The organism is Mycolicibacterium hippocampi, assembly GCF_010723735.1.
Taxonomy (GTDB): Bacteria; Actinomycetota; Actinomycetes; order Mycobacteriales; family Mycobacteriaceae; genus Mycobacterium; species Mycobacterium hippocampi.
On the sequence record NZ_BLLB01000002.1, the window covers coordinates 57,503 to 172,845 of the forward strand.

Here is a 115,343-nt window from a genome sequence, read left to right on the forward strand (position 1 = left end):
CGCGGTCGCTGGATCGAGTGGATCGTAATCGGTGTTTACCGCGCCGGTCCATCCTGCATAGCCACGGCGCCGGACCCGTACGGCCGCAGCAATGTTCATTCCGATAGCCCCCACCACCGGTGCCCCGATTTGCCGCACCGCGCTATCCGAGCGCAATCTACTCATCGGTAGTCCCCGCTACGGTCGCCGGACGGTTGGTGCCTGAGCGCGCTGCGCAGTATGTCATGGAATCAAGGCTGGCCAACGGCGATCCACCGCGTCAATGGTGCGGCAACAGTTGATGGGAAATCGTCTGCCCTCGGCGGGCCTGGATTATCACTATAGAGCTGTGAAATGCTAATACTGCGATTGGGAGAGTCTATTAATTCTCATTCTGAGAATTCTCCCAGAAAAGCGGACCAGGGGTGTCGAACATCGGAAGGCCTTGGAAGTGACAGGCAACGACTGGCTACTCGAGCAGCCCAGAGCGGCCGCCGCGACTGAAAGGATTCTCCAGGCGGCCGCGAGTTTGATCGGACGCCGAGGCTTCGATGATTTCTCCATCCACGAACTCGCCGCGTCGGTCCACTGTTCGCCGGCAACGATCTACCGTCACGCGGGTGGGAAAGCCGCGATTTGCGAAGCGGTCGTGGTGAGGCTGTCGTCGCGCATCGTCAACGCCGTGGACGACGCAATCTGCGATTTGACAGGGCATGAGCGGATCGTCGTCGCCGTCAGCGTGGCCCTACACCACCTCCGCACGGAACACATTGTCCAACAACTGCTTCGGTCATCCAATCCGAAGACCCGGCGATGGATCGAGACCTCGCCGATCGTCACCGGCATCGCGACAAGCATGATCGGCTCAGATCGTCACGACGAGGCCGCCGCCCAGTGGTTCGTACGCGCAGTGCTTGCGCTGTGGCACTGGCCGGCAAGCGTTCCTGGCACAGAACGTGAGATCATTGAGCGGTTCCTCGGGCCAGCTTTGAGCGCGTAAAGAGCGTGCCACTGAGCCCAGCAAGGCCTTCGCCTTCGTCTCCCCAAGCCGATCTCATTGTCGATGTTGACGACGGTTGAAAACCCGGCCAGTTGCGACGTTGATAGAACTCATCCCGGAACTACCTCCTCACCTTTTGACCGGAAATGACAGCGGGCCCTGCTGGAGGTGTGGACGTGGAACCTCATCTTCGTCGGTCTGGCCATTGCCGGTCTGGCGTTGTCGGTATTTTTCGATTGGCATCGAGGCCTTCGTACCCGCGGATGTGCCACCCGCCCGAGGAATGCGTTCACGGAAGTGGTTCGTGAGGCCATGACAACCTGCCGTCCGGGCCGCGGCCATCGCAGGGCCCTGAAAGACACTCAGTCCGACGAGTCGTTCAGCGTGCGGTCGAGAAAATCTGCGACTGCCGAGGTGAAGGCGTCGTTGTCGTCGCCCGCAACCATATGACCCGTACCCGAAACGTCGACAGCCTCGGCGTGCGGTACGACTTCGAGGAACTCCTCGACCGACTGCTGCGATGTCACATCAGAGTGGACGCCGCGGACAAGTAGCGTTGGTGCTCGCACGCGGCGCGCCCCTTCGACGAGCAGTTCACTTATGGCGCCGAATCTTTCCGCGCCGGTTGCGGGATCGCCCTGCAAGAAATCGAAGTTGGAGGCTACGAACGCTGGATCCCATCGCCAGATCCACCGACCGTCATCGCGTTGCCGCAGCACTTTGCGGAGTCCGTCCAGGTTCTTAGGACGAGCGCGATGGCTATTGTACTCGGCAATGACGTCCGCAGCGTCATCGAGCGTTTCGAATCCGTCGGGGTGGGCGGCCATGAATGACACGACGCGGCGTGCTCCGTGAAACTCCATTCGGGGAGTGATGTCGACCAGGACGACGGCTCCCCACAGGTCCGCGGGCGCCACCAAGTGCGTTCCCAACACAGTCATGCCGCCCAAGGAAGCGCCAACGACAGCCGGCGGACGACCATCGCTGGCATATCGGCGAATGGACAGCAGGTCGGATGCGAGCCGGTCGAGATCGTATCGACCATTGGGGTCCCACTCGCTGTCGCCGTGACCGCGGGCGTCATAAGCGACGACGGTATAACCGCGCGCGTGTAAGCGGCGCGCAGTGGCCGCCCAGGCGTGGCGGTTCTGCCCACCGCCGTGCAGCAGTATGACGACTGCGCGGGCGGATTCGTGTCGGTAGATATCGGCTGCGAGAGCGGTTCCGTCTTCGGTGCGGACGCACTCGAACGTAGAGCTCATTTGGTGTGCCCTCGACGGTCACCTCGGACGGCGTCCTCGTTCCACGACCGGATCACGAGGCGCTCTGGCCGACGACGGTCACTGTTCCCTGCGCGGCGCATACCGGGCGCCCCGTATTGGTGATGTCGATCCTGGCGACGCCGCTACGCTTACCCAGCGCGATGATGTCGGTGACCGCAACGCAGACTCCACTGGACACCGGACGCAGCAGGTTCAGTTTGAATTCGGTTGTGGCGACCCATGACCCAGGAGCGATCACCGGATAGAACACCACGCCCAAGCAGTGGTCGACCATCGCCGACAGGCAACCGCCATGCAGAGTGCCGAACGGAGTCAACAGATCGGCCCGGGCGTCCATTTCCACGACCAGCCGCCCGGCGGAGAACTCGATGTGGCGGAAGTCCAAGTACTTGGAGAGCCCTCCCGGGGTTCCCGCCGCATGCTGGAACTCCTCGGCTATTTGCTTGTTGAACTGCGGGAAGTCCATGGTCAGCGCCTCGTTTCGTGCTGCGATACCGATGCCATGGCTGAGACACTACTCCGCAGTTGTCGCAGCAATGCAACTGTGAGTGTCGGCCAGTAGAGCGGGAAGCAGGAATCGACGCAAGAACGCGTCGATGCCTTCGGGGCTGCGGTGCCGCGGGCCGCGAACCGAGAGCAAGCTGAGGATGATGCGCAGAATCCATTCGGCCGCGTCATCGACCGAGACGCCGGCTTCGAGTTGATGCCAGTGTGCGGCGAACACGGGTCGCAGGAACTCGGCGACGAGTTCGAACAGCGCCACCGACGTTCCCTCGGCCAGTCCCACGCCGGCGAGTTCATCGTCGCTGGCGAAGAGCATGCCGATTATCGGTTCGCGACGGGCCGCGCGCACCGTGACTGCAACGAACTCCAATATGGCAGAGCCTAAGTCTGTATGCGCCAAGATCCGTCCGCTGATACGGTTCAGGTAACGTTCCGCTGCGCGCACGATGACACCGGATACGACGGATTCGCGACTCGGGAAGTAGCGATAGACGGTGGCGCGCGATACGCCCGCTTGCCTGGCGATGTCCTCCATCGTGGTGCCCGGCAGACCTTTGCGTTGTTGGCATGTTTCGGCGGCGTCGAGCAAGCGGTCACGCGCCATGTCGCGGCTCCGTGCAGGTGCCGCGTCGCCCCGTCGCAACGGTCTTCTCGTCACGAGTACGAGTATGCCCTGCCAAACCGATTCGCTGTGCCGGATACCGGCGGTTGTCGCATGGAACCGGATGTGACAATATCGCAGCCATGTCGCATAGAAGGCGTCGACGATGAGCGTGAACTGACCAGTGGCCATCCAACCACGCACTCCTGTTGTCGTCGGCGTCGGTGAACTCACACACCGCGGTGAAGACACCGTCGATCCCATCGATCTGGCCTCCGAGGCCGCGCGCCGAGCACTGCAGGATGCTTCGGCCGCGGTCGCGCACCGCATCGACATCGTGGCGACGCCGGGAATCTTGATGATTCCGCGCGACAATCCCGCGTCGAGGATCGCCGAAGCGACTGGGCTCACGCCGAACCATCGCATCAGCTGTCCGGTCGGCGGCAATACCCCCCAATACCTGGTCGAGGTCCTTGGCCGCCGTATTCGGCGCGGAGTCAGCGACGCGGCACTGATCGTCGGAGCGGAAAGCGGTGCATCAGGGCGAAAAGTAGCATCCGGTCGCGCGCTGTCGGAGCCGAGACCCATTGCGGTACGAGACGAGTCGCTTGGTGACACACGCCCGGGACTGAGCGAAGCCGAGATGCAAGCCGGACTACATTGGCCGCACGAGGTGTACCCGATCTTCGAATCCGCGATCGCGGCCCGATCAGGCCGCACATTCGACGAACAGCGCCGCTGGCTGGGAGACCTGATGGCTCCGTTCACAGTTGAGGCGTCCCGACATCCCGAGCAGGCCTGGTTTCCCCGTGCCCGTAGCGCCGATGAGCTCAGCACGGTCTCCCCGGACAACCGGATGGTGTGTGAGCCGCAAGTTCGGCGCGGACCTGACCATCGACGTCACCGAAGACGACCCGGCGCAGGCCCTGCAAATGGCGACCGGCCCGGCTCGCAGACGTCGTCGTCGACGTCACCGCGAAGGCGCCAGCCGCATTCGCGGACGCCGTCGCACTCGCGCAGCCCGGCGGACGCGTGGTGGTCGCCGGCACACGCGGCGGCGGAGGAGCGCCGGGCTTCGAGCCAGACCTACTCGTATTCAAGGAACTACGCATCTTCGGTTCGTTGGGCGTCGACCACCCCGCCTACCGCAGCGCCATCGAGCTTTTGGTCTCGGGGCGGTGGCCCTTTAGTGAGTTGTCCCGCGACGTCGCGGGTTTCGCGGGCCTGCCGCAGTTGCTCGACGTCCTGGCCGGCGCCGAGTCGGAGCGGATTCCCGCTCTGCACAACGTCTTTGTGCCGATCGCCTGACAGCGCCAAGTGGCGCCCTACCGAAAGGAAGCACCGTGAGCAGCCAAAGCCGGGTTGACATGCTTGCCCTGACAGATGCCCGCGAGCGCGCCGCTCAATGCGGGATTCCGGACGCCATGGCTGAACTGTCTGTTTTCAGGATCGCGCTTCATCAGCCCCCTGTGGCCATTGCATTGCATGGAATGCTGGAGGCGTTGCTGTGGAAAGGCGCGCTGGATGCGCGTCTGCGGGAGCTGATCATCATGCGAATCGGCTGGGTCACTGGTTCGGTCTATGAATGGACGCAACACTGGAGGGTTGCCCGCTTGCTCGAAGTGCCCGAACGCGACCTGCTCGCGGTGCGCGACTGGCAGAACGCCGGCCACTTCGGCGAAGCCGAGCGGGCGGTAATGGCGGCGACAGACGAGACGTTGCGTGACGGCACCATCTCGGATGAAACCTGGGCTGAGTGTCACCGCGCGTTGCACGGGGACCCGGCCGTCCTCGTCGAACTCGTCGCCGCGATCGGGAATTGGAGATTGTTCTCAGCGCTGCTGCGGTCCTTGCACGTGCCGCTAGAAGACGGCCTCGAAGCATGGCCCCCTGACGGAGTTCGACCCTCCGTTGACTGAAGGGTGATCGGCTCGCCATGTCGACTCCGTGCTATGACTCTGCCCCTAGCACCTGTTGGTCAGGATCTGACGATGTCGAACGGTCGGGCGGTTGCATCTGCAGACGGCGATTCCACCACCGAGGATTGCGCCGGGCCTGAAGACTGAGCCGACGGAATTCCATCCGCTGCAGTCGAAGGAGAACTGGAACACCCACCAGCGGGACGATCGCGCCACGGACCGCACCTCGGCGACCATTCTCCAGCAATCCGGCTACAGTACTGATTCCCGAAATGTAGAGAATACCGTTGTAAGGCACCAGGAGTGGGCCGCATAGTCCTTCGCACTCGGACAGGCTTGGCACACCAAATCTCCAGCGCTTCGGCCAGTGTATGAAGTGAGCCAACACGGTCGTCAGGAACAGGCCGTTCACAACACCGAGGACAGCCTCGTGACGCTTATCGGCACGTTCCGCCATGCGAAGTACTACTGCGGTGCTCATGCCCCAACCCGTCGCTGCCGGCACCGGTCCAATCACCGACGCGAACGGCATCGCAACTCCGCACAGCAATTCGTAGAAGACATGCGCGCCCGCTGACACGGCGCCAACTTGTGTCCAGATTTGCCGAGACGCCTTCGGACGCTGACGGGACGGCGGTAATGGCCCTTCCGCCCGCATCAGCGGAATGCCTGAACGCGTGATGCGGCCACGGCGCAACGCACTTCGTCGTGAAGAGGTCGTTCCATATGGCGGCTTTCACCACAAAAGTACTTGTCGACCTACACATTACTCCGTAGCTGTTGGCCGCCATCGGCGTCGAAGAGTTCCTTGGTCCAACGTTCGAGGATTTCTGCGCTATCCCAGTCGTCGGGATGGAACCCGGCGTGGGTGTAGGAACGGAAGCGCTCAATCGCTGCTCGGCTGAACAGCGGGTTATGACGGAAGGCTCGAAGGCTGCGCAGCAACCGCACCGGGTTGTAGGCGGCACGATCGCCGGCCAGAGAGCGGGTGGTCTGGATGACCAACTCGGTGAACAATAGGAGACTGGCGATCCGCATTCCCCAGACCTTGGTTCGTTCGCTTCCACCGACCGTCTCGTAGACATCGAAAGCGACGGCCTTGTGCTCGCATTCCTCCAGTGCGTGCCAAAGCAGAATCGGCCGCACCTCGGTGTAGCCGATCAGTTCTTGAGCTTCGTCGCTGGTGAGAATGATCTCGGCGAATGTCGCCGTGTAGTGCTCGAGGGCTGCCGTCACAGCCAGGCGCATCTTGGGAGAAAAACGCTTCTCGAGTCGGCCAACCAACTTCTTGATATGCCGATCGATCCCCTCGGTGGGATAGCCCATCGCTTGAAGGCGATCGTTGAGCAGCCGATGCTGGTGCCGATGGGTGGCCTCTTGAGCGATGAATCCCTTGACCGCCTCCTTCAGGTCAGCGTCGCTGATGTGGTCCCGGTACTCGCGGACTGACCGGATGAAGAAGTCTTCGCCCTCGGGGAACGTGGCCGACAAGGTGGACACAAAGTGGCTCATCACCAAGTCGCCATCGACGAAGTGCTGCCGACTGGTCCCGGCAGGCATGTCGAATCGGACACGGCGGGGCTTCGGGACGACCCGCGTGGTGGGCCGCGTGCACGAATCGTCGCTCATGTTGTTCTCCTGTTGTCATGGGCACTGATGATCTGACTTTACGCCTAGTCAGAATTAGATGGCAAGCTATGCGTTGTGCGATCGGTGCGGGTGTACAGCGGGATGTCCGCCGAGGAGCGTCACCGGAACAGGCGCACGCGTCTCATCGAGGCCGCGATGGGGTTAATCGGCACGCACGGCGTTGCCGCCGCCACGGTGACTGCCGTATGCGCTGAGTCCGGCGTGACGTCACGCTACTTCTATCAGCATTTCCCTGACAGAGACGCCCTCTTGCGAGCTGTCTACCAGCAGCTCTACGCAACCTTCCAGGAGGTGATAGTCGACGCGATCCCCGATGCCGGCGCCCCACCCGAGGTGCTCGCGTACGCGCCGATCCGCGGGCTGGTCAGCATGATCAACAACGATCCTCGACTGGGTCGGATCTTGTTCGTGGAATCTGCAACGGAGCCGCTGCTTCGGGAGTTACGCAGCGACATGATGACCGGTTTCACCGACCTCGTATTGCGTGAGGCCAGACTTCACCTTGACATCGCCGACTCCGCAGTGGGCGTTGCCCATTTGGCCTCGACATTGGGCGTGGGTGGGTTATTCGAAGTCTTGCGCCGCTGGCTCGACGGAGAACTCGAGTTCACCACCGATGAACTCGTTCAGCACTGCGCAGGTTTCCTGGGCAGCCTCGGCAGCTATGTGCTGCTGCAGAACGCAGTCGAGTCGGCCACGACCAAAGCCAAACCTCAGAGTTAGCTTCTGGCGCCTCCCGGCCGCGCTTCGCGAATGTCGAGGTGCCTCCGCTTGCTTGATTCCGGACTGAACACATGAACGCCGCTGTACAACATTAGAGGCCAGCGTCGTCGACCAAATAACGTTCGGCGAGCGTCTCGGCAAGCCGACTCGTGTGCTCCACGATCTCCCCCTGGATGACGTCAAGCAAACCTGCATGCCATGCGGTGATCAATTCGACGAAGCCACCGACGGCCACCAGTGTGTCCATCCGAAGGGCGGTTTCATCGGCTTCCGGCCTCAGGTGTGGCTCACTGGCTGCGATCACCAGGTGTGTCGCCTCCTGCAGTGCGACAGCGCGCCGATCCTGAAGCGGGGAACTGCCCACATGTTGAGCCAGTAGAATCTTCGCCCTGCCCGGATCCTCTGCAATCCGCGTGACTACCGCGGCGATGGTCACGCGGATGGTCTCCATCGGCGGCTGCCCGATGTGTTCTGCGAGGGTCGCAGAAACCTCACCGAGCATCTCGTTGCGCACGCCGTCCCATGCAGCGACAAGTAACTCGTCGCGGGTCTTGAAGTCTTCGTAGAAGTAACGGTCGTTCAGGCCGGTTTTGGCGCACACTCCTCTCATCGTGACTGCTGCCCAACCGCTTTCACTCCAGATTTCCGTCGCGGCATCAATGAGGCGCCGACGGCGCTCCGCCCGGCGTTCAGCACCGGTACGCCCGCCCCATCTCTTCGACCGCGTCCGCACATGTCCATCTTGGCAAACCACAGTAGGTCGCAACGATCTGGTCGCAGCCGCCCCCAGTGGGGGCGCATGCCACCATAGGACTCCGCGGACTGCAGCGATTGACGATCTGAACGCTCGGACTTCGAGTTCTCAGAGACGTGGCAGCGGCTGTCGTCACTCCCGCCCCCAGCAGTGACCGTGCGCCACTGGCGAGGGTGGCGGTAGGAGGCGCCCTGCACGCCGTGCAGGTATTCGTGGCCGACCGGCCCGCTGCAATCCCGTGGGGAGTCGACTCATGACGCTCTTGAGCGAGGCCACCACCGGTCGCCGTCACCACTTGCACTACGTGCGGTAGCGTACCGATACCGGCAGTATCGCTACCAGTGGAGGCCAAGTGACCGACGGCAGTGCAGATGCCCCAAGCCAGGCCAAGCGCTCTCGCCGGCGCGCCAACGGCTCGTCGACCCCGGCAGACAGTCGCGAGTACAGCGTCCGACTGGCCGCGCTAGGTCGGTTCACCCTCCGACATAAGGCTGTGGTCATCGGGGTATGGCTGGGTGCCGCGGTGGTGCTCGCACTGCTGTTTCCTCAGCTGGAAACCGTGGTGCGCCAACAGTCGGTGGACCTGATACCTCGCGATGCGCCGTCCTTGCAGACGGTTGACCGCATGAGCGCCGCTTTCGGCGAAGAAGGCTCGAAAACCATGGTGTTCGTCGCCATGGAAGACCCCAATGGCTTGACTCCGACTGCCCGGCAGGGCTACGGCGAACTCGTGGACCGGCTGGAAGCCGAAAGTGACCACGTCCTTCTGGTCCAAGACCTACTGGCCGATCCGATCACCGAAGCCCAGGCGGTCAGCGCCGACCGCAAAGCCTGGTACCTGCCCGTCGGTGTCACCGGCACCCTCGGAGACCCCACGGCCTCAGAATCCATCAATGCGGTGCGCGACATCGCAGCGGAGGTGTTCACCGGCTCGACCACGACCGTCCAAGTGACGGGACCACCGGCGACCTTCAGCGACATGATCGCCTCCGTCGAGCACGACCTGCTGCTGATCTCAATCGCTACCGCAGGCATGATCGCCCTGATCCTGCTAATCGTCTACCGGTCGGTTTTCACCGCGCTGTTACCGCTCCTGGTAATCGGGTTGAGCCTGGCAGTCGGGCGCGGTGTGCTGTCTGTCCTCGGCGAGTTGGGCATGCCGGTCTCCCAGTTCACCGTCGCCTTCATGACGGCGATCCTGCTCGGCGCCGGAACCGACTACACCGTGTTCCTGATCAGCCGATACCACGAACAGCGGCGCGCCGAAGTACCCGCCGATCAGGCCATCATCCACGCCACCGCCAGCATCGGGCGCGTCATCCTCGCCTCCGCCGCCACCGTCGCACTTGCCTTCCTGGCCATGGTCTTCGCGCGGCTCAGCGTCTTCGCCGCCCTGGGCCCCGCATGTGCCATCGCCGTGCTGTTCGGATTTCTGGCCACCGTCACCCTGCTGCCACCCGTGCTGTCGCTAGCCGCCAAACGCGGCATCGGTGAACCCAAACCCGATCGCACCCGCCGCTACTGGAACAGCGTCGCCGTCGCCGTGGTCCGCCGCCCCGTGCCACTACTCATCGTCAGCCTGGTCATCCTGCTCGCCCTATCGGCAGCCGCCACAACCATCAAAATCAGCTACGACGACCGCAAGGGACAACCAGACACCACAGCCAGCAACCAGGGCTACCAACTTCTCGACCGCCACTTCCGCAAAGACGTCGTCATCACCGAGTTCCTCGTCGTGGAAAACCCCACCGACATGCGAACCGGTAAAGGACTGGCCGATCTCGACGAAATGGCCTCCCGCGTCTCCCAGATCCCCGGCGTCACCAAAGTTTCCGGAGTCACCCGCCCCACCGGAGAGCGCCTCGACCAAGCACAACTGGCCTGGCAGAACGGCCAGATCGGCGACAAAATGGCCGGCGCGGTCGCCGAGGGCAACTCACGCAGAGACGACCTCACCAAACTCACCAATGGCGCCGATCAACTCGCCGACGGCCTTGCCCAACTCGACAGCACCGTGCGCACCGCCCTCACGCCACTGGCCGGCATCCTCACCCAAGCCCAATCCGCGGGAAGCCAAGTCAACCAGTTCCGCCCTCTACTGCAGCAACTTTCCGCCACAGCCCCCGCCGTCGACCAAGCCATCCAATCCGGCCCAGGACTACGACCACTGGCCGACCAAGCGCAAAACGCGATCACACAGCTCGACCCGCTCGTCGGCGCCCTCAACACCTCACCGTGGTGTGCCACCACCCCACAATGCGCCCAAATCCGCGACCAGGTGCAGATCCTGGTCACCCTGCGCGACAGCGGATTCTTCAACCAGATCGCCGACCTCGGCGACCGCTACGATCCCGCCACCAACGCCACCGTCGGTGGCACCCTCGCGAATGTCCAAAACGCGGTCGCCTCACTGGACAAGGCATTCGGAGCCCTCGGCAACCCCGCCGACCTGGCCACCAACCTCCGCCGACTGCAGGACGGAATCGGGCAGCTCGCCTCCGGCGCCCAATCACTCGCCACCGGCGTCCGCACCCTCGCCGACAGCAACATCGAAATGCTGTCCGGCATGAGCCAGATCGCCAACCAACTACAGAACTCTTCGCGCGCAGCGGCTGACTCCGACTCCTCAAGCGGGTTCTACCTGCCCGCCAACGCATTCGAAAATCGACAGTTCACCGACGTCGCCAAACAGTTCCTCTCATCTGACGGCAAGACCGCGCGCTTCATGATCGAAACCAGCAACGACCCCTACAGCGTCGAAGCCATGGACCTCGCCAACCACATCACCGACATTGCCAACACCGCACGACCCAACACGTCACTCGCCGACGCGACCGTGTCCGTCGCCGGCTTCCCCGCTGTGAACTCCGATATCCAACGATTCCTGTGGGCGGATTTCGCACAATTGGCCATCGCCACCACGATCATCGTCGGCGTCATCCTGGTCCTGCTACTGCGCGCTCTCCTGGCACCGATCTACCTGTTAGGCACGGTTTTGCTCAACTACCTCGCCTCGCTCGGCATCGGCGTGGTGGTCTTCCAATGGGTACTGGGCCAAGAGATCGCCTGGCCCGTACCGCTGCTGGCGTTCATCATCCTCGTCGCCGTCGGCGCCGACTACAACATGCTGCTCGTCTCACGGCTCCGCGAAGAATCCGGGACCAACATCCGGGTCGGCGTCCTGCGCACCGTGGCAAACACCGGAGCCGTAATCACCTCCGCCGGGGTTATATTCGCCGCCAGCATGTTCGGCCTCATGGTCGGCTCAGTCGCCATCATGATCCAAGCCGGCCTCATCATCGGCTTCGGACTGCTGCTCGACACCTTCCTCGTGCGCACCCTCACCGTGCCCGCCATCGCCACACTCCTACGCGAAGCCAGCTGGTGGCCTACCAATGCAACGCGGACCCCAGTAGCTGACACCGCCACGCAGAAATAATGAGCAACGCACTACCAGTGGAAGCGAGGAATGCGAGGAACGCGAGGGCCATTCGCAGCCGTGATCTTCGGTTGCGGATCCGTCGTGATCTGACGTTGCAAGCCCGTCGAGTAAGCGTCCAAACTGACATCCTGATTTCAAGGTTCCCGCTCTCGGTAAATCAAAGGCGGCCTTGACCACCAAGGTGCCTCAGTCCGCAGGCAGTCCGCAGTAGATTTTCGCGACTCCTGCGCGCGCCAACCCACCCAATGCAGCTGAGCAGGGAAAACTTACGCAGGCCAACGTACCCAACGTCATCAAAACCCCAGGTGGCGTGGTTCGGGACGAAGAGGTCGTGGGTTCGAATCCCGCCACCCCGACTCGTGTGATCGCAGAGGCCCTGATCCGTAGTTCGGTTCAGGGCTTTCTGCGTACTTGATACGTTTTCTTCGCCGCCTCGGGCCGGGACACCTTGACGTGCACACCGACTATTCCGAGTCTCAGAACTACGGTTGCTGGTTTCTCATAGGCTGCCGTAGTGCCGAACCAGTACAAAGTGCAATCCGTCGCTGGTGCAGTCGAGCTGTGGTCCACAGTTCGTTTGCCGTTCGAGCCGCGAGGCTGGCTGATTGACATGCGCGACGAACTGCGTCGAAATCTGCAGGGACTCGCTTATGCATCGTCGGGCAGGTTGCATGCCCTGTACTGCGCAGCCGATGACGGCGCGCTTGTCGATACTGAGAATGTCTTGCTCTACAACGTCGGCGGCACGGCACTTCGACCTCTGATGGCGAGCGAAGTGACTTTTGAGCGCAGGTACCAGGTGCCATCACCGCCGCCCGAAGCCGGACTCCCTGACAGCGCAGCTCTGCACTATCACCGATACAGCGATGCCAGCGGTACTCCGCCGGAGCATTGGAGACCGGGAAGGCAGATTGGCGCGTTATTCGAAGTTCCGGTGGACTCGCTGGATAAGCCAGCGCCAGTGTGGAACGCCATTCGGGAGCACGCCAAATCTCCAACCGAGACCGCATCTGCGCCAACACGATTCCTGATCCGACTGCAAATCACGGATACCCGGCAATTCGGACCTGTTAGTTCGGTAGTGAGCATCGTGAAACCAGCTCTAGATGTACTGAGTCATGACGTTGGTGTCAGCCGGCTGATCGGTGGGAGGCCGCCGAGTGCGCTGTGACGCCGTTGAGTGTTGTAGTACTCGAGCCAGGGTGCAAGGGCTGCGGCGCGGTGGGCATTGGAAGTGAAGACACGCTTGTAGGCCCATTCGGTCTGCAGGGTGCGGTTAAGCCGTTCCACCTTGCCGTTCTGCCAAGGGCAGTGCGGTTTGATGAACACTTGGCGGGCGCCCAGATCGGCGCAGATGTGGCCGATCGAGTAGCGATAGGCCCAAGCGTTGTCGGTCATCACGCATTCGATGGTGGCGATGCCGTGGGCGCGGAAGTTGGCTGCCGCTCGGTGCAGGAAGGCCGCGCAGGTGGCGCCTTTTTCGTCGGTCAGGATTTCGGAGTAGGCCAGCCGCGAATGGTCATCGACGAGTGAGTGGATGAAGTCGAACCCGTTGCCATGCTTGCGGTCTCGGTCCGGCGCACGTTCCCGCCCGTGCGCCCGCCAGCCACCTCCGTCAGGGATGCGGCCCAGCTTTTTGACGTCCATGTGCACCAGTTCGCCCGGTCGGTCCCGCTCGTAGCGCACGGTGGTGGACTTCGAGGCTCGGATCACCTGACCGGTCATCGGATCGCAATCACGAAGGTGCGGCACTTGGCGCCGGTTGAGCACCCGCGACACCGTGCGGGCACATATTCCCAGCTTGGCGCTGATCTCGTCCGGGCCGCAGCGATGACGTCGCCGCCAAGCCACGATCTGGTTCTCCAGGCCGCGCGGAATGCGAGTGGGCATGGTGTGCGGACGTGAGGATCGGTCGAGCAGTCCGGCCTCGCCCTCGGACTCGAACCGGCTGACCCAGGTGTGCACGCACTTGCGTGACACTCCCATTGCGCTGGCGATATGGGCTTTGGACCAGCCAGCCTGATACCGGCGCACCATCAGCAGCCGGCCATGAAACGTCGTACGAGCATTACGGTGGGACACGAGAACCTCCGGACGGTGGTGGACCTAGACAAGCCACACCCCACCCGGAGGTTCTCCTCACATCAAGCCAACACGCCCGTTACCAACGTCATGTCCCGGTACATCTAGACGGCATCATCAGCGCCTATCAGAGCCATGAGGGCTCCGATGGAGGTGCCGAAGCGCTACGGCTTGAAGCGCTAGGGATCGGAACAGCAGCGAGACTGCAGGAGCATCTTCTTGATCGACGATGGGCTGCATTAGGTGCGAGAAGGCTCGTGAAGCCTTTCGGTGCAGCGGGAGTCCAGTGGAACCCCGCCGACGAGTTCTGCGTATCTGCCCACATCACTCTTAAGACAGGTAAGCCAGTCGCTGATGAGCACCCCGCCCGATGGCGACTGAGCGCAGAGTTGACGGAAGCCCATACGCGACGCGAAGGCTGATGATGCAACTCGGCGTTCACGGCCATCGAGACTGATTGTCCGACAGATAGTGCCAGGTACCGTTGTCTCAGAAGTTGCGTCAAGACACCCGTCTCAGATTGGTCAGGGCCCTTCGGGACGAAGAGGTCGTGGGTTCGAATCCCGCCAACCCGACTCGTGTGATCGCAGAGGCCCTGATCCCTAGCCGGTTCAGGGCTTTCTTGCTGTTCAGGACAGCGGCCGAGCTGTCGCCGATGCGGTGCCCATGATGGGCACCAACATCCACACGATGCCGAGACCAGAGCGCAGTCCGGTGACGCGCGCACACTGGGACGGCGCTGACGGTCGCCCATTTCGCGGTGAACCGCCCAGTATCTGGCATCGTCCACGAGGCCATCAGTGCTTGACTGTCAAACCTTGAATTTCAGAGCTGCAATTTCAAGTTTGCCTGTTCAACCTTGAAATTGAGAGCGGAAATTTCGAGCCACCCGCGCTCCGCGCCTCGTGTTGGTGCGGCCAAAAGGCCCTGATCCGGATTGTCCGGCCAGGGCTTTCTTGCTGTTCAGTCCGCCCGAGGGGATTGAAATTGGTGCACTGCCGGCCCCTCTGGGGGCATTAATCTGGCCGCCATGGAAGTCGACCCCGAGGTTCTGCGCGCCTTCGCCGGGCAGGTCGACACCGCCGCGGTACGAATCCGCGAGGCCGACGTCGGGACCAAGGTGGCCACCGCGGCCGACGGCCTGGACGGATCGACCACCCAGTGGGCCGCGCGGCTCGTCGGCGCCCACGTCACCGAGATCGTCGACCAGATCACCACCAACGTCGCCGACATGGGCACCGCAGTGCGCGGCGCGGCAAACAGCTACGAGGTGACCGACACCGACCTGGCCGACAGCTTCGAGGGGATCTTCTGACCCGTGCTCCCATCTCGTTCCCGGCTGGAGCGCTGGAATCCCGATTCCCTTGCCTTCACCGGACAAGCGGTCGAGGACAGCGGCCGAGCTGTCGCCGATGCGGTCGCCACGATGAGTAGCAACATTGACACCATGCCCGAGACCAGAGCGTGGTCCGGGCACGCCCACACCGCGGCGGCCAAGATGTTCGGACGCGCCGCGGATGCGGCGGGCGCCTTGGCGGCGTACACCACGGACGTCGGCGCGGCGTTTCGGGACGGCGCCGGCACCATCGGCGAAACACGAACCGCATTGTTGAACAAAGCCGACGAGATCGACATGACCGGTCAATTACACGTCAGCGATCAGTGGGTGGTCCTGATCACCGGCGCCGCGATGACCGCCGAGGAGGCGGCGGAGCTGGAGCGGCGCGCGCAGGCCGAACAGATCACCGTCAACGGCCTGCTGCTGGCGGTGGGTGCTGCCGACGACGCCACCGCCGCCGCGGTGACCGCCGCTGCCAAGCCGCACGGATTCCAACCGCCCAGATTGAACGACCCGGGCAGCATGCTGACGCCAGGCACGCAACAGCCGGGTGACGATGTGCCCGATCCGTCGAACCCTGTCGGCTTCTTGCAACAGGCCATGCTCCGGGACACGGATATGGCGCAGACGATTCGCGACATCAAGGTGGAGTCCCGGTACGACCCCGTCACGGGAGAGGAAATGTCGACAACGACGACCTACGTAATGCAGGACGGCAGTAAACGTGTCAGGACGGCGAATGCGACTTCGGCGTTCACAGATCGCAGTCCAGCGATCACCGAGCAACACTTCGACAAGGACGGAAACCTGATTGCAGACACGAGTTCTGTCACCTTCAATGAGTTCGGTCATCACAGCTTGACGAACTCGAAGGTGACCACGATGAAGCTGGCCGACGGCACAGTCACGACCCTGATCGAACGCCCCGACGGCCGCCGAACCGCCACCGTGACAACACCAGATGGTCGTCACGCAGATGTTCCATTGAACCTCCTCAATCACCCCATCATGGGTACAGCCAGTGCCGGTTTCAGCGGTTTGGAGGCCCAAGCAGGACATGGCATCCCGATGCTCACCGAAGAGGCAACTGAACACATCCGTGTGGGTGCCAAATACGGCGGACCCGCCATCGGTATCGCGACTGCCCTATGGGACGTGGCGGTCGCGGATTCAACGTTCGAAAGGTGCGTCGCGGCGGCGGAGGGAGCTACCTCGGTCGCATCGGGGACCCTCGCCGGAGTGGCTACAGCTGGATCGGCACCTTGGCTGGTCGTACCGGCAGTCCTTGTTGCCTCTGGGGGCGGTCAAGCTCTAGGCAATTGGATCGGCAACACGTTCTGTCCGCGATGAAGAGTCCTGCGCGCGCATTAGCGCTCTCGATTGTCCTAATCGGTTTTGGAGTTTTCGCGACCATGTGGACAGCACTATGGCTGTCCCGCGGGAGCTACTTGACTGCCGCAATCGTTCTGGGACTGACGGTCTGGTCGTTTGGATTCGCCGTCTATTTTCTCTACACAACGCTGCACGCTGCTAAACCACGCGCAGAGCACGGTGCAGCGGGCACCGTGATTCGGGCGGACAAAATTGCTGACGTCTCATTCATTGCGGCCACCACCGCGGTCTTCGTCGCCGCACTGCTTTATCTGGTCTTCGCGCCATTCAGCATGATCGACTACGTTCCAACGGGAGTGATGCGAACGGCCGTCCCCGTCGGCTGCGGATTTCTCGTCGCATTCGGCGCGCCGACCCTATACCGGATGTTCAAGCACCAGGGTGGGGGCCATCTGCGTGTGAATTCAAGCGGTTTCGCAGTTTGGAATGGTCAATGGGGCACGTTTCGCCGCGGCACCTGGGATGAGATTGAGCAGATTTTGGATCACTCACCGCGAGGCCGCACTCCGTTCAACGAGGTCATCGTGTTCGTACTACCCAAAGGCCGCAGCGCCATGCTGATGGCCGATGCCATCACCGGGAACACCGCAGCACTCCGGGACTGGGTGCGGTTCTATTGGCAGCACCCCGAATTCCGCGACGAGCTCGTCGACGGCCGCGGCCTGCAGCGGCTCGACGACGAGAAGTTCACCGCCGAATGATGTTGACAGAGCATTCCCCTGCCTTCACATCAGGCGCGCACGTGTGCTCTCGATGCCCTCTGCGATGAAACCCTCGATGAAGCTGCGCAGCATGTCTTTGGTCAGCGGTTCGGCGTGGCCGTCGAATTCGTAAATGTAGTCCCCGTCGTCGCTGACCTGCACCCACTGCAGGGTTCGACTCTGCGGGTCCGTCCCCCGCTGCCGGTCCCCCGCCCAACGCGTCTGCACCGTCCCGGTCGCCACGACCTCGCTGACGTCGCAGACACGCGCAGGCGGTTCGTCCGACTCGGCATGCTGTACAGGAAAACCGAGGTCATCGTATTGCTCAGCCGTATCCGGCATCTCTGGCAAGTGATTGCCGCCTCCTGCCACCGCGATACGTGGGTGCGCACCTGCGCCGACCAGTCCCACCGATTCTGCGATCGTGGCCGCCAACGCGTCCGGCGCCACCGAGTAGATGTCGACGACGTCCACACCGTCCTGATCGCGTGTCTGCACCGCAACGAACCCGGACTCGCCCGCACGCAACGCGTGCAGCCGCAACTCCGGCGTCTGCGCGTCGAAGGGGAGCACCCGGCATTCCACGCAGACATCGTTTCGCACAAGGGATTCCACCCACGATCGGACTCCCGGAAGGTCCCCACCGGCGAGAAGCTCAGCAATCGGCGCGCCAGCTCTGGTGGCAAGCCACACCGACCCGACGGGCCGGCTCCGCCCCAGCGGGTACGGCAACGTTTCCCGGCCGAACAGTGCGCACGCCGATTCCAGGTCGACCACGGCCACGGTGTCCACCGGCGTCAGAGCGAAGCTCAGCCCATACGTCATAGACCCATTCTGCGGGCGGCCACGCCCTGTGCGTACAAACGGTGAGGGACACAGGCGGCCGATACGCTCGGTCGAACGCTGAGGTTCGGTTCGAGCCGAACGCACGGATAGGAGCTTTGGGGCGGTGACGAGAACCGAAAGGCGGGTGGCGCTCGACGGGAACGACCGGCTGCGTCGGGCCCGGCACCGGTGGACGGCAGTGCTGATCGCCGCATTGCTGTTCGGCACCGTGGTCTACCTGCTGGCCGTGTACACGACGACGGGCCAGCGGTTCGAGGACGCGGCGCTGCGCGGCGCCACCCAGGTCGACGCCGCGGTGCGTCGGGCCGCGCTGGACCAGTTCCACACCATCACGGTGACGTCGCAGTTGGCAGCGGCGGTGATCGTCGGAGTGATCGGGTTACTGCGTCGCCAGGTCTGGCTGGCCGTAGCCGGGGTGGGGGTGATCCTCGGTGGGCAGGCTGTCACCCAAGTGCTGAAGTACCACGTGCTTTCCCGCCCCGAGCTGGTCGCCATCAACGGCACGTTCGCCGACAACACGTTGCCCAGCGGGCACACCACCGCGGCGATGTCGCTGCTGTTCGCAACGCTGATCGTGATGCCGTACCGGTTCCGCGGTGTGGCCATGTTCTTCACGCTCACCTGGGCGGTGGGAATCGGTGCCTACACGGTCATAATCAAGGCCCACCGGCTCTCGGACACCCTGGCTGCCGACGCGGTGGCGCTCATCGTGGCCTGCGCCGCGTCGCACTTCCTGGCCCGCACCGACCGGATCCGGGCGGTGATCTCCCCGGCGGCGACGCGCTACACACTCCGTACGGTGTTCGTCGTGCTGGTCGGCGCCGCCGGGTCGGCGAGCCTGGCACTGGGCGTGGTGCAGGTATTGCGCGGGGCGTCGGCCCATCTCAACGACGAACCCGCCGAGTGGCACCTGTTCCTGGGTTCGCAGTGGCTGGCCGCTGCCGGTTCGGTGGCCGCCGCGCTGCTGTTCTGGTGGACCTGGCACCGGCTGGAGACCAAACGTCGCGGCGACCCGGTCAGCACCCGCTAGCGCCGGTCAGGCCGTCGGCCTCATCGGCGTCGCCTGGAGCATCAAGCCATCGCTCGTCAAACCCATTGAGCAGGCGGGATATTCGCGGCGATGAAGGGCGGTATGGGTACGTCCCCTACGCGGGGAGTGATTATGGGAGCGCTCGCAATACCATCATAAGTGAGGGCGCCAGCAGCGATTCGCCAGCGTCCGGAGCTCCTCGGGAGCCAGTCGGTATACGGGTATAACTAGCACCCCTCTGCACCCCCTCGCATTCATTGACCCTCCGCGGATCTCCCGCTTATAAACAGCGGGCCTGTCAGTTTGTGACCGACGCAACAATTCGATGACTAGGCGAATCAGCGAGGAGTTGAGTGACATTTCTACGACGCCCGGGCCACTGAGCCACACCGACCGACGCACCCGTGGCGAAGCACGGGGACAAACCGCATCTGAAGCGACGAACAAGGTCGGGGATGCGCGTCGCACCAACACGTCTTCGACTACCGCAAGGCGTCTTCAACCCCACGGTGACGCGCGTACTCAGTGGCTCCGGGCGGGTGCGGTGGCCTTCGGGTTGGGCGTCGCCATCACGACGGGCCACGGTGTCGCTTCCGCCGACTCCTCGGACACCGGGTCCGAATCATCAGGCAGTTCGGCATCGTCGTCGGAAGGGTCGAATTCCCGGTCCGCTGAGTCGACGTCTCCATCGCAGAAGCGCCACTCCCGGGTGTCCGACCGACAAGACGGAGGTGGCGATACTGATCCGGACAGCACCAAATCCTCGAGCAGCACCAAATCCGGCACCAGGTCGTCCCGAACACCCACGCAGGACAAAGACTCCGCGATTCCGGGCCGGAAGGACGGCAACGCCGAAGAGCGCGCCGGCAGACCCGATGGCTCCGTAGGCGACTCTGACACCGCCGCTGGTGACTCCGACGACGAACAGGTCGACGCATCGAGCGGCGCCGACAACACAGATGCCCCCGCCCCCGTCGCACCGGAGGCACCGGAGGCACCGGAGGCACCGGAGGCAAGCGACTCGTCGGATCCGACGAATAACACCCCGGAGCGGAACGTACGCCCAGTTCAGGCGCCTCGCACCAACCCCACCGAAGCGGAATCACGCCCGGCCAACAACCCAACGCCAGTCGCACCGGTCGGACAGCTGGCCGGCGCTCTCTCACTAGCAGTGCGGGAAATCGACAACATCCCGCCTGCCAATCCCGCCTCGCCGACAGTCGGTACCGGACTGTTCGTGCCGATCAACTCGCTGTTCGCCTTCGGCGGTCGCTGCGGCCTGATCTGCGACGGGGCCGACGGTACTGCGGCCCACGTCAATGGCGTCAGTGGTGGCTGGTTGGTGGGCAACGGTGGCGCCGGCTGGTCGAGCACCCTGGCAGGGGTCGCCGGCGGCAACGGCGGCCACGGCGGACTGGTGTCGGGCAACGGCGGCATCGGTGGCGCCGGCGGCCTGGGCGCTGCCGGCGGCAGGGGTGGCAACGCCGGTCTGCTGGCCGGGCGGGGTGGAAATGGTGGCGCAGGCGGCGCCGGAGTGAATGGCCAAGTGGGCACGACCGGAGTCAACGGTGGTCGGGGCGGTGATGGAACCGCGGGCGGCAACGGTGGTGCCGGCGGTCACGGTGCGCTGCTGTTCGGTGTCGGCGGTGCCGGCGGTGCCGGCGGTGCCGGCGGTATCGGTGGTGCCGGAGCTCACGGTGTGGATGCGGCTCTGAACAGTGAAGACAACGGCGGTCCCGGCGGTGAGGGCGGTGCCGGTGGTGCCGGCGGTATCGGTGGTGCTGGCGGTCACGGTTCGCTGTTGCTTGGCCGCGGTGGTGCCGGCGGCAGCGGCGGCGCGGCAGGTCTCGGTGGTGCCGGCGGCTACGGGGGCACCGGGGGTGCAACCGTCATCACCTTGCCCGACGGCTCTATCGTCGACAGCGGTGCCGTCGGTGGCGCGGCCGGTCTCGGTGGCGCCGCCGGCCTGGCGGGCGCCGGAGGCAGAGGCGGTTCCGGTGGTGTGCTCGGCCGACCCGGGGCGGCCGGAGTCAGCGGCGCGACCGGCAGTACGGGCAGCGATGGCGATGACGGCGGCGCCGGTGGCTTGGGCGGCCGGCTCCCATATTTTGATCTGGACAACGCCACCCCGGAACAGCTGGCGCTGTACAACGAGATCCTGGCAATCGCCATCCCGACTCAGGCAGCCACAGGCATCCAGCTCCTGGATGCAGACGGACGGCTCATCGGTCCGCTCAATGCCTACATCTACAACTCGACAATCGGGAAGGCACTGTTCGGGGTCGGCAATACCCTCGCATCGGCATCCCTTTCCCCCTCCATCCGGGAGATCGCGATCCTGGCGTCAGGCGGGCTGTGGGGTTCTGCATACGAGCTCTATGCACACAAGCTCGTGGCGACCCTCTACGGAGTTCCGCAGGACGCGATTGAGTCGTTGGCGAACGGACAGGCCCCGGTGGGCCTTACCGGAGATGATCTGCTTGCCGCTCAGTTCGTACAAGAACTCACCTCGACCTACCGGGTCAGTGATGCGCTCTACGAGGCCGCAGTAGATGCGTTCGGGCTGACGGGTGTCGTCGACCTGGTCAACGTCACGGGCACCTACCTTGGAGTGTCGTTGCTGCTGAACGCACTTGAGCTACAGGGCCCAGAGTCGGCGGGGCCCGGTGTGCTGCCAACGCCCAACCCCCCGCCGTTCCCGGCGGACGGTCCCAACGGCCTGGGCGGTCGGTTGCCGTTGCTCGATCTGACAAGCGCAACCCCTCAACAGGTGGCGCTGGCCGAAGCGATGTTGGCAATCGCCGTTCCGACACAGGCGGCCACCGGCATCCAGCTCGTGAGCCCGGAGGGACAGCTCATCGGCCCGCTGAATGCGTACCTCTACAACCCGACAATCGGCGAGGCGCTCTTCGGCGTCGGTAACTCCTTCGCATCGGCCTCCCTCACCCCCCAGGTCAAGGAGATCGTGATCCTTTCGGTGGGCGGGCTGTGGGGCTCGGCGTACGAGGTCTATGCGCATGAGTTGGTGGCCGGCCTCTACAACGTCCCCCAGGACGCGATTGCGCTGCTGGCAAGTGGACAAGCCCCGATCGGCGCGGGTCTGACCGACAACGAGCTGATCGCCGCCCAATTCGTGCAAGAGCTCGTCTCGACCTATCGGGTCAACGATGAGCTGTACCACGCCGCCGAGGCGGCGTTCGGGCACCAGGGGCTCGTCGACATCATCAACCTCGCGGGAACGTACCTGGGTGCGTCTCTGGTACTGAACGCATTCGAGATTCCCGTTCCGCCCGACGCGACGACAACCAACGGCAACAGCTGATAAGCACCACCACCAGTAGGTGCCCCCGCTCCATCAGACGAGGAGCGGGGGCACCTCTGTGCTGTCAGGTGTAGCTGCGAACGAACACATCGACGCCATCGACGAGGACTTCGTCGACTGCGTCCCACGCGCCGGTCTGTGTGGGATCCAGGGTGTCGAGTGCCAGCTGGAATGTCAGCGCTACGAAGTGCTGGGCCGCGCGACGCGGGTTCTCGGTTCTGATGACCCCCTCATCGGCGAACACCTGCATGCGCTGTACGAAGAGCTCGCCGGGCGCGTTCCCGACGGACCGTGGATTCCGTTGAGAGGGTGGACGACGGGTGGTCAGATTCCGATAGTCGGCGTAATCCGAGGAAGGAAGCGCCTCCGTAGCGACGCGGCGAGCGAACGCCAGCAGCCCTGCACGCAGATCACAGCCCGCCGCCAACTCCTCTTCCAATGCAGCTTGGACGGTCACCGTGAGCTTCGCGGTGACACCATCCAACACCGCGGCATGAATCCCTTCCTTGTCACCGAAATGGTCATACACCGTCCGCTTGGACACTCCCGCCCTTGCCGCGATGGCATCAACGCTCGTGAGCTCATAACCGTCGCTGATGAACAGTGCCCGGGCAGCCTCGAGAATCGCCAGGCGCTTCTGCAGCGAGCGTCCACGTCGGCGTATCCCGGTGGCGGTCGTCATCCCCGCATCCTTACGGCTCCTCAACCAAAAGTGAAACCAAACTAGTCGGTGCAGTGTAGTTTGCTCACCATGGGCATAGACGCTCCCACCGGGGACACGGCGCGTCGGGTCCCACGGCAGCAGCCCCTGTCCTCCGACGTCGCGGCATCGCGCCGCGATCACCTGCGACACACACCTACGCCCACGCTGGGCGCTACGCTCACCCCCAACGACAGCCGGTCGACCTCATCTGGGGATGAAGCCCGACGCGGGGCGCTCGCGGAGTTCCTTCGGGTACGTCGAGAGTCCTTGCAACCAGAGGACATCGGTATCCCCAGACGTGGCCGACGCCGAGTCAGAGGGCTACGCCGACATGAGGTTGCCGATGCTGCGGCGATGAGCGTCACCTGGTACACGTGGCTGGAGCAGGGCCGTGACATCCACGCCACCCCCCAAGTCATCGAGGCCCTGGCTCGCGCACTTCAGCTGGACGACAGCGAGCACAGCTATCTTCGCCGACTCGCCGGCGTCACCCCGAAAGCAGTGCAGCCCGAGCGGCCGCAGGTCGGCGACAGCCTCGTCAACCTCGTCGACAGCTTGCTGCCGAACCCTGCTCAACTCATGCTCCCCGCTACCGACTTGATCACCTGGAACCGTGCCTACGCCCGCATCTTCGTCGATCCGTCGGCATTGCCGCAAGAGGATCGTAATGCGTTGTGGATCCAGGCCATGTGTCCTGAGGTACGGCACCACCTGGCCAACTGGGAAAGTGAAACCCAGATCGCCGTCGGGCGGTTTCGAGCCGAAGCTGCCAAGTATCCGGGTGATCCGCACTTCGGCCGCATCATCGGCAGGCTCACAAACGAGAGTGCCTTCTTCCGGGACATCTGGGGGCGCCATGAGGTACAGGGCTTCGAAGATCGTCTGAAGACGATCGAACACCCCGAGGTCGGCGCAATCCGGGTCAGCGTCGTCAAGCTGCGACCGCTCGAGCATCCTCACCTGATGTTGCTGGTCCATATGCTCGACGACGATGAGTCGAGGGCACGCGCCAATCAGCTCCTTTCTCGTTGAGTTGCGCGGATCATCTGGTTGTGGCGCAATCGATTCGGTGTCGGGCCCCTGACCACCCGGACGTCGCGACGGCACCCTTGTCGGGCACCTAGCCCTTGAGTTCGCGGAACATCTCGAGCTGCCACCTCACCGTGTCGGGCGTCCACGCGTCAAGAGTCACCTCCGAGCCGCCCCAGGAACCGAGCAGGTCGAAGGGCGCGACCTGCGTCGCGCCCGCGTCCACATAGGCTTGAACGACTTCTGTGACCTCGCTCGGGGTCCCGATCAGAAACGACCGCCGCACCATTTCATCTGGAATGCGTTGCAGCAAGGAGTCGATCTCAGCATGTGAGAGGCTCAGGGCGTCCCAGTGCAGCGAATAATCCCAACCGTCCGGGAAGACGGTATCGACGCCTTCGTCACGCCAGGACGCATGCGGAAAGCGACCCCACATGCTGGCCAACAGCCGCACGACCGGGCTTTGCAGGCCTGCCTCGATGACATCCGGGTCCTCATGCATCATCAGCAACGGCTGGATCCCGAAACCGAAGGCGTCAGGGTCTCGACCTGCGCGCTCGACGTCCTCCCGCACCGTGGTGACACGCTTGGCGTACGCCTCCGGACTCGGTGCCGCCGCCGGAATCACCGTCATCCAACCGTCCGCATGGCTGGCCGCGAGTTCGATCAGCTTCGGACCGCCGCCAAGTGCCCAGAACTCGGGCCTATGGGTGCGCTCGTGGCCGAGGAAAGCACGCTCGTACTTCCAGAAGTTCCCTTCGAAGTCGAACGGGGCATCAGCTTCCCACAGCAGCTTGTAGAGCCGGAAATGATCTTCGATGCGGCCCAGACCTTCTGCACGGTCATAACCGAAGGGAACCGTGTTGTAACGCTCACCGACACCGATCCAGCAGAGTGCCCTTCCTTCCGTCAGGCTCGCCAGGGTCAGACCCGCCCGAAACAGTTCAGCCGGTCCGCGTCGCAATGCGGGGATACCCCCGTACAGGACCCCGAGATTCGGATGGCGCGTGGCCATCACGCCCAACGCGATCCCGGGATCAAACCATGAACCGGCGTCTGGAGCGTCGCCCGGATTCTCCGGGCCGAACTGCGCGGGGACAAAACTCGCGGCGCCCAGTACGTCGGTCATCGCGACATAGTCGACAACGCCCGATTCTTCCAGAATTCGTCCGATCCCCTCATCGATGCCCACCGGTGAGGATCGAAGGGGGTTGACCATGAATACCGTCTCGATGGATCGCGCCACGTGGTGCCTCCGAGTCTCGCCGCTCATTGTGTTGGCATCGTGGTCGTCGCGCGGCGAGGAGGCCTCGGCCGCTACGCATCAGTCCACTCACCGGAGCCATGGGATCATGGACGACCCTCGACAAGATCGATTGAGCATCAAGGGCACCGAGTCTTCAAGCTGGTGAATTTCAGATGATTGAGTGCTCTGGATCGATGTCGCACTCGCCATCTGAAATCCGCCCGCTGGCGCAGTGCGAGCCGGAGCACCATTGTCGTTAATGTCCCTCTGCCCGCGGTTTCAGTTCGGAGTCCGCCGCCGCCACGACGACGTCGCTTGCCCCCGGGGGCGCCTAGCCTCCTCCGGCCTATCCACCGGTGTAGGCGAGTTCAACCGCTGGTGGCCGGCGACATTCGAGAACGGACGATCCGATATGCCTGATGCGACCTCGCCGGAGTCGGCGTACCGAGAGACAGCCAGAAGGCGACAACGCCTACAGGTCAGCCTGGTAACGCTGGTGCTCGGCTACTACTTCGCCACAGTCACGTGTGTGAACTTCACATCGATTCTCGATGGGGCGGCTGTCGGGGCAATCACCTGGGCGTACGTGGCGACGTACTCACAATTTGTCGTCGCGGTCATCGTCACCATCGTCTACCGGAACCGGATCGGTGCAATCGAGCGCAAGTTCGCACATAGCAGCTCCGCACCACACGGGCTGGACAGATGAGCTCGACCGGAATCGTGTTGTTCCTGAGCCTGATCGGGATCACCCTCGGTATCACGTTCTGGGCAGGCCGACGCAACAAGTCGGTCGACGACCACCTAGTGGCCGGCGGTCGCATCGGCGGGCGCCAAAACGGTCTGGCGATAGTCGGTGACGCTGTATCGGCGTCGACGTTCCTGGGCACGATCGGCGCCATCGCGCTGTCCGGGTTCAACTACGTATTCCTCGCCGCGTTTGCACCGATCGCCTTTGTGTTGGCCATGCTGCTCGTGGCAGAGCCGTTGCGAAACCTCGGCCGTTTCACACTCGCCGATGTTGCTGCCGTCCGGTTCGCGGGTCGACCGATCCGCACGGCACTGGCCACCGGCACCGCTTCGATCAGCGTGCTCTACATAGTGGCGCAGTATGTCGCAGGGGGCTTGCTGGTCAAGTTGTTGTTCGGGGTCGACTACTGGGCCTCCATCCTGATCATCACCGTCTTGACCTCGCTGTATGCACTCGTCGGCGGCATGCTGGCAGCAACCTGGATCCAGATCGTGAAGGCGATCATGCTGCTGACATGCGTCAGTCTGCTTATTCTGTTGCTGCTGCCCAAGTTTGGCTGGAGTCTGCTGCAGGTGTTCTCGTCGGCGTCCGAGATCGATGAAGGAGCACTGGTCGAGCCGATCCGCAGCGGCGTCGTGGAAAGCATCGACCAGATCTCACTCTCGATCGGCCTGATCTTCGGCGTCATCGGCCTTCCGCATGTCCTGATCCGCTACCTCACCGTCAAGGACGCACAGACGGCACGCACTTCCGCCATCACCTGCGTGTGGGTCGTCAGCGCTCTGCTGATGACCTTCCCCGTAATCGCCTATGCAGCCGCCGCACTTCTCGGCGCCGAGTCGATTCAGGAGGCCTCGACCGCCGGGAATCTGGCAGTTCCGCTGCTGGCCAAGCTCCTCGGTGGCGATGCCCTACTCGCCTTCGTCTCCGCGGTAGCCGTATCGACGATCCTGGCCTCACTGGCCGGGATGGTGATCGCCACTACCGGAGCGGTCGCACACGACATCTACGGTCAAGTCATCAAGTCAGGCACCGCCTCGCCACATACCGAGCTAGTGGTCGCCCGGCTCACCGTGCTGGCGACCGGCGCCATCGCTACAGCCATCGCGCTCACTGCGCGGGATCAAAACATTGCTGTCCTTGCATCTTTGGCGATTGCTCTCGCCGCATGCAGCAATTTCCCGGCGCTCATGTTCACGATCTACGCGCGGCGCGTCACTGCCGCCGGACTGACCAGTGGACTACTGGCCGGCCTGTTTTCCGCAGTCGTGATGATCGGGTTGAGTCCCACGGTGCACGGAGCCGGCGCACCGATACCGTTGGTCAATCCCGCGATCGTGGCTCTGCCCCTGGCCGTCGCGGCAGTCATCGTTGTGTCGCGGTTGACCAGGCCGACGGGCCGGGCCGCCGCGGTCGCGGATGAAGCGTTCGAAGCGATGCGGTACCAGGCCATCACCGGCTCGGCTCCCCGCCACCAGAGCGAGATCCGCCCGGGCCCCCACCAACGTCGAGATGTCGAAGGCGCGGCCACGTAGGCACCCCCTGGGCAGGCCACCGAACCCGGCGTCAGACGTGAGTCCCCGATCGCCGCGCGAGCGCCTGCGCGTACAACCGTCCCGCTCGGTACGACGAACGCACCAGTGGACCTGCCAGCACGCCGGGAAAGCCCAGTTCTTCAGCAAAAGCCGCATGCTCTTTGAACTCTTCAGGGTCTACCCAGCGCTCCACGGGATGATGCCGAACCGATGGGCGCAGGTACTGGGTGATGGTGATGATCTCACAGCCGGCCGCGGACAGATCTCGCAATGCCATCCTGACTTCAGCCGGCGTCTCCCCCATCCCGAGGATCAGATTCGACTTCGTGGTCAACCCGAAGTCCCGCGCAGCCGTCAATACGCCCAAGCTGCGCTCATAGCTGAACGCCGGGCGGATACGCCTGAAGATCCGCGGAACCGTTTCAAGGTTGTGCGCAAACACTTCTGGACGCGACTCGAAGACCTCGTCGAGCTGCTCGGGGATCGCATTGAAGTCCGGCGTCAACAGCTCGACGCCGGTGTTCGGGTTCAGACCCCTGATCGCGCGCACGGTCTCTGCGTACAGCCAGGCCCCGCCGTCGGGTAGGTCGTCACGGGCCACGCCGGTAACGGTCGAGTACCGCAGCCCCATTGCTGCAACACTTTCGGCGACACGACGCGGCTCGTCACGATCCAACTCAGCGGGCTTACCGGTGTCGATCTGGCAGAAGTCGCAGCGGCGGGTGCACTGTTCCCCGCCGATCAGAAATGTCGCCTCCCGGTCCTCCCAGCATTCATAGATGTTCGGACATCCGGCCTCCTCGCACACAGTGTGCAGACCTTCACGTTGCACCAGGGCTTTCAGCTCTGTGTACTCCGGGCCCGTTCGAGCGCGAATCTTGATCCACGATGGTTTCGACTCGATGGGCTTCTGGGCGTTGCGAACCTCCAGGCGAAGTAACTTTCGGCCGCCGGGGTCGACCATCAACGGTCAGTTGATCGTAGCGATGGGCGCATTTTGTTTGACACCTTCGTCTTCCGCGACCAACAGGGAGATGGTTCCCGCCTGCGACGCAACGATCTCCATGTCTGCCTTGTCGACCGCGACCTCGGCGATGAGATCGCCTTCCTCAACGACGTCACCTTCGGCGACGAACCACGTGGATACCACCCCCTCGGCGTCAGGATCGTTCTCAGACATCGCGGGGAACAGGATTTCTGCCATGGGTCTATTACTTCCTCAGCATTTCTGTGATGGCCGCGCGAATGCGCTCGGGGGTGGGCAGGACTGCCGTTTCCAACGGACGTGCATAGGGCAGCGAAACATCTGGAACAGCGACCCGCACGGGTGGGACTCGGAACAACGATGGGCCGCGCTCAGTGACCCGGGCAATGATCTCGCCTGATAGGCCGAAGGATTCATAGTCTTCGTCGACGACGATGAGCCGACCCGTTTTCGTGACCGACTCAATGATGGTCTCGGTATCCAGGGGAACCACACTGCGGAGGTCAACAACTTCGCAGTCGATCCCTTGATCGGCGAGTTCATCGGCGACATCCAGCGCGTGATGCACCGACAGCGAGAGCGTCACAATGGAGACGTCGGCGCCGGAACGAACGACATTGGCCTTGCCCAGCTCGATCTCATAGGGCTCGCGCGGGACCGGCCCGATCGACCGACGCGACTTGGACATCCACGACAAGCCCATGATGCCCTTGTGGAACAGGTAGACCACCGGGTTGTCGTCCCTGATCGCGGCGGTCATCATGCCCTTGGCGTCTTCCGGCGAGCTGGGGACGACGACTTTCATTCCGGGCAGATGCGCGAAGGTGCCCCACAGACACTGTGAATGCTGTGCGCCGTCGGAGTAACCTCCACCCACCCCGGCCATCAGAACGACTGGCACCTTGACATTCCCACCCGACAGGAACGGGATCTTGGCCATGTGGTTGTAGATCTGGTCCATGCACACACCGAAGAAGTCGACGAACATGAGGTCGACAATGGGACGCATCCCTTCTACCGCGGCTCCGACTGCGGCGCCGATGAAGGCGGTCTCTGAAATCGGGGTGTCAATGACGCGGTCCGCGCCGTACTTCTCGAGCAGTCCGGTGGTCTCGTCCCACACCCCGCCGAACTTTCCGATGTCCTCACCCATCACGAAAACTGCCGGATCGTCGTCCATTTCTGCTGAGATCGCTTCGACGATGGCCTTGGACACGGTCAGCTTCCGAGTGGCACGCGCTGTTGTTTCTGTACTGGTGGTCATGATGGACTTTCTGTGGAATTGGCCTGTGGTCTATACGAACTGGTAATCGCGCGCCGTCGTGGGATCGGGCTCCGGAGATTGTTTTGCATACGCGATCGCACTCTCGACCCGATCGACCGCCCAGGACCTGGTCGCTGCCACCATTTCGTCGTCGAGTACCCCCGCATCACGCAAACGCCGCTCGTAGTTCGGTACCGGATCCAGCGCAGCAAGCCCGTCGAGATCCGGCCGGTAGAGTTGCGGATCACCCTCGAAATGTCCCCACAGACGGAGTGTCTCCACTTCGATGAGGGTTGGGCCACCGCCTGTTCGTGCACGGTCGATGGCTTCGCCGGCGACCTCGTAGACTGTCTCCACGTCATTGTCTTTGACCAGAACACCCGGGATCCCGTAGGCGACCGCGCGTTCGGCGTTGGATGCCACACACGTCGATTGAGCCTTCGCGACCGACACGCCCCAACCGTTGTCCTCCACCACAAAAATCACCGGGAGGTTCCAGAGCGCCGCGAGGTTCAGCGACTCATGGAAGGCGCCTTGGTTTGCCGCACCTTCGCCGCACACCGCAACGGCCACTCGACCAGTTCCCTGGCGTTTGAACACCATTCCCATTCCCACCGCAGTCGGCAGGCCTTCGGCGATGATTCCGGAACACGAAAAGTGCGCATCCTGATCGAATAGGTGCATATGGCCGCCCCGGCCCCTGCCGAGACCGTCGATGCGGCCGAAGATTTCGGCGGTCATCCTCTCCAGGTCCACGTCTTTGGCCAGTGCCCAGCCGTGCGGACGGTGTGGACCGGTCACGGCGTCGTCCCGCCGTAAATGCGGGAAGAAGCCGGCAGGGACTGGTTCCTGGCCGGTCGAAAGGTGCATCTCACCCGGAATCTGCCCCTTGGCGATATCGAAGCTGGGCTTCTTATCCGCATGGTATTCGCGGAGGATGGCCTCCTCGTAGACCCGGATCACGTACATCATCCGAAAAAGCTCGATCTTCGCCGCACTGTCCATTAGCCACTCTCCTCAGCGTTGTCACCTCAGTACACCCTTGTGATGTGCGGGACCCACTGCAACGACCGATATTTCAAATACTCGAGTACTGCCCACGCTGTGGGCACGCACTATCCGACTGCGGCTGTCACGAAGGTGACGTCACCAGCTGAGTCAGCCACTCAGGTATCAGTCCGGCGCTTCGCTGACATCGCTCGTTCTCGGTTTCACGCCGGGTTTTCGCACCCTGACGTCACCCTGCACACGGGCCTGGCAGGCCAGCCGGACTACGCGTGTTCGGCGCACCAGCGCGGGGACGAGGTCCAGGGTGTCCCGTTCAGGCGGGTCGGTTTCCGAGAGCCGTTCGCCACCGGAAAGCACATCGACCCAACAGATGGAGCACGTGCCGTCACCACCGCACAGCGACGGCCACCGGTAGCCGGCACGCAGGGCAGCCCCCATGATCGTTTCACCGTCATGGGCCTCAAGCTCGATACCGCTCGGTTCGACGATGATCGAATGCTTGTCGGCGAGCATCTCCTACTTCGAAAGATACTCGGCCAACGCGCGGTGCAGATTGGCGACGTTCCCGTCAGGACGTCCCCACACGGGGCCGCGGTAACCGATCGAGTGCACGCCGCGCTGCCATATCGGCAAGTTGGTGAAGTCTTGCATCATGACCGTGCCCCACAATTTGGTATCGCGCCAGTCCTGGTAGTACTCGCTTTCCAGCGGCGGCCTCTCCGCGCCCTCCGGTACCAACTTGAGGTAGTAGACATCCAAAAGAGACTGCTCGTGGTTGAGCCCGTTGGGCCGAAATCTCAGGATCAGTGCGTTGCCGGCGTTACAGGGAATAGAAAAGTTCGGGAAGACATTCCACAGTTCGCCGGCCAGTAGGTCGGAGTCCTCGTAGTGGCTGAGGTCCACCCCCTCGGCCGCCGATTGCTGGCGTCGGATGCCGGCAAAAAAAGAGCCCAGCGACACGTCGTCGGGCAACGCCTTGACGGTCTCCATCAGCGAGCTCGCCATTTCGACGTCTTGTTCGTTGTAGTAATCAAATTCCCCCAGGTCCGCGAGCAACGCCATCAGCACGTCAGTGCGGTCGCTGCCGTCGTCTTCGAGGCGGGTGCTCGGTTTGCCCATGTTTCCCGGCCGGATGCGGTGCATCCCGTGGTCACCGTGCTGCGAATAGATCATGCCCGTGTCGTCGAGATATCTCAGGGCCTGCGGGTGGGTACCCACCGCGTGGTAAGTCTCGACGAACGCCTCATGGCACAGCTTCCAGTTTGCGTCGATCACCGTGGTACGTATCCGGGTACACGTCATCTTGTCGATTCCGTAGTGTTCGACATTGCTTCGCACCGGCCCGAGGAATTCTTCGAGCGAGGGGGCCTCGAGGTCCATGTTGATGAATACGAACCCTGCCCACACCGCAGCCTGGCACTCAGGGAGTCGCAGCGCTTCTGGTGAGATGGCGTCGGGGTCGAAATCTTGCGGATCGATGACCTCATTCAATGACCCGTCGAGATTCCAGCACCAGGCGTGGGAACGACAGCGCAACTCTGCACAAGATCCCCGGCCTTCCTTCAGCCGCATACCCCGGTGCTGGCACGCGTTGTGAAAGGCCTTGATCTCACCATCTTCGCTGCGCACCAGAAGAATTGACTGGTCGGCAATCGTGTACTCACAGTAGTCGCCGGGATTCTGAACCTCCTCGACCCGGCAGGCGACCTGCCAGACATGCGGCCAGAGTTTCTCGTTCTCCATCCGGGCGAACTCCGGCGAGATGTAACGGTCTCGTATCCCGAACTCCGGGCCGGAGCTACGGTAGCCGGTACTGGTCCTGGACTCTGCAGTCGAAGTCATCGAAACCACCCTTCTGGATCGATCGCCGGTTCCCGTGTCTCACCGAGGCACTTCGATCAGCAATCCTTTTGGCTAACTTGTTCAGTCGGATCGGCGGCCATCTCACCACGCCCAGTTCTCAGATGGCTGCCAACGTACGGTCAATCGTGGGAATAACGGCCCTGCATTGGATCAGTCAACTTCGGTTCCTTTTCGTAACAGAGGCGCCACCGTCCGGTCGCCGTCGGGACAACGCACACGAGCCAGCTTCGACTGCACGGTCCATAGATGTAGATCGACAGTCCACTCCGGACGCGCCGTCGTACGTCCCCGTCCGCGACGCGCAGGCTCTCAGGAGACGCCCAAGAGCTCAGCTGCCGTGCCACCGTAGAACTTCGCTTTCTGTTCTGGCGTGATGTCGTCGAGTACTGCCCCGAACGTCGTCAGCGGGTGGGCGAAGCCCTCGCTGTGCGGCCAGTCGCTGCCGAACATGACGTTGTTCTCGAGCCCCGTCTCGGTGATGTAACTGGCGATGGGCTCCATCGGGTTGACGGTGCTGCGGAAGTGGTCGAGCAGGTACTCGCTGGGCTGTCGTTTGAGGTCGACGGTATGGCGCCGGGCCACCGCCTCGTAGCGATACGAGATGTCCAGGCCGGGACCGTTGATGACGTTGCCGGTACTGCCCGGGATACCTTCGGCGCTCATCCCGATCAGCCCGTTGATCCAGCCTGCGGTGAGTTCAACTGTCGCGAACCTCAGATCCGGGAACCTGTCGAACACACCGTTGAGAATGAGATCTGCGGCAGCGACCTGGACCCCGAGATGCGAGAAGGTCATATCAAGGGCTGTAAACAACGGATCACCGGCGTCCACGAACCAGCCTTCGTCGAGGCAGCTCGCACGCACATCGGCATCCTGAATATGGAAAATCGGTACGATTCCGTTGTCTACGAAAGCCTTCCATGCCCGGTCATGGTCAGGGTGAGACATCCGCCGGCCGTCGACCAGACCGTACGAGACCAACGCCGCCTTGATTCCGTTGCTGCCAAGGTACGCGAGTTCCTGCTCGAGCCAGCCAAGATCGCCGCCCCTGAGGGTGACGTGCCCCGTCGGCTCCAGACGCCCGGCGCCCTCCTGCCGTACGGCTACCGCCCAGCGGTTCCAGGCAGTGAAGTTCGCACGGATGATGTCCAGCCGGTTGTACACGTAACGTCCCCATACGGCGCCGAAGTGCGGATACAGAATCGTCTTGTCGACACCGAGCTCGTCGAGCTGCTCCACCCGCGCCTTCGGGTTGGTGCAGGAGGCGGGCGTGTCTGCCACGTAGTCGATCTCGGCGGGTTTGCGGTCTTTCCAGTTCTGCCACGGTCCGAAGAATGAGACAAAGCCATCTTCCGGAACTGTCTTACCGTAGATCCACATCAGCTGGTTGGTCGTCCTCGAGTACAGCCACGGATAACCCAGCTCATCGCGCGTGAGCTCCAGCGCGAGATGCCGTTTGTCGGGATCACAATGATCCATCCACATCTCCGGGTACTCGAACAGATGCTGATCGAAGTCAAAGATCACGGTGGCCCTCCATTTGTATGTGCCGCACTGTGTATGGGGCTGATGTGTTGATCCCAAGGTAGTTCGACCTTTTCAGGTGCAACACGGCCTGAAATTCAGATGGCGCGAATCTCCACCGCGGGGGACGATTCAGAATCCCATGCTGCGCCCGATGAGGTCCTTCATGATCTCGGTGGTGCCCCCGTATATCGTCTGAACACGGGTATCTACGAAGTCCTTGGCGACCTTGTATTCGTTCATGTATCCGTATCCGCCATGAAGCTGCAGGCAGGCATCGACCACGCGGTTCGCCAGCTCCGTGCACCACCACTTGGCTTTGGCTGCATCGACTGCTGTGCACTCGTTGTCCAGTACACCGCGCAGGCAACGGTCGACGTACTGTTCTGCGATATCGAGCTCGGTGTCCAGCTCCGCGAGGACAAACCTGTTGTGCTGGAAACTGCCGATGCTCTGCCCGAATGCGGTGCGATCCTTCACATACTGGAGTGTTTGGCGGAAGGTCTCTCGTGCCCCCGCGATCGCGGCGATCGCGATCGACAGCCGTTCGGACGGCAGGTTCGCCATGAGGTGATAGAAGCCGCGGTTCTGTTCGCCGAGGAGATTGTTGCCGGGGACGTGAACGTCGGTGAAGTTCAGCTCCGCAGTGTCCTGCGCGGGCTGGCCTACCTTGTCGAGCTTGCGGCCCCGCTCGAAGCCCTCCATCCCACGCTCCACCACCAGCAATGACAGGCCTTTGTGGCCGGCAGAAGGGTCGGTACGGGCAACGACGATGATGAGGTCGCTGTTGATACCGGCCGAGATGAATGTCTTCGATCCATTGAGGATCCAGTCGTCACCTGAGCGCACGGCGGTGGTGCGAATGCCCGCCAGGTCACTGCCGGCGCCCGGCTCACTCATTGCGATAGCACCGATCAGTTCACCGGAGACGAAACCGGGCAGCCAGCGTTGCTTCTGTTCGGCGGTAGCCAGATCCTTGAAGTACGGTCCGACTATGTCGTTGTGGACACTCAACGCGGGCGTGAGGAAGCCGAACTTGGCAAGTTCCTCGACCACGACAGCATTGAACCGGAAGTCATCGGATCCGCCTCCCCCGTACTCCTCGGGCATGTTGAATCCGATCAGGCCGTAGTTCGCGGCGGCGACGTAAGCAGCCCGGTCGACGATCTTGTTTCGCTCCCACTTCTCGGCATTCGGAGCGACCTCCCGCACGATGAACTGAGCGGCGGTTTGCCGCAACTGCTCATGCTCGAAGTCGAAGATCAACCGCTTCATCGTTCTAGCTCTCTCTCCGGTACGCCACGGAGACGACGGACTCTCCATGAGCTGTTCAACATCTGGTTGCGGGCCGAGACGACATACCGGTGATGAGCGGCGTCTGCCGGGCTCGACATCACTGCATGCCCGACGAACCGCCATCAGCGAGTCGGTAGTTCTCGAACTGGGCCCGAAGAGTCTTCTTGCTGAACTTTCCGACACTTGTCTTGGGTACGGCGTCGATGAATTCAACGGCCTCGGGCAACCACCACTTGGCCACCCGCGGTTCCAGATGCTCGATGACTTCTTCTGCCGTCAACGATTCGCCTGCTTTCACCACGACGCACGCCAGGGGGCGTTCGACCCAGCGCTCATGAGGGATGGCAATGACCGCGGCTTCAGAAACTTTGGGGTGCGCCATGATCTCGTTCTCGAGTTGTACTGAGCTGATCCACTCACCGCCGGACTTCACAAGATCTTTCGTCCGGTCGACCAGCAGCAGGGACCCGTACTCGTCGCACACCGCGACATCTCCAGTACGAAGCCAGCCGTCGTCGGTGAAGGACGACTCATGGTCGGTCGACTCGTAGTACGCGCTCGCGATCCACGGTCCTGCAGCCTGTACTTCGCCGGTGCTGCTGTTGTCCCACGGAACCTCCGCGCCGGTTGCAGGATCGCAGACCCGCAGTTGGACGAGAGGTACCGGCGGCCCCTGACGCGCCTGGACGCGCAGCAACTCATCCTCAACCAGGTCTTCATGGTGGGTTCGCCGTGTACACAGCGTGGCCACCGGGCTGGTTTCGGTCATCCCCCAGATCTGGGTGATCGGCACCCCGATCCCACGGAGATACCGCTGTGACAGCGCCGTCGGAACGGCGGAACCGCCGCTGAGAACGATACGCAGAGCAGACAGATCGTAGTCACCCAGCAGTGGTGCGACGCCCATCCATATCGTCGGCACGCCGGCGGTTACGGTGACTTTGTGGTCGGCCAGCAGTGTCACGAGCGCTTTGGGCGTCATATTCGGCCCGGGCAGTACGACGCTGGACCCGGTGAGCAGCGCCGCGTAGGGCAGGCCCCACGAATTCACGTGGAACATCGGAACGATTGGCATCACTACATCGCGTTCGGACAGCCCAAGCACATCAGCGGCGAGAGTGGCCAGTGCCTGCAGCACGGTGGACCGGTGCGAGTAGACGACCCCCTTCGGATTACCTGTCGTCCCGGAGGTGTAGCACATTGCTGCTGCGGTGTTTTCGTCGCGGACGTCGAAATCGCCTTCATAGGGTTCGTTGTCCGACAGCAGCTGTTCGTATAGTAGTACCCGGGAATCCTCGGGGACACTGTCAGCGGACCCGTCGTCGATGACCACGAAGTACTTCACCGTGGACAGCTTCTCTGCCAGCGGCCATAACACCGCGAGCAGAGAACGATCGACGAACATGATCTCGTCTCGGGCATGGTTCACGACGAACATGATCTGTTCGGTGAACAGGCGGATGTTTACCGTGTGCAGAACCCGGCCGGTGCACGGGGCCGCGAAGTACAGGGCCAGATGCTGTTCAGTGTTCCAGCAGAAGGTTCCCACCCGTGCGTCATCACCGACACCCAGCGTGTCGAAGGCGGTCGCGAGCCGCCGGACCTGTTCACACACATCGGAGATGGTGGATGTCGACACCGTGTCTCCGGCCGTGGCCGTGATGACGGGTTTGTGCCCGAAGTATCGCTCGGCCCGATGAAATATGTTTGGTAACACCAGCGAACGATTCTGCATCAGTCCAAGCACGGCGTGTCCTTCCACTCTCCGACGGGACGGGACCTTCGGGTATCAGCCGGGTATCGCAATGGATTTCGTCTCGAGGAACTCGGAGAACCCGTCTGCACCGAGCTCTCGACCGAGTCCGCTCTGCTTGTAACCACCGAAGGGTGTGTCGGCGGCCAGCCAGGCGGCACCGTTGATGCCCACCGTGCCGGTGCGCAGTCTCCGTGCGACGGACAGGGCTCGACCGGTATCCGGGCTGTGCACGGCTGCCGACAGTCCGAACACACTGTTGTTGGCGATCCGCACTGCATCGTCGTCGTTCTCGTAGGGGATCACCACAAGAACGGGACCGAAGATCTCTTCCTGGGCGATGACAGCGTCGGGGTTGACGTCGGCGAAGAGTGTCGGCTCGACGTAGTATCCCACCGGCATGTAACTGGGCCTGCCACCCCCGACGACCAGACGAGCTTCCTGCTTGCCCTTGTCGATGAGACTCAGGATCTTGTCGCGTTGGGTAGCGTTCATCACCGGTCCTACGATCACGTCGGGGTCGGAAGGATCGCCGCAGCGCAGCGACTCGAAAGCGGCTTGGGTGATGGCCAGACCCTCGTCGTACCTGCTGCGCGGCAACAGAAGCCGCGTGGTCAAAGCACACCCCTGACCTGCATGTGCGCAGACCCCGGCGATCTGCGCGGCCAACGACGGCAGGTCGGCGTCGTCCAGGATGATGTTCGCCGATTTGCCTCCCAGTTCGAGGCATACCCGGGTGACATTGTCGGCCGCGGCGGCCATGATCCGCTTTCCGACACCGGTCGACCCGGTGAAAGTGATCATGTCGACCCTCGGGTCCTGCACCAGGACTTCCCCGAGCAGCGGAGCAGCACCCGTCACGACGTTGACGACACCGGCCGGTATATCGGTTCGCTCAGCGATGATGCGCCCCAGTGCCGTACCGCTCCAGGGCGTGTCGGGGGCCGGTTTGAGGATGGCCGTGCATCCGGCCGCCAGCGCCGCCGCGAGTTTGAACACATTCAACGGCAGCGGGTAGTTCCACGGCGTGATCGCCGCGACGACGCCGATGGGCTCCCGAAGGACCGTGCGTTGAGATGTCACGCCAGCCAGGGTGGCGCGCGACGACATCTGTACTTCATAGGGATAGCTGGTCGCCAGGTCCGCCCAGTAGGAGACCGCATCGAGGATGGTGTCCAGCCAGATCGAATGGGTCAGCGCGACCGGAACGCCGGCTTCCTGCACCAGGATCTGTCGCAAGTTCTCCTGTTCGGCATACAACCCGTCCCTGAGCTGCCGGAGACAGTGGGCGCGGAACTGGTGATCCTGTGACCAGGTGGTGTTGTCAAAGGCGTGTCGCGCTGCCGCGATCGCAGCGTCTGCGTCCTCGCGACCGGCGTCCGGTGCGACCCCGATGCTCTCTTCGGTCGCGGGATTGACATTCGGGAAGGTTCGGCCGTCGGCTGCCTCACGCAGTACACCGTTGATCAACAGATGCGCCATCGCCATCCTCTATTCTCCTTGCAAGCACGGTTGTTTCGATTCATGCGCCGAGTCCGATCGGACACGGTGATGTCGTCATGCAGCCGACGACATCACCGTGTGTGGCCACATAGGGGCTCGCTCGTGACTATTTTTTGCCGGTGAAGTAGGCCTCCACGTCGGGCAGCTGCGAAAGTCCCGCCAGAAGACCGCGCGGGTCGAAGTAGTCGGTCCACCTGGCGATCTTGCCGTCGCGCACCTCGAACACCCCGACCACCTGTACTGTCAGGATCTCCTCACCCTCTTGAGTACGTCCGACGTCGACGCGCTCGGTGAACACCACGTCGTCAGGTCCCTCGGCAAGGTGGAATACCTCAGCGGTAAGTACGTAGTCGCCGAACACCTCGCCACTCATCTCGTGTTTGGACACGATGTCCTCGATCCCCACACAGGGCGGAAAGCCCGAGTTACCCCACACCGCATCATCGGTCATCGACGCCCTCAGGTGTGCGGGCACCTTGGACAGCGGCTGTTCCATGCCTTTGAGGAAAGCCCGGACGACGGCCTCATTGCTCATGTCATCTACTCCATTAATCAGGGTGTTTGTTGCGGACGGATTCGACCACGCTGGAAGTTGCGACTCTGCGGGTTTTACTGCTGACTGAGATGAGATACGCAGAGCTGTATGGTATTTCAACATCAACCTGGCCGCCATCAGTTTGTGTCTGCCGGAGCGCCGGCGTAAGGGGCGTTAGTTCAAATAGTGCGCTGCATCACTGCTTCGCCGAGTACGGATCCGTCGTTGGGTATCCAGTTCACAAGTGTGACGTCGTCTGACGTCGTGACGAAATGCGCCCGCATGCGACTATCCACTCTCAGGTCCGGACGTCCTGCGATATAGCCTCCGAGGCGGACTCCCGGGGCGCCGTCAAGCTCGACGAGGACGAAGGTGTACGGGACCGGGAATGCGGCGTGCACCTGGTGTTCGGCCACGGTCCAGGACACCAACCGAGCCCACGGTGCCACGACCTTCCATTCGGTCGTCCACGACCGACAAGAATGGCAGTACGACCGCGGCAGGTGCAGTACCGCACCACAATTGGCGCAGACGCAGACGGCCACCTCACCTCGTTGTGCGGCGAGCCAGAATCCTGCCGTGTCCGGGTCATTGGTCACCGGCAACGGTGCCATGCTGCTCACGGGATCAGGTGAGCTGTTCGAGCTTGGAGATGTCCATGTTGAACAGTGAGGCGGCGTTCCGCCACAGGATCTTCTCCTTCGTCACGTCGCTGACGCTCTTCAATCCCACCTCGATGGAGTGCTCGATCTCAGCCTTGTCCAAGCATGTTTGGTGCGGATAGTCGGTCTCGAACATCAGGTTGTCCTCGCCGATGGCATCGATATGCCACGACTGGAGATCCTCGTACCAGTAGTTCGCATAGATCTGGCGGCGGAAGTAGTCGCTGGGCAGCATGCCGTCCTTGTCGAACTCCGGGCGCTCGAGCCACGGTTCGTACTTCTTGAAGTGGAAGTCCAGGGACTCCAGCAGAAATGGAATCCAACCGATCGCACTTTCCACCGAGACGAACCGCAGCTTCGGGTACCGAGCCGGTACACCCGACATCAGCAGATCCGCCAACGTGATACCGCTCTCCAGGAAGAAGGACGTCGTGAGGCGGGCAAGCGTGGCGCGCCACCCCTCGACTCTGGTGCGCTCGTCGTTCATATGCGTGCCCAGATCCCCACCACCGACATGGAAGCTGATCGACAGTCCGGAGGCCTCCGCGGCAGCCCACATCGGATCCCAGTGACGGTCGGCCAGCAGGGGTTGCCCGTGCTGGTGCGGCTTACCCGTCGACACGAGTCCCTTGTGGCCGGCAGCGGCGCAACGTTCGATCTCGGCGACTGCGGCGTTCACATCCCAGTAGGGAATCAACGCCAGGGGAAGAAGGCGATCCGGGGCAACGGAGCTCCAGTCCAGCAGGAAGTCGTTATATGCCTGCAAGGCGGCTGTTTGGAAATCGAGGGCGTCCGGACCGGCCGCCGCGAAGATGTTCGGCCCGACGAACCCGAGGTTGGGGAACAGTGCGGCGGCTTGGATTCCGTAGTCGTCCATGACCTGCAACCGCGCCTTGGCATCGAATGCCGAGGGGTGCATCGAGGAGAACCGATCGGCGTAATCGGGGAACCGCGGCGACCGCATCGGCTTGCCGTCCTCACCCGGCACCATGATGCAGGTACCCACTGTGAACACGGGCTGATCGTTCATGCACCAGAACTCGCCCTTGCGCTCTTCGATCCACTTGACCTGTGGCACAAGGTTGCCCCAACGTTTCTTGGACATCCTGCTGGTCCACAGATCGGGTGGTTCGGTGATGTGGGTATCAGTGTCGATAATCAACGTCGAAGCAGCCATGTTTCCTCCAGTTGAACCGTGTGGTCGGCGAGATGTATTCGATAGTCGAAGGATTCCCCCTGGAAGCACATCTCGGCAATGGGTTCGTCTTCAGATGGTGAGCTTCTCCGCGGGGGTGTGAGGTCACGTGCCGACGACAAAGGCCGCCACGGTGGTCACGGAGCCACCAATGTTGAGCAGCGCTGCCTTTCGGGCATTGGGTACCTGATATTCCCCCGCCTTGCCGGTGACCTGTCGGGCACCGTCGAGCAACATTCGTACTCCGGTGGCGCCGACTGGATGGCCGAGTCCGAGCAGACCTCCGCTGGGGTTTATCGGCAGACTTCCGTCATGATCAATGACCCCGTCCTCGATGGCCTGCCATGACTTGCCCGGGGGCGTGATACCGAAGTGGTCGATCGCGGCATACTCCGACACCGAGAAGCAGTCGTGCGTCTCCACCAGGTCCAGCTCTGTCGGGCCGCTGCAGCCGGCTCGGTCGTAGGCGTCCAGGATCGCCCGACGTAGGTGTGGGAACACATACTCGTCCTCCGCGCTCGCGGCGAACTTGTCATCCAGAAGCATGGTCCCCGTGCGGTGCCCCCACCCCAGTATGCGTGGCACGCTGGCCAGCGGAACCTTGTGGTGTCGTGCCCAGCTCTCGGCGTAACGCTGCGACGCCAGGATGACCGCCGCCGAACCGTCGGTGATACGACTGCAGTCCTGACGCCGTAACCACCCGGCCACAACCGGGTTCTGGATATCGTCTTCATAGAACGACTCACTGGTCAGCTGCCAGTCCCTGGTCTGAGCGCGCGGATTCCGACGCGCATTGGAGATGTTGATCTCAGCGATGCGGCCCAGGTGCCGGTGGTCGATGCCGTAGCGGCGGTCATACTCGTCCGCGATACGTCCGAACATCACCGGCCATGGGAACGGTTCGTCAATTACCTCTCGGCCCGCCCACGCTGCACAGCCCAGCCTGCGCCCGGCCTCCTGTCCACCGATGTTGCGAAGCACTTCCACGCCGACAACCAAAGCGGCGTCGTATCGTCCGCTCTCGATATCGGCCATCGCGGCCAAGGCGGCCATGCTGCCCGATGCGCAGGCGGCTTCGTGACGCGACGCGGGCTTGCCGGCAAGGCGCGGGTCGACCGCGGCGACGAGGCCGCCGAGTTGGCCCTGCCCGTTGAAGATCTCTCCGGCGAAGTTGCCGACGTGAATCACATCGACGCCGTCTGCGTCCATCCGGGCATCGTCGAGCGCCCCGGCCACTGCGGATTCGATGAGCGGGAAAACGTCGCCGGCGGGCGCCTTCTCTGCAAAATCGGATTGCCAGCCGCCCAGTATGTAGGTCGCCTCCGTCATGGTCTTCTCCTCAGCGGTGTCATCCGAAATTGTTGGGGTAGCGTCGTGCGTCACTCACGGCGAAGGATGAGAGCGCTGCTTCCGGGGCCCGGCATACCGGAGGTGACAAGGCAGGTTTGCGCGCCGACGACTGTCGCCGTCGATTCTCCGCGCAGCTGGCGTACACCCTCGACGATGTGACTGAGCCCGTGGATGTACCCGTCCGCCAAGTTGCCTCCCGACGTGTTGATCGGTAGCGACCCGTCGAGATCCAGTGCGCCGCTGGCCGCAAAGGGCCCGCCTTCGCCACGCTTGCAGAATCCATAGTCTTCGAGCTGCATCAGAACGGTGATGGTGAAGCAGTCGTAGATCTGCGCGACGTCGATATCCTCCGGCCCCAGCCCGGCGAGGCGGTAGAGCCGTCGGGCCAATGCGCCACTGCTGTTGGTGAGCGGCCCTGTCAGCAGGTTGCCCCATAGTCCGCCTTGGCGGGGAATGGCTTCGTCACCCTGTGCCACAGCGCGAATCAGGATGGCTGGCTTGTCGGTGTCGCGAGCTCGCTCGACTGACGACACGACCACCGCTGCCGCCCCATCTGTTTCCAGACAGAAGTCGTAACGCCGCAACGGATCTGCAATCATTCGGGAGTCGAGGTACTTCTCCATCGTCAGCGGGTTGCCGTACCGTTGCGCTCTCGGATTCTCGTTGGCTCGGCTGTGGCAGGTCACGGCGATATGACCGAGTTGCTCGCTTGTGGTGTGGTAATCAGCCATATGCTTGCGCGCAAAAAGTGCATATGCCATACCCGGAGATTGCAGGCCATAGGGCGAGAGGAACTCGAGGTAGCTGCCGGCGCCGCCGACCGTCCGCCCGCTGGTCCAGTCCCGCCCGAATCTCCGGCCGGATCTGCCGTTGAGTGCCCGGAAGACCAGGACGTTCTTCGCCTGGCCCGACAGGACGGCGCTGACGGCGAGGCCGACCATACCGCACGGTGCCGCCCCCGCCCAGCTTCCTGCCGCCCAGAAGTTGACGTTCGACAACCCGAGCGTCGCGGCGAGGTCGGCGTGCAGGACCTCGTCCATCTCGCAGCGCACGATGCCGTCGACCTCGGCCGGTTGCAGGCCTGCATCGGTGATTGCCTGACTGCCGGCCTGCGCGGCGAGGGTCAGCGTGGAACGTCCGGAGTTGAAGCTGAAATCGGTTGTCCCGACGCCGATGATCGCGCAACGATCTCGGTTCAAATCTCGTGACGAGGTCAGTACCGTGACTTGATTCGTGCTCATCGACGTTCCCATGACACGGCGCTCTGTTCGCGGTCCCAGGTGGTCGGCGTACAGCCCTGCTCGCGGAGCAGGTACTTGTGGACCCGCCCCAGCGGGCTCACCGGTAGCTCCGTCCGGAACTCGATGTAGCGCGGCAGCGCGAAATAAGGCATCCGGTCCTTCGACCAATCGAACAGCTCGGTTGCTGTCAGCGCGGATTGCGGGTGCAGCACCGCCGTCACCTTCACATCGTCCTCGGTGACTTCGGACGCGACCGCATGCACCGCGACCTGAGCGATATCCGGGTGCCCCATATACGTGATCTCCAGCTCCTGGCTGGAGATGTTCTCACCGCGGCGCCTCATGTAGTCGTTCTTGCGGTCGGCGAAGTAGAAATGCCCCGCGGCATCGACCCTGCCGAGGTCTCCGGTATGGAACCACAGATTCCGCGTCGCCTCCACCGTTGCTTCCGGTCGACGCCAATAGCCTTGGAACATCACGTTGTTCCGGCGCGGTCGGCAGATGACCTCGCCCACATCGCCGGCGGGAACATCGTTGTCGTGGTCATCGACGATACGAACTTCGAGATCGTCGGAGTTGAACTTGCCGGCAGATTCCGCTGGTGCCGATTCATCGGGTGCCTGAAGGGTGATCGGAAATACTTCCGTCATCCCGTACCCCTTGGCTCCGGGTGTCTTCACTCCGAATCGTTGGCGCCACACCTGTTGCAGCGGCTCTGGGAATGGCACGGCGTGCACCATCCTGATCTGTCCGTAACAACGCTTCATCTCGGGTGTGTCCGGTCCCTGGGCGACGATCGCCGGTAGTCCGCCGATCAGGTTGACGACGCGTGCTCCGGTTCGCTCGATCTCCGGCCAGAAACCGGATGCCGAGAAACGCTGTGCGAGCGCAGCGGTGCCCCCGAGCATCATTGTTCCGATCAGCGTCATGGACAGCACGTTGAGGTGGAACATCGGCAATGGGCTCCAGTTGAGTTCGTCCGGCTGCCGTTGCGTCTGCACGAGTCCGCGCCGGGCGATGTTCATCGCGTAGCCATGGCTGATCATGCAGCCCTTGGACGGTCCCGTCGTCCCGCCCGTGTACGTCAGGCACATGAGGTCGTCCGCTTCGGCGGCAACCGGAGCGGGTGCCGTCCTGTTCCGGTAGTCGTCGAGCGGCTCGATCCGGAGTCGGCTCGCGCCATCGAATCGCTCTGTCCCCCTGTGCAGGACGATGTCGACATGAGGCAGCCGGTCATCGATCGATGCCAGCCGTTCCACCAGATCGGGTTCGGCTATCACCACGGCCGCCCCGGTATCGGTGACAACGTGACGGAGAAACTCACCACGCAGGGCTGTGTTGGTGCCCACCCATACCGCGCCGAGCATATTGGCGCCAATCCACGACGCAACCGCGTCGACGTGGGTGTCCTGCAAGCTGACAACGGTCTGCCCCTTGCACACACCGAGGGCGTGTAACGCTCCCGCAAGGTCACGCGCATGCTCCCAGACATCAGCATAGCTGTGCACCGCCCCGGCGAAATCCAGGAACGTGGCATCCGGATGCCTTTCCACACAGCTGGCAAGCAGCTGCACGACGCCGGAGTGAGTCCCGGCCATCTTGTCCCACATCGGTATGTGCTTCCGCCCTCTACTCGTTGTCCTGTTCCGGCGCAACCGGCACCACCGCCGCTCTGTATCAAGTGAATACAGCGCCGACGGCAACAACAAGCGAGCGCATTTCAGATAGCCACCGGCCGATGCGCGCGATGATGCGGCGCTGACCGACTCGGTGATACGCCGCGCGGACCGCTAACCCTGTGTATCTGTGTCTGCCGCGCTGGTCGACGCGATACTGATCGCGTCCGATATCCGCGCCGCTATCTGGGTGGCGGTGGATTCCGTCTGCTCCCTGACTCGTTGAGTTCGGCTCGACGGGAAGGCTGCCCCTAACGCCATCAGCCGTTGGCCCCCGGTTAAAGGCACTGCGATACAGGATATCCCGTACGCGAACTCTTGGTCGCTGCGCGCGACCTCATTGTCAGCCATGTCATGTTCCAGCCTCGCGGCTGTCGTGATCGTGTGGGTGGTGTGGGCTTCGAATGGGTGCTTCTCCACATAGGTGGCTCGTTGCGGTGTCGACATCCGGCGCAGGATGTCCTTGCCGAGGGCGGTGGCATGTCCGGGGATCGTCATGCCTCGCCAACATTCGAATCTCGGTGTGGAGTGGTGCGCGACGAATTGAGTCACCACGATGTCTCCGGCGCACAGTTCACCGATGCTGACACTGACGCGTACCTCGGCGGCGAGGGCGGCGATCCCCTCCCGGATCAATCGCAGACTCCTTGCCCGGAACTCCAGTTGATTGACGGAGGTCATCTGGTAGCCCAGCGAGTAGCGTCCGTCGGCCAGTCGACGCAGATAACCCTCATGGACCAGTGTGCGTACCAGGTGGTACGTCGTGGGCAGCACGATGCCGGTTCGGTTGCTCAGTTCACGTGCGGTTAATGGCCCCCACTGGGTGACCGCCTCCACCAGCCTCATCCCCCGCTGAAGACTCTGAATCAGAGTCGGCGAGGCGACCGATTCGGTGTGCATACCGCTAGTTCAGTCCTGCGACACATTGCAGCTCCCGCGTGCCGGGCACGAGGGCGGCATCTGCACGGCAGCTCTCACCGAGAACGTATGAACCGTCATCCAGCCGGACCAGGTAGTCGTCATGGACGAGGGTGCGCAGCAGGTGATAGGCGGTAGGCAACGGCAACTTCACCGTCCGGGCGACGAGCTTTGCATGAATGGGGCCCTCGGCAGCGACAACATTGATGATCTGCAGGCCGCGCTGCAACGACCTGACCAGTGTCTTCTCAGAGGAAACCATCGATGAAACTCCTACCGGGCTATATGTAACAGGTACTTACATACGGATAGTAAGTGACATTTACATGTGATGCAAGACACTTCAAGGGTCGGGATGCCGCGGGTTGCAGCAGCAATGTTAAAACCCTTAACATCTGAAGGATGGCCAGTCAGGAACCGGTGAGTTCGGGAGCACTCAAGCGGCGCTCGTACCACCACGGCAACCTGCGCGATGCCCTGATCGAGGTGTCGGTCGAGCTCATCGCAAGAGATGGCGTCGCGACGTTCTCGATCGCCGAGGCATGCCGGCGACTCGAAGTCAGTCCCGGCGCCCCCTATCGCCACTTTGCCGATCGTGAGGATCTACTGACTGCGGTCGCGATCAGATCCTGCGAGGTTCTCGGGGCGCACATCGCCCGGGTCGTCGACGGTGAAACCGATCCCACCGAACGCCTTGTCCGCGCGGCCCGGGCCTACGTCGAGTTCGCGGCGATGCACCCCGCACTGTTCGAAGTTCTCTACACCAAGGACGTGTTCGTCGGTGGCAATGCCAAGTTGACCGAACCGGTACGTCCCCTCGTCGAGGCATTTCTCATTCCCGCATCCGAGATCCCCGGCGTAACCGGCACACACGCAAGTAATCTCGCGGTCGCCGCCGCTGCCGTCGCACATGGCTACGCGGCATTCCTGCCGGGTGGCACATTCAGCGACTCTCCCGATGCGCTCGCCATCGCCGCAGACGATGCGGCGTGCGCCACCCGTGCACTCATATTGGGTCGGGCCGCCCTCACTGGCGTACCCGGCGAATCCGCGGTCGCGCTCGCCGGTCTGCCGGTGCAGACGTGGATCGACATCGTCTCAGAAACCGGAAGGTGAGCATCCTCACGATGACGTCTGACACCTTGGATGCCGAGTCGGCCGTCGGGCTGGCACCCGATCAGATTTTCGACCTCAGCGGACGTACCGCGCTGGTGACAGGCGCGTCCAGCGGCCTGGGCGTCCAGTTCGCCCTCACTTTGCAAGCAGCCGGCGCAAAAGTAGTCGTCGCTGCGCGCCGGATGGATCGGCTCGAGTCGCTGTGTGCCACCCATCCCGAATTGGTGGCCATGCCTTGCGATATCGCCGATCTCGATTCAGCAGAAGCCGTACACCGGGCGATCGAGGAGCGAGTGGGTCCGATCGACGTCCTGGTGAACAACGCCGGTACCAGTATCCCCGCAAGGGCCGAGGACGAGGACCTGTCGGACTTCCGATACGTCATGGATGTCAACCTCGTCGGAGCGTTCCGGCTGACGCAGCTCGTAGGCCGACGGATGATCGAGCGGGGCGGCGGCAACATCATCAATGTGGCCTCCATCCTCGGACTGGTTGCCGCAGCACCGAATCGGCAGGCCGCATATTGCGCCTCCAAAGGCGGGCTGATCAACCTGACCCGGGAATTGGCGGTCCAATGGGCCCGGCACGGGATCCGTGTCAACGCGTTGGCGCCCGGCTTCTTCCCCAGTGAAGCTACCGCCGAACTGCTGGATGACGACGCCGGTAGCTCTTACATTCGCCGCAATACACCGATGGCACGGGCCGGACGCGACGGCGAACTCTCCGGAGCGCTGCTCCTGCTCGCTAGTGATGCCGGGTCCTTCATCACCGGTCAGGTCTTGGCTGTCGACGGCGGTTGGACTGCACGCTAGTAGTGCTTCGTGCCGGTTTCGGTTCAGTCACCGGACAATGCAGCGGCTGAACACAATTCGCCATTGATACCGGAACCTCTCGCGACAACGCAGCTCGCCATATGAAGTATGGCCACTTGAACGACAGCGGCAATACCCAGTGAAATGAGAGCAGCGGCGAAATCACAATACCGATGCACTAGGAGAGTCACATGCACAATAGTCCCGTGTGGCGGAACTGGCCGCGACGGATGCATTTCCCGCCGTGGCCGCTCGCGCAGAACCGGCTGGCCTGGATCCGCGGGCATCAACGAGTGCCCAAGGAGTTCCGGGTCGGGTCTGCAGAGGAGAATGGCGCGATCGAACCGAAGCAATGCGCACTCGTCGCCATTGATCTCGAGCCAGAAGTCACAGGCACCCTTGCTCATTCAGATTCACTGATCTTCAGTGTGAACTCCGCGATCGGTGCGGTCCGCCGTCATGGCGGCCACATCTGCTTCGTCCGCACCGCATTCGACGATCTGGATTATCGCTTCGTCCCGTCGACAAGCCGGGAATTCTCCGAAGTAGCTCGTGAACGCCGTTTTCAGAACGGCGCTCTGGCAACGGGACTGCACCCTGGTCTGGCAACCGATCCCGAGGACACCGTCGTACGGAAGACCCGCCTGAGCGCGTTCTCCACGACGGATCTCGATGAGCGGTTGACGAACCTCGGTATCACCACGCTTATTCTGGCCGGTGCCCACACCAGCGGTGCGATCCTCTCGACCGTTCGAGAGGCCGCTGACCGCGACTACCGGGTGCTGGTGCTGTCCGATGGCGTCCTCGACCATGACCGGGACCTACACCACCTCATCCTCGACCGTATCCTGCCGAGTCAAGCCGAGATCGTCACTGCCAGCGATCTGCACTCCCGCCTCACGAGCAGTCCCCTCTACAACGGGACCGGCTCACGGTCCGGCCACTGACCACGACAAATAACCGGGAACTAGCCATGGATTCATTCGATCGCCAGATCGTTCAATACGTCCGGTCGTGGGCTCCGTTCGGTGGTCCACCGCAGGACGAGATACTTCCCCTCTTCGGGTTGACCTTCCCCCAGTTCGACCAACGCTTCAGGGACATCATCGCGTCACTGCAGCTTCGGACGTCTGTCCTGACTGAAGAGGACAAAGAGTTGCTCGTCACGGTGCAGCGTATGCTCGCCGCACGGAAACCGGTGTGCACCAGCTGGTGAAGTCGGGCGGCAGGTGCGATGACGACAAACGCCCTCAACCAGAGGTTGATGTGCGCATCGCCCCGCCGTCGGCAGCGGACCCAGAGCCCGCTGCCACCAAGACCCTCTGGCGATTCAGCGGACACATCGAGATCCACGCAAGCAACGGCGCGACAATACATCTCAAAACCGGGGATATCGTGCTGGCACGCGACACCGCCGGCGTCGACCGTCTTGCGGCGGTGGCCGAAGGAAACGTTCCACTCGTTTTTCTCCCCCACCCCGAGAGGCCGGTCTGACCCCGGCCGCACGCAGGTTTGCAGGGAACACGCCTCAGGTCTTCGCGCCTGGACGGTAGAAGACCACCAATTGTCCGATACCGCCGGCGAGGCCCAGCATCACGGCGACGCCCAAGCCCCACCACCCCTGCAGGAACCGGCTGTCTTCGTACTGTGGAAGAAGAGGTGGTCGAGACTGATACGACCCGCGCCGAGGCCACTGCAACAGCGGCAACAGGGGTCAACAGCCCGACTGCCAACGCGATGCCCGCGGCGATCTCAGCCGCTGCGGCGACGCGCACTGAAACACACCAGGACGCATTACGAAGTCATCGTCGGTCCTCAGCGGGGAGCCATGCGGATGGCGCCGTCGAGGCGGATCACCTCGCCGTTGAGCATCGGGTTCTCAACGATATGGGTTACCAGAGCGCCGAATTCGTCGGGGTCACCCAGCCTGGCGGGATGCGGAACCTGCGCGCCGAGTGACTGCTGCGCTTCCTCGGGAAGCGAACCCAACAGCGGGGTTCTGAACAACCCCGGCGCGATGGTCACGACGCGGATCAGCTCTCGCGACAGGTCTCGCGCGATCGGCAGAGTCATACCGACGATGCCGCTTTTGGACGCCGAGTAGGCGGCCTGGCCGACTTGGCCGTCGAACGCGGCCGCCGAGGCGGTGTTGATGATGACGCCGCGCTCCGCTGAATTCCCACCTTCGAGGGGCGTAGTGCGCGCGATCCGCTCAGCCGCCAGCCGCAGCACATTGAAGGTGCCGATCAGGTTGACCTCGACCACCTTGCGAAAGCCGTCCAGCGGGAACGGCCCGTTCTTGCTCAGCGTCTTGATTGCATTGCCGATACCAGCACAGTTGACGTTGATGCGCACCGGACCAAGTGACTCCGCGAGGTCGAGCGCGTCACACACACCGCGCTCGTCGGTCACGTTGGCGGCGACGAAGCGGGCGCGTTCGCCCAATCCGGTGACCACCGCGTCACCCTTGAGGTCGATCACCACCACATGAGCGCCCGCTGCGAGTAGTCGCTTCGTGGTGGCCAGTCCAAGCCCGGATGCGCCCCCGGTGACGACTGCTACCGCGTCTTTGATCTCCACTTACCGTATTCCTTTCCAGGTGGCCGCCCGGCCGACCTGATGACGGGTCTACGTCCAGTCGTGCAGGACGGAATCGGTGTCTGCGCCGCGTCGACGTGGCGGCCGCGGTGCGCCGGTCGCACTGCGGGAGAACCGGGGTGCGGGCGCGGGCTGCAGCTGACCTTCGTCGTCATAGAAGGTGTTGCGCTCCACGATGTGCGGTTCGGTGAGAACCTCTCCGAAGGACAGCACCGGGGTCACACACGCATCAGCAGCGGCGAACACGCCGGCCCAATGGTCACGATCTCGGGTGGCGAACGTCTCCGTGAATCGTGCGCGCAACTCCGGCCACCGCTCGATATCGTTCTGGCCCGGCAGATCCGCATCGGCCAGATCCAGGCCCTGCAACAGCACCCCGTAGAACTTCGGCTCGATCGCCCCCACCGCAACATATCGGCCATCGGCACACTCATAGGTGTCGTAGTAGGGGGCGCCGGTGTCCAGCAGGTTGGTGCCGCGTTCATCCGACCACAAGCCGTTGGCCCGGAAACTCCACATCGCCTGGATCAGAACGCTCGATCCGTCCACCATGGCTGCGTCGACCACCTGTCCCTTACCCGAGATGTGACGTTCGTAGAGCGCGGCCAGGATTCCCACGAGCAGGAACATCGACCCACCGCCGAAATCCCCGGCCAGGTTGAGCGGCGGCACCGGTCGCTCACCACGTCGGCCGATCGCGTGTAGAACACCGTTGAGCGAGATGTAGTTGATGTCGTGTCCGGCCTGCATTGCACGGGGACCGTCCTGACCCCACCCGGTCATCCGGGCATAGATCAACTTCTTGTTGACCTTCGCGCAGTCCCCAGGCCCCAGGCCGAGACGTTCGGTGACGCCGGGGCGGAATCCCTCGATGAGAACGTCGGCGTGGGCGATCAAGTCGAGTACGAACTCGCGTCCCTCCTCGGATTTCAGATCCGCGACCACCGACCGCCGGTTCCGCAGCGTGGCATCACGCTTGTTGACCGGGATGCCGACGTTGACCTCGGGGCGTTCGATGCGCGCTACATCCGCGCCCAGATCACCGAGCACCATCCCGGCATGCGGTCCGGGACCGATCCCGGCAAGTTCCACGACACGCAAGCCCTGCAAGGGTCCCGCCATGTGCACTCCTCGCGTGATGTCGGTCATGCTCCAGTGCGCAGCAATTCACCGGAGCACAGCGATACCGGCGGTGTGAAGCGCGGGCCGAACTTGTCCTGCAACTCGGTCGCGCGGGCGACGAACGCAGCGCGGCCACCGGGGTAGCCGGCGACGAACTGTGCCGCGCCCCCCGTCCACACCGGGAAGCCGATGCCCAGCATGGACCCGACATTGGCGTCGGCGGTGGATCGCAACAGTCCGCTGTCCAAGCAGCGCGCGGTGTCCAGTGCCTCGGCAAACAGCAACCGGTCAATGAGTTCCTGCAGATCATCTGCGGGCTGACCGGGCCCGAAGTGTGCCTCCAGCCCCTTCCACAGTCCCGCCCTGCGCGCATCCTCGTATTCGTAGAACCCGGCACCGGCAGCCCGGCCGGTGCGCTGCGCGTCGATCAACGTCGCCAGCACCGCATCGCCTGGGTGATCGGTGAACGAGGTGCCGCTCACCTGGGCCTCCGCACGGAACTGGCCGAAAATCTTGTGGGGCAACGTCACTGTGAGCTCATCGATCAACGCAAGGGTGCCCACCGGGTATCCTGCCTGCAGTGATGCCTGCTCGATCGATGCCGGCGCAATGCCCTCGCCGAGCATGGCTGCCGCCTCCAGCAATCGGGACAGGATGACTCGGCTGGTGAAGAACCCCCGACCGTCGCCGACGACGATCGGTGTCTTACCCAGTTGCACAGCGATGTCGAATGCCTTGGCCAGCGTCTGCTCACTGGTCTGCTCACCGACGATGATCTCGACAAGATCCATGCGCTCGACCGGTGAGAAGAAGTGCATACCGATGAAATCGGTTGGCCGGCCGACATCCCGGGCTAGACCGGTGATCGGCAGTGTCGAGGTGTTCGACGCCAACACCGCATGCGGTGCCAGCGCGTCGAGGACCTCGCCGAAGACCTCGGCCTTCAGGTCCGGGTCTTCGAAGACGGCCTCGATCACCAGATCGCAGCCTGCCAGGTCGGCGACTTCAGTGGTTGGCGTGATGCGTTCGAGGATCTCGTCGACCTCCGCCTGGGTGCGCCTACCTTTGTCAGACTCCTTGCGGAGTGCCCTCTGCGCGTACGCCTTTCCGTTCTCGGCGCGTGCCAGGTCGACATCCTTCAGCGCCACCCGCAGACCCGAGAGCGCGCTCGACAAAGCGATACCGGCTCCCATCATCCCTGCACCCAGGACCGCCACCGATTCGGCCCGGTGTTGCGGAAAACCGTCGGGACGGCTGGCGCCCTGAAGCACGGTCTGCCGGTCGAAGAAGGTCCCCTGGATGATGTTGGTGGCGATCTGCCCGGTGGCCAGCTCGACGAAGTACCGCGTCTCCACAGCCAGCGCGGTGTCGATATCGACCTGGGTGCTCTCGACTGCCGCCGACAGAATGGCTGCCGGCGCCGGCATCGGCGCGCCCTTGTGGTGGGCGCGCAGGGCGGCCGCCCTCGCGGGCAGGGTGGCCTGGACGGCCGGGTCATCCGCGCGGCCGCCGGGGATGGCATCGGCATCGTCCCAGGTTTGACGTGCCTGCGGGTTGGCGGCAATCCAGACACGCGCCTTGGCGTGCAGTTCTTCTGCACTGGAGGCGAGTTCGTCGATGAGTCCGAGCTCGACGGCGTCTGTCGGACGGTAGGTGGTGCCCGATAGGAGCACCTTCGTCAGCGCGGTGTCGAGGCCGAGCATCCGGACGGTACGCACGATGCCGCCGGCACCGGGCAGCAGACCGAGTGTGACCTCGGGCAACCCGATCCGGATCCGGGGATTGTCCAGTGCGATCCGATGATGACAGGCCAGCGCCAGCTCCAGACCCCCACCCAGAGCGGTACCGTTGATGGCGGCGACCACCGGCACGCCAAGACTTTCGAGTGAGCGCAGCTGGCCCTTGATGGTCGTGGTGAAGGCGCTGAACTCGGCACTGTCGGCCGGGGTCGCTGCTAGCAGGTCGCGGAGATCACCACCGGCAAAGAACGTCTTCTTCCCCGAACTGATGACCACACCGGACAGCGTGTCGCCCATCGCCGCGAGTCGGCCGAGCGCCTCGCCGAACGAAGTGACGTATGCGAGATTCATGGTGTTGACGGACTGTGCGGGATCGTTGAACGTCAAGGTGACGATGCCGGAGTCCTCGGCCCATTCAATAGTATTGCCGGTCACGGATTTTCCTTTCAGACCCGTTCAACGATCGTGGCGATACCCATACCGCCGCCAACGCAGAGTGTGATGAGCCCACGCCGTTGGTCGCGCCGCTCCAGCTCATCGACGAGCGTCGAGACGAGCATGGCACCCGTCGCGCCCAGGGGGTGTCCGAGTGCGATCGCGCCACCGTTGACGTTGACGATTTCGTGCGGGACACCGAGGTCCTTCATGAAGCGCAACACCACCGAGGCGAACGCTTCGTTGATCTCCACCAGATCGATATCCGAGATACCCAGCCCGGCAAGGTGAAGCGCCTTCTGTGTTGCGGGGGTAGGACCGGTCAGCATGATGGTGGGATCGGAACCACTCACGGCCGTGGCCACGATACGCGCGCGGGGCTGCAGTCCCAGGTCGCTACCGATCCGCTCGCTGCCAACAAGGACAAGTGCGGCGCCGTCGACGATTCCGGAGCTGTTTCCCCCGGTGTGGACGTGGTCGATCTTCTCGATCCAGTGATACTTCTGCAGCGCCACCGCATCAAAACCTGCCTGGCTGCCCAGGGTGGCGAATGCCGGCTTGAGCTTGCCCAACATCTCCACCGTGGTGCCGGGGCGCAGGTGCTCGTCACGCTCCAGGATAGTCAGACCGTTGCGGTCGAGCACCGGCACCACTGACCGTTCGAAGGATCCGTTGGCCCAGGCCTTTGCGGCTCTGGCCTGCGATTCGACAGCGTAGGAGTCGACATCGTGCCGGCTGAAGCCCTCCAGTGTGGCAATGAGGTCCGCACCGATGCCCTGGGGGACGAATCCGGTGCTCAGGTTGGTCTCGGGGTCATTCGCCCACGCACCCCCGTCGGTACCCATCGGAACCCGGGACATGCTCTCCACGCCACCAGCGAGCACCAACGATTCCCAACCGGAGGCGATCTTCTGGGCAGCGACGTTCACCGCCTCCAGTCCCGATGCGCAGAATCGGTTGAGTTGCGCACCGGCAACCGTGTCGGGATACCCGGCGGCGATCGCCGCGATCCTCGCGATATCCGCGCCTTGATCACCCAGCGGTGTGACACATCCCAATACGATGTCGTCGATACGGCTAGGATCGAGGGCGGGGTTGCGTCGCGTCAGTGCGTGCAGCAGTCCCGTGACGAGATTGACGGGCTTGACTCCGTGCAACGCGCCACCGCGGTTCTTACCGCGTGGAGTGCGCAGCGCGTCGTACACAAAAACGTCGTTCGGCATGACATTGCCTTTCATTCCAAGGGTAATGAGAGCCACGGACCCCATCGGGCTGCGCACAGAGCTGCCCGGTACCTCGATGCGTTCAGGATCGCCAGCCGCCGGCAGGCATGTCAAGCTGAGCGCATGCCAGAGTCGCTATCTGAAAACTAGCCTCCAGCAGATGGTTTCAGCGTCGCCTGCGCAGCAAGGGCGGCCGATCAACCCAATCCCTTTATCCACCGACGCAATGCGGGACCAACCATCTGGGCAGCATCTTCCTGAAAGAAGTGCTTCGCCACGACGGTGATCTCTGACTGGTTGGGCCAGGTTCTGCACAATTCGAGATGAGGGCCTGCAAGCTGGCCCTCGGTCGAGACGATGAGCAGTTTAGGCACGGATGAGGATGCCATCCATGCCGCATACCGATCGATAATTCGATAGACGTCATCAGGGTCGCCGAAGGTGGGCACCTCCTGTACCCAGGTCAGTATCGGACGACGCCCTTCCCCGACTTCCAGCCATGGCCTTCGGTATTCCTGCTCCACGTCGGCGGCTACCGGGAGGAGCGTGCTTTGCCGGAGGAAGATATCGAGCAGGAAATCTCCGAACAGGATTGCTTCCTCACCCTCATCTGATCGGCAGAACTTCACGAGTTCCGTGCGCTCCGCCGGCTCATCGCCGACTGTCGGGTGCACCAGGGTTTCTCCGTAGGCTATGCCACGCATCGCTCCGGGATGGGCTTGTGCCCAGTCAAACCCGAGTGCTCCACCCCAGTCGTGGCCAACGAGCACTACCCGCTCGCGGATGTCCAGCACCTCGCAGAACGACTCCAGATATGCTCGGTGGGTCGCGTAGCGATAGTCTCCTGACTCCAGACGCCCGGAATCGCCCATGCCGATCAGATCGGGTGCAATACAACGCCCTAGGTCTTGGACATGCGGGATGATATTGCGCCACAGGAATGAGCTCATCGGATTGCCATGCAGGAAGAGGATCGGGTCTCCCTCACCAACCTCCTGATATGCCATGAAGGAGTCCAGGACATCTGTAGTCCGCTTGGCCTTGTTGGATGTTGCCTCACTGTTCACGCTTGCATCTCCTCCTCCGGCACATGAGCACCCCTCAGCCGGCGCCCGGGGGCACGAGCATGGACTGCCACGTCTGATCCTTGCCGTCATCGGCCAGGTTCGATTGTGTGTATAGCTGACCGTCCGGGCCGACGTAACTGCCGGTCGCGGGGTCGTATTCGGCGAATGCTATTGGCGGTGCGGCTGGTTCGGCATTCGGCACCGCCGTAGCGGGCGGCTGCGCCGGTGCGGGTTGAGCCGCGGATGCCGGCGGTGGCGACCCTGGACGCTCCTGGGGGACGTCCTGCCCCGACAACGTCGCGTTGGGGTCGCCCTTCCAGTTGTAGCCATCGTTGAGCGGCACATAGACCTCATCGCTCTTGCACATCTCTGCGGTAGGCGCACGCTTGCCCGGCTTGGTAGCGCAGGGCAGATTTCGTGCTCCGCGGACATTGAACGGCGAGTCTTGAGGCACACGACAGTACAGATCGCCGGCCGGACGATCCGGGTAGTCTTCGTAAGCTGGAGAACGCTGCTGGCTCGGCGGCAGATACCCGGTCATGCATGGCGGCGGGATGTTGAGGTTGAGGTCGAATGTCACGAAGGGTCCCTTGTAGGCCGTCTTGAGGCCGAGGTCGGGCACCAGCGAGCTGTCCAAAATCGCGATGGCCTGTGGCAACAGGACGAGAACCTGTTCGATTCCGGCGTGGTACGTCAGCGCGACGTCCGCCACGCCTGTCAGATTGGCCAGCATGATGGGCAGCGAGGGCTGCAACCGGTCGAAGAGCTGTCTGGCTTCTGCTGCCGCCGCTGGGGCGTCCGTGAGAAGGCCTCGGACATCCGCGTCGCCTTGTTTGATCTGCTCAGTGAGATTCGCCATGTTCGCCGCCCAGGAGGCGATCGAATCCGACGTCTCACTCTGCGTATCGAGTATCGGCCCTGACTGATCGATGAGGTCCGTCAGCGGATCCAGGTTGGCTCTCGCGTCGATGGCCAGCGTGGTGGACCCGGTGACCAGGCGGGCGAGATCGGGGCCCAGTCCGCCGACTGCGGCTGCGCCCTCGTCGAGCACGATTTTGAGGTTGTCTTGCGGTATGGCATTCAGTCCGCGGTTGGTGTCATCGAGAATCGTGGCGATATCCGGAGGTACGGATGTCCGATCCAGCGGTATGACGTCACCGTCCTTCAGAAGGGTCGCACCGGCATCGGGCCGCGGGATCAGATCGACATACTGCTCCCCGATGGCCGAACGACTGTGTACTTGGGCATCGAGATCGGCCGGAATGCCCACCTCGGAGTCCAGGGACAGCTCGGCCTCGATACCCGTGTCCGTCATGCGCACATCGACGACCCGGCCCACTTCCTGACCGCGGTAAGACACATTTCCTGATTTGTAGAGACCCCCCGTGGCCGGAAGCTCCATCGCCACTGAGTAGCGTCCGACGCCGAACAACAGGCTCGGCAGACCCATGTAGCCGACCGCCATCACCATGCCCGCTATCACCGACACCACTGTGAAAACCAGGAGTTGGAGCTTTACCCGTCTCGACAATCTCATCTCAGCGGCCCTGGTCCACCTTGTACGGCACCATGAGTGGGTTGCCGCCGGTATAGGGGCTGGGCATCTGGCCGAACGTACGACCCCATTGCATCTCCAGTTCGGTCAGGTGGCCTTCCCACCTCGTCCCGGTGAAGAAGCCCGCGTCGATCCGACTGAGTGTCAGATCAAAGATGCCGGTGAGGTTGACGAAGTCCCCGCGGAAGAATTTGCCGATGTTCTCCTTGACGAAGGGGAATGTCGACAGGAAGCTCAGGGACCGGACCATGGCCGGTCCGGCATTGGCCAGCGATTCCAGAACCGGCGCGAGATCCTCGAACTCCTTGATCAGATTCTCTTTTGTCTGTGTCACGGAATCCGTCGCCAGTGCGCTCAGTTTGCCGACCTTGTCCAGCGCTTCGGCGAGGTTGTGGCGTTGCTCGGACAGCACGGTCAGCGCCTGCGGGATGGTGTCCAACGCCTGGTCCACGACCGGCTTCTGATTTGCGATCTGGCCCATCAGGTTGTTCACGCTGTCGGTGGCGCCGATGATGTCTTCGGTCTGCTCGTTGACGTTGCCGATGAAGACATCCAGTTGCTGTATCAGGCTTCGAATATCGTCCTCGCGTCCCGCGAATGCCGTACTCAGCGACTGTGTGATGTCTTGAATCTGACCGATCCCCCCGCCGTTGAGAAGCATGGAGACGCTCGCCAGCGTCTGCTCGGTGGTCGGGTACGAACGGCCGGACGACAGCGGGATCACAGATCCGTCGCGCAACCTGCCCTTGGGCGGGTCCACCTTCGGGCCTTCCAGCTCGACGTGGAGGGTGCCGAGCAGGCTGGTCTGACCGATGGTGGCGGTGGCGTTCTCCGGCAGGTCGACGTCGCCGTCAATCGTCATGGTCAACAGGGCATGCCAGCCTTCGCGCTCGATCTTGGTGACCGTGCCCACGTTGACATCACCGACCTGGACCCTCGAATTCCGCTGGATATTACCGATATCGGGGAGTTGTGCCTGGATCGTGTACGAATCGGGATCTCCGCCCCTGGTACCTGGCAGCGGAAGGGAGTTGGCGCCTCTCCAGTCGCAGCCGGATGCGGAGACCACCGTGGCGATGAGCACTGCCGCGCACGCGCCGGCTCGGGACGTCCTCATGAACCGGCTCCAGCAGGCACCATCATGTCTTGAAGGTCTGTGGACCCGACTTCCGGCGCCTCGGCTGCCAGCGCAGGTCCACCGTCAGGCAATGGTGGGGTCGGCGATGGCATGCCCGCGGGCACCGGACCGGTGTCCGGCGGCGGCGGACCGGGCGGGACGTAGTCGGGCCGCATCCAATCCTCGCTGTAGGTGATCTCGTTCGGCCGGGCGTAGGCGCCGACCACGGGGTTCACACCCAGCGGGGGAAAGTTGTACTGCCGATTCTTCACAATCGGTGCGAGGTACTGGACACACAGCTTCGCTGCCTGCTCGGAACCGAGACGAGACGCAGCTTCGATTGCTCCACAGAGGAATTGGATCGGATTGGCGAAATTGTTGAGGCTGAACGCACCGGCAAACCCGCCGATGGCCGGCGGATAGATGTTGACGAAGTTTGACAACTGGGACGGTGCGAGGTGCAGTGTTTGCTCCAAGTCGCCAAGGCTCTCATCAAGGGCACCACTGATAGAGGCGAGCTTGTCGGCGGTGATACCGACCGGCTCCCGATTCTCGGCGACGAAACCGGTTACTTCTTCGGCGACAGCGTTCATATCGGCAAGCGCCTGACGCACTTCGTTGGGCTGATCTGTGAGCAACGCTGTGGTGCCGGCCAGGTTGCGATTGAGACTGCGCATCACGTCGGTACTGTCCTCCAACGCCGATACCACAAGCGAGATGTTCCTGATCGCGCCGAACATGTCACCGCTATGGTCGCCCAGCGCCGAAAAGGCCTGTGACAGCTTGACCAAGGTGTTGTGGATATTGGTACCTTCGCCGCGGAGGTTGTCCGCCGCGGTATTGACGAACGCGCCCAATGTGCTTACCTCACCGGGCTCGACAGGTTGCAGCGCCTCGACGAGTTTCGTGAGTTGTTCGCGCAGGTCGTCCCATTCAACGGGCACCGCCGTCCGAGTCTGCGGGATCACTGCGTCGCTCTTCATCCGCGGCCCCTCCGTGTAGGCGGGCACGAGCTGGATCGCACGCGCCGACACCAGCGACGGAGACAGAATCACCGCTTTGGCGTCAGCCGGCACCTTGTATTGGTCGTCGACCCAGAACGTGATCTTGACCTGTTGAGGCTGGGCCTCGATGGTTTCGACTCCGCCGACCCGCACACCCAGTATGCGGATGTCGTCCCCGGGATACAGGCCGGTGCTGTTCGCGAAGTAGGCGGTGACATAGGTGCGATCCGCCCTTTCAAAGGTCCTGAACAGCAAGACCCCGCCAGCGACAAGGATCAACACGAATGCCACAGCGAGACCGGTCATCCACTTGCGTTTGGTCATCACTGTTGTCCTGCCAGATGCGGCTCAGCGGGCGATTCGCCCGGTGCCGGGACGGACACCGGGTCGTGTCTGGGCGGCGCCTGCATGCCGTCGGGCGGGCCGGGGGGCGGTCCCCCCGGCGGAGGTGCGGGCAGCGGCTCCCGATAGGGATAGCGCGGATCTCCCGGTTTGCCGGTGATGGCATCGGGCAGCGTCATCCGCGGTTCGCCCCCCTGCCCGGTCCGGGGAAATGGGGTCGGCAGAGCCGGCGTCGCGGGCTGACCGGTCGGCGGATCGTTGATCTGCGATGGCATGAGTACATTCGGGTCAAGCCCCAGATCGGAGAAGGCGGCGTCGACGAACGGCTGAATGTACTGTCCTGGCGGTAGGTTCACGACGTAGCCCTTGAAGAAAGGACCGGATGAGACCGACTCGCCAAGCGACATCGAGTAGGCGTTGAGGCGTACCACCGCCTCCTGAATTCTGGCCTTGCGGTTGTCGAGAATCGTCAGCACGCCGTTGAGTTTGTCCAAAGCGGGTTTGAACGTTTGTCTGTTGTCGTCGATGAAGCCACGCAACTGCTGGCTGATCGCAGATATGTTGCCCGATATCTGATCGAGCGCCCGGCTTTCGTTACGTAGCTGCGCCAGAAAGGCGTTGGCGTTGTTGATGATCCTGACAATCTGTTCGCTGCGCTCAGACAGCACCCCCGAAACCTCGTTGACACTCACCAGCAGCGAACGCAACTGTTGGTCACGCCGCGCGAGGGTGTCGGCGAAGCGTGAAACACCCTGCACCGCCACCTTCAGATCCGGCGGCGTGTTCGAGAAGGTCTCCGCCAAGGTGGACAGTGATTGCGAGAGTTCGTCTGTGTTGAGGTCGTTGATGGTCATCGACAGGTCACCCAACGTGTCGGCAAGCTGGTACGGGGAAGTCGTGCGCTCCATGGGTATCGGTGCCGATTGTTGGCCCTCTCCTCGCGGGGTGATCTCGATGAACTTCGCACCGAGGAGGGTTTTGGTCTTGATCGCCGCTTCACTGCGGTCGCCGACATGGATACCGTCGTCGAGATTGAAGTTCACCAAGACCCGGTTGCCGTCGAGTGTGATTCCGGAGACCTGCCCCACTCGGAATCCGGATACTTCCACCGGTGAATCCGGCCGCAGACCGGCCGCATCCTCGAAATACGCCGAATAGTCGCGATTTCCATCGATGAAGGGGAGCTTGTCGTAGTTGAGGGCACCGAACAGCGTTGCGGCGACCAGAGAACAACCGATCGTGCCGACTACGATCAAGTTTCGTTCGCTCATGGGTTTCATTTCGGCGTACACCTACCCGAAGTCTGCCCCGCAGCCTTGATGTAGACCGGTTGACCACCCTTGCCATTCACTTTGATGATCGCCTCACAGATGTAGAACGCGAACCAGTCTCCGTAAAGCCCTTGGCGACCGAGCATCTTGTACGCGTCCGGCAAAGTATTGAGCAGGTCGTCGAAGTATTCGTGCTCGTTGAGCACGATGGTTCCCACGCGATCGGTTTCGTTCGTGATCTTCTGCAACGCCGGACGCGAGCGGGCCAGCAGGTCGGCAACGTTGGCCGCGGCGTTGTCCGCGTAGGCGACGGAATTACTGATATCGACTCGTCTTTCTGCTAATACCTCTGTGGTCGAGGCGATCTCGGTGATGGCCTGTCCGAACTCCTCATTGCTGTCACTGAGCGTGCCGAGCACTGTGTTGAGGTTGGTGATGAGCTGTCCGATAAGGTCATCGCGGTCGGCCAGGGTGTTGGTCAGTGCTGCCGACTGCGTCAGTACTGATCCGATCGCGTCGCCCTGCCCCTGGAATGCTTGTATCAGCTGCGAAGACAACGCATTGACCTGTTCGGGATCAAGCGCACGAAAGAGCGGGCGGAAGCCGCCGATCAACGTGTCGAGATCCAGCGCCGGGGCGGTGCGCGATGCGGGAATGGTCGACCCCGGTGGTAGTGGCTTACCACCGCCGTCACCAGCTTCCAGCGTCAGGTACCGATCCCCGTAGAGATTGTCGAACCGGATGACGGCCCGACTCGTCTCGGTGAGCTGCACGGTCTCGTCCACGTTGAAATCGACTGCCACCGATGCATCGGACCGGATTGCGATGTCGGCTACCTTGCCCACTTCCACGCCTGCGATTCGGACGATGTCGCCGTTCTTGAGTCCGCCGATGTTGGTGAACTCCGCGACATATTCGTGTTTGGGACCGAACCGCAGCTGGGCGAAAACCGCCACCAGTACGAACAGCCCGAGTAGGCAGACTGCTGCGAAGATCATGAGCCGCCAGACCACTGCGCTGAGGTTGCTTCTCATCAGGACCTCCTAGTAATGGGTCGATTTGGCGGTGAGCACGTCATGGCTGAGGGGATGGCGGTGGCGCATGCGGCAGCGGTGTCGGTTGCGTCTGGGCCGGGATCGGGGGCACGAAGGGCTCAGATCCCGGCGACGGCCCGGGTTCGCGCGGAGCCCCGGGCGGCGGGGCGGGCGGGAGTCCCGGATACAAGGGCGTGCCGTCCGGTGCATACAACGGAGCTCCGTACGGCGGTGCACCCGGGTAGGGGATCGGACCGGGTGCCGGGCCGTTGAAGTTGCGGATGCTCGGTGGCTCAGGAACGGCGCGCGTCACCGGGAAGTAGTTTGCCCACCCCGGGAAGCCGACCCCCGGGTTCACGCGGATGTCGTTACCGGTGCCCCAACCGGTATTCGTGATCAGCTGTCGCACCGGGAACTGTTGGGTGACATCCGGCAACGATCCGCATCCGGGTCTTCCGCCGGGCCCTCCCTTTGCACCGACGATGGGTACGTGGTCCGGATAGCGATAGGGGTCCTGTCCCCACGCCAGTGCAGCGTCGAGTTCGATCGAATAGCCGTTGCCGCCCATGGACTCGGCACCGCCGTTGTCGATGAACCATTTGGCACCGACCAGCAGGCAGGTCAGCATCGGGTTGTATTTGTTGACCACCGCTGTCGTCGGTTCCAGCGCGTTGACGGTGTGGACGAAGTCGTCCTTACTTGCCGCGAAGAGGTTGATGCCGCTGTCTCCCAGGCCGATCACGTTGACCAGCAATGCGTCCAGTGAGGATTCCCGGTCGCTGATCGTCGTCGCGGTCGTGCTGAGCGAATCAAGGGTGTGGAGGATGTCCTCAGCGGCGACTCCATAGGCGTCGCTGAATTCCTTCAGGGATTGGAAATCCGCCCGTATGGTGTCGGCACGCGGATTGAGTGCGAGCAGCACTTCGTTGGTCGCCGTGGTGGCCTCACCGATGGCGGTCCCCTGTCCGCGCAGGCCCTGGGCGATCGCAGAGACAATCGAATTGAGCTTCGCCGGATCGACCTTGTCGAGGAGACCGACCAGACTCTGGAACACCGTGTTGACCTCGGTGGTGACGTTGCGCGACTGCAGTGACTGACCGGCGCGGAGCCGCTCGGCGGATGGGTCGTCGGGGTAGATGAGTTCTACGTACTTGGCGCCGAACGCTGTCGCTGCGTCGATCTCGGCGACAACGTTCGCCGGGATGTAGTCGAGATACTCCGGATCGATTTCCAGATGCAGGACCGCTTCACCTTGATCGAGGCTGACCTCTCCGACGCGGCCCACGAGCAGTCCGCGCATCTTGACCTTCCCGCCGGGATCCATGACCAGCCCTGCGCGGTCAGAGGTCAGGGTCACCGGGACCCGGGAGCGGAACCAGCCGCTGAACGACGCGGCGGTCATCACCACGACCATGAAGAGGACGAGGATGAGGATGGCGGTCCACCAAGCCGGGTGGATGCTTGATTCATTGCGATGTTTCACGGTCACTTATCCGGAAAGATTGAAGTTGCCCGACTGCCCGTAGACGGACAGAGAGATGACGAGGGTGACAAACACGACGACGATCAGCGAGGCGCGGACTGCCCGCCCGACGGCTTCTCCGACCCCTGCGGGCCCGCCCGCCGCGGTGAACCCGTAATAGGTGTGGATGACCATCACGGCGACAGCCATGGCGAGGGCCTGCACAAAAGACCACACGAGGTCCATCGGGTTCAGGAATGTCTTGAAGTAGTGGTCGTATACACCTGTCGATTGGCCGTAGATGAATGTGGTGCCGACACGGGCGGCGATGAACGACATCAGTACGGCGACGCAGTAGAGCGGGATGACGACGATCATTCCTGCGAGCAGTCTGGTCGATGCCAGGTACGCGATGGAACGAACTCCCATCACCTCGAGTGCGTCGATCTCCTCGGCGATACGCATGGCGCCCAGCTGTGCGGTGGCACCCGCTCCGATGGTCGCCGCCAGGCCGATACCCGTGGTCAGTGGACCGATGATTCGAACGTTGAGATACGCGGATGTGAAGCCGGTGAGCGCCTCCACACCCACCCCTGCCAGCGTGTTGTAGCCCTGGACCGCGATGAGTGCACCGGTGGACAGGGTGAGGAAGCCGACGATCACGATGGTGCCCCCGACCACAGCCAGTGCGCCGGTGCCCAGGCTCATCTGGGCTATCTGGCGGGCAATCTCACCGCGATAGTGCAGGACGGCGTCACCGATCGACTTGATCGCCGTTCCGTAGAACTGGGTTTGGACCCCGATGCGGTTCCAGCCCGTGGTGAAGTCTTTGACGGCCCGATGCAACCTGGGCATCAGGGTGCTCGGAGCATTGCCGGTCACATCGTCGCCTTCACGCCGACTGCGGTCACGATGACGTTGATGACGAACAGCGCCATGAATGAGAGCACCACGGTCTCGTTCACCGCGGTTCCCACACCGGCGGGTCCGCCGCCGACGGAAATACCCTTGTAGCAACCGATCAGCGCGGCGACCAGACCGAACAAGGCCGCTTTGGCCAGCGAGATGATGATCTCGGGAAGTCCGGTGAAAAGCGTCATGCTCGCGACGAACGCCCCGGGCGTCACATTCTGAACGAAGACCGAGAAGAAGAAGCCACCGACGACACCCACCACGGCGACAACTGAGTTCAACAGCAGGGCAATGACCACCGTGGCGAGGACTCTCGGTACTACTAGAGCCTGCAACGGGTTGATTCCCATCACCCGCATCGCGTCGAGTTCTTCCCGGATGGTGCGCGCCCCCAGGTCGGCGCACATTGCGGTAGCTGCGGCGCCGGCGACCACGAGGACGGTGACCATGGGACCGATCTGCGTGACGGCGCCGAACGCAGCGCCCGCCCCGGAATAGTCCGCGGCACCGAACTCCACGAGCAGGATATTGAAGATGAACACCGACAGGACAGTGAACGGCAGTGCCAGCATGATCGTCGGCGCAATGGATACTCTCGCGACAAACCACATCTGGAAGATCAGCTCGCGCCATGCGAACGGCGGCTGCGGTGCGACTACCGCCGTGTCGATCGCGGTGGCAAAGAACCCGCCGACGGCCCGCATCTGTTTGGCAAACGCTTCCATGACTACTACCGACCGCTCCTCTCGAGTTCGAACAACGGTGGTTTGTTGCCGTGTTGGACTACGGTGACCATTAGGGCAGAGTCCAACACCGCCGGAGATGAGCAACAATCGCCGTCATTTCATATGGTGAGCACATGCTGCTGACACGTATTGGGTTGCCTACCCGTACTGCCCGGCGCGCTGGTTCCATCATTTGAAGACACCTACCTTGACGTGACGCAACACCTCACGAAGTGTCGTCGGGTAGTTGCAGCAAAGCCTCGCGTAGCCAGAAAACGAAGATCCCCCGAATGAGGTCGCCGGCCAGAATCCGGTTTCTCTCACTTCGGGTTCTTGAGGATGCTGCACCAGAAGGGAATCGGTATGGCCGCGGAGAGCGTGACCAAAGACCATGTGGACACGGGCGACCGCGACATCACCGCGGGTAACGCCGCGGCCAGCACCCAGGGGCCGATGAACCAGGTCCATACCCGCTCCGGAGAAGCCGAGCGGGAAAGCGTCTCCGATACCGAAATTGCCACTCATGTACACGAATCGGCTGGTGCTCCGAGCGCCGGTTCGCCCCGTGACACCACGCGAGTGGCAGTGACGTTCGGCCTGGCCGCCCTGCTGGCGTTGTCGTTGTTGGTCGGCTGGTTGGGTGTGCAGACCCATGCCGCAGTGCGCGATCAGAATCAACGAGATCAGTTTCTGGCGGCTGGACGTGACGGTGCGGTGAGTCTGACGACTATCAACCCGGACAATGCCGACGCCGAGGTGACGAAGATCCTCGAATCGTCGATCGGCCCATTCCGCGAGGATTTCGAGCAGCGCTCGGCCGGCTTCGTCGAGACCGTCAAACGTGCCCAATCCAGGACAGAAGGGACGGTCGTCGAAGCGGGATTGGAATCCGTCGACGGCGACCACGCCGATGTGCTGGTCGCGATATCGGTGAAGACGTGGCTTGCGGGGACCGAGGCGCCGGCAAGGCTGTGGCGGATGCGGATCAGCGTTCAGCGCGTGGGGTCAACGGAGAAGGTGTCCAATGTTCAGTACGTTCCGTAGCCGGGAGGCTCGTCTGTCCGAAGGGGGCGGCTTCGAGACAGACGAAGAGTCCGAGGACACAGCACCGCCGACTGACGATGGTACCGAAGCCATCGCAGACGTCGGCGCGGGCCGACGCCGCAAATCTGTGGCCCGCGTGCTGACTTTCGGTGTCCTGCCAGTCGCGCTCCTTCTACTGGCGACCGCGGCCGGATTCCTGAAATGGCAGGTGGTTTCGACACAGGCGGAACTCAAGGCAAGCAACGAGTCGGTGCGCGCAGCCAGCGCAGGGACCGTCGCACTGCTCACCTATGAACCTGCCTCCGTCGACACCGATCTGGTAGCGGCACGCGAGAATCTCACCGGGAGCTTTCTCGACGCATTCACCACGCTGACCGACGATGTCGTGATACCGGGAGCAAAACAGCAACGCATCTTCTCAACTGCCGCTGTTTCGGCAGCGGCTCCGATTTCAGCGACCGCTCACCACGCCGTCGTCATCGTCTTCGTCAATCAGACCACGACGGTCGCAGATGACCCACCCACAGAGACCGCATCCAGTGTCAAGGTCACGCTGGACAACGTCGACGGGCGCTGGCTCATCTCAGATTTCGCCCCCCTCTGATCGCACCGAGAGGTCAATGTCTATGCGACCGTATAGTTTCCCCGCACCTGTCCTTGCCCGATCGAGTGGGCCAGTGGCGCTGCTCGTCGCGCTGGCACTGGTGGCCGCAGTGACCGGCCCACCGCACAGCCATGCCGACAACAGCAGGCTCAACAAGGCCGTCGTTCAGATGGTCACCATCGTCCAGTATCGCGAAAGCTGTCCCACCGCGATCAAGATCAACCCCCAGCTGCAACTGGCAGCGCAGTGGCACACCATCGACGTGCTGAACCAACGCTGGCTCGACGGAGACGCGGGTTCAGACGGGTCATCGCCACAAGACCGCGCCACCGCAGCGGGGTACACCGGCGACGTCGAGCAGACCGTCGCGATCAATCCCGCGCTCGCAATCAGCGGGGTGGAGCTCATCAACCAGTGGTACGCGAACCCCAGATACCTCGCCACCATGCGCAACTGTGCGAACACGGAGATAGGTGTGTGGTCGGAGAATCGGCTTGACAGAACTGTGGTGGTCGCCGTCTACGGTCAACCCCTCTGATGTCGGGATCGGATGACCCTGGTCCGCGGCGACTGCGGGGTGGGTGAGCGCGGCCGGTCAGGCCGTCGGCCTCATCGTCTCTCCTTGTCGCCGGCTGTCAGCGTGAAGCACTGCGTGCCCGCGGCATGCGTCCAGATCGAGTCGGGCGGCAGGCCCTCACCCGAAGGTTGCGCAAAATCGGCGCAGAGTTCGAACGTCCTGTCGGTGCCCGGCGAGTAGCGGTAGGGCGCGCGGGTCGACGGGTCGTCGAGCGGAACTGGCGTCGGCAGCGCCGCACTCAACTCGCCGAGGCTCTCCGGCAACTCGGCGTTCTGCTCGTAAAAGCGGTCGACGCCGGCGGCGAGCGAACGCAGGTCCTCCACCCGCCGGTCGTCGATACGGCGGGACGCCTGCTCGGACGGCGGACCCATCAGCCACAGCCCCGCCCCCACCGCCGCCACACTCGCCAGCGCCGCGACGCCGAGGAACAGGGCCGGGACGGGCCGCCGTCCGCGTTCGGTGTCCCGGATGTCCCACAGGTAGTAGCCGAGGATCAACCCGGCGACGACCGCCACCACCAGCACCTTGAGCAGGAACCGTGCCGTGGTACCGCCGGCAAGCACATACGCCACGAGTGTCACGAAGTCGCCGATGATGACGGCTACCGCCACGAACATCGCGAGATAGGTGAACCAGCGGCGGATCGCCGACCCGCGCCCGGCCGGATCTTGATCGAGAGACCGGGCGACGAGCCACGAGGCGATGAGGAACACCGGGAAGGCGATGATGACGCGCGCCACCGCCCACAGCACACCGGGCACCCAGGTGTCGGGACTGACCGGCACCGCTGCCGGATCGTAGAACAGGTAGTCGACCAGCGTGAAGAAGAGTCCCACCACCGAGAACGCGGTGATGCCGAGCGCGGTGAAGAGCACGAGGTAGCGGAACGCCTCCACCGCCGAGACGTGCGGTACGGGCCGGGGAACGGGAACCGGGAACTCAACCTCGGCGAAGCTCGCCATGGCCTTGTTCACCTGCTCGGGCTGCCAGCCGGCTTCGTGAAGCGCCTGCTCAACGTCCGGGCGGGGTATGCCGCGCTGGAGGGCCTCGCGAACGAAGCGGGTGAGTTCGTCTGTCCGCGCAGCCATCAGGCACCGATCAATTCGGGTGCGCCGTCCAGATACCGGGCCAGTGACAGCCGCAGCGCCCGAACCCGGTGGCCTGCGTCGAACTCCAGCAATGCGGCCTCGGCAGTCATGCCGACCCACAGCTGTGCTGCCGGGTAGGGGTCGGGCCAGTCCATCGCGGCGAAGTCCGGCTCACACAGGTGTGCGGTGTCCCGGTTGCGCCGGCGGACCTCGGCGGCGGTGACGGGCTCGGCGCGGGCCTCCAGCAGCAGCGCGCGCACGCCGTACTCGCGAAGACAGGCGTCCAGGTAGGTGCGGCTCGCTCTCAGCAGCCGCTCGGCCCCCGGTGGATAGGTGTCCATCACGCCGCGGGTCTCGTCGAGGATGCGATCGTGGAAATCGCGGTGCAACGCCAGCAGATATGCTGCGCGGTCCGGAAAGTGATGGAAGAACGCGCCTTTGGAGACGCCCGCCTCCTCGACGATGCGATTGATGCTCAGACCGGACAGGCCGGTGTCCTTCGACACCCGAACACCGGCGTCCAGTAGTGACAGCCGGGTCCGCGCCGCCGATTCCTGCCTGGTCATGCCACATGGTACCGCGACGACCAGCGCGCGACGACCACCGTGCGGTCGGGTGTAATCGGTTGCCCGAGAACCCATTCGCTAGATCACAGCTCCGAGGACCCGTTGCAGGTCCGGCTTCATCTGCAGCAATTGCTGGCCCCAGTATCCCCAGCTGTGGGTGCCGTCATGGGGAAAGTTGAACACGCCGTTGCGCCCGCCGGCGGCCAGATAGCGCTCCTGGAACGTGCGGCTGGTTCGGCCCAGGAACTTCTCCAGGAACTGCGCGGCGGCCAGGTTCCCGACGCTGGCGTCGGCGTCGAAGTCCGACGCCGCTCCGGTGCCGGAGTAGATCCAGATCCGGGTGTGGTTGGCGACGAGCTTCGCGACGTTGACGGTCGGGTCGTTGTGCTGCCACGCCGGGTCGCTGGACGGACCCCACATGCTTTCGGCGTTGAAGCCACCGGCATCCTTCATCGCGATGCCGATCAGCGTCGGCCACCACCCTTCTGACGGGTTCAGCGCCGCCGAAAGCGCTCCGGCGTAGACGAACTGCGTCGGGTGCCAGATCGCCAGGGAGAGCGCGGAGGATCCGGCCATCGACAATCCGACAACGGCGCTCCCGGTGGCGGATACGGATCTGTTCACGGACAACCACGCCGGCAGCTCGCGCGTCAGGAACGTCTCCCACTTGTAGGTGTAGGCCTGCCCGTTCCCGTCGGAGGGCTCATACCAGTCGGTGTAGAAGCTGGACTGGCCACCGACCGGCATCACCAACGACAGACCCGAGCCCTCGTACCACTCGAACGCGGGGGTGTTGATGTCCCATCCGCTGAAGTCGTCCTGGGCGCGCATCCCGTCGAGCAGATAGACCGCCCGCGGCCCGCCGTACTGGAACTGGACGCGGATATCGCGTCCCATCGCCGACGACGGCACATCGAGATACTCGACCGGCAGGCCCGGTCGCGAGAACGCGTCGGCAGGTCCCGCTCCCCCGACGACGACCCCGGCGCCGAAGAGCACCGCCACCACCGCCGCCACCACGGACACTCGTCGCCTCACCATCACCACACACCTTTCACATACCGGTCGGTCGGTCGGTGAAATGAATGTACCGCACTTCCCGATGTTCGGTGTGCTCAGTTCCCGCGGCGGTGCAACAGCAGGATGGGGACGGCAAGAGTCGGGGTGGTCGCCTCGGCGGATCGATCACGGCATCCGACTGGCGGCCTCCATCAGGCGCCGACCGCACACATCCGTCAGGCATTGCCGCAGCGATTCGTTTGCTGTCACGTAGCGGTCCGTAAGGGCTTGCAGACGTTCGAAGTACTGATTCTCGCTCCAGCCGAACAGGACGAAGATGTCTTCTGCGCTGGCACCGCCAAAAGCGGCCCAGCGAACGCCGAGGTCCAACACCTCCCTGTCGATACCGGGCAGCGAAGGGCCGCCGCGACGTCGCGTGTCCGTGCTGCTATCCGGGGGCAATCTCGAGCTCCCCCATCAGGGACCAGTCGTCACCGTTGATCTCGGTATGGATGATCTTGGGCGTTCGGGTGAGGGCAGGTCGCATGGCTTCGAGACCTTGGCGAAAGTGCTCGGACTTGACATGCTCGACGCCGGCCTCCTGGTCTCTGAACGCCTCGACGAGAACATACTCGTTCGGGTCATCGAGGCTGTGCGCCCATTCGAACCAGAGGTTTCCCGGCTCCGCTCGCGTTGCGGCGGTGAAAGCCTTTGTCAGTGACGGCCACCGGTCCCGGTGCGCGGGGTCGACCTGGAACTTCACCACGATGAATATCACGACTGCTCCAATCAGACTGCTGTAGCGGGTTCAGTAGATGTTCGACGGCCGGACCATGCCCTCGGCGAGATCACCGAAACCAGGCGCCATGATCGCGCCGGGTTGTCCGTAGACCTCCTCCACTACCGCAGTCTCGGTGGTGATGAGCAGGGCGGCGATGGATGCCGCGCTCTCCAACGCGGCGCGCGTCACCTTGAAGGGGTCGATGATGCCTTCGTCGAACATGTCACCGTATTCGCCTGTGAGCGCATTGAATCCGTGTCCCAAGGGAAGGTCGGCGACGATGTCGACGACGTCGTCGCCCTCGAAACCCGCGTTGATCGCGATCCACCGCAGCGGCTCGGCCAGCGCCCGGCGCACGACGTCACGACCGGTCGCCTCGTCACCGACTAGCTCCAAGGTGTCCAGCGCCCGGTGCGCCTGCGCCAGTGCGGTGCCACCGCCGGAGACGATCCCCGCTTCGAGTGCGGCCCTGGTCGCGGCGAGTGCGTCTTCGACACGAAGCATCCGCTCCTTGAGTTCCACACTGGTCGCTCCTCCGACGCGGATGACCGCGACGCGTCCGGTGAGCCGGGCAATGCGCAGATCGAGGCTGTCCTGATCGGCGTCGAGCTTCGCCCGCTCACGCTGCGCCTCCAATTGGGCGACGCGGGCGTCGACGAAGTTCTGCTGACCGTGCGGCCCGACGATGGTGGTGGCGTTCTCCGTCGCGGTGAGACGGTCGCAAGAACCCAGGTGCGCCAGCTCGATCTCGGTCAACTCGATGCCGGTGTCCTTGGCGATGACGTGCCCGCCCAGTGCGACGGCGAGATCTTCGAGTTCGGCCACGCGTCGATGACCGAAGCCGGGGGCGCGCACCACCACCGACTGCATGGTCTTGTGCATGTTCCCGCCGACGAGCAGTTGCAGCGCCGGGCCGTCGACGTCCTCAGCTACCACCAGCAGCGGACGGTCCGCACGCTTGGCCACCTCGATGGTGGGCATGATCTCCTGAACCTGGGTGATCTTCTTGTTGGTCAGCAGGATCAGCGGGGTGTCGAGCACGGCTTCCATGCGTTCGGGATCGGTGACCATGTAGCCGGAGATGTACCCGTGGTCGAACTCGATCCCGTCGACGACGTCGACCGCCATTCCGAGGGTGTCGCTCTCCTCGGTGGTGACGACACCCGACTTCCCGACGTGATCGACAGCGCGGGCGATGACGTCGCCGATCGAGTCGTCGTCGCTGGCCGCCAGGGCGGCGATACGGCGAAGGTCGTCACTGCCGCTGACATTCACACTGTGGTTGCGCACCGACTCGACCACGACGGGAATGGTGCGCTCGATACCGCGCCGCACGCGCATCGGGTTGGCGCCCGCATCGACGGCGCGCAGACCCTCGCGGACCATCGCCTGTGCCAGCACGGTCGCGGTCGTGGTGCCGTCGCCGACCACCCCGTTGGTCTTCATCGCCACTTCCTTCACCAGCTGGGCGCCCATGTTGGCGAACGGATCCCGCAGTTGGATCTCCCTCGCGATCGTGACGCCGTCGTTGGTGATGGTCGGGGGGCCCGTCAGCTTCTCCAAGATGGCGTTGCGCCCCTTCGGGCCGAGAGTGACCTTCACCGCATCGGCGAGTGCGTTCACACCCTGTTCGAGACGTGCGCGGGCATCGGAGTTGAACCGCAGTTCTTTGGCCATGGCCGTATATCCTTTCGGGGCGTGCTGGTAACGAAGGGTGTCAGGGGACGAGAATCGCGCGTCCGCGGACGTTGCCGTTGTCCAGATCGGTGATAGCGGACTGGAAGTCGTCCAGGGCGTACTTCTGGGTGTGCAGGTTGACCGCGCCGCGGGCGGCGAGCGCCATCAGGTCACACAGGTCGTTGTAGGACCCCACCAGGTTCCCGATGAAGTTGATCTCGGTGGAGATGACGTCGATCGTCGGCACGTTGATGTTTTCGCCGTAGCCGACCACCTGATAGTCACCAGCCCTGCGCAGCATGGCGATCCCTTCGCGGGTGGCGCCACCTTCGCCGACGAAGTCGACCACGGTCTCCGCGCCGTGACCACCGGTGAGGTCGAGCACCTGCTCGACCTGGTTTCCGTCGGCGATGACACCGCGGTCGGCACCGATCGCTTCGGCGAGCTTGAGCGCTTCGGGGTTGCGGTCGACGACGATGATTTCGGCCGGTGACAGCGCCTTGAGCACCTGAATGCCGATGTGGCCCAGCCCTCCCGCGCCGATGACGACCACGCGGTCGCGGGGGGTCAGCCTACGGGCTGCCTTGGCGGCGGCGTGATAGGCGGTCAGGCCCGCATCGGCCAGGGCGGCGACGTCGGACGGCTCCAGGGAATCGTCGATCTTCACCACGCTGCGCGCGGAGGTCTTCAGATACTCCGCATATCCGCCATTGGTGTCGATACCCGGAAAGGCGTTGGCCTCGCAGTGCACGTCGTCACCCGAGCGGCAGGCCCGGCACAGTCCGCAGGTGATCAGCGGATGGACGATCACCTTGTCGCCCTCGGCGACATTGGTCACCGCTGAACCGACCGCCTGTACCCAGCCCGCGTTCTCGTGTCCGATCGTGTACGGCAGCTGAACTTGGGATTTCTCCGCCCACTGCCCTTCGAGGATGTGCAGATCGGTCCGGCATACCCCGGCCCCGCCGATCTTGACCACGACGTCGAAGGGCCCTGTCGGCGTCGGAACGGGAACCTCCGCCATCTCAAGATTCTGGTGGTAGCCCACCACCTGCACAGCTTTCATCACACACTCCTTCGGGTTCTGATGTTCGTAACGACAGGGACGGCACCCGCGGGTTCGTCATCGGCGTAACGGGTGGCCAGCAATCCCCGACAGAAGTGCGAATTACCCTCCATCGAGATGCGTACCGACTTGGCGAACCGCAAACGCAGCGGAACCGACCCGGGCGGAATCGCCTTGCCGTCGTCGTCGACGAGGACCCGGCTGTTCGGACAGTTGCTCAACCCAATGGCGAACCGGCGGCGCAACAGCGCAACCTTCGGCTTACCCTCGGGCAGATCGCGCAGCAGGAGGCGCCCGATCTGGTCGACGTCCATCGGCGTCTGTCGCAACAGCGACCCGATCGCCCGCTCCATCGCCGCGGCATGCGCCTTGCGCCAGAACATATCTCGCAGACCATCAAGACTCTCTTCCGCCTCCACACCGAAGGTGCCCAGGTATCCGGCGTCAGCAGCGAGCCCGGAGTTGATCTTGTCGCTGTCGTGATGATCGTCGAGCAGTACCCGGACCTGCCCCACCTCAGCCAACGCCCGCAGTGCGTCCAGCGCGTCGGAGGCCATCAGGTAGGCGAAGTTCGGTGAGCAGAATGCTGTGGGAAGCCGCAGGTGGACGGTGACTCCCTCATCGTCGATGAACACCGATCGCACGAAGCCCAGATCGGTGATCGGCTCGTCGAGTTCGGGATCAGTCACCGTCGCTAGCGCGTCGAGGATCTCCGTTTCGACGGAAAGTACTGCAGTGCTCATAACGACACGCTCTCCTTGGCGCCGGCGGCGACCTCCACCGTGTCCTGCCCGGGTGTCGGCAACCGCAGCTCGGCGGGCACATCGATGTCGTACAACGACGCGGCGTTGAGGCCGAGGACCTTTCGTTTCTGCTCTACCGTGATTGGTGCGTACTCACCCTGCATGTCATCAGGGATCTGGAAATCAACGAATCTCTCGATCAACCACTTCGGAGTCCACAATGCGTAGTCGCTGGAGAACAAAATCTTGTCCTCACCGATCCAGTACAGCAGTTCACCGATGATCTGCGCGAAATAGCGGGGGCGGGTGTGGATGAAGGGAATAGCCACGGCCAGACCGCCGTAGACGTTGGACTCCTGGGTAGCGATCCAGCAGAAGTCCTCCAAGCGGGGTAACCCGACGTGCTCGACGACGAAGTTCAACTCCAGGTAGTCGGTGGCAACCTTGTCGATGTCGGCGACGTCGAAGGCATCCCGATCCAGCGGCCGGATCGTGGGGCCCTTGTGCACGTGAATGTTCTTGATGCCCAGCTTGACGCACTCTTCGAGGTAGCGCCTCGACCAATGTTCGTCGAGCTTGTAACCGCGCGAGTCACCGTGCCACTCGGCGGTGTAGAGCTTGACACCTTGCAGCTTCATCCGGTCGGCGTCGCGACGCAATTGCTCCAGGCCGGCTTCCCCGTAGCGGGGATCGTAGGCGTGGTTGTAGGTCAGCTTTCCGGGGTGGCGCTGAGTCAGTGCGAACGCTTCCTCGGTTTGACCGAAGCCGTTGACGTAGAAGTCGCTGAGCAGCGTGGCCTGGAAGATCGCGTGATCGACGTAGCCGTCGACGAACAGGTCCTTCATCAGCCGGTCGCCGCCGTAGTAGGTATAGGTGTCGTAATCCCACACCTCGTCTTCGGGGCTGAGATTCTTGTGATAGTCGTAGAAGCAGTCGATGAACTGCCTGCCGTGCACGTTCTTCTGGTTCGAGGCGCGCCCGTCCCACAGGTGAACGTGTCCGTCGACGATGAAGTACTGCTGGCCGTCTTTTTCATACATGGCGAAGTCCTTGCTCTATGGGCTGTGTGGAATTGCTACTGCGCAGTGAGGTCGAAGCCGATGTACTCGGCGGCGTCCTCGGGGCTGGCGAACAGCATCGTCTTGTCGTCGAGATGCACCATGCGGCCGTAGTGCGTCGAGCTGATCTCTTCGAAGATGGAGCCGTCGAACTCCTCACCGAGGGCTTGCGAGAGTTCGTCGTAGTCGAAGCTCAGCAGGCGCACGCCGTCGACGCGGATCATCGACGGGTATTCGGTGAGTTCGACGCCCTCCTTGGCCCCCATCACCTCGGCGACGACCCGACCGATCGGTGTGTTCATCAGTGTGACACCGCACATGTTGGAGAACTCGGTGGCTGATCCGAATTGCATCGTCATTTGTTCAACTCCTCGGGGACGTCGAGATCGATTTCTTCAAGCAGAGCTGACAACTTCGCGACCGCCGCGTCCAGGCTGGACGCGAACGTGACGGCTTTGTCGGCCGGAGCCGACCAGATCGGTTGCAGGGCACGGGCGGCGTCCAGGCAACGTGGCACCCACACGCTCATCCACTCCCCGAACAGAGCCTTGTTGGCCTCGCCGTGCTCGGGATCGCGCGCCAGCAACCGGAAGAGGTTACGGGTGTAGTTGAGGTCGCGGTCGTAGTCGTGTTCGCCGGTCCCGACGATCGTCGGGGTGATGTAGTCGCCGTTGCGGGCGGCGATCTGCATGACCAATTCGCTGCGGAACAGCGCCCCCACCAATTGCTCGAACACGATGTTCGTGGCGAACAGCAGCTGGCACCAATCCCCCACGGCGGTCAGTTCTTCGACGACCTTGCGAGTCGGCTGCCATTCCGGCGCTTCCTGCCACACCGCCTTGTGGGCGGTGCCGTCGAACGCCTCGGTGGCCTCGGACAGGTCCAGGTTGAACAACGCGAGGTCCTGGGCGAAGCGCATCTTGTGGGCGGCATTGACCGCGACTGCGGTGTTGATCATGTTGGTCGGCCCGGACCGCTGGATCGACGTGAAGACGTGCAGCGCCAACCCGTTCTCGGCGTGCATCCACGCGCCGACGTTGCGTTCGATGAACGTCAACCAGGCCGAGTTCCACCCGTCGTAAACCCGGGCCCGCTTGGCGTTCTTCAGGCACAGTTCGACCTGCCGCACGACGGCGGAGTTGTTGCGGAAGATCGTCTGGTTCCACTCCTCGTTGGGATCGAGGAAGGCGTGCCAGTTGGATGACTCAGCCGCCGTCCAATCCTTCGGGTAGCCACCGGGACCGTCACCGAAGCCGTAGATCCAGCCCTGGGTGAGGTGCCGATCCGGATCGGGTTGCACGTCGACGGTGACGTCTTCGTACATCGTCGCGCGCAGCTTCGCCGGCTTGAAGTAGGAGTAGCTGCGGCTCTTGGAACTCGGGAACACGAGCGCACCGGCTTCGGAGTCGGTGAACTCGATCTTCGGGAAGCTGCGTTCCTTGGGCTTCTCAGGGGCGGACATGTGATTCCTTTCGGGCGGGCTAATCGAACAGGGGGCTGGTGAAGCTGTCGTAGAAAACCTGGTCCTTGGGCACGGAGTTGGCATCGAGCAAAGCCAGCGCGGCGTCGACCATCGGCGGCGGACCGCACAGGTACACCTCGGTCTTCGCGATCGCGGCCTCGTGACGCGCGACGACGTCGGTGACCATGCCGTCCACCACGGTGACCGCGTCGGGCACGGTCCCGCCGTCGGACTCCGACAGGCAGGCGATGAACTGGAAGTCGGTCAATCCCTCTCCCAACTCCAGGATTTCGTCGAGATAGAACAGATCGGCCGCGGTGCGGGCGCCGTAGTAGAACCTCGCGGGCCGGGTGTTCTCGGTCTCGTTCATGTGCCGAAGAAGCGACAGGATGGGTGCCATCCCTGCGCCGCCGCCGATGCACACGACGGGAAGGACGTGACCTTTCTTCAAGGTGAAAGATCCGTAGGGACCGGTCAGCGCGATCTCGTCGCCGACTTTGATCTGACCGTCGAGCAGTGCGGAGAACTTGCCGCCTGGGTACTTCTTGATCAGGAATTCGACTTGGTCGGTGGACGACTGGGTGGTCGCCATCGAGAACGACCGGTGCTCCTCGGTGCCCGGGATGTGCAGGTCGGCATACTGACCGGGTTTGAAATCGAACTTGCCGGGGTCGATCGGCTTCAGCCGCAGGGACACGATGTCGCGGGTCTTGGGTTCGACCGCCAGCACCTCGGTGCGGACATCCTGGATCGGGATACCGCCGAGAAGTTCGTCCTCGTCGAAGTTCAGCAGTTCGATGGTGCAGTCGCTGAACGCATGCGATCGGCACAGCAGAACGAAGCCGTCGTCGACCTCGGCGTCGTTGCACGCGAAGGTGGAGTAGTTCTCCATCTGGATCTCGCCGTCGAGGACATAGGACTTGCACGCGGAGCAGCGGCCTTCGCGGCAGCCGTGCATGAGGTGGATGCCCTGGCGGAACGCGGCATCGAGGATGTTCTCGTCCTCGCCGACCTCGATCTCGATGTCGACGGGCTCGAAATTGATGCGGTGGATGTCAGCCACTGTGAGCTCCTGAGTTTGGTGATTTCGGCGTGATTTCGACCGGTGAGCGGCCGAAATCACGCCGAAATCGCTACTAGACGGGGACGCCGCCGGCCCGGTAGGCCGCGACATGGGCGTCGCGCTCGGCGTCGGACATCTGGTTCAGCAGCACGTTCGGGCTGTTGAACGTGTTGCCGCGGACGTCGTCGAGGGTCCACATCTTCGACGGATCCAGATTCAGGTGCGGCTGACCGACAAGCGTCTTGCCGTCGTCGCGGACATAACCGAGGTCGCTGACGATGTCGGCGAGATCCTTGCCGTGGTGCAATGTCTCCCACTCACGGAAGCCGGTGAGCCTGCCCATGTTCGGCGTCGGCCTGCCCTCGTATTCATCGCGGAAGGCGACTGAGTCGGTCCAGTGGCAGGTCTCCGAGCAGTAGGTCCGCCACTGGCCGTCGACCTTGTCGACGACCATGTCCTCGCGGATGAGCGCCGGCACCATGCACGTCCAGCAACGATGCGGGTACTGGTACCCGACCTCCTCGAACGCGATGGGCTTGTTGCGGCCCGGGTACGCGAGCCGGTTGTAGGCCTCCCACCACTTGCCGTACTTCGAGTACCAACCCGGGTACTTGCTCTCGAACCACTCGAAGTCGGTGTCGGTCATGGTGTCGATACGCCAGTAGTTGACCGGCCAGCCGGTGGCGAAGAACCGCGCGACCTCGTGCACGTAGCCCTTCTCGGTGATGCGCTTCCACGCCTCTTCGACGAGGTCATGCGGGATGGTCAGGCCGTACTTCTCCAGTGGCAGCAGGTAGCTGCGGTAGTAGTCGTCGTAGATCCAGCGCCGCCACATCTCGGCGTAGCTTTCCCGGTCCTTACGGCGGTCTTTGGTGCCGTACTCGATGAAGGTGCCGATCGCTGCGTCCACCACGCAGTGGTTGTTCCACCAGGCGTAGCGCAGGTCCCGCTCCAGCAGCGGCCGGTTGCGTTCGTCGGCCAATGCCATCAGCAGGATCGAGTAGCCGTTGGAGATGTGCCGGGACTCGTCGGACTGCACCGAGTGGAACACTGTCGGCAGCAGGTAATCGCCATTGGCCGCCGCCTCGTCGGGCATTGCGACAAACAGTGTGTTGGTGAACGCTGTTTCGGCGACCACCGTCAGGTAGATGTTGGCGGCGGTGATGGCGTCACCGGTGATGAAGCCCTCACCGAACTGCCGGCCGATGGTGCCCGCGTAGTTGTTCGCGAACGCCTTCTCGGTCATGTCGAAGCCGGCGGGGTCGATGTAGTTGTTCATGTACAGCTTCTTGAGGTTCATCTGGATCGTCGAATGACGGACCTCGTCGATCATCTGCACCGCCAGCCCGTTGTGGATCTCCGGGTTGGGCACGGCGTCGATGGCCATCGGCATCGCCCTGGCTGCCGAGATCTCGGGAAAGGGAATGATCGACAGGAAAAGCTTCTGCCATTCCAACCAGCGCTGCTGCACTTGCCGGAACATGTTGCCGCGGATGGCACCGTCCATTGCGCCGTAGACGCGGTTGTCCTTCTCCTCCTCCATCGGAAAGTAGGACCGCATGATCTGCTTCAGCGGGTCCTTTTTGGGTGCCTTCTCGAACGTGTAGTCGGTCCCGAACCGGGTTGCGGGAGTCGCGAACGTCGGTTCCCAGGTCAGTTCACTGATCTTCGCGTGCGCCTTGGTCAGGCTTTGTCTACTCAACTCGAGCCTCCTGATAGATGGGCCATTCATCCGACCGGGCCGGCGGACGAGGTTTGAGGGGCGATGCGCTACCGATGTAACTCTGTGACACGGCTCATATGCGTCTCAGTCTGAGACGAGGGTCACAGTTGGTAGCAGCCGGAACTCGCCTGGCGCGGGGGACGGGGATTCTCAAATTGAGACGCCGCGGTCGGCGCGGGTGCCTAGGCTGCCAGTTGCAGCCGTTGAGGACCGAGGTAGCGCCACCATGGTCAAAGATGCCGACACAGCCGTCGGAACCAAGCGCGCGAGAGAGCAGTTCCTCGCCGCGGGTGCGCTGAGCACCGATGCCGTCGCACCCAGCGTGCTCAATTCGTGGCTTCGGTCACGCGACCTGCACATACACCCCGATCGCGTCGATTTGCCCTACCTGCGCGACCCGGACACAGACACTCCCCTCACCCACGCTGCCGCGCCGGTGCTTCGCCGGATTGCGGAGGATCTCTCTGAACAGGCCGTGAGCGTCGTCCTCACCTCGGCTGACGGCTTGGTACTCGACCGCATCGCTCCAGACGCCAAGATCGAGCGCATTCTCGACGACGTCCGGCTCGCCAAGGGGTACAGCTACGCAGAGGAGTTCGCGGGCACAAACGGCATCGGTACCGCCCTGGAGACCGGCCAACCAACGTTCATCCAAGGCAGCGAGCACTACATAGGGGCGCTTGGACGCCTGGCGTGCGCAGGTTCGCCCATTCGCGAACCCGTCACCCGGCGCATCCTGGGCGTGATCGACTTGACCTGTTGGGCACGGCAGGCCGATCCGCTGCTCTTCGTGCTCGCCAAGAGTGCGGGCAGCCAGATCGAGGACCGCATCCGCGCGATGAACAACGCGACCGAGACCGCGCTACTCGACGCCTACCTCAAGCAGAGCCGCCGCTACCCCGCAGGCGTGCTCGCGATCGGTGGTGATGTCGTCTTGATGAACCCCTACCTCCGCCAGGCACTGGACGCCGGGGACCAGACCGCCCTGCTGGATCATGCCGCCGAGATGACGCGGACGTCGTTGACGGTGACTACCGTAGCCACCTTGCCCAGCAGCGCGTCGGTGAAGATATCGACCGCCGAGCGCATCGCGGTCGGCGTACGCAGTGACAGCATGGTTTTTCACGTATCGCTGCATGTCACCGAGAGAGCCCCGGCGCGCGGAGGCCAACCCATCCCGCGGCTCGCAGGGCGCAGCAGTTCGTTTCGCCGCAGCTGCCAGCAGGTCGAACGCTGTTACCGTGACCGCGAATGGGTGGTGATCGAAGGCGAACGTGGTTCTGGCAGAACGCGGATTGGCCAATCTGTCGCACAGTTCGTCACACCGGAACGTCCCGTTCGGATCCTGCGCGCAGAATCCTTCTGTTCCGCAGACGATTTTGTTGCCGAACTCGAAGCCGAGACGGACTGCACCGACTTTGCGGTCATCATCGCCAACGTCGACGAGCTCGCCGACGACGTGCTCGAGCCGCTGGCGGCCGTCATGCAGGCCCGGGCCGGACGCGGCTGGATCGCTGCCACAACCGGCGCAGAACGGAACTCACCCTTGGTGGACATGCTCGTCCTGCCATTCTTCACCCACACCGTGACGGTCCCTGCGTTGCGTCACCGAATCGAGGACCTCGAGGAGCTTGTTCCGATGATGCTCAAAGAGTTGACGCGTGGCGAGGCCAAGATGGACGCCGACGCGATGCGACAGCTGAGCAAGCTGCCGTGGCCCGGCAACATTGCTCAATTGCGCAGCGTGCTGACCGAAACCGTTGCCCAGCAGCGTTCGGGGACCATCGGCATCGACAAGCTGCCCGCTGAGTGCCATTCGGTAAGCCGTCGCAAGCTCACCCGATTGGAGGCCATGGAACGCGATGCCATCGTGCGTAGCCTCTCGGAGAACTACGGCAACAAGGCCGACGCTGCCGAGGCCCTGGGAATGTCCCGCGCCACCATCTACCGCAAGATCAAGGACTTCGGTATCGCCTAGTTCCCGCGGCGGTGCAACAGCAGGATGGGGACGATCGTCGCGGCGGCCACAGCGCCGATCACCGCGAGCGTGGGAAAGCTCGTCTGAGCGACGACGAAGCCGGAGCCCAAGCCGCCCGCCGCACCGGCGACGGCGATGAACAGGTCGACGGTGCCCTGGGTTTTCGCGCGACCGGCCACTGCGGTGGCGTTGGTGATCGCGGTGGTGCCCGCGATCAGCCCCAGGCTCCAGCCGAACCCGAGCAGCGCCAGCGCCACCGCGAGCGCGGCGATCGAATCCGGCGGGGCGAAGCCGGCCAGCGCGCCTGCGGCGATCAGCGTGACGGCGGCGAGCCCAGCGGTGAGGGCCGCGCCGTACCGGTCGACGAGGTAGCCGGAGATCGGCGAGGGCAGGTACATCGCAGCGACGTGGATCGAGATCACCAGCCCGGCGGCGGCGAGATCGTGGTTGTGGTGCTGCATGTAGACCGGCGTCATGGTCATGACGGCGACCATGACGAGCTGGGTGATCATCATCACCGCCGCCCCGGCGAGCACTACCGGGTTCCACGACGAAGTTCTCTCGGCGGGCTCGTCGACCACCGTGGTTGCGGGGGCCGACGAGAGCTCGGCAGCCAGTTGTAAAGGGTCGGGCCGCAACAGGATCCAGATGATGACGCCTGCGGCCCCGTAGGCGACGGCGGCGAGCAGGAACGGGCCGGCCAGCCGCGGAACCCCGATCGCGTCCGCGAGGTCGCCGAGAACGCCGACGAGGTTGGGGCCGATGACCGCACCCACCGTGGTCGCGACGAGCACGGTGCTGATCGCACGGGCGCGGCGGTCGTGGTGGGCGAGATCCGCACCGGCGTAGCGGGCCTGCAGATTGGTGGCGGTGCCGGCGCCGTAGACGAACAGCGCGGCGAACAACAACGAGATGTTGTCGATGACGGCGGCGACGACGATACCGACGCTGCCGAGCGCTCCGGTGAGGTAGCCGGTCGCCAGACCGATACGACGGCCGAAACGTTGAGACAGTTGCCCGACGCCCGCCGCCGCGGCGGCCGACCCGATGGTGAACAGCGCGCTCGGGACCCCGGCCATGCCGGTGGAGCCAAACATCTCCTGGGCCAGCAGCGCTCCCACGGTGACGCCGGCGGCCAGTCCCGCGCCGCTGAAGATCTGAGCGGCCACCAGCACGCGCAGAGTGCGCTTCTGGACCGCGTCGAGCTGCGCGCTCTTGGCGGCGAGCTGGGTCGATGTGGGTTGCTGCGGGTCCATCATGGGGCGGTGAGGTCTTCGCGCTCGGTGATCCAGTAGGCGGCCAACAACCCCGACAGTGCCGTCAGGACGGCGGCGACGATCACAGTGGCGTTGAGATCGAACGCGTCGGCGACCACCCCGGCGATGAGGGCCCCTGCGGCGTAGCCGATATCGCGCCAGAATCGGTATGTGCCCATGGCGTTCGCCCGCCAGGCGGGATGGGCGTGATCTGAGATCGAGGCGATCAGCGCAGGATAGACCATGGCGGTGCCGATGCCCAGAGCGACAGCGGAGGTGACACCCGCCAGCAGGGGCCAGGCCAGAAGCGTCAGGGCGAGCACAAATCCGGACGCCTGGACCAACATACCGGTGACGATGAGAGGCTTGCGGCCGATGCGGTCCGCCAGATGGCCGGTCGGAATCTGCCCCAACCCCCACAGCAGTGGGTAGATGCCCTTGATCAGTCCGACAGCGGCAAGTCCCAGCCCGTATTCGGTGAACAGCAGCGGGAACACGCCCCAGGTGAGGCCGTCGTTGAGATTGTTGACCAGCCCAGCCTGGCTGGCCCCGCGCAGGCTGCGATCCTTCCACGTGGTGCGGCGGAATATCGCCCAAAAGCCGTTCTTTTCACCGGGTTCCGTAGCCGCGTGCTGGGCCAGCTCCAGCTCGAGATGGGAGGCGGTATCGCGAACCACCAGGGACAGTCCGAGGCCTGCGGCGACGAACACCACGCCGATCAACTCGGGCACGGGTCGCAATCCGTAGGAAGTGGCGAGGTATCCGGTGAGCAGGGCGGTGGCACCGACGGCGACGTAGCCTGCTGCCTCATTGAGTCCGGTGGCCAGGCCCCGGCGGGAGGGCCCTACCAGATCGATCTTCATGTTGACCGTCATCGACCAGGCCAGGCCCTGGTTGAGCCCGAGCAACACGTTTGCGGCGATGATCCACCACCATGATGGCGCCCACGCCAGCATGAAGGGCACCGGCACCCCAAGTGCCCACCCCGCCAGCAACAGTTGTTTGCGGGAGAACCGCATGGTCAGAGCTCCGGCGGCAAGGTTGGTCAATGCCTTGCTGATTCCGAAGGCGATGATGAACGAGAACACGGCCAGGTCATTGGTCAGACCGAACACCTCGGTGCCGATCAGTGGCACGGTCGTGCGTTCCAAACCGACCAGACCGCCGACACAGACGTTCACGATCACCAGAAGCGTGAACTGCAGCCAGTTTTCGCGGAGCCCGAGGCGAACCGGGCGTCCCCGGCGGTCGGGAACGGTGGTCACCGCGGCGCTGCGACGAAGTCGTCGGGTCCGCCGTCCAGCACGGCGAGGTCGGAGCGTCCGTGGCGTTGCAGCACGCTTGCCGCGGTCATCGCCCGCTCCCCGTGCCCACAGGCCACGACCACACCATCTGGAACCTCGTCGACACGCTCGGCGATCGAGCCCAACTCGACATGCAGCGCCCCGGGAACGTGGCCCGACTCGTATTCAGCGTCCTGACGGACGTCCAGGTACGGGCGGCCGGCGAGGCGATCCGCGGTGGCGAACGTCAGCCGATTCGTAGTCCGCCCAGCCGCCTGCCAGGAAGCCATTCCGCCGGACAGCCGACCGACCAGTCGCTCGTAGCCGATCTTGTAGGCCTGCCAACCGATTTCGGAGAGGTCCTGGCTTTCTTCGGCGACGAACGCCAACGGTGTGTCCGCATCGACCAGCCAGCCCAACCAGGTGGCGAACTGGTCGCGCAGCGGGATCGAAAGCGATCCCGGGATATGCCCACCGGCGAACGCAGCCGCCGGTCGGACATCGACGACCACGCCGCCCTCGACACATAACCGATCGAGGTGTCCGAGGCTCAGGTCGGCCAGATGGGGGCTGTCGAGCAGGACGGAAGGACCTCTGCGATTGATTTCGCCCAGACGCCGGAAGTAGTCGGGGTAGCTCCCCAGACTGCCCACCAGCTCTGCGACAAAGGTGTCTTCATCGGGCGTCGTCATCAGCGGGTTGCTCTGAATCTGGTCGCCGATCGTGGAAACCCGTTCGGCCCCTGGGGGCGCTGAGCAGAACGAGCCGGCGCCGTGCGTCGGCCAGACCGCCACCTCGGCGGGCAGCGTCGCCAACCGACGCAGTGATCGGTACTGCGCCCGCGTGAGTTCGTCGGTGCGGTGCGCCCCGAGCAGATCGGTGCGCGCCGCCGATCCCACGATCAGCGATCCTCCGGTGAACACCCCCAGTTCGCGGTCTCCATCTGCCAACACGAACGCCACGTGTTCGTCGGTGTGACCGGGGGTGGCCCATGCCCGCAGCACCAACCCGCCCAGGTCGATCTCGTCGCCGTCGTCCATACCGGTGTGCTCGAAGGATCGGTGACCGCCGGCGGAGGCGAGGATCTGCGCGCCCGAATCGTGGTGCAGCTGCACCGCTCCCGACAGGAAATCGGCGTGCAGATGGGTGTCGGCGGCATAGGCCACCGTGAGCCCGCGTTGGTCGGCTGCTCTGCACATGGTGCGGAGATCGCGGCTGGCATCCACCGCCAGCGCACGACCACCACCGAGGTCGACCAGGTAGGCGCTGTTGCCCAGCCCCTCGTCGACCAGCGGGATCAGGTGCTCATCGGTGAAGGCCATCGCGTCCTCCTCACGCTGTGTCGGACCGGTGCGCGGCCACGCTCAGGCTCCTAAGGTACATTAATCCATGGAAAGGTGGAATATGGCGCGGATGGGTTCGATGGACAGGTCACCGGCGAAGACGAGGCTCTACGACGCGTTCGCCGCGAGCGGCAAAGCACTGGCCAACGCCAGTCGACTCGAGTTGTTGGACCTGCTCGGCCAGGGTGAACGCACCGTCGACGCGCTCGCCAGGGCGGCCAGGCTGAACCTGACCACCGCGTCAGCGCATCTGCAAATCCTGAAAGCGGCCGGCTTCGTCACGACCCGTCGCGACGGCGTGCGGATCTACTATCGCCTCGCCGGTGAGGACGTCGCCCAATTGTTCGTGCTGCTGCGCAAGGTCGCCGAAGCGCACCAGGCAGAGGTCCCCGCCGCCCGTGACGACTATCTGCTGGCGGGGGGCGCCGACCTGGGAGCGCTGCACCGCGACGAGTTGGTCGGCCGGTTGAGCGAGGACAGCACGGTGGTTCTGGATGTGCGGCCACGCGAGGAGTACGAGTCCGGACACATCCCCGGCGCCGTGTCGATCCCCGTCGACGAACTCGCCCGGAGGATCGACGAGCTGCCCGGCGACAGGGAGATCGTCGTGTACTGCCGGGGCGAATACTGCGTCTTCGCCTATGACGCGGTCCGGTTACTCACCGATCACGGTCGCCGCGCGATTCGGCTCAACGACGGAATGCTCGAATGGCGGCTGGCAGATCTGCCCGTCGCCGCCGGATGACCTTGGCGGAGTGCGATGTCAATGTCCGGCACCGATCTCGATGAGCAGGACGCCGACCACGATGAAACCGATGCCGCCGAGCATCCGGCGGGTCAGCGGCTCGTCGAACAGGAACCGGGAGGCGACGGCCGTGATCGCCACCCCCGCGGCAGCCCAGATGCCGTAGGCGATCCCCAGCGGCATGCCGTGCCGCAGAGAACCGAGCAGCATCGTGAAGGCGAGCACGTAGCCGACCGCGACCGCGGCGTAGAGCCGGGGCCGGCCGTTGGCCGCGGTCCGCAGCGTCAGCGTGGCGGCGACCTCCGAGGCGATCGCACCCAGCAACAGCAGGTACTGCATCCGGTCAGCTACCCGCTGCGGAGGCATCAGCGTTGGACCGCTGCACATGTGTCCCGGTCTCGACCAGCAGCACGCCGGCGATGATGCACACCAGGCCCAGGCCCATCGCCACGGTGAAGGCCTCGCCGAAGAACAGCGCCGACAGGCACGCCACGAGCGCGACGCCCGTCGCCGCCCAGATGCCGTACGCAACGCCGACACCCATACCGCGCTTGAGCACGGCCGTCAGGAAGACAAAAGACGCCAGGTATCCCACCACGACCACGACATAGAGCGGTGCGACGGTGGCCGAGCCCTTGAGCGCCAGCGTCGCCGCCACCTCGCACAGGATCGCGCAGCCCAGATAGAGCCAGGTCATGGGGTGCCCTTTCAGACGTGCGCGACCTTCGACTCAGCGCGCCCAGACGAGGGTATGCGAGACCGACTCAGTCGGTCGGCTCGCCGGCATCCTCGTCGACGTCGGGGGTGTCCTTGCGGTCGTCGCCGTCGGCCTGCTTGGCCTTGGCGTTCTTGGAGGAGGCCGAACCTTCTTCGTCGTCGTAGATTCCTCTACCGCGGGTCATCGAGTTCCTCTCACTGCGAAGCGCTTCGGAGCTTGTCCAGTAGCGGGCCCGCCGCCTCCTCGAGGAACAGATCTTGACTCTCGCCGCCGACCTGCACCATCGCGATGTCGGTGAAACCCGCCTCCCAGTACTTTCGCACTGATTCGACGATCGCGTCCAGGTCGGGACCGCACGGGATGGACTCGGCGACGTCTTCATGGCGGACGAACTGCGTGGCACCGTCGAACCCGGCCGTGGTCGGCAGATCCGAGTTCACGGCCCAGCCGCCGGCGAACCACCGGAACTGGTCGTGTGCGCGGGCCACGGCGACGTCACGGTCGGGGTCCCAGCAGATCGGGATCTGGCCGATGACCCGGACATCGCCCGGGAGGCCGGTGGCCCGTCGGGTGTCATGCCAGGAGTCGACGAGGGATTTGTCGGGCTGGACCGCGATCAGGTGGTCGGCCAGCGGGGCGAACTCCTCGATGGAGCGATCACCGGACACCGCCGCCGCGATCGCCACCGGGATCTCGGGAACGTCCCACAACCGCGCGGAGTCCACCTCGAAGTACTCGCCCTTCCAGTCCACCATCTCGCCGCTCATCAACTCGCGGATGATGTGAATGGCCTCGCGCAACATGTCGTGGCGGCGAGCGACCGTCGGCCAGCCCTTGCCGACCACGTGCTCGTTGAGGTTCTCCCCGCTACCCAGCCCCAGGGTGAACCGGCCGTCGGCGAGGATCTGCAGCGTCGCCGCCTTCTGCGCGACGATCGCGGGATGGTAACGGATCGTCGGGCAGGTGACATAGGTCATCAACTCGACCCGCTCGGTGGCGTGGGCGACTGCTCCGAGCATCGACCAGGCGTACGGAGCGTGGCCCTGCGACGACAACCACGGGAAGTAGTGGTCGCTGGACACTTCGAAGTCGAAACCGACATCTTCTGCCGAAACTGCATAGCGGACAAGATCTTTGGGACCGCTCTGCTCGGTCATCAGGGTATAGCCGAAACGCGTCATGGGCTTCGGATACCCGGGCTTGCAGGTACGAAACGGCACCGGCCCAGACGCACCGCCGCGTGCGGCTGGAGTGACTGACGTTGTCAATTCCAGCGACGATCGACAGGATGGTCGGCATGACGTACGACACCGGTGGCTACGGTCCGGCGGGGACACCCGCCCCCGGCGGTCCGCCCATCGGTTATCCCCCGCCCGGATACCCGGGTTACCCGCCGCCGGGATACGGCGGTTACAGACCGCCCCCCGGCTATCCACCTCCCTACGGTGGCCCGCCACCCGGCTACGGTCCGCGGCCGGCGTTCAAACCGGGCGTCGTCCCGCTGCGTCCGCTCAGCCTGTCCGACATGTTCAACGGGGCAGTGGCCTATGTCCGGGCGAATCCCAAAGCCACGCTGGGCCTCACCACCATCGTCGTGGTCGCTGCGCAGCTGTTGACGCTGGTGCTGTCGCTGCTGCCGTTCGCGTTCACCGGGCAACTCGCGCAAGCGATGGGCAGCGACGAACCCAGCGCCGAGATGCTGGTGAGCTGGGCGACGTCCAGCCTCACAGCGTCCGTCTCCACCGTCCTGTCGGCGATCCTGCTCAGCGGCCTGCTGACGGTCGTGGTCGGGCGGGCGGTGTTCGGCGCCGGGATCACGATCGGCGAGGCCTGGCGGCGCCTACGTCCGAGGCTCTGGGCGCTGATCGGGTTCACCGTGCTGCAGACCCTCGGTGCCGTCGTGTTGATCGCTCTGGTGTTCCTGCCGGTCGTGGCCGTGGCGGTCGCGACGGATGTGATGATCGCCTTTCTCTTCGGCGTTCCGCTGGTGCTGGCGCTGATCGCGGTGCTGGTCTACCTGGGCACGATGCTGACGTTCACCCCGGCGGCCATCGTGCTGGAGCGCCGCGACATCATCTCGTCGATCAAGCGGTCGTTTGCGCTGATCAAGGGCGATTTCTGGCGGGTCCTGGGCATCCGGCTGCTCGCCACGCTGGTGGCCAACCTGATCGCCGGGGCGGTCGCGATCCCGTTCAGTTTCGGCGGTCAGATCATGCTGTCCACGTCGGCGTCGGCCACGGCGGCGATGCTCGCCCTGGTCGCGTTCGCCGTCGGCGGTGCCATCGGTCAAATCATCACCGCGCCGTTCACCGCCGGTGTGGTGGTGTTGCAGTACACCGACCGCCGCATCCGGTCGGAAGCCTTCGACCTCGTTCTGCAGACAGGCGCAGCGGGCGGACCGGCAGCCTCGCCGGATTCCACCGACGACCTCTGGCTGACCCGCCAGAGCTGACATGCCGACGATCGACATCGACCGCGACGCGGCCCACGAGGCGGCCCAACGCGAGCTCGGCAAACCGATCTACCCCCGGCCGTCGCTGACCGACCAGATCCTCGACTGGATCGACGAACTGCTCTACCGGCTGGTCGCCGGCAGCGCGGACGTCCCGGGTGGCTGGTTCACGGTGTCGGTACTGCTGATCCTGCTCGGCGTCGCCGTGTTCGTCGCGGTGCGCATCGCTCGCCGCGCGATGCGCACCGACCGCAGCGAATCCGCCGGCCTGTTCGGTGGCCACGAGCTCAGCGCCGCCGAACACCGCGCGACCGCCGAAACGCATGCCGCGGCCGGGGATTGGGCGCCCGCCATTCGGCATCGGCTTCGCGCCGTAGCGCGACAACTCGAGGAGAACGGTGTCCTGGAACCCGTTCCCGGCCGGACGGCGACCGAACTGGCCCGCACCGCCGGCCGGGCGCTGCCGCCTCTGGCCGACGAACTGTTCTCCGCAGCAGAGATTTTCAACGATGTGACCTACGGTGAGCGGCCCGGGCTCGAAGAGCAGTACCGGATGATCGCTTCGCTGGACCGCAAACTCGGCACCCGAACGGCGAAGGATTCCGCCGAGTCGCCCCCCACGTCGTCGCCGCAGACATGGGCCGAGGTGCGATGACGGATTCCTCGTCGACCGTCGTCGGCGCGACCATGGGCCAGCGGTGGCGCACCGGGCGTTGGGTGCTGCTCGCCCTCGTCGTCATCGTCGGCGTCGCCGCGGCGACGGCCTACCTGACCTCGCCGGGAACCGGTGGCCGGATGGAAGCGAACTCGACGTCCCCGGAAGGGGCCCGCGCCCTGGTCACGCTGCTGCGCGACAACGGGGTGACGGTCGTCGAGGCCGACACCGTCGCGGCCGTCGAACGCGAAGCACAGCCCGGGACCCTGCTGGTGGTCGCGCAGACCGCCCATCTGTTCGGCGACGAGTTGCTCGCCCGGCTGGCGGAGGTGCCGTCCGATCTCCTCCTGGTCGAGCCGGTCGGTCAGACTCGCGAGCAGCTCGCCCCGGCGCTCCGCCGAGCGGACTCGACCAGTTTCGGTGGCCTGACCGCGGATTGTGACCTGCGGGAGGCCAGACAGGCCGGGACCGTGCACTTCGGCGCGGCCGACACCTACGAGGCGTCCGCCGCAACACCGGTGACCCGGTGCTACGACGGCGTGCTGGCGCGTTACACCGACGACGGCCGGACGACGACGGTCGTGGGCAGTGCGCTGTTCATGATGAACGAAGGGCTGCTCGAGGAGGGCAACGCCGCGCTGGCGATGAATCTGGCCGGCCAGCACCCCCGGGTGGTGTGGTATGCGCCTCAGAGCAGCGAGACCGCTGACTCCGACGGCGGGGCAACGATTTCCGACCTCATCCCGGCTCAGGTCACCTGGGTGGCCCTGCAGCTGGCGCTCGCCGTGGTGTTGCTGGCCCTGTGGAAGGGCCGCCGGATCGGCCCGCTGGTGGCCGAACGGCTGCCCGTCGTGGTGCGTGCGTCGGAGACCGTGGAGGGGCGGGGCCGGTTGTACCGTTCGCGTCGCGCCAGGGACCGCGCCGCCGAGGCCCTTCGGACATCGACACTGCAGCGGATGCTGCCCCGCCTGGGTCTGGGCTTCACGGCCGACCAGTCGACCGTCGCTCAGGCGGTCACGGCACGTTCCGGTCTGGACCCCCGCGCGGTCGGCCATACGCTGTACGGCGCGCCGCCCGCCACCGACACCGAACTAGTCACCCTCGCACGCGAACTCGACAACATGGAAAGGCTGGTCGCACAGTCGTGACACCACCCACCGAGCATGACAGCGCCCGCAGCGCGTTGATGAACCTGCGCGCCGAGATCGGCAAGGTCGTCGTCGGCCAGGATGCCGTGGTGAGCGGCCTGGTGATCGCCCTGTTGTGCCGCGGTCACGTGCTGCTGGAGGGTGTGCCCGGCGTCGCGAAGACCCTGCTGGTGCGCACGCTGGCGGCAGCGTTGCAGCTGGACTTCAAGCGGGTGCAGTTCACCCCGGACCTGATGCCCGGCGACGTCACCGGGTCGTTGGTCTACGACGCGCGCACCGCGGAGTTCGAGTTCCGAGCCGGCCCGGTGTTCACCAACCTGCTGCTGGCCGACGAGATCAACCGCACCCCGCCCAAGACGCAGGCAGCGCTGCTGGAGGCGATGGAGGAACGTCAGGTCAGCGTCGACGGCGAGCCCCGGGCCCTGCCTGACCCGTTCATCGTCGCGGCCACCCAGAACCCGATCGAGTACGAGGGCACCTACCAACTGCCCGAGGCCCAGCTGGATCGGTTCCTGGTCAAGCTCAATGTCCCGCTGCCGCCGCGAGACCAGGAGATCGCGATCCTCGACCGGCACGCCCGCGGGTTCGACCCGCGTGACCTGTCCGCGGTGAAGCCGGTCGCCGGCCCGGCCGACCTGGCGGCCGCGCGAGAGGCGGTCCGGCAGGTGCTCGTCGGCGACGAGGTTCTCGGCTACATCGTCGACATCGTCGGCGCGACAAGACATTCACCATCACTGCAGCTCGGGGTATCGCCGCGAGGGGCGACGGCTCTGCTGTCCACGGCGCGGTCGTGGGCGTGGCTGTCGGGCCGCGGCTACGTCACCCCCGACGACGTCAAGGCGATGGCCAGACCCACACTGCGGCATCGTGTCGCGCTGCGCCCCGAGGCCGAGCTGGAAGGGGCCACCGCAGACGGGGTGATCGAGGGCATCCTGGCCTCCGTGCCGGTGCCGAGATAGTTGCCGGGCAGTGATACTCACCGGACGCACCGGGTTGATCGCGCTGCTGTGCGCGTTTCCCATCGCGTTCTCCGCCCGTCCGGCACTGGCTTTCGCTGTCCTGGCCGCCGCACTCGTGGTGGCCGTCGCGGTCGATGTCGCCCTGGCAGGCAGTCCGCGCGCCCTCACGTTGACGCGCAACGGCCAGACCTCCGCGCGCCTGGGTCAGCCGGTGGCGGCGGAACTGAGCGTCGGCAACGGTGGCCGGACCAGGTTCCGCGGGGTTATCCGGGACGCGTGGGCTCCCAGCGCGCGCGCCGAACCCCGGACCCATCCGGTGAACCTTGCTGCAGGACAGCGTGTTGGGCTGCAAACCCAGTTGCGGCCGGTCCGTCGCGGTGATCAGGTCTCGGCACTGGTGACGGCCAGATCCGTCGGCCCGCTGGGCCTTGCCGGCCGGCAGCGCTCACACCGGGTGCCCTGGCAGATCCGGATCCTGCCGCCGTTCCTGTCGCGCAAGCATCTGCCGACACGGCTGGCCAGGCTACGCGAGCTCGACGGCATGACACCTGTGCTGATCCGCGGCCAGGGGACCGAGTTCGATTCGCTGCGTGAGTACGTCGTGGGTGACGACGTCCGCTCGATCGACTGGCGTGCGACCGCAAGGCGGGCCGACGTGGTGGTGCGCACCTGGCGGCCCGAGCGTGACCGGCGCGTGGTGATCGTGCTCGACACCGGCCGCACCTCGGCCGGGCGCGTGGGCGTGGATCCAACAGCACTAGACCCCGGCGGCTGGCCGCGGCTGGACTGGTCGATGGACGCCGCCCTGTTGCTGGCGGCGCTGGCCGCACGAGCAGGCGACCACGTCGACTTCCTGGCACACGACCGCGTCACCAGGGCCGGCGTCTTCAACGCCTCGCGCACCGGGTTGCTGGCCAAGCTCGTCGAGGCGATGGCGCCACTGGAGCCCGCGTTGATCGAGTCGGATCCACGCGCGCTGGTGACGGCGATCCAGCGGCGGGTGCGTCGGCGCGCACTGGTGGTGTTGTTGACCGACCTCAACGCCTCCGCGATCGACGAGGGGCTGATCACCGTGCTGCCACAGCTGACCGCCAAACACCAGGTGCTGCTGGCCGCGGTCGGCGATCCCCGGGTGGACACACTCGCCGCAGGCCGCGCCGATGCCGTGGCGGTTTACGACGCCGCCGCCGCCGAGCGCGCCCGCAACGAGCGGCGCGACGTCGCATCCCGGCTGCGGCGTTGCGGCGTCGACGTCGTGGATGCACCGCCGGAGGAGATCGCACCGGCCCTGGCCGACCACTACCTGGCGATGAAAGCCACCGGCCGGCTGTAGGGCTTTCTCCGGCGCGAGCAGACGCGAACTCGCACATTTTTCGCCGAAAACCCGCGAGGTTGTGTCTGCTCGGCGGAGCAAGCCGGGCGCGCAAATCCCCACAACGGATTCCATCCAGCGATGGCCGTCTCACCGACCAGCGCCGGTCCTGTGCGGGCTGACGATTCGAAGATGCGGACAGAGCTGGACGACCTGTTTCGACACGGCGGCGGATACGTCACCACCGCTGAGCTACTACAGGTGATGTCCCGTCAACAGCTTGATCGACAGGTGAAGAAGGGCCGGCTGGTACGCGTGTGGCACGGCGTTTACGGCCGGAAAACGCCCGATCTCATCGGCCGGTTGACGGCGTTGGATTCACACCTCGGCCAACGCTCGGTCGCGTGCCTCGGGACGGCCGCGGCTTTATACGGATTCGACACCGAGGCAACAGAGTGCGTCCATGTGCTGGACCCAGGTGTGAGGCTTCGTCCGACGGTAGGGCTGATGGTGCATCAACGTGGTGGCGCACCGCTGGAGCGCATTCGGGGCCGTCTCGCTACTGCTCCTGCGTGGACAGCTGTCGAGGTGGCCCGTGAACTACGGCGCCCACGGGCGTTGGCGACGCTGGATGCAGCGCTGCACTCGGGCAGATGCACTCCGGCCGACCTGGCTTCCGCGGTGTCGCAGCAGCGCGGTCGCCGCGGCATCGTCGCCGTCCGCGCACTCGTACAGCTGGCGGACGGACGCGCCGAATCTGCGATGGAAAGCGAAGCCCGGCTGGTGATGATCGACCACGGATTGCCGCGTCCGGAGCTTCAGTACGTGATCCGTGGCCGTGCCGGGGAGAGGTGGCGGGTCGACTTCGCCTGGCCGGAACAGCGGGTCGCCGCAGAGTACGAGAGCATCGAGTGGCACGCCGGTAGGGCCGAGATGCTGCGCGACAAGCGCCGGTTCGCCGCGGTCCAGCAGCTCGGCTGGACGATGGTCCCGATCGTCGTGACCGACGTTCGTCAGCATCCTGAGCAGCTCGCCGACCGGATTGCCGACCATCTGGTGCGCGCGTCGATCGCCAGCTGACCCGCGAGCAGACGCGAACTCGCACACTTTGGCCGAGAGTCGCACGAGTTTGTGTCTGCTCGCGGAGTAACTAGCCCGTGGGCACCAGGTCGGGCGCGTTGTCGATGTCACCCGTCTCTCCGGCCCGCGACGCCCTGCGGCCGAAATGGAACACGTAACCCAAGAACACCACCTCTGCCGCGACGCCGATCGCGATGCGCGCGAACGTCGGCAACGGCGACGGCGTCACGAACGCCTCGATCACTCCGGCCGCCAGCAGCACCACCACCAGACCGATGGCGACCGAGATCACCGCCCGGCCCTGCTCAGCCAGCACCTGACCACGCGGTCGGTTCCCGGGTGAGACCACCGACCAGCCGAGCCGCATCCCGGCGCCGGCCGCCAGGAACACCGCGGTCAGCTCGATCAGACCGTGCGGAGTGATCAGCCCGAGAAAGATATCGCCCTTGCCGGCGTCGAACATCAAGCCCGCATTCACCCCGAAGTTGGCCGCGTTCTGGAACAGCACGTAGGGAATCGGGATTCCGAGCAGGATCGAGAAGCCGATGCACTGCGCGGCGACCCACGCGTTGTTGACCCACACCTGCAGCGCGAACGAGCCCGCCGGATTCTCGCTGTAGTACGAGGCGAAGTCGTTGTTGACCAGTTGGTCGATCTCGCTCGGCGTGCCGAAGGCGGCCTGGACTTCGGGGTTACCGGCGACCCATCCGGCGATCAGGACGGCGACGACGAAGAAGCCGATCGCCGATCCCAGCCACCATCGCCACGCGCGGTAGGCGACCACCGGGAAGGACACCGTCCAGAACCGGACGAACTCGCTCCGCAGCGGGGCGTGCGCGCCGGTGACCACCGACCGGGCGCGGGCCACCAGCCCCGACAGCTTGCCGACCAGTACCCCGTCGGAGGACACGGACCGCACCATCGACAGGTGGGTGGACACCCGCTGGTAGAGGTCGACGAGTTCGTCGATCTCGGCGCCGGTGAGCTGCCTGCGCTTCTTCACCAGCCTGTCCAGCCGGTCCCAGGTCGGGCGATTCGCCACGACGAACGCGTCGACATCCACCTCGCCGATCCTAGTAGCGTGGCTGGCATGGTCGGTCAGCAAGAGCCCGTGGTGACCGGAGACGCGGTGGTCCTCGATGTCCAGATCGCCCAGGTCCCGGTGCGCGCGCTGTCAGCGCTGATCGACATCACCGTGGTGTTCGTGTGCTACATCATCGGTGTCGTGCTGTGGGCGGTGACCTTGTCGGAGGCCGATGCGGCGTTCTCCGGCGCAGTGCTGATCATCTTCACCGTCCTGGCGCTGGTGGGCTACCCGGTCATCTTCGAGACCGCCACCCGCGGCCGGTCCTTGGGCAAGATGGCGATGGGCTTGCGGGTGGTGTCCGAAGACGGCGGACCGGAACGGTTCCGCCAGGCGCTCTTTCGGGCGCTGTCCGGCGTCATCGAGATCTGGATGCTCACCGGCGGCCCCGCGGTGATCTGCAGCCTGCTCTCCCCGAAAGGCAAGCGCATCGGCGATGTCTTCGCGGGCACCCTCGTCATCAGCGAACGTGCAGCGAAACTTTCGCCACCACCGCCGATGCCGCCGCAACTCGCGTGGTGGGCGGCGTCGCTCGAGCTGTCCGGGCTCGATGCCGAACAAGCCGAGCTCGCCCGCCAGTTCCTCTCCCGTGCTGCGCAACTCAACCCCCAGATGCGAGAGCAGATGGCGCATCGGATCACCGTCGAGGTGGTCGCCCGCATCTCACCACCGCCACCACCGGGCACGCCGGCGCCGTTGATACTGGCGGCCGTCCTCGCAGAGCGCCACCGCCGGGAGCTGGGCCGGCTGCAGTCCTCGCGCCGGCCGTCGGCCTGGCCGACGCAGGGACCCACCCATCCTCGGTACCTCTCTCCGACACCGTCTCCGCCCCAGGACTCAGGTCCGTTCACCCCGCCGTCCTGACGCTCGCGCCGGAATCAGTCGGCGATCCAGTTCCCGTGGAAACCATACGGAACTCGTTGCGGTAGCTTGATTCTGGCGACGGGCGGACCGGTGAAATCGGACGCGTCGATGATCACCAGATCGCTGCCGTCGCGCGTGGGGTCGTAGACGTAACCCAGGTACCAGCCGCTGCTCTCGTCGGCGGCGCCGGCCGCGGGCACGAACACCGCTTCTCCCGGTCCGCCGGGCGCTTCCGGAGTGCCGAACCGGTGCTCGACGGCATCGCCGGTGACGAGATCGTGGCGTACCAGGCTGGCGTCGCCGACGGACACCGCGTAGCGCGCCTGCAGCGTCGCGAGCCGGTCGTCGATCCGCGGGAACTCCACGGCACGCTCGTCGAGCTGGCTTTCGGTGACCGTGCCCCGCCGCAGGTCCACCGTCCACGTCCACATCATCCCGTCGGTGTCGAATCCACCGTTCTGGCGCCATAATTCGGGGTAGCGAACCCCCTGCACGACCACGGTGTCACCGCGTTCGTAGGCGTTGGCGACGTGGAAGACGTAACAGGGGTCGATCTCGAACCAGCGCACCTCACCGTACGGGTCGTCGCGGCGCAGCAGTCCCAGCCGGGCGCCGTAGTCGTCGTCCCAGCGGTAGGGCATGTCGCCGGAACCGCTCGCCGCGATGTCGAAATCGAAGACGATGGGCAGGTCCATGAACACGACGTGGTTGGCCGTCAACGCGAAGTCGTGCATCATCGTCAGCGCCTTGACCTCGAGCGGGCGGTTGATCACCAACTGCCCGTCGGCATCCGCGCGGTGGTAGACGACATGCGGTGCGACGAGGCTGCCGTACCCGAAGAAGTGCATCTCTCCGGTCGTCGGGCAGATCTTCGGGTGCGCGGTCATCGAGTTCGTCAGCTTGCCGTCGAAGTCGTAGGCGCCCACCGTGTCGAGGTCGTTGGTGATCTCATACGGCAGCGAGGACTCGACCAGGGCGAGCGTCTTGCCTGCATGGTTGACGACGTGGGTGTTGGCCACACTGGCCCGCAGGTTGCGGGCGCCGTCTTCCTCGTAGAGCGGGAAGTCATGCTCGAAGCTCTCGGTGCGGACCCACCGGTTGCGATACCAGGCCGCGCGGCCGCCCTCGATCCGAACGCCGTGGATCATGCCGTCGCCGGTGAACCAGTGGCCCGTCGTCTCACGGGGGTTCGGCCCGTTGCGCAGGTACCAGCCCGTCACCTCGGCGGGGACCGCACCTTCGACCTCGAGGTCGAACGTCGTCAGCTCCTCGGGGACGGGGGCATAGTTCCCGCGCTGGAAGAACTCCCCGGCGCCGAACAGCGTGTTGGCCTCCGTGTGGTCTGAAGCGGTGTCGGTCATGGGCTGGACCTCCTGTCGGGTATCGGACAACGATGACACTTCATTACTGACATGTCAACGGTGGAATGTCGTCTGGTCTTCAATGCTCCAGTCCAGGAATGTCGGGCCGTACGATGCCGCCATGAGTCTTCGCTTCGCTGCCCTCGGCCTGCTCGCCCAGCATCCGGGCAGCGGATACGACCTGCTCAAGCGCTTCGAGAAGTCGATGGCCAATGTGTGGCCCGCCACCCAGAGCCAGCTCTACGGCGAGCTGAACAAGCTGGCCGACGCCGGACTGATCGAAGTGGCGGACATCGGCCCCCGCGGCCGCAAGGAATACCGCGTCACCGATGCCGGCCGCAGCGAACTCCTCCGGTGGATCGGCGATTTCCACGACGACCCGCCGATGCGCCGGCCGGACGTACTACGGGTCTTCCTGCTCGGCGAATTGCCACCCGAAGACGCCCGCAGGTACGCCGTCGAGTTCGCCGAACGCGCCGCATCTGAACTCAAACGACTTGAGCAACTGCGTGATTCGATCAACTGGGTGGATTCCGACGCCGGTTTCTACGGCCGCGCGGCACTGGAGTTCGGGCTGCGGGACGTGGCCATGGAGGAGCAGTGGGCCCGTTGGCTGGTCGCATCCATCGACGACCGCACCCGGACGTGACCGCGCTGTAGTTGTTGCATCACGATAGCTTCCGATATATCGTCAACGTATCGGAAGCGCGCAGTGTGCTTCCTGTCGAACGAAGGACAACAGACATGAACACCCCTTTCACTCCCCCGGAGAACCCGTTCGCCGAGCGCGGTCACGGCATCGGTTTCGGACCAGGCTTCGGAGCCGGCTTCAACCCCCAGGACCGTCGTGTGCTCCATGAACGGCGCAGGCAGGCCCGCCGCGAGTTTCGCGATCACGTCCGTGAGCACCGCGGCGACGCCGGTTTCGGCCCGGGCTTCGGCGGCCCCGGCGGCGGATTCGGCCCGGGTTTCGGGTTCGGCTTCGGCCCCGGCAGGCGCGGTGGGCCCCGGGGCGGCGGCCGGGGCAGGCGTGGTGACGTGCGCGCCGCGATCCTCAAGCTGCTCACCGACGGACCGATGCACGGCTACGAGATGATCCAGGAGATCAACGAGCGCAGTCAGCAGTTGTGGAAGCCCAGCCCGGGCTCGGTGTACCCCACCCTGCAGTTGCTGGTCGATGAGGGCCTGCTGGTGGCGACCGAGTCCGAGGGCAGCAAGAAGCTCTTCGAGCTCACCGAGGACGGACGCGCTGCCGCCGAGAAGATCGAGACGGCGCCCTGGGATGAGATCACCCAGGGAGCCGACCCCGCCGCGATGGGCCTGCGTACCGCCGTCGGCCAGCTGATGGGCGCGGTGGGCCAGTCCGCCCACGCGGCGACTCCCGAGCAGCAACAGCGCATCGTCGACATCGTCAACAATGCCCGCCGCGAGATCTATCACGTCCTCGGAGAGGACTGACCTGCCGAAGCCTCGGAGAGGACTGACCTGACTTCTCAGGCGGTCACGGACTGCTTCGGCGCCTCCAGCGGCTGACCCCGCATCACCAGCATGTGCAGCGCGGCACCCAGGGCGGCACCGAACACCCATGCGAAGCCTGACAGTGCGTGCAGCGCAGGCACCCACACCGCGGAGATCGCGAACACGCCCGACACCGCAAAAGCCCACAGCGCCCGGACGTTCCAGCCCCTGGTGAAGTAGTAGGTCCCGGCGGGGTCCACCGAGTAGAGGTCCTGCAGCTTGAGGTGTTGACGCCGCAGCAGGAAGTAGTCGGCGATCATGATGCCGTACAGCGGCGCCAGCACGGCGCCGAGAGTGTCGACGAACTTGGGCAGACCGGCGTTTCCGATGACCGACACCCACAGTGCCCCGATGACGAATCCCAGCGCCGCGGTGATGAATCCGGCGACCCGGAAGTTGAGCTTCTCCGGCTTGAGGTTGACGATGTCGTAGACAGGCGGAATGAAGTTGGCCACCAGGTTGATACCGACGGTCGCGACGAAGAAGGTGACCGCGGCCAGGATGGAGAGCCACACGTTGCCGACCGCGCCGACGATGTCGGCCGGGTTGGTCATGGGATCACCCTGCCCGTCCTGGAACACGATGTAGGCGCCGGCGGTGATGAACAGCGACAGCAGCGTGAACACCGTCAGGCTCACCGGCAGTCCGAGCAGGTTGCCCCGCTTCATCTCCTGATCGCTGCGGGTGAACCGGGCGAAGTCACCGAAGTTGATGATCACCGCCGAGAAGTAGGCGATCATCGTCCCCACCACCCCGACGAACGCGGCGACCGCGGCGGTGCCCTGCTTCTCCCCGGCGAACAGATCCCCGACCGAACTCAGCAGACCCGATCCGGCCTGCCACCAGATCGCGACCAACAACAGGATCATCACCGCGTAGACCGCGGGTCCTGCGAAGTTGAGGAACTTCACGATCCCGTCCAGACCCCGCACGAAAAGCCAGATCTGGAAGCCGGCCACCACGGTGTAGGAGACCCAGTCCACCCAGGTCATCCCGAGCCATGTCGCCGTCGGCGTGGCACCGAGCACGGCGTTGATCGCCAATGCCACTGCGGTGGAGGCGAAGTACGTCTGGGCGCCGTACCAGAAGATGGCCACTATGCCCCGGATGGTCGCCGGGAACATGCCGCCTCGTACCCCCATCGACGCCCGCGCCACGACGGGGTAGGGCACGCCGTACTTCACGCTCGGCCTCCCCGACCAGTTCACGAAGAACATCACCAGGGCGCCGGACAGGACGATCGCCGCCAGCACGAACCAGCCGTTGATCCCGGCGGTGACGAAGAGGCTGGCGGCGAGCGTGTAGCCCGCGAGGCTCTGCACGTCGTTGGTCCAGACGTTGAAGATCTCGAACCAGCCCCATTTTCGCTGGGCCGGTGAACTGGGGGCCAGCTCGTCGTTGTGTAGGGAACTGTGCGCGTCTGCGGCGACGAAACCGTCGGCCACGACCGCTGCGGACGGTGAAGACGCGACGACGATGGGATCCTGGCTCGGGATGTCGCTCTTGTCGATGGCCATCAGGCTCCTTCCCCTAGGCGCTGACGCACCAGGCCGATGCACGAAGATGACGTGACGCTATGACCCGGCGATTTCGGGCATGTGAGCCGCGTGTTTCCGCTGGATGACCGCACCTCGGGTCCGGGGCTGCAGCCGGGACGGTGGTTCGTCCATGATGGAGCCCATGACGATGGCGGAAGTCGATGAGATCGCCCGGATGCCGCGGGGTGGTCCGGACGCGTCATGTCTGGATCGGTTGTTGCAGACAGAGCGGCAGGAGTACCTCGACCGTGACGACGTCGACCCACGGGTGAAACGCAGCGTGGTCCGCGCGCTGGACTGTACCGGCCAGGTCTTCGGCAACCACGCGAGATTCGCCGCAATCGCCCTCGACGAGGTGGCCGAGGTCGCCGATCCGGCGATCCTGGAACTGGGCGCCGGGCATGGCGGGCTGTCGCGCAAGCTGCTGGAGTGGCACCCGACCGCCAGGTTGACGGTGACGGACGTCGAACCCGCGTCGGTGGCCGCCATTGCGGCCGGGGATCTCGGGACGCATCCGCGGGCGACGGTCCGCGAGATGGACGCGACCGCGCTGGACGCCACCGACGGCCAGTTCGACCTGGCGGTTTTCGTGTTGTCGTTCCACCACCTGCCCCCCACGGCGGCCGCGCGGGTATTCGCCGAAGGCACCCGGGTGGCGTCCAAGCTGTTGATCATCGACCTGCCGCGGCCGCCGGCGCCGCTGCACCTGCTGACGCTCGCGACGATGCTGCCGTGGGCGCCGTTCGCCCCGTTTGTCCACGACGGCGTGATCAGTTCGCTGCGCGCCTACAGCCCCTCGGCGCTGCGGGCCCTGGCCCGCCATGCCGACCCCGACATCGACGTCCAGCTACGCGGCGGGCTGCTCAGCCCCCAGGTGGTGGTGGCTTCGCGCGCTCGCTGACCCGCCGCGAGTGCGCACAGAATGACGGCAATCGCGGCGTGTCGGCGCGCAAACCCGCGCGCTCGCCGACAATGGGCGGTGTGGGTGAGGAACTGACGCACAGCGACTTCAGTCGCGAGCACCGCCGCGACTACCGGCGCAAGGTGCAGCTGTCCCTTGACGTGTTCGAGACCATGCTCGCCCAGTCCAGCTTCGACTTCGAGAAGCCGCTGACCGGCATGGAGATCGAATGCAACCTGGTGGACTCGGACTACCAGCCCGCGATGAGCAACGCCGAGGTCCTCGCCTCGATCGCCGACCCTGCCTACCAGACCGAATTGGGCGCCTACAACATCGAATTCAACGTGCCCCCGCGCCGGCTCCCCGGACGGGCCGCGCTCGAGCTCGAGGACGAGGTCCGCGCCAGCCTCAACGCCGCTGAAGTCAAGGCCAACAACCACGGCGCTCACATCGTGATGATCGGCATCCTGCCGACGCTGATGCCCGAACACCTCTCCGGACACTGGATGAGCGAGTCGAACCGCTACCAGGCGCTCAACGACTCGATCTTCACCGCCCGCGGCGAGGACATCATGATCGACATCGCCGGGCCCGAACGTCTGTCCCTGCAGACCGCCTCGATCGCGCCCGAATCCGCCTGCACCAGCATGCAGCTTCACCTGCAGGTCTCCCCCGCGGACTTCGCCGACAACTGGAACGCCGCGCAGGTACTGGCGGGCCCGCAGTTGGCGCTCGGCGCCAACTCGCCGTATTTCTTCGGCCACCACCTGTGGTCGGAGACCCGCATCGAGTTGTTCGCCCAGGCCACCGACACCCGCCCCGACGAGCTCAAGACGCAAGGGGTGCGCCCCCGGGTGTGGTTCGGCGAGCGGTGGATCACCTCGATCTTCGACCTGTTCGAGGAGAACGTGCGCTACTTCCCGTCGCTGCTGCCCGAGCTGTCCGACGAGGACCCGGTGGCCGAACTGGCGCAGGGCCGCACCCCGCACCTGTCGGAACTGCGGCTGCACAACGGCACCATCTACCGGTGGAACCGGCCGGTCTACGACGTGGTGAACGGGCGGCCGCACCTGCGCGTCGAGAACCGGGTGCTGCCCGCGGGTCCGACCGTGCTGGACATGATGGCCAACTCGGCCTTCTACTACGGGATGCTTCGAGCGCTCTCGGAGGAAGACCGGCCGCTGTGGACGAAGATGAGTTTTGCTGCGGCGCAATCGAACTTCATGGCTGCGGCACAGCACGGCATGGACGCGCGGATGTACTGGCCCGGTCTGGGTGAGGTGACCCCCGACGAGTTGGTGTTGCGGCAGCTGCTGCCGATGGCCGAGGAGGGGCTGCGGCGCTGGGAGGTCGCCGCCGACGTGCGCGACCGCTACCTCGGGGTGATCGAGGGGCGCGCCAAGACCGGACGCAACGGTGCGGCATGGCAGGCCGCCGCGGTCGGCGCATTCCAGGATCGCGGCATGAGCCGGCCCGCGGCGCTCGCCGAGATGCTGCGGTTGTACTGCGAGCAGATGCATTCCAACGACCCGGTGCACACCTGGGACCTGCCAGGCTGACCGGCGGCGGACTACAGCCCGAGATCGCGCCTGAAACCGGCGGGCACCACCAGGTCCGCGGCGCTGAGGTCGTGCACCGACGACAACCCCAACCCGAGCAAAGCGGAGTCGATTCCACCGCGCAGGATGTCCAGCACGTTCTCCACGCCGGCCTGCCCGCCGGCGGCAAGGCCCCACAGATAGGCACGACCGATCATCACCGCCCTGGCCCCGAGCGCGACGGCCTTGACAACGTCACTGCCGCGACGGACACCCCCGTCGAGCACGATCTCGACCTGCTGGCCGACCGCCTCGGCGATCGCCGGCAACGCCCGGATCGGGGCCGGGGTGCCGTCGAGATTGTTGCCACCGTGGTTGGAGACCGAGATCGCGGTGACGCCGGCGTCCACCGCGCGTTTGGCGTCGTCGACGCGCATCACGCCCTTGAGCATGAACGGCCCGCCCCACTGTTCACGCAGCCAGGAGATGTCCTCCCAGGTCGGCAGCGGGGTCTGCATCCACTCCCCGTAGGCGCCGAAGAACGTCGGCGCGGCCCCACCGTCGGCCAGATTCGGTGCGCTCAGGTCGGGCACGCGGCCGGCCCTGGCGAAGTCGAACAGCCAGCGTGGCCTGCGGACGGCCTCCGGTGCGAAGCGCAGCATCGCGCGCAAGTCCATCTTCTCCGGGATCGCGGGACTCCCCCAGTCACGGCCGCTGGAGAACGACCAGTCCGTGGTGATGATGAGGCCGACCGCGCCGGCTGCACGGGCGCGTTCCATCCGACCGACGAGCTTGTCCCGGCCGCCCGTCCAGTACATCTGGAAGAAGGTCTGCGGGTTGACCGCCGCGACCTCCTCGATGGGCTTGCTGGCGAACGACGACAGACCCATGGCGGTGCCGCGGGCGGCGGCCGCACGTGCCACCGCCACCTCCCCGTCGGGATTCACCGCCTGCACTCCGGTCGGTGAGATGATCACTGGAAGCGACAGCGACTGTCCCATCACGGTGGTCGCCATGTCACGCTTGCCGGAGAGTCCGGCGATGTGCGGCGCGAAGCCCAGCTCGCCGAAGGCCGACAGGTTGTCGGCGACGGTGATCCCCTGTTCCGACCCGGCGACCAGCGCGCTGTAAACGCTTGGTGGCAGCCGCTTCTGCGCGCGGCGCTGTGCCTCTGCGGTGGTTTCGAACCAGTCCACGGCGGTCCCCTCAACAACGGCTCTCACGGATGCTCCGAAGTTATGCCACCCTGCGCCCGGCGGGAACTCGCCTATCGGGCAGTCACCTACCCGGCCGGACAGGCCTCACATTGCGGCCGTTCGGTGCGCGCGCTACCCCTGATCACTCCAATAGCGTTGCCGTGCATGCAGGCAGCCGTATTGGATCCGCTCGCTCCCACCCCGAGAGGCACGTGGAGCGGCCGCGGTGTCCGCGTCACCCGCCGGCATGGGCCGCATCGACCGCACACCGATGCCGCCACGATGTGCGCACCACGGTTCTGCGTTCAACGGCACGGCCGCACAGTCATTGTCGAGCACGACCTCACCCCCGAGGAGATCTGCGACGAGCTCACCGTGATGCTGGCCGAATCCGGCACCCTCCGGGGGCGAGCGGAGTTCGAGATGGTTTTCACCGGCATCGTCCGTTCCACCATCGACGGTGCGCTGCCGGCCTGGCTGCGTTTCTACCGCAACTCACTGGACCAGCTCGAAAGTGACAGGGCGCCATTTGCGCCGATCCATGCCCGGGCGGCGTCCCAGGTCCGCGGACATCACGTGATCGACCTCGGCTCCTGCTTCGGGTTCTTTCCACTACGGTTGGCACAACAGCGGATCGAGGTGCTGGCAACCGATCTCAGCCTGCAAACCATGCAGTTGCTCGACCGGGTCAGCACCCGGCTGCAGCGGCCCCTGTCCACCTTGGCCTGCGACGCCACCGCGGTACCGCTGCCTGATCGCACCGCAGACACTGTGACGGCGTTGCATCTGATCGAGCACCTACCGGTGGATGCTGCGGAAGCTGCACTCGACGAGGCGGTTCGACTCGCACGGCGCAGGGTGGTGATCGCGGTGCCGTTCGAGGACGAGCTAGGTGACTGCTACGGTCACGTCCAGCAGTTCGATCGTCCGTCCCTGGAGCTGATGGCCCAGCGGGCGTGTGGGCGTCATCGCGGAATCACCGCCCGTATCCACACTTTCCATGGCGGCTGGCTGATCCTGGACCGGTAGCGTTCGTCCCTTCTCAGTGACGGAGCTCTATATCAAGCCGCGCTTACTCGCCGCGTAGACCGCCTCGGCGCGCCTGCTCACCTCGAGCTTGCGCATGATGTTGCTGACATGAAACTTGGCGGTCGTGGCCGAGATATAGAGTTTCTCGCCGATCTTGTTGTTGGACAGACCCGTCGCGAGCAGTCTTAGTACTTCGAGCTCGCGGTCGGTGAGCTGTTGACGGGTCTCGGTCCGGCCGGACAGCGACCGCACCACGGCTGCGGCACTGCGCGAGTCGAACGCACTGTCCCCGGCGGATATCGCGCGGATGGCACGCACCAACTCCGTGGTGTCGACATCCTTGACCACGTAGCCGCGGGCGCCCGCGTGTACCGCTCGCACCACGAGGTCCTCGTCGAGGAATGTCGTCAGCACCAGCAGTCCGAGGTCCGGGTAGGCAGCGGACAGCTTCCCGCACAACGTGAGTCCCTCGAATTCGGACCCGGCGGAGAGTTTGAGGTCGAGCAGTACCACATCGGGTCCGGTCGCCCTTACCACTGCCTCGGCCTCGCCCTCCGAAGCGGCCTCGCCGACGACCACCAGATCGTCGGCCCGTTCGAGTAGCGAGCGCAGCCCTTGGCGCAGAATCGCATGATCATCGACGATCACGAGTTTGATGGGGGTCATGAGTTGCGACTTTCGGCTCGGGGCTCGGGGGATCCGGGAATCCGAGCCACCACCCGAACACCGCCGATCCGGGATCGGTAGACGTCGAATGTGCCGCCGTGTTCACGAGCCCGCGCCCGCATGTTGACCAGGCCGCGGTGGCGTCCATCCACATCGGCGGCTTCGGCGAGTTGTAGCATCAGCCGCAGCTTGGCGGGGTCGCCGGTACCGTCGTCGGCGATCGACAGGCTGACCGCATCGTCGCTGTGGGACAGGCGCACTATCGCGCGAGTCGCGTTGCCGTGCATGGCGGTGTTGAACAGTGCCTCACCGGCGATCCTCAGCAGCGCATGCTCGACATCGCTCGGCAGCTCCGCCGGCGCACCGACGACCCGCAGCGTGACCCGTAGATCCTCGGGCATGTGCACGGTCGCCAACTGTTGGAGCATCTCGATCAGACTGAACCGGTGTGCGTCGTCGGGTTGGTTGAAGGCGTAGATCGCCGAACGTAGCTGCTCGGATGCAGACCTTGTCAGATCTCGTGCCAGATCCAACCGTTCGACCACGTCCTCGCCGGCACCCAAGCCCTCGACCTCGCTGCGGCACACCTCGATCTGCATGCCGGCCGACAGCACGGTCTGGGCAACGCTGTCGTGCAGTTCGCGCGCGATCCGGTGACGCTCCGAGTCCAGGACCTGATGACGTTGCGCCGCCACAAGTTCACGCTGCGTGGCCAGGAGGTCTGCATTGTGCGCCTCGGACTGGGCGAGCAGCGTCACCGATTTGGTGAACAACGCGGAATTCTGCAGGGCGACAGCGGTTTGGCTGGCCAGTATCCGCAACACCACGGCATCGGTGTGGTCGAGGTTGCGGTGAGGTGGGGTCCACGCCGCGAATGCGCCGATCACCTCGCCGTCGAGCTCGATCGGTACGTGGGCGTGCTGGTCCTCGACCACCGGAACCCGAAAATGCGCAAGTTGACCGCGCAGGATGTCGTTGAGCCGGTTGAGCACGACGTCGGGGAGCGCCGGGCCGGGATCCTCGGCACCGGAGAAACCTTCGAAGGCATACGCCACCCCGTCGGCGTCCAGGATCAGGTGACGCACAGTGGCTTCGGGGAGCGCGCCATCGGCAAGCGCCAACAAGACCCAGTCCGCGTGCAGGTTCGTTCGTGCGGCCTCGGCGACAGCGCGGACCAGTTTCTCCGGTCCTTCGATGGTCTGCACCAGCGCCCGGGAGATCGTGTCGAGTGCGGCGACGACACGATCCAGCCGCTCGGCAGTGACTCGCAGTTCGGAGTAGAAGCGACTCTTCCCCGAGCGCAGACCCGTCAGCTGCGCCAGATCGGGGGTACTGGCGGCCGTCACATCGCCGCCCGGAACAGCGCCAGCATCTGGTTCTCGTCAGCCGGACGCGGGTTGGTGCTCATACAGGCGTCCAGCAGGGCGGTCCTGGCCAGCCGCGGCAGATCCGCGTCGGTGACCCCGAGTTGTCCTAGACCACGCGGGACGCCGACGTCTCGGGCCAGCTGGTCGATACGCTCGGCGAGCGCCAGCGCGGCTTCGCCCGCCGGCGCACCCGACTGCGCGACACCCAGGCATGCCGCAACCATCGCGTAGGGCTCTGGATCGGCCTCCGCGTTGAACCGGATGACGTGCGGCAGCAGCACACCGTTGATGACACCGTGCGGCAGGTCCAGCAGCCCGCCCACCTGATGGCTCATGGCGTGGGCAGCGCCGAGGATCGCGTTGGTGAACGCCAGGCCTGCCTCGAGTGCGGCCTGCGCCATCAGCACGCGGGGAGCCATCTCGGTCGGCCGTTCGATGGTGTGCAGGAGGTTGTCGGTCACCATCTGCACAGCGCGCAGCGCATGGTGGTCGGTGAGCTGGTTGTGTCCCAGCGACACGAACGCCTCGATGCCGTGGGTCAGCGCGTCCAGCCCCGTCGCGGCGTTGAGCCATTCCGGCATCGTGGTCAGAAGCCGCGGGTCGATCACCGTCACGTCCGGTACCAGGGCCCGTCCCAGGATGGTGATCTTGGTGTTGCGGGTGGTGTCGGTGACGATGCAGAACTGGGATACGTCGGCGCCGGTGCCCGATGTCGAGGGCACCACCACGAGCGGTGGAATCGGCAGCTGCGCCTTGTCCACGCCTTCGTAGTCGAGAATGTCACCACCGTTGGCCGCCAGTATCGCGACGCCCTTGGCCGCGTCGATCACCGAGCCGCCGCCCACCGCGACGATCACGTCGCAGCCGTGCTCCGCGTATTTCTGGTATCCGGCCGCGATCTCGTGGTCCTTGGGGTTGGGGGTCAGGTCATTCCACACACAGCCCGTCACCCCTTGTTCGGCGAGGTGCGCGATCATCTCGCCGGCCCACCCCGCCTCGATGAGGCCGGGATCGGTGACCAGCATCGGCCGCATGGCGCCCAACCGCAGGGCAGCATGTACCGCTTCCGCCATCGAGTTGATGCCGAACACGATCTCCGGGGCGTGGAACTTCAGCAGCCGGGGCGCCGATCCGACGCACCCGGAATCATGTTCGGGCGTCAGCGCGGGACGTCGCGATTCACCCGGACTCGGGCTGTCCAGATACACCACAGTTTCGCCTCGCCCAACGCCGGTCGGGTCCACCGAATGTGACCCGGATAACACTCCGCGGTCCAGCGTACGACTCCGGCATCGCTGGTCCAACCCGCCACCCGACCGCCGAGGCCCAGTCCCCGGTTCGGGGATCATCTGCCCACGGCCTCGGCGGCGAACTCGTGGGCTGCGTGCTCCAACCCCGTCAGATCACGCACGACCCGGACCCTGTCGCAGAACTCCGCATATGCCGGCAGGTCGCAACTGCCCAGCCCCCACGAGTACCGCGGCTCCGGAGTCAGCCACACCGTCTCCCGTGCCCGCCGGGTGATCTCCTCGAACGCAGACAGGTTCGGATCTCTCGCGTTGTTGCGGCCGTCACCCAGCACCAGCACCGTGGTGCGACGGGTGACCGCGGAGGAATGCTCGGCCAGGAAGTCACCGAACACGCTGCCGTAGTCGGAGTCGGCAGCCGTGTCGACCACGTCGCCACCGAAGATCAGCCGCAGCGCGCGATCGCTGGGATGGTCGCGGAACAACTCGGTCGTCTCGGCGACATCGGCGACGAAGACGAACGATCGCACCTGGGTGAACAGATCCTGTAGTCCGTGCACGAGATTGAGGGTGAACCGTGAGGTGGCCCGTACTGACAGACTGACGTCGGCGAGCACCACCAGCCGCGGCCGGTCCTCCGTGCGGCGTACGGTCACCGGCATGAACGGCACCCCGTCGAAACGCATGTTGCGACGCATCGTCCGACCCGAATCGACCCGCCCGGCCGCGGCCGCCGACCGGCGGTGCGTCAGCGCTCCGTGCAGTGTGCGGGCGAGCCGGCGCAGCGAATCCTCGATCTCGGCACGCTCCGCCTCACCGAGCCGGTCCGCACCCGAGAGCACGGCTTCACGCTGTTCGCGGGACTCGATGATCTTGGTCTCCAGGGCCATCAGCGCCTCGAGATGCCGTTTGAGTGCCTGGGGCAGATTCTCCAGCAGGCCGGCCAGCCGCTGACGCAGCGCCGCCGCGTCACTTTCGTCACCGTCGGTGCCGAGCTCATCGGCCAGCCAGCCGAGCAGCACATCCTGTTCGGTGATGGTGAGTTCGGCGTCGACGGGCGTGCCGCGCGAGCTGGCCAGGTCACCTGGAGGGCCCGCGCCGCTGAGACGGTCGGCGGACAGCTGCACGCGGTAGGAACTGTCGGCCCCGCGCAGCGCCTCCTTGGAGAACACGATCTCGTCGGTCAGCGCGGCGAGATCGATCTTGTTCGCCTCCTGATGCAGGTTGTAGCGCTGAGCCAGGTCCTCCTGCTTGAAGTAGTCCCGGATACTGCTGGGCTTGCCGTGGTCGTGGCCTTCCTCAGGGGTATCGCTGGGTTCCTCGGAGAGGGTGAACGATTCGAGCTCACCGGAATCGACCAGATCGTCGTGGGCGTGTGAGTGCCCGTGCCCGTTGTCGACTCCCCCGATGCGGACCAGTGAGAAGAAGGCCTCGAAGATCTCGTCGAAAACCGGTTCGTCGCGCTTGTCCTTGACCAAAGCGACCCGTAATGCGTTCCGCAGCACCGTCCGCGACGTCAACACGCCGGGCTGTCCGGCGCACCGCATCGCGTCCAGCACCTCGGGGATCGAAACGCGCACCCCGCCCAGGCGCAGCAGTCTGACGAAGCGGTGCAGGGTCGCCTCCACGGGTGGTCCTACAACGCCCGTCGCCGGCCGAGGGTCGAGGTCGGCGTCTTCTTCGGGGTGCCGTAGTACCCGTCGGTGAACCGCCCCGGTTGATCTTTGGCCATGCGCACGGCCCGCCCGTCGGCTCCGTGGTCATGGTCGTGGTCGTGGCCGTGGGTGTGGGGGTGCTCCGGACCGTGATCGTGGGAATGCTCCGGGTGAGACCGTTCGGGGACCTTCGCATTCGGATCCACCAGCCGCGGAAGCGCATCGAGCGCTTTGCGAATGTCCTTGTCGTACTTGACCACCACCGATACGGTGTCCGACAGGATCTTGGCGGAGAGTTCTTCGACCCCGAGCACGGCAAGCGTGCGAGCCCAGTCGATGGTCTCCGAAATGCTCGGCGCCTTTCGCAGTTCCAGCTCTCGCAATCCACGTACCACCTCGACGAGTTGCGCCGCCAGCGCATCGGCAAGGCCGGTGTTCTTGGACCGGACGATCTCGAGCTCACGCTCGGCGGCCGGATAGTCCAGGAACAGATGCAGACACCGGCGCTTCAATGCCGCCGCCAGATCACGGGTGTTGTTGGAGGTCAGTACCACATACGGGGAGTGCTTGGCCTTGAACGTTCCGATTTCGGGGACCGAGACCTGGTACTCACCGAGAAGTTCCAACAGCACGGCTTCCAGGGCCTCGTCGGCCCTGTCGATCTCGTCGATCAACAGCACCACCGGTTCCTCGGAACGCACCGTCTCCAGCAGCGGCCGTGACGCCAGAAAACGGTCGGAGAAGAAGACGCTCTCCTGCGCACCGATTCGGTCGACGGCATCGCTCAGGTCGGACGCGTCGGCAACCAACTGCCCGATCTTCTCTCGTAGGATCTGGGTGTACAGCAGCTGTTTTCCGTAGTCCCACTCGTAGAGCGCTTTGGTCTCGTCCTGCCCTTCGTAGCACTGCAGCCGTAGCAGCCGGCGTCCGGTGGCGGCCGCCAATACCTTGGCCAGCTCCGTCTTTCCGACGCCGGCCGGCCCCTCGATCAACAGGGGCTTGTCCAGCCGGGTCTGCAGGAAAACCGTGGTGGCCAGCCGCTCGTCGGCGATATAACCCTCACCGGCGAGCGCCGAACGCACACCTTCGATGGAATCGAACATCAGCTCAGGGCAGCAGTTCGTCGAGGTCACCGTTCATGCAGTGCTCCACGACGGGGCGCACCGTCGCGAACGTGCATTCCTTGGCGTTGCCCGGTGTGCAGGCGTCGCCGAGCACGTGGTTGGTGATGCGGTCGACGTCGGCCTTGTCGCCCTTGATCACCGGCGCGTTCTCGTAGAACTTGGTGGGCCCCTGGCCCAACCGGTTCTTCGAGTAGCTGTCCTGCTTGATGTCGGTGAACTTCTCGATGATGTTGACGTCGCGCAACAACCGGATCGCGGCCGCCAGTGCGGCATCGGCGGCCTGCACATCGGTCATTCCGTAGGTGTCCACCCCCATCGCCTGGGCGATGTCCGCGAACCGCTTGTAGGCAACCGGCATGTTGAACGCCCAAACCCGCGGCAGCGCGATTGCGTTGTTGAGTCCGTGATGGGTGTCATAGAACGCCGAGATCGCATGCGAGATCGAGTGAATGATGCCCAGCCCACCGGAGTTGAACGCCTGAGCGGCGATGTACTGCGCGTACATCATGCCTTCACGACCCTTGAGATCGGTTCCGTTCCAGGTGGCTTCGCGAAGGTTCTCGGCTGTGAGCTTGATGGCGCGGATCGCGTTGCCCAGCGATGGTTCGAAGTTCAGCCGGGAGACATAGGGCTCCGAGGCATGTGCGAGTACGTCGAAACCGCACTGCGCGGTGTAGTCGACGGGGCACTCGAAGTACAGCACCGGGTCGTCGACGGCCAGCGTCGCCACCGAGGCGTCATCGAAGGCAACGTACTTGTGCGGATTGTCCGGATCGGTGGTGGTATCGGTGATGACATAGGCCCACGAGGTCTCCGAACCGGTTCCTGCGGTCGTGGAGATGGCGATGTGTGGCGGGTTCTTCGGGTTCTCGGACATGTTGAAACCCTCGAAGTCGTTGACGTTACGACCGTCGTGAGCCACCGAGATTCGCGCGCCCTTGCAGGCGTCGTGGGTGGAGCCCCCACCGATGGAGATGAAGCTGTCGCAGTCGTTCTCCTGGTACAGCTTCACCGAGTCCATCACGTTGTAGTCCTTCGGGTTGGACTCCACCTGGTCGTAAACCACCACTTCGAGGCCGTGCCATTTCAGCGACTCGGCCATGTTGTGCACGATGTCGGTGCCGCGCAGACCGGAGGACATCAGCAGCGTGCGCTTGAAGCCCATCTTCAGCGCCTCGGGGCCGACCATTTCGTGTGCACCCGGGCCCATCATGGCGCGGGGGAACGGGTGGAACTCCTTGATGGGAAAGGGCTTGAGTAGATCCTCGACCTTCATGGGCGGTCCTCTCTGCGATGCAGCACGGGGGTGTCGGACATCAAGGTAGGCATGCCGGTGTGACCGGGAGAACAGCGTTGGGCCAAGTCCGAATCCTCGGGCAGCGCGATTGCGAACGACCGGGCAGTGCCTGACCTACCCGGGCGGAGAGGCCGCCAGCCGAACCGAGCCCCTTCCCGCCGCCCTCTTGACCGGAGGAGGCGAGGCTGGTTATATCTGAACAACGTTCGAATCCGAACATTGTTCTAAAGGGGGTGTGCTTTGGTCCGGTCCCGTCGTTCGGCCTCGGTGCTGCCTTACGGTGCGCTCCACCGGGAACACCTGGTCAAGCACCTGCTCGAGCTCGCCCGGCGAGTGGGAGTCGACAACGTCACGATGCGAAACCTCGCCGAGGAGGCCGGAACGTCGGCGTCCTCGGTCTACTACCACGTCAAGGACAAGGCCGCGCTCCTCGACCTGTTGGTCGACTCGGTGCTGGAGAGCATCGAGGTCCCTGCCGACGGTGATTGGGAGCACCGCATCAGCGAGCTCTACGACAACGCCTGGCGTGCCCTGGTCGCCATCCCGGGCATCGCCGCGCTGGTTCAACAACGCCCGCTGGTCGGCACCGCCCATGCCATGGACCACACGGCCAAGCAGATTCTCGCCGAATCGGGTTGGGCACCTGCGGAACTGGATGCGGCGCACGCCGTGCTCTACATCCATCTGCTCGGCTCGGTGCAGTTGGAGCACCATTTGAGCCGCGCCGGCGCCGGCGATTCACAGCTGCTCTTCCAACACGGCCTGCAGGTGATCCTGACCGGCCTGCGGCACACCCACCGTCCTCAGTGACCAGGAGACCTTCATGGCACACCCCCTGCATTCACCGACGTTCTACGCGGGCGACCCCTACCCCGCCTACCGGGAGCTGCGGGCCACCGAGCCGGTGTGCTGGAACGCCGAGGCCGGGTTCTGGGGGCTGCTGAAGTACGAGGACGTCCGGTACGTGTCGACCAACCCCGCGTTGTTCTCCTCGGCCAGGGGCATCACCATTCCGGACCCGGCGGTCGAGAACCCGGTGCTCGACGGCAGCCTGATCTTCACCGATCCGCCGCGGCACCGACAGCTGCGCAAATTGATCAACACCGGCTTCACCCGCCGCCAGGTGGCCATTCTGGAACCCAAGCTGCGGGCCTTCGCCCGCGCGGCGCTCGACAGCATCGACCCCGACGCGAGCACCGAGTTCGGCGAGCAGATCGCCGCCCCGCTCCCGACCCGGATGATCGCCGAACTACTCGGCGCTCCCGACAAGGATTGGGAACAGTTCCGCACGTGGTCGGACGCCACGGTGGGCATGGACGACCCGGACGTGGAATTGGACACCTTCGCTGCATTGGGCCAGCTCTACGAGTACTTCCAGGAGCTGATCTCGCAGCGCCGGACGGGTGCCCTCTCCGACACCGACGACCTGCTGTCGGTCCT

Annotated in this window: 109 protein-coding genes and 2 pseudogenes (2 of these 111 running past the window's edge); 38 read left to right on the forward strand and 73 right to left on the reverse strand. The window is 64.3% G+C overall.

Features of this window, described 5'->3' with window-relative positions; genetic code table 11:
• On the reverse strand, window positions 1-99 hold the 5' portion of the coding sequence (locus G6N53_RS01170; protein WP_163886513.1) for a cytochrome P450. The gene continues 1,137 nt to the left of window position 1, outside the view; 99 of the gene's 1,236 nt are visible here — the first part of the coding sequence; its start codon is at window positions 97-99; the stop codon falls past the left edge of the window.
• A 331-nt stretch (window positions 100-430) separates the two neighbouring features.
• On the opposite strand from G6N53_RS01170, the gene G6N53_RS01175 reads away from it, so the two are divergent.
• On the forward strand, window positions 431-979 hold the full coding sequence (locus tag G6N53_RS01175) for a TetR/AcrR family transcriptional regulator (RefSeq protein ID WP_163886514.1): 549 nt from the start codon (window positions 431-433) through the stop codon (window positions 977-979).
• Window positions 980-1,341: 362 nt separating this feature from the next.
• Here the strand turns inward: G6N53_RS01175 and G6N53_RS01180 are convergent, their stop codons facing one another.
• Genes G6N53_RS01180 through G6N53_RS01190 form a run of 3 tightly spaced genes read right to left on the reverse strand, consistent with a single transcriptional unit; the run spans window position 1,342 to window position 3,370 of the window.
• A complete protein-coding gene (locus G6N53_RS01180) occupies window positions 1,342-2,241 on the reverse strand; it encodes an alpha/beta fold hydrolase (protein ID WP_163886515.1) in 900 nt (299 codons plus the stop codon).
• Between the two features lie 52 nt (window positions 2,242-2,293).
• Window positions 2,294-2,728 (reverse strand): PaaI family thioesterase, encoded by a 435-nt coding sequence (locus tag G6N53_RS01185; protein ID WP_163886516.1) that lies wholly within the window; start codon window positions 2,726-2,728, stop codon window positions 2,294-2,296.
• Between the two features lie 48 nt (window positions 2,729-2,776).
• Complete coding sequence (locus G6N53_RS01190; protein ID WP_205390502.1) at window positions 2,777-3,370, reverse strand: TetR/AcrR family transcriptional regulator; 594 nt, start codon at window positions 3,368-3,370, stop codon at window positions 2,777-2,779.
• Between the two features lie 860 nt (window positions 3,371-4,230).
• Between G6N53_RS01190 and G6N53_RS01200 the strand changes: the two are divergent.
• Both G6N53_RS01200 and G6N53_RS01205 read left to right on the forward strand, forming a co-directional pair.
• A pseudogene (locus G6N53_RS01200) lies at window positions 4,231-4,675 on the forward strand (zinc-binding dehydrogenase); the annotation flags it as partial.
• Window positions 4,676-4,710: 35 nt separating this feature from the next.
• Entirely contained in the window at window positions 4,711-5,286 is a 576-nt protein-coding gene (locus tag G6N53_RS01205) for a carboxymuconolactone decarboxylase family protein (RefSeq protein WP_371870783.1), read from the forward strand.
• 759 nt (window positions 5,287-6,045) lie between these two features.
• Here G6N53_RS01205 and G6N53_RS01210 read toward each other — a convergent pair.
• Window positions 6,046-6,915 (reverse strand): metal-dependent hydrolase, encoded by an 870-nt coding sequence (locus G6N53_RS01210; protein WP_163886517.1) that lies wholly within the window; start codon window positions 6,913-6,915, stop codon window positions 6,046-6,048.
• A 102-nt stretch (window positions 6,916-7,017) separates the two neighbouring features.
• Here G6N53_RS01210 and G6N53_RS01215 point away from each other — a divergent pair, with 102 nt between their 5' ends.
• Window positions 7,018-7,659: a TetR/AcrR family transcriptional regulator gene (locus G6N53_RS01215; RefSeq protein WP_163886518.1), complete on the forward strand. Its 642-nt coding sequence runs from the start codon at window positions 7,018-7,020 to the stop codon at window positions 7,657-7,659.
• 91 nt (window positions 7,660-7,750) lie between these two features.
• Here the strand turns inward: G6N53_RS01215 and G6N53_RS01220 are convergent, their stop codons facing one another.
• Window positions 7,751-8,392, reverse strand: a complete 642-nt coding sequence (locus tag G6N53_RS01220; protein WP_205390247.1) for a TetR/AcrR family transcriptional regulator — start codon at window positions 8,390-8,392, stop codon at window positions 7,751-7,753.
• 373 nt (window positions 8,393-8,765) lie between these two features.
• Between G6N53_RS01220 and G6N53_RS01225 the strand changes: the two genes are divergently transcribed.
• On the forward strand, window positions 8,766-11,852 hold the full coding sequence (locus G6N53_RS01225) for an MMPL/RND family transporter (RefSeq protein ID WP_163886519.1): 3,087 nt from the start codon (window positions 8,766-8,768) through the stop codon (window positions 11,850-11,852).
• Window positions 11,853-12,369: 517 nt separating this feature from the next.
• Window positions 12,370-13,026 (forward strand): hypothetical protein, encoded by a 657-nt coding sequence (locus G6N53_RS01230; RefSeq protein ID WP_163886520.1) that lies wholly within the window; start codon window positions 12,370-12,372, stop codon window positions 13,024-13,026.
• Here the strand turns inward: G6N53_RS01230 and G6N53_RS01235 are convergent.
• Window positions 12,972-13,937, reverse strand: a complete 966-nt coding sequence (locus G6N53_RS01235; protein WP_163886521.1) for an IS481 family transposase — start codon at window positions 13,935-13,937, stop codon at window positions 12,972-12,974. The two genes, G6N53_RS01230 and G6N53_RS01235, sit on opposite strands and share 55 nt — an antisense overlap.
• Window positions 13,938-14,967: 1,030 nt before the next feature.
• On the opposite strand from G6N53_RS01235, the gene G6N53_RS01240 reads away from it, so the two are divergent.
• The 3 genes from G6N53_RS01240 (at window position 14,968) to G6N53_RS01250 (ending at window position 17,369) form a co-directional block, all read left to right on the forward strand.
• Entirely contained in the window at window positions 14,968-15,252 is a 285-nt protein-coding gene (locus G6N53_RS01240) for a WXG100 family type VII secretion target (protein ID WP_163886522.1), read from the forward strand.
• A gap of 111 nt (window positions 15,253-15,363) precedes the next feature.
• Window positions 15,364-16,626 (forward strand): hypothetical protein, encoded by a 1,263-nt coding sequence (locus G6N53_RS01245; RefSeq protein ID WP_237166309.1) that lies wholly within the window; start codon window positions 15,364-15,366, stop codon window positions 16,624-16,626.
• Window positions 16,627-16,724: 98 nt separating this feature from the next.
• A complete protein-coding gene (locus G6N53_RS01250; RefSeq protein WP_237166312.1) occupies window positions 16,725-17,369 on the forward strand; it encodes a hypothetical protein in 645 nt (214 codons plus the stop codon).
• A gap of 24 nt (window positions 17,370-17,393) precedes the next feature.
• On the opposite strand, the gene G6N53_RS01255 is transcribed toward G6N53_RS01250, so the two are convergent.
• Entirely contained in the window at window positions 17,394-18,194 is an 801-nt protein-coding gene (locus tag G6N53_RS01255) for an ESX secretion-associated protein EspG (protein ID WP_163886525.1), read from the reverse strand.
• A 124-nt stretch (window positions 18,195-18,318) separates the two neighbouring features.
• On the opposite strand from G6N53_RS01255, the gene G6N53_RS01260 reads away from it, so the two are divergent.
• Window positions 18,319-19,245 (forward strand): phosphatase PAP2 family protein, encoded by a 927-nt coding sequence (locus tag G6N53_RS01260; protein WP_163886526.1) that lies wholly within the window; start codon window positions 18,319-18,321, stop codon window positions 19,243-19,245.
• A 522-nt stretch (window positions 19,246-19,767) separates the two neighbouring features.
• On the opposite strand, the gene G6N53_RS01265 is transcribed toward G6N53_RS01260, so the two are convergent.
• On the reverse strand, window positions 19,768-20,052 hold the full coding sequence (locus G6N53_RS01265; protein ID WP_163886527.1) for a hypothetical protein: 285 nt from the start codon (window positions 20,050-20,052) through the stop codon (window positions 19,768-19,770).
• 364 nt (window positions 20,053-20,416) lie between these two features.
• On the opposite strand from G6N53_RS01265, the gene G6N53_RS01270 reads away from it, so the two are divergent.
• Window positions 20,417-22,567: a carboxymuconolactone decarboxylase family protein gene (locus tag G6N53_RS01270; RefSeq protein ID WP_163886528.1), complete on the forward strand. Its 2,151-nt coding sequence runs from the start codon at window positions 20,417-20,419 to the stop codon at window positions 22,565-22,567.
• A gap of 64 nt (window positions 22,568-22,631) precedes the next feature.
• Here G6N53_RS01270 and G6N53_RS01275 read toward each other — a convergent pair whose 3' ends face one another.
• On the reverse strand, window positions 22,632-23,249 hold the full coding sequence (locus G6N53_RS01275; RefSeq protein ID WP_163886529.1) for a TetR/AcrR family transcriptional regulator: 618 nt from the start codon (window positions 23,247-23,249) through the stop codon (window positions 22,632-22,634).
• Between the two features lie 69 nt (window positions 23,250-23,318).
• On the opposite strand from G6N53_RS01275, the gene G6N53_RS01280 reads away from it, so the two are divergent.
• Window positions 23,319-24,302 (forward strand): helix-turn-helix transcriptional regulator, encoded by a 984-nt coding sequence (locus tag G6N53_RS01280; RefSeq protein WP_237166682.1) that lies wholly within the window; start codon window positions 23,319-23,321, stop codon window positions 24,300-24,302.
• Between the two features lie 88 nt (window positions 24,303-24,390).
• Here G6N53_RS01280 and G6N53_RS01285 read toward each other — a convergent pair whose 3' ends face one another.
• Window positions 24,391-25,545 (reverse strand): LLM class flavin-dependent oxidoreductase, encoded by a 1,155-nt coding sequence (locus G6N53_RS01285; protein ID WP_163886531.1) that lies wholly within the window; start codon window positions 25,543-25,545, stop codon window positions 24,391-24,393.
• 412 nt (window positions 25,546-25,957) lie between these two features.
• On the opposite strand from G6N53_RS01285, the gene G6N53_RS01290 reads away from it, so the two are divergent.
• Together G6N53_RS01290 and G6N53_RS01295 are read left to right on the forward strand one after the other, a co-directional pair.
• On the forward strand, window positions 25,958-26,254 hold the full coding sequence (locus G6N53_RS01290; protein WP_163886532.1) for a DUF485 domain-containing protein: 297 nt from the start codon (window positions 25,958-25,960) through the stop codon (window positions 26,252-26,254).
• A complete protein-coding gene (locus G6N53_RS01295; protein ID WP_163886533.1) occupies window positions 26,251-27,831 on the forward strand; it encodes a solute symporter family protein in 1,581 nt (526 codons plus the stop codon). The genes G6N53_RS01290 and G6N53_RS01295 overlap by 4 nt, the downstream gene beginning before the upstream one ends.
• A 31-nt stretch (window positions 27,832-27,862) precedes the next feature.
• On the opposite strand, the gene lipA is transcribed toward G6N53_RS01295, so the two are convergent.
• The 18 genes from lipA to G6N53_RS01385 form a co-directional block, all read right to left on the reverse strand.
• Window positions 27,863-28,795 (reverse strand): lipoyl synthase, encoded by a 933-nt coding sequence (gene lipA / locus G6N53_RS01300; protein WP_371870785.1) that lies wholly within the window; start codon window positions 28,793-28,795, stop codon window positions 27,863-27,865.
• 6 nt (window positions 28,796-28,801) lie between these two features.
• The gene (locus tag G6N53_RS01305) at window positions 28,802-29,035 is read right to left on the reverse strand and encodes a biotin/lipoyl-containing protein (RefSeq protein WP_159229806.1); all 234 of its coding nucleotides are present in this window, start codon (window positions 29,033-29,035) and stop codon (window positions 28,802-28,804) included.
• Window positions 29,036-29,042: 7 nt separating this feature from the next.
• The gene (locus tag G6N53_RS01310) at window positions 29,043-30,080 is read right to left on the reverse strand and encodes an alpha-ketoacid dehydrogenase subunit beta (RefSeq protein ID WP_163886535.1); all 1,038 of its coding nucleotides are present in this window, start codon (window positions 30,078-30,080) and stop codon (window positions 29,043-29,045) included.
• Between the two features lie 30 nt (window positions 30,081-30,110).
• Window positions 30,111-31,085 (reverse strand): thiamine pyrophosphate-dependent dehydrogenase E1 component subunit alpha, encoded by a 975-nt coding sequence (locus tag G6N53_RS01315; RefSeq protein WP_163886536.1) that lies wholly within the window; start codon window positions 31,083-31,085, stop codon window positions 30,111-30,113.
• Between the two features lie 168 nt (window positions 31,086-31,253).
• Window positions 31,254-31,601 (reverse strand): 2Fe-2S iron-sulfur cluster-binding protein, encoded by a 348-nt coding sequence (locus tag G6N53_RS01320; RefSeq protein ID WP_163886537.1) that lies wholly within the window; start codon window positions 31,599-31,601, stop codon window positions 31,254-31,256.
• A 3-nt stretch (window positions 31,602-31,604) separates the two neighbouring features.
• On the reverse strand, window positions 31,605-32,831 hold the full coding sequence (locus G6N53_RS01325) for an aromatic ring-hydroxylating oxygenase subunit alpha (protein WP_163886538.1): 1,227 nt from the start codon (window positions 32,829-32,831) through the stop codon (window positions 31,605-31,607).
• Between the two features lie 429 nt (window positions 32,832-33,260).
• On the reverse strand, window positions 33,261-34,478 hold the full coding sequence (locus G6N53_RS01330; RefSeq protein WP_163886539.1) for an amidohydrolase family protein: 1,218 nt from the start codon (window positions 34,476-34,478) through the stop codon (window positions 33,261-33,263).
• 129 nt (window positions 34,479-34,607) lie between these two features.
• The gene (locus G6N53_RS01335) at window positions 34,608-35,750 is read right to left on the reverse strand and encodes an acyl-CoA dehydrogenase family protein (RefSeq protein WP_163895278.1); all 1,143 of its coding nucleotides are present in this window, start codon (window positions 35,748-35,750) and stop codon (window positions 34,608-34,610) included.
• Window positions 35,751-35,868: 118 nt separating this feature from the next.
• Window positions 35,869-37,506, reverse strand: coding sequence for a long-chain fatty acid--CoA ligase (locus G6N53_RS01340; protein WP_237166683.1), 1,638 nt, complete (start codon window positions 37,504-37,506; stop codon window positions 35,869-35,871).
• Between the two features lie 54 nt (window positions 37,507-37,560).
• Window positions 37,561-39,006 carry an aldehyde dehydrogenase family protein gene (locus tag G6N53_RS01345; RefSeq protein ID WP_163895280.1) on the reverse strand — a complete coding sequence of 482 codons (1,446 nt, stop codon included), beginning with the start codon at window positions 39,004-39,006 and terminating at the stop codon, window positions 37,561-37,563.
• A gap of 127 nt (window positions 39,007-39,133) precedes the next feature.
• Window positions 39,134-39,562, reverse strand: a complete 429-nt coding sequence (locus G6N53_RS01350; RefSeq protein WP_163886541.1) for a limonene-1,2-epoxide hydrolase family protein — start codon at window positions 39,560-39,562, stop codon at window positions 39,134-39,136.
• 179 nt (window positions 39,563-39,741) lie between these two features.
• The gene (locus G6N53_RS01355) at window positions 39,742-40,176 is read right to left on the reverse strand and encodes a Zn-ribbon domain-containing OB-fold protein (protein WP_163895282.1); all 435 of its coding nucleotides are present in this window, start codon (window positions 40,174-40,176) and stop codon (window positions 39,742-39,744) included.
• Window positions 40,177-40,189: 13 nt separating this feature from the next.
• Window positions 40,190-41,401 carry an amidohydrolase family protein gene (locus G6N53_RS01360; RefSeq protein ID WP_163886542.1) on the reverse strand — a complete coding sequence of 404 codons (1,212 nt, stop codon included), beginning with the start codon at window positions 41,399-41,401 and terminating at the stop codon, window positions 40,190-40,192.
• 123 nt (window positions 41,402-41,524) lie between these two features.
• Window positions 41,525-42,748, reverse strand: a complete 1,224-nt coding sequence (locus G6N53_RS01365; RefSeq protein WP_163886543.1) for an acetyl-CoA acetyltransferase — start codon at window positions 42,746-42,748, stop codon at window positions 41,525-41,527.
• A gap of 50 nt (window positions 42,749-42,798) precedes the next feature.
• Complete coding sequence (locus tag G6N53_RS01370) at window positions 42,799-44,022, reverse strand: thiolase C-terminal domain-containing protein (RefSeq protein WP_237166319.1); 1,224 nt, start codon at window positions 44,020-44,022, stop codon at window positions 42,799-42,801.
• On the reverse strand, window positions 44,007-45,713 hold the full coding sequence (locus G6N53_RS01375) for an AMP-binding protein (RefSeq protein WP_237166321.1): 1,707 nt from the start codon (window positions 45,711-45,713) through the stop codon (window positions 44,007-44,009). The genes G6N53_RS01370 and G6N53_RS01375 overlap by 16 nt, the downstream gene beginning before the upstream one ends.
• 87 nt (window positions 45,714-45,800) lie before the next feature.
• Window positions 45,801-46,586 carry an IclR family transcriptional regulator gene (locus G6N53_RS01380; protein WP_163886545.1) on the reverse strand — a complete coding sequence of 262 codons (786 nt, stop codon included), beginning with the start codon at window positions 46,584-46,586 and terminating at the stop codon, window positions 45,801-45,803.
• A gap of 4 nt (window positions 46,587-46,590) precedes the next feature.
• Entirely contained in the window at window positions 46,591-46,866 is a 276-nt protein-coding gene (locus tag G6N53_RS01385; RefSeq protein ID WP_163886546.1) for a helix-turn-helix domain-containing protein, read from the reverse strand.
• Between the two features lie 140 nt (window positions 46,867-47,006).
• Here G6N53_RS01385 and G6N53_RS01390 point away from each other — a divergent pair, with 140 nt between their 5' ends.
• The 5 genes from G6N53_RS01390 (at window position 47,007) to G6N53_RS01410 (ending at window position 50,026) form a co-directional block, all read left to right on the forward strand.
• Complete coding sequence (locus tag G6N53_RS01390; RefSeq protein ID WP_163886547.1) at window positions 47,007-47,720, forward strand: TetR/AcrR family transcriptional regulator; 714 nt, start codon at window positions 47,007-47,009, stop codon at window positions 47,718-47,720.
• A gap of 11 nt (window positions 47,721-47,731) precedes the next feature.
• A complete protein-coding gene (locus G6N53_RS01395; protein ID WP_163886548.1) occupies window positions 47,732-48,532 on the forward strand; it encodes an SDR family oxidoreductase in 801 nt (266 codons plus the stop codon).
• A 230-nt stretch (window positions 48,533-48,762) separates the two neighbouring features.
• Entirely contained in the window at window positions 48,763-49,479 is a 717-nt protein-coding gene (locus G6N53_RS01400; protein ID WP_163886549.1) for a cysteine hydrolase family protein, read from the forward strand.
• Between the two features lie 26 nt (window positions 49,480-49,505).
• A complete protein-coding gene (locus G6N53_RS01405; RefSeq protein ID WP_163886550.1) occupies window positions 49,506-49,748 on the forward strand; it encodes a hypothetical protein in 243 nt (80 codons plus the stop codon).
• Window positions 49,733-50,026: a cupin domain-containing protein gene (locus G6N53_RS01410; RefSeq protein ID WP_163886551.1), complete on the forward strand. Its 294-nt coding sequence runs from the start codon at window positions 49,733-49,735 to the stop codon at window positions 50,024-50,026. Before G6N53_RS01405 ends, G6N53_RS01410 begins: the two co-directional genes overlap by 16 nt.
• A 34-nt stretch (window positions 50,027-50,060) precedes the next feature.
• Here G6N53_RS01410 and G6N53_RS01415 read toward each other — a convergent pair.
• From G6N53_RS01415 to G6N53_RS01480, 14 genes and pseudogenes are all read right to left on the reverse strand, one after another.
• Window positions 50,061-50,339: pseudogene (locus tag G6N53_RS01415) on the reverse strand (DoxX family membrane protein); the annotation flags it as partial.
• 8 nt (window positions 50,340-50,347) lie between these two features.
• Window positions 50,348-51,112 (reverse strand): 3-hydroxyacyl-CoA dehydrogenase, encoded by a 765-nt coding sequence (locus G6N53_RS01420; protein WP_163886552.1) that lies wholly within the window; start codon window positions 51,110-51,112, stop codon window positions 50,348-50,350.
• Between the two features lie 48 nt (window positions 51,113-51,160).
• Window positions 51,161-52,252: a CaiB/BaiF CoA transferase family protein gene (locus G6N53_RS01425; RefSeq protein WP_163886553.1), complete on the reverse strand. Its 1,092-nt coding sequence runs from the start codon at window positions 52,250-52,252 to the stop codon at window positions 51,161-51,163.
• A gap of 23 nt (window positions 52,253-52,275) precedes the next feature.
• Window positions 52,276-54,426: a 3-hydroxyacyl-CoA dehydrogenase NAD-binding domain-containing protein gene (locus G6N53_RS01430; RefSeq protein WP_163886554.1), complete on the reverse strand. Its 2,151-nt coding sequence runs from the start codon at window positions 54,424-54,426 to the stop codon at window positions 52,276-52,278.
• Window positions 54,427-54,437: 11 nt separating this feature from the next.
• The gene (locus tag G6N53_RS01435; protein ID WP_163886555.1) at window positions 54,438-55,649 is read right to left on the reverse strand and encodes an acetyl-CoA C-acetyltransferase; all 1,212 of its coding nucleotides are present in this window, start codon (window positions 55,647-55,649) and stop codon (window positions 54,438-54,440) included.
• 197 nt (window positions 55,650-55,846) lie between these two features.
• A complete protein-coding gene (locus tag G6N53_RS01440; protein ID WP_205390248.1) occupies window positions 55,847-56,716 on the reverse strand; it encodes a haloalkane dehalogenase in 870 nt (289 codons plus the stop codon).
• A 34-nt stretch (window positions 56,717-56,750) separates the two neighbouring features.
• Window positions 56,751-58,253, reverse strand: a complete 1,503-nt coding sequence (locus G6N53_RS01445) for an MCE family protein (protein WP_163886557.1) — start codon at window positions 58,251-58,253, stop codon at window positions 56,751-56,753.
• Between the two features lies 1 nt (window position 58,254).
• Window positions 58,255-59,388: a virulence factor Mce family protein gene (locus G6N53_RS01450; RefSeq protein ID WP_163886558.1), complete on the reverse strand. Its 1,134-nt coding sequence runs from the start codon at window positions 59,386-59,388 to the stop codon at window positions 58,255-58,257.
• Window positions 59,385-60,716, reverse strand: coding sequence for an MCE family protein (locus G6N53_RS01455; RefSeq protein WP_163886559.1), 1,332 nt, complete (start codon window positions 60,714-60,716; stop codon window positions 59,385-59,387). Before G6N53_RS01455 ends, G6N53_RS01450 begins: the two co-directional genes overlap by 4 nt.
• Complete coding sequence (locus G6N53_RS01460) at window positions 60,716-62,014, reverse strand: MCE family protein (RefSeq protein WP_163895286.1); 1,299 nt, start codon at window positions 62,012-62,014, stop codon at window positions 60,716-60,718. The genes G6N53_RS01455 and G6N53_RS01460 overlap by 1 nt, the downstream gene beginning before the upstream one ends.
• Entirely contained in the window at window positions 62,011-63,039 is a 1,029-nt protein-coding gene (locus G6N53_RS01465) for a virulence factor Mce family protein (RefSeq protein WP_163886560.1), read from the reverse strand. The genes G6N53_RS01460 and G6N53_RS01465 overlap by 4 nt, the downstream gene beginning before the upstream one ends.
• Before the next feature lie 40 nt (window positions 63,040-63,079).
• On the reverse strand, window positions 63,080-64,522 hold the full coding sequence (locus G6N53_RS01470) for an MCE family protein (RefSeq protein WP_371870875.1): 1,443 nt from the start codon (window positions 64,520-64,522) through the stop codon (window positions 63,080-63,082).
• A gap of 6 nt (window positions 64,523-64,528) precedes the next feature.
• Window positions 64,529-65,383 (reverse strand): ABC transporter permease, encoded by an 855-nt coding sequence (locus tag G6N53_RS01475; RefSeq protein WP_371870786.1) that lies wholly within the window; start codon window positions 65,381-65,383, stop codon window positions 64,529-64,531.
• Window positions 65,380-66,138, reverse strand: a complete 759-nt coding sequence (locus tag G6N53_RS01480; RefSeq protein WP_163895293.1) for an MlaE family ABC transporter permease — start codon at window positions 66,136-66,138, stop codon at window positions 65,380-65,382. Before G6N53_RS01480 ends, G6N53_RS01475 begins: the two co-directional genes overlap by 4 nt.
• Window positions 66,139-66,501: 363 nt before the next feature.
• Here G6N53_RS01480 and G6N53_RS01485 point away from each other — a divergent pair, with 363 nt between their 5' ends.
• From G6N53_RS01485 to G6N53_RS01495, 3 genes are read left to right on the forward strand one after another with little or no spacing between them, the layout of a single operon-like run.
• Window positions 66,502-67,182, forward strand: coding sequence for an Rv1363c family protein (locus G6N53_RS01485; protein ID WP_163886561.1), 681 nt, complete (start codon window positions 66,502-66,504; stop codon window positions 67,180-67,182).
• Window positions 67,163-67,786, forward strand: coding sequence for a hypothetical protein (locus G6N53_RS01490; RefSeq protein ID WP_163886562.1), 624 nt, complete (start codon window positions 67,163-67,165; stop codon window positions 67,784-67,786). The genes G6N53_RS01485 and G6N53_RS01490 overlap by 20 nt, the downstream gene beginning before the upstream one ends.
• Window positions 67,787-67,808: 22 nt before the next feature.
• Window positions 67,809-68,324: a CAP domain-containing protein gene (locus tag G6N53_RS01495; protein ID WP_163886563.1), complete on the forward strand. Its 516-nt coding sequence runs from the start codon at window positions 67,809-67,811 to the stop codon at window positions 68,322-68,324.
• 71 nt (window positions 68,325-68,395) lie between these two features.
• On the opposite strand, the gene G6N53_RS01500 is transcribed toward G6N53_RS01495, so the two are convergent.
• The 13 genes from G6N53_RS01500 to G6N53_RS01560 form a co-directional block, all read right to left on the reverse strand.
• Window positions 68,396-69,451 (reverse strand): DUF5671 domain-containing protein, encoded by a 1,056-nt coding sequence (locus G6N53_RS01500; RefSeq protein WP_163886564.1) that lies wholly within the window; start codon window positions 69,449-69,451, stop codon window positions 68,396-68,398.
• Window positions 69,451-70,017 carry a TetR/AcrR family transcriptional regulator gene (locus G6N53_RS01505; protein WP_163886565.1) on the reverse strand — a complete coding sequence of 189 codons (567 nt, stop codon included), beginning with the start codon at window positions 70,015-70,017 and terminating at the stop codon, window positions 69,451-69,453. Before G6N53_RS01505 ends, G6N53_RS01500 begins: the two co-directional genes overlap by 1 nt.
• A gap of 78 nt (window positions 70,018-70,095) precedes the next feature.
• The gene (locus G6N53_RS01510; RefSeq protein WP_163886566.1) at window positions 70,096-71,058 is read right to left on the reverse strand and encodes an esterase family protein; all 963 of its coding nucleotides are present in this window, start codon (window positions 71,056-71,058) and stop codon (window positions 70,096-70,098) included.
• 144 nt (window positions 71,059-71,202) lie between these two features.
• Entirely contained in the window at window positions 71,203-71,409 is a 207-nt protein-coding gene (locus tag G6N53_RS01515) for a hypothetical protein (protein WP_237166323.1), read from the reverse strand.
• A 55-nt stretch (window positions 71,410-71,464) separates the two neighbouring features.
• Complete coding sequence (locus tag G6N53_RS01520) at window positions 71,465-71,794, reverse strand: putative quinol monooxygenase (protein WP_163886567.1); 330 nt, start codon at window positions 71,792-71,794, stop codon at window positions 71,465-71,467.
• Between the two features lie 30 nt (window positions 71,795-71,824).
• Window positions 71,825-73,474, reverse strand: a complete 1,650-nt coding sequence (gene groL / locus G6N53_RS01525) for a chaperonin GroEL (protein ID WP_163886568.1) — start codon at window positions 73,472-73,474, stop codon at window positions 71,825-71,827.
• 40 nt (window positions 73,475-73,514) lie between these two features.
• Window positions 73,515-74,540: an NAD(P)-dependent alcohol dehydrogenase gene (locus tag G6N53_RS01530; RefSeq protein ID WP_163886569.1), complete on the reverse strand. Its 1,026-nt coding sequence runs from the start codon at window positions 74,538-74,540 to the stop codon at window positions 73,515-73,517.
• Complete coding sequence (locus G6N53_RS01535) at window positions 74,540-75,283, reverse strand: iron-sulfur cluster assembly protein (protein ID WP_163886570.1); 744 nt, start codon at window positions 75,281-75,283, stop codon at window positions 74,540-74,542. The genes G6N53_RS01530 and G6N53_RS01535 overlap by 1 nt, the downstream gene beginning before the upstream one ends.
• Window positions 75,280-76,323 (reverse strand): amidohydrolase family protein, encoded by a 1,044-nt coding sequence (locus tag G6N53_RS01540; protein WP_163886571.1) that lies wholly within the window; start codon window positions 76,321-76,323, stop codon window positions 75,280-75,282. The genes G6N53_RS01535 and G6N53_RS01540 overlap by 4 nt, the downstream gene beginning before the upstream one ends.
• Before the next feature lie 35 nt (window positions 76,324-76,358).
• Window positions 76,359-76,700, reverse strand: coding sequence for a propane 2-monooxygenase effector subunit MimD (mimD, locus tag G6N53_RS01545; RefSeq protein WP_163886572.1), 342 nt, complete (start codon window positions 76,698-76,700; stop codon window positions 76,359-76,361).
• Window positions 76,697-77,803, reverse strand: a complete 1,107-nt coding sequence (locus tag G6N53_RS01550; protein WP_163886573.1) for an aromatic/alkene monooxygenase hydroxylase subunit beta — start codon at window positions 77,801-77,803, stop codon at window positions 76,697-76,699. The genes mimD and G6N53_RS01550 overlap by 4 nt, the downstream gene beginning before the upstream one ends.
• Before the next feature lie 19 nt (window positions 77,804-77,822).
• On the reverse strand, window positions 77,823-78,866 hold the full coding sequence (locus G6N53_RS01555; RefSeq protein WP_163886574.1) for a 2Fe-2S iron-sulfur cluster-binding protein: 1,044 nt from the start codon (window positions 78,864-78,866) through the stop codon (window positions 77,823-77,825).
• Window positions 78,867-78,939: 73 nt separating this feature from the next.
• On the reverse strand, window positions 78,940-80,568 hold the full coding sequence (locus G6N53_RS01560) for a ferritin family protein (protein ID WP_163886575.1): 1,629 nt from the start codon (window positions 80,566-80,568) through the stop codon (window positions 78,940-78,942).
• A gap of 247 nt (window positions 80,569-80,815) precedes the next feature.
• On the opposite strand from G6N53_RS01560, the gene G6N53_RS01565 reads away from it, so the two are divergent.
• Window positions 80,816-82,567, forward strand: a complete 1,752-nt coding sequence (locus tag G6N53_RS01565; protein WP_163886576.1) for a sigma-54-dependent Fis family transcriptional regulator — start codon at window positions 80,816-80,818, stop codon at window positions 82,565-82,567.
• Here the strand turns inward: G6N53_RS01565 and G6N53_RS01570 are convergent.
• Genes G6N53_RS01570 through G6N53_RS01580 form a run of 3 tightly spaced genes read right to left on the reverse strand, consistent with a single transcriptional unit; the run spans window position 82,564 to window position 86,428 of the window.
• The gene (locus tag G6N53_RS01570; protein ID WP_163886577.1) at window positions 82,564-83,823 is read right to left on the reverse strand and encodes an MFS transporter; all 1,260 of its coding nucleotides are present in this window, start codon (window positions 83,821-83,823) and stop codon (window positions 82,564-82,566) included. The genes G6N53_RS01565 and G6N53_RS01570 overlap by 4 nt on opposite strands.
• Window positions 83,823-85,088: an MFS transporter gene (locus tag G6N53_RS01575; protein WP_163886578.1), complete on the reverse strand. Its 1,266-nt coding sequence runs from the start codon at window positions 85,086-85,088 to the stop codon at window positions 83,823-83,825. The genes G6N53_RS01570 and G6N53_RS01575 overlap by 1 nt, the downstream gene beginning before the upstream one ends.
• The gene (locus tag G6N53_RS01580; protein WP_163886579.1) at window positions 85,085-86,428 is read right to left on the reverse strand and encodes an MBL fold metallo-hydrolase; all 1,344 of its coding nucleotides are present in this window, start codon (window positions 86,426-86,428) and stop codon (window positions 85,085-85,087) included. Before G6N53_RS01580 ends, G6N53_RS01575 begins: the two co-directional genes overlap by 4 nt.
• Before the next feature lie 67 nt (window positions 86,429-86,495).
• Here G6N53_RS01580 and G6N53_RS01585 point away from each other — a divergent pair, with 67 nt between their 5' ends.
• Window positions 86,496-87,194, forward strand: coding sequence for an ArsR/SmtB family transcription factor (locus G6N53_RS01585; protein ID WP_371870788.1), 699 nt, complete (start codon window positions 86,496-86,498; stop codon window positions 87,192-87,194).
• 18 nt (window positions 87,195-87,212) lie between these two features.
• Here the strand turns inward: G6N53_RS01585 and G6N53_RS01590 are convergent, their stop codons facing one another.
• The 4 genes from G6N53_RS01590 to G6N53_RS01605 all read right to left on the reverse strand — a co-directional run bounded on the left by G6N53_RS01590 (window position 87,213) and on the right by G6N53_RS01605 (window position 89,093).
• Window positions 87,213-87,533, reverse strand: coding sequence for a DMT family transporter (locus tag G6N53_RS01590; protein WP_163886580.1), 321 nt, complete (start codon window positions 87,531-87,533; stop codon window positions 87,213-87,215).
• A 4-nt stretch (window positions 87,534-87,537) separates the two neighbouring features.
• Window positions 87,538-87,891 (reverse strand): DMT family transporter, encoded by a 354-nt coding sequence (locus G6N53_RS01595; protein WP_163886581.1) that lies wholly within the window; start codon window positions 87,889-87,891, stop codon window positions 87,538-87,540.
• Between the two features lie 67 nt (window positions 87,892-87,958).
• Window positions 87,959-88,096, reverse strand: a complete 138-nt coding sequence (locus G6N53_RS01600) for a hypothetical protein (RefSeq protein WP_163886582.1) — start codon at window positions 88,094-88,096, stop codon at window positions 87,959-87,961.
• Between the two features lie 10 nt (window positions 88,097-88,106).
• A complete protein-coding gene (locus G6N53_RS01605) occupies window positions 88,107-89,093 on the reverse strand; it encodes an LLM class F420-dependent oxidoreductase (protein WP_163886583.1) in 987 nt (328 codons plus the stop codon).
• A gap of 116 nt (window positions 89,094-89,209) precedes the next feature.
• Here G6N53_RS01605 and G6N53_RS01610 point away from each other — a divergent pair, with 116 nt between their 5' ends.
• From G6N53_RS01610 to G6N53_RS01635, 6 genes are all read left to right on the forward strand, one after another.
• Window positions 89,210-90,364 carry a glycerophosphodiester phosphodiesterase family protein gene (locus G6N53_RS01610; protein ID WP_205390249.1) on the forward strand — a complete coding sequence of 385 codons (1,155 nt, stop codon included), beginning with the start codon at window positions 89,210-89,212 and terminating at the stop codon, window positions 90,362-90,364.
• A 1-nt stretch (window position 90,365) separates the two neighbouring features.
• A complete protein-coding gene (locus G6N53_RS01615) occupies window positions 90,366-91,019 on the forward strand; it encodes a DUF4129 domain-containing protein (protein WP_163886585.1) in 654 nt (217 codons plus the stop codon).
• On the forward strand, window positions 91,016-92,167 hold the full coding sequence (locus G6N53_RS01620) for a DUF4350 domain-containing protein (protein WP_163886586.1): 1,152 nt from the start codon (window positions 91,016-91,018) through the stop codon (window positions 92,165-92,167). Before G6N53_RS01615 ends, G6N53_RS01620 begins: the two co-directional genes overlap by 4 nt.
• A 38-nt stretch (window positions 92,168-92,205) precedes the next feature.
• On the forward strand, window positions 92,206-93,126 hold the full coding sequence (locus G6N53_RS01625; RefSeq protein WP_237166684.1) for an AAA family ATPase: 921 nt from the start codon (window positions 92,206-92,208) through the stop codon (window positions 93,124-93,126).
• A gap of 10 nt (window positions 93,127-93,136) precedes the next feature.
• The gene (locus G6N53_RS01630; protein WP_163886588.1) at window positions 93,137-94,459 is read left to right on the forward strand and encodes a DUF58 domain-containing protein; all 1,323 of its coding nucleotides are present in this window, start codon (window positions 93,137-93,139) and stop codon (window positions 94,457-94,459) included.
• A gap of 171 nt (window positions 94,460-94,630) precedes the next feature.
• On the forward strand, window positions 94,631-95,518 hold the full coding sequence (locus tag G6N53_RS01635) for a type IV toxin-antitoxin system AbiEi family antitoxin (protein ID WP_163886589.1): 888 nt from the start codon (window positions 94,631-94,633) through the stop codon (window positions 95,516-95,518).
• Window positions 95,519-95,588: 70 nt separating this feature from the next.
• Here the strand turns inward: G6N53_RS01635 and G6N53_RS01640 are convergent, their stop codons facing one another.
• A complete protein-coding gene (locus G6N53_RS01640) occupies window positions 95,589-96,581 on the reverse strand; it encodes a stage II sporulation protein M (protein ID WP_163886590.1) in 993 nt (330 codons plus the stop codon).
• 84 nt (window positions 96,582-96,665) lie between these two features.
• Between G6N53_RS01640 and G6N53_RS01645 the strand changes: the two genes are divergently transcribed.
• Complete coding sequence (locus G6N53_RS01645) at window positions 96,666-97,466, forward strand: RDD family protein (RefSeq protein ID WP_308206953.1); 801 nt, start codon at window positions 96,666-96,668, stop codon at window positions 97,464-97,466.
• A gap of 14 nt (window positions 97,467-97,480) precedes the next feature.
• Here the strand turns inward: G6N53_RS01645 and G6N53_RS01650 are convergent, their stop codons facing one another.
• Window positions 97,481-98,827, reverse strand: a complete 1,347-nt coding sequence (locus tag G6N53_RS01650; RefSeq protein ID WP_163886592.1) for a carotenoid oxygenase family protein — start codon at window positions 98,825-98,827, stop codon at window positions 97,481-97,483.
• 121 nt (window positions 98,828-98,948) lie between these two features.
• On the opposite strand from G6N53_RS01650, the gene G6N53_RS01655 reads away from it, so the two are divergent.
• Together G6N53_RS01655 and G6N53_RS01660 are read left to right on the forward strand one after the other, a co-directional pair.
• Complete coding sequence (locus G6N53_RS01655; protein ID WP_163886593.1) at window positions 98,949-99,476, forward strand: PadR family transcriptional regulator; 528 nt, start codon at window positions 98,949-98,951, stop codon at window positions 99,474-99,476.
• Window positions 99,477-99,571: 95 nt separating this feature from the next.
• The gene (locus G6N53_RS01660) at window positions 99,572-100,285 is read left to right on the forward strand and encodes a PadR family transcriptional regulator (RefSeq protein ID WP_163886594.1); all 714 of its coding nucleotides are present in this window, start codon (window positions 99,572-99,574) and stop codon (window positions 100,283-100,285) included.
• Between the two features lie 35 nt (window positions 100,286-100,320).
• Here G6N53_RS01660 and G6N53_RS01665 read toward each other — a convergent pair whose 3' ends face one another.
• Complete coding sequence (locus G6N53_RS01665; RefSeq protein WP_163886595.1) at window positions 100,321-101,862, reverse strand: NCS1 family nucleobase:cation symporter-1; 1,542 nt, start codon at window positions 101,860-101,862, stop codon at window positions 100,321-100,323.
• A gap of 163 nt (window positions 101,863-102,025) precedes the next feature.
• Between G6N53_RS01665 and G6N53_RS01670 the strand changes: the two genes are divergently transcribed.
• Both G6N53_RS01670 and G6N53_RS01675 read left to right on the forward strand, forming a co-directional pair.
• Window positions 102,026-102,784, forward strand: coding sequence for a class I SAM-dependent methyltransferase (locus tag G6N53_RS01670; protein WP_371870789.1), 759 nt, complete (start codon window positions 102,026-102,028; stop codon window positions 102,782-102,784).
• 71 nt (window positions 102,785-102,855) lie between these two features.
• Window positions 102,856-104,343: a glutamate-cysteine ligase family protein gene (locus tag G6N53_RS01675; protein WP_163895302.1), complete on the forward strand. Its 1,488-nt coding sequence runs from the start codon at window positions 102,856-102,858 to the stop codon at window positions 104,341-104,343.
• An 11-nt stretch (window positions 104,344-104,354) separates the two neighbouring features.
• On the opposite strand, the gene mftD is transcribed toward G6N53_RS01675, so the two are convergent.
• Window positions 104,355-105,545: a pre-mycofactocin synthase MftD gene (gene mftD / locus G6N53_RS01680; protein ID WP_237166324.1), complete on the reverse strand. Its 1,191-nt coding sequence runs from the start codon at window positions 105,543-105,545 to the stop codon at window positions 104,355-104,357.
• A gap of 138 nt (window positions 105,546-105,683) precedes the next feature.
• Between mftD and mftM the strand changes: the two genes are divergently transcribed.
• Window positions 105,684-106,547 carry a mycofactocin oligosaccharide methyltransferase MftM gene (gene mftM, locus G6N53_RS01685; RefSeq protein WP_163886596.1) on the forward strand — a complete coding sequence of 288 codons (864 nt, stop codon included), beginning with the start codon at window positions 105,684-105,686 and terminating at the stop codon, window positions 106,545-106,547.
• A gap of 27 nt (window positions 106,548-106,574) precedes the next feature.
• Here the strand turns inward: mftM and G6N53_RS01690 are convergent, their stop codons facing one another.
• From G6N53_RS01690 to mdo, 6 genes are all read right to left on the reverse strand, one after another.
• On the reverse strand, window positions 106,575-107,213 hold the full coding sequence (locus tag G6N53_RS01690; protein ID WP_163886597.1) for a MadR family response regulator transcription factor: 639 nt from the start codon (window positions 107,211-107,213) through the stop codon (window positions 106,575-106,577).
• Window positions 107,210-108,559, reverse strand: a complete 1,350-nt coding sequence (locus tag G6N53_RS01695) for a MadS family sensor histidine kinase (protein ID WP_163886598.1) — start codon at window positions 108,557-108,559, stop codon at window positions 107,210-107,212. The genes G6N53_RS01690 and G6N53_RS01695 overlap by 4 nt, the downstream gene beginning before the upstream one ends.
• Window positions 108,556-109,743 carry an iron-containing alcohol dehydrogenase gene (locus tag G6N53_RS01700; protein WP_237166687.1) on the reverse strand — a complete coding sequence of 396 codons (1,188 nt, stop codon included), beginning with the start codon at window positions 109,741-109,743 and terminating at the stop codon, window positions 108,556-108,558. The genes G6N53_RS01695 and G6N53_RS01700 overlap by 4 nt, the downstream gene beginning before the upstream one ends.
• Window positions 109,744-109,925: 182 nt before the next feature.
• Window positions 109,926-111,455, reverse strand: coding sequence for a VWA domain-containing protein (locus G6N53_RS01705; RefSeq protein ID WP_163886600.1), 1,530 nt, complete (start codon window positions 111,453-111,455; stop codon window positions 109,926-109,928).
• A gap of 8 nt (window positions 111,456-111,463) precedes the next feature.
• Window positions 111,464-112,585 (reverse strand): AAA family ATPase, encoded by a 1,122-nt coding sequence (locus G6N53_RS01710; protein ID WP_163886601.1) that lies wholly within the window; start codon window positions 112,583-112,585, stop codon window positions 111,464-111,466.
• A gap of 4 nt (window positions 112,586-112,589) precedes the next feature.
• Complete coding sequence (gene mdo, locus G6N53_RS01715) at window positions 112,590-113,882, reverse strand: NDMA-dependent methanol dehydrogenase (RefSeq protein ID WP_163886602.1); 1,293 nt, start codon at window positions 113,880-113,882, stop codon at window positions 112,590-112,592.
• A gap of 261 nt (window positions 113,883-114,143) precedes the next feature.
• Between mdo and G6N53_RS01720 the strand changes: the two genes are divergently transcribed.
• Together G6N53_RS01720 and G6N53_RS01725 are read left to right on the forward strand one after the other, a co-directional pair.
• Window positions 114,144-114,713, forward strand: a complete 570-nt coding sequence (locus G6N53_RS01720) for a TetR/AcrR family transcriptional regulator (RefSeq protein WP_163886603.1) — start codon at window positions 114,144-114,146, stop codon at window positions 114,711-114,713.
• A 13-nt stretch (window positions 114,714-114,726) separates the two neighbouring features.
• Window positions 114,727-115,343: the 5' portion of a cytochrome P450 gene (locus G6N53_RS01725; protein WP_205390250.1), read on the forward strand. 577 nt of this gene lie beyond the right edge of the window; the window shows 617 of its 1,194 coding nt (coding positions 1-617); the start codon lies at window positions 114,727-114,729; the stop codon falls past the right edge of the window.

Coding starts and splice junctions, on each gene's coding strand:
- G6N53_RS01180 (WP_163886515.1), bottom strand. CDS start 2,241: ATGAGCTCTACGTTCGAGTGCGTCCGCACCGAAGACGGAACCGCTCTC.
- G6N53_RS01185 (WP_163886516.1), bottom strand. CDS start 2,728: ATGGACTTCCCGCAGTTCAACAAGCAAATAGCCGAGGAGTTCCAGCAT.
- G6N53_RS01190 (WP_205390502.1), bottom strand. CDS start 3,370: ATGGCGCGTGACCGCTTGCTCGACGCCGCCGAAACATGCCAACAACGC.
- G6N53_RS01210 (WP_163886517.1), bottom strand. CDS start 6,915: ATGAGCGACGATTCGTGCACGCGGCCCACCACGCGGGTCGTCCCGAAG.
- G6N53_RS01215 (WP_163886518.1), top strand. CDS start 7,018: ATGTCCGCCGAGGAGCGTCACCGGAACAGGCGCACGCGTCTCATCGAG.
- G6N53_RS01240 (WP_163886522.1), top strand. CDS start 14,968: ATGGAAGTCGACCCCGAGGTTCTGCGCGCCTTCGCCGGGCAGGTCGAC.
- G6N53_RS01245 (WP_237166309.1), top strand. CDS start 15,364: ATGAGTAGCAACATTGACACCATGCCCGAGACCAGAGCGTGGTCCGGG.
- G6N53_RS01255 (WP_163886525.1), bottom strand. CDS start 18,194: ATGACGTATGGGCTGAGCTTCGCTCTGACGCCGGTGGACACCGTGGCC.
- G6N53_RS01275 (WP_163886529.1), bottom strand. CDS start 23,249: ATGACGACCGCCACCGGGATACGCCGACGTGGACGCTCGCTGCAGAAG.
- G6N53_RS01280 (WP_237166682.1), top strand. CDS start 23,319: ATGGGCATAGACGCTCCCACCGGGGACACGGCGCGTCGGGTCCCACGG.
- G6N53_RS01290 (WP_163886532.1), top strand. CDS start 25,958: ATGCCTGATGCGACCTCGCCGGAGTCGGCGTACCGAGAGACAGCCAGA.
- G6N53_RS01295 (WP_163886533.1), top strand. CDS start 26,251: ATGAGCTCGACCGGAATCGTGTTGTTCCTGAGCCTGATCGGGATCACC.
- lipA (WP_371870785.1), bottom strand. CDS start 28,795: ATGGTCGACCCCGGCGGCCGAAAGTTACTTCGCCTGGAGGTTCGCAAC.
- G6N53_RS01305 (WP_159229806.1), bottom strand. CDS start 29,035: ATGGCAGAAATCCTGTTCCCCGCGATGTCTGAGAACGATCCTGACGCC.
- G6N53_RS01310 (WP_163886535.1), bottom strand. CDS start 30,080: ATGACCACCAGTACAGAAACAACAGCGCGTGCCACTCGGAAGCTGACC.
- G6N53_RS01315 (WP_163886536.1), bottom strand. CDS start 31,085: ATGGACAGTGCGGCGAAGATCGAGCTTTTTCGGATGATGTACGTGATC.
- G6N53_RS01320 (WP_163886537.1), bottom strand. CDS start 31,601: ATGCTCGCCGACAAGCATTCGATCATCGTCGAACCGAGCGGTATCGAG.
- G6N53_RS01325 (WP_163886538.1), bottom strand. CDS start 32,831: ATGGAGAACGAGAAACTCTGGCCGCATGTCTGGCAGGTCGCCTGCCGG.
- G6N53_RS01335 (WP_163895278.1), bottom strand. CDS start 35,750: ATGAAGCGGTTGATCTTCGACTTCGAGCATGAGCAGTTGCGGCAAACC.
- G6N53_RS01340 (WP_237166683.1), bottom strand. CDS start 37,506: ATGCAGAATCGTTCGCTGGTGTTACCAAACATATTTCATCGGGCCGAG.
- G6N53_RS01345 (WP_163895280.1), bottom strand. CDS start 39,006: ATGGCGCATCTGTTGATCAACGGTGTACTGCGTGAGGCAGCCGACGGC.
- G6N53_RS01350 (WP_163886541.1), bottom strand. CDS start 39,562: ATGAGCAATGAGGCCGTCGTCCGGGCTTTCCTCAAAGGCATGGAACAG.
- G6N53_RS01355 (WP_163895282.1), bottom strand. CDS start 40,176: ATGGCACCGTTGCCGGTGACCAATGACCCGGACACGGCAGGATTCTGG.
- G6N53_RS01360 (WP_163886542.1), bottom strand. CDS start 41,401: ATGGCTGCTTCGACGTTGATTATCGACACTGATACCCACATCACCGAA.
- G6N53_RS01365 (WP_163886543.1), bottom strand. CDS start 42,748: ATGACGGAGGCGACCTACATACTGGGCGGCTGGCAATCCGATTTTGCA.
- G6N53_RS01370 (WP_237166319.1), bottom strand. CDS start 44,022: ATGGGAACGTCGATGAGCACGAATCAAGTCACGGTACTGACCTCGTCA.
- G6N53_RS01380 (WP_163886545.1), bottom strand. CDS start 46,586: ATGCACACCGAATCGGTCGCCTCGCCGACTCTGATTCAGAGTCTTCAG.
- G6N53_RS01385 (WP_163886546.1), bottom strand. CDS start 46,866: ATGGTTTCCTCTGAGAAGACACTGGTCAGGTCGTTGCAGCGCGGCCTG.
- G6N53_RS01390 (WP_163886547.1), top strand. CDS start 47,007: ATGGCCAGTCAGGAACCGGTGAGTTCGGGAGCACTCAAGCGGCGCTCG.
- G6N53_RS01395 (WP_163886548.1), top strand. CDS start 47,732: ATGACGTCTGACACCTTGGATGCCGAGTCGGCCGTCGGGCTGGCACCC.
- G6N53_RS01400 (WP_163886549.1), top strand. CDS start 48,763: ATGCATTTCCCGCCGTGGCCGCTCGCGCAGAACCGGCTGGCCTGGATC.
- G6N53_RS01405 (WP_163886550.1), top strand. CDS start 49,506: ATGGATTCATTCGATCGCCAGATCGTTCAATACGTCCGGTCGTGGGCT.
- G6N53_RS01425 (WP_163886553.1), bottom strand. CDS start 52,252: ATGGCGGGACCCTTGCAGGGCTTGCGTGTCGTGGAACTTGCCGGGATC.
- G6N53_RS01435 (WP_163886555.1), bottom strand. CDS start 55,649: ATGCCGAACGACGTTTTTGTGTACGACGCGCTGCGCACTCCACGCGGT.
- G6N53_RS01445 (WP_163886557.1), bottom strand. CDS start 58,253: ATGAGATTGTCGAGACGGGTAAAGCTCCAACTCCTGGTTTTCACAGTG.
- G6N53_RS01450 (WP_163886558.1), bottom strand. CDS start 59,388: ATGAGGACGTCCCGAGCCGGCGCGTGCGCGGCAGTGCTCATCGCCACG.
- G6N53_RS01455 (WP_163886559.1), bottom strand. CDS start 60,716: ATGACCAAACGCAAGTGGATGACCGGTCTCGCTGTGGCATTCGTGTTG.
- G6N53_RS01460 (WP_163895286.1), bottom strand. CDS start 62,014: ATGAAACCCATGAGCGAACGAAACTTGATCGTAGTCGGCACGATCGGT.
- G6N53_RS01465 (WP_163886560.1), bottom strand. CDS start 63,039: ATGAGAAGCAACCTCAGCGCAGTGGTCTGGCGGCTCATGATCTTCGCA.
- G6N53_RS01480 (WP_163895293.1), bottom strand. CDS start 66,138: ATGGAAGCGTTTGCCAAACAGATGCGGGCCGTCGGCGGGTTCTTTGCC.
- G6N53_RS01485 (WP_163886561.1), top strand. CDS start 66,502: ATGGCCGCGGAGAGCGTGACCAAAGACCATGTGGACACGGGCGACCGC.
- G6N53_RS01490 (WP_163886562.1), top strand. CDS start 67,163: ATGTTCAGTACGTTCCGTAGCCGGGAGGCTCGTCTGTCCGAAGGGGGC.
- G6N53_RS01495 (WP_163886563.1), top strand. CDS start 67,809: ATGCGACCGTATAGTTTCCCCGCACCTGTCCTTGCCCGATCGAGTGGG.
- G6N53_RS01500 (WP_163886564.1), bottom strand. CDS start 69,451: ATGGCTGCGCGGACAGACGAACTCACCCGCTTCGTTCGCGAGGCCCTC.
- G6N53_RS01505 (WP_163886565.1), bottom strand. CDS start 70,017: ATGACCAGGCAGGAATCGGCGGCGCGGACCCGGCTGTCACTACTGGAC.
- G6N53_RS01510 (WP_163886566.1), bottom strand. CDS start 71,058: ATGGTGAGGCGACGAGTGTCCGTGGTGGCGGCGGTGGTGGCGGTGCTC.
- groL (WP_163886568.1), bottom strand. CDS start 73,474: ATGGCCAAAGAACTGCGGTTCAACTCCGATGCCCGCGCACGTCTCGAA.
- G6N53_RS01530 (WP_163886569.1), bottom strand. CDS start 74,540: ATGAAAGCTGTGCAGGTGGTGGGCTACCACCAGAATCTTGAGATGGCG.
- G6N53_RS01535 (WP_163886570.1), bottom strand. CDS start 75,283: ATGAGCACTGCAGTACTTTCCGTCGAAACGGAGATCCTCGACGCGCTA.
- G6N53_RS01540 (WP_163886571.1), bottom strand. CDS start 76,323: ATGTATGAAAAAGACGGCCAGCAGTACTTCATCGTCGACGGACACGTT.
- mimD (WP_163886572.1), bottom strand. CDS start 76,700: ATGACGATGCAATTCGGATCAGCCACCGAGTTCTCCAACATGTGCGGT.
- G6N53_RS01550 (WP_163886573.1), bottom strand. CDS start 77,803: ATGTCCGCCCCTGAGAAGCCCAAGGAACGCAGCTTCCCGAAGATCGAG.
- G6N53_RS01565 (WP_163886576.1), top strand. CDS start 80,816: ATGGTCAAAGATGCCGACACAGCCGTCGGAACCAAGCGCGCGAGAGAG.
- G6N53_RS01570 (WP_163886577.1), bottom strand. CDS start 83,823: ATGGACCCGCAGCAACCCACATCGACCCAGCTCGCCGCCAAGAGCGCG.
- G6N53_RS01580 (WP_163886579.1), bottom strand. CDS start 86,428: ATGGCCTTCACCGATGAGCACCTGATCCCGCTGGTCGACGAGGGGCTG.
- G6N53_RS01585 (WP_371870788.1), top strand. CDS start 86,496: ATGGAAAGGTGGAATATGGCGCGGATGGGTTCGATGGACAGGTCACCG.
- G6N53_RS01590 (WP_163886580.1), bottom strand. CDS start 87,533: ATGCAGTACCTGCTGTTGCTGGGTGCGATCGCCTCGGAGGTCGCCGCC.
- G6N53_RS01595 (WP_163886581.1), bottom strand. CDS start 87,891: ATGACCTGGCTCTATCTGGGCTGCGCGATCCTGTGCGAGGTGGCGGCG.
- G6N53_RS01600 (WP_163886582.1), bottom strand. CDS start 88,096: ATGACCCGCGGTAGAGGAATCTACGACGACGAAGAAGGTTCGGCCTCC.
- G6N53_RS01605 (WP_163886583.1), bottom strand. CDS start 89,093: ATGACGCGTTTCGGCTATACCCTGATGACCGAGCAGAGCGGTCCCAAA.
- G6N53_RS01610 (WP_205390249.1), top strand. CDS start 89,210: ATGACGTACGACACCGGTGGCTACGGTCCGGCGGGGACACCCGCCCCC.
- G6N53_RS01615 (WP_163886585.1), top strand. CDS start 90,366: ATGCCGACGATCGACATCGACCGCGACGCGGCCCACGAGGCGGCCCAA.
- G6N53_RS01620 (WP_163886586.1), top strand. CDS start 91,016: ATGACGGATTCCTCGTCGACCGTCGTCGGCGCGACCATGGGCCAGCGG.
- G6N53_RS01625 (WP_237166684.1), top strand. CDS start 92,206: ATGAACCTGCGCGCCGAGATCGGCAAGGTCGTCGTCGGCCAGGATGCC.
- G6N53_RS01635 (WP_163886589.1), top strand. CDS start 94,631: ATGCGGACAGAGCTGGACGACCTGTTTCGACACGGCGGCGGATACGTC.
- G6N53_RS01650 (WP_163886592.1), bottom strand. CDS start 98,827: ATGACCGACACCGCTTCAGACCACACGGAGGCCAACACGCTGTTCGGC.
- G6N53_RS01655 (WP_163886593.1), top strand. CDS start 98,949: ATGAGTCTTCGCTTCGCTGCCCTCGGCCTGCTCGCCCAGCATCCGGGC.
- G6N53_RS01660 (WP_163886594.1), top strand. CDS start 99,572: ATGAACACCCCTTTCACTCCCCCGGAGAACCCGTTCGCCGAGCGCGGT.
- G6N53_RS01665 (WP_163886595.1), bottom strand. CDS start 101,862: ATGGCCATCGACAAGAGCGACATCCCGAGCCAGGATCCCATCGTCGTC.
- G6N53_RS01670 (WP_371870789.1), top strand. CDS start 102,026: ATGACGATGGCGGAAGTCGATGAGATCGCCCGGATGCCGCGGGGTGGT.
- G6N53_RS01675 (WP_163895302.1), top strand. CDS start 102,856: ATGGGCGGTGTGGGTGAGGAACTGACGCACAGCGACTTCAGTCGCGAG.
- mftM (WP_163886596.1), top strand. CDS start 105,684: ATGCAGGCAGCCGTATTGGATCCGCTCGCTCCCACCCCGAGAGGCACG.
- G6N53_RS01690 (WP_163886597.1), bottom strand. CDS start 107,213: ATGACCCCCATCAAACTCGTGATCGTCGATGATCATGCGATTCTGCGC.
- G6N53_RS01710 (WP_163886601.1), bottom strand. CDS start 112,585: ATGTTCGATTCCATCGAAGGTGTGCGTTCGGCGCTCGCCGGTGAGGGT.
- mdo (WP_163886602.1), bottom strand. CDS start 113,882: ATGAAGGTCGAGGATCTACTCAAGCCCTTTCCCATCAAGGAGTTCCAC.